Origin of the sequence: Thauera butanivorans NBRC 103042 (assembly GCF_001591165.1) — a bacterium.
Lineage (GTDB): Bacteria > Pseudomonadota > Gammaproteobacteria > Burkholderiales > Rhodocyclaceae > Thauera > Thauera butanivorans.
Genome location: NZ_BCUG01000003.1, coordinates 1 through 107,827, shown reverse-complemented (window position 1 = coordinate 107,827; position 107,827 = coordinate 1). Strand labels below are relative to the sequence as shown.

Annotated in this window: 118 protein-coding genes, 4 tRNA genes, 1 pseudogene and 1 riboswitch (1 of these 124 cut by a window edge); of the genes and pseudogenes, 64 read left to right on the top strand and 59 right to left on the bottom strand. The window is 65.6% G+C overall.

Annotation, left to right across the window (positions count from 1 at the left end):
• On the top strand, nucleotides 1-146 hold the final stretch of the coding sequence (locus TBU01S_RS01880; RefSeq protein WP_068634946.1) for a phospholipase D family nuclease. It extends 457 nt beyond the left edge of the window; only the last 146 of its 603 coding nucleotides appear in the window; the start codon falls outside the window, past its left edge; the stop codon is at nucleotides 144-146.
• 18 nt (nucleotides 147-164) lie between these two features.
• Here the strand turns inward: TBU01S_RS01880 and queD are convergent, their stop codons facing one another.
• Together queD and TBU01S_RS01870 are read right to left on the bottom strand one after the other, a co-directional pair.
• Nucleotides 165-608, bottom strand: a complete 444-nt coding sequence (queD, locus tag TBU01S_RS01875; protein ID WP_068634945.1) for a 6-carboxytetrahydropterin synthase QueD — start codon at nucleotides 606-608, stop codon at nucleotides 165-167.
• A gap of 206 nt (nucleotides 609-814) precedes the next feature.
• Nucleotides 815-1,108 carry a helix-turn-helix domain-containing protein gene (locus TBU01S_RS01870; protein ID WP_068634944.1) on the bottom strand — a complete coding sequence of 98 codons (294 nt, stop codon included), beginning with the start codon at nucleotides 1,106-1,108 and terminating at the stop codon, nucleotides 815-817.
• 258 nt (nucleotides 1,109-1,366) lie between these two features.
• On the opposite strand from TBU01S_RS01870, the gene TBU01S_RS01865 reads away from it, so the two are divergent.
• From TBU01S_RS01865 to TBU01S_RS01855, 3 genes are all read left to right on the top strand, one after another.
• On the top strand, nucleotides 1,367-2,596 hold the full coding sequence (locus TBU01S_RS01865; protein WP_068634943.1) for an aspartate kinase: 1,230 nt from the start codon (nucleotides 1,367-1,369) through the stop codon (nucleotides 2,594-2,596).
• 62 nt (nucleotides 2,597-2,658) lie between these two features.
• A tRNA-Ser gene (locus TBU01S_RS01860) sits at nucleotides 2,659-2,751 on the top strand.
• A gap of 176 nt (nucleotides 2,752-2,927) precedes the next feature.
• A complete protein-coding gene (locus tag TBU01S_RS01855; protein ID WP_068634942.1) occupies nucleotides 2,928-4,100 on the top strand; it encodes a tyrosine-type recombinase/integrase in 1,173 nt (390 codons plus the stop codon).
• Here TBU01S_RS01855 and TBU01S_RS01850 read toward each other — a convergent pair.
• From TBU01S_RS01850 to TBU01S_RS01765, 18 genes are all read right to left on the bottom strand, one after another.
• Nucleotides 4,087-4,275, bottom strand: a complete 189-nt coding sequence (locus TBU01S_RS01850) for a helix-turn-helix transcriptional regulator (RefSeq protein ID WP_068634941.1) — start codon at nucleotides 4,273-4,275, stop codon at nucleotides 4,087-4,089. The genes TBU01S_RS01855 and TBU01S_RS01850 overlap by 14 nt on opposite strands.
• Nucleotides 4,272-5,132 carry a DNA adenine methylase gene (locus TBU01S_RS01845; protein ID WP_083953406.1) on the bottom strand — a complete coding sequence of 287 codons (861 nt, stop codon included), beginning with the start codon at nucleotides 5,130-5,132 and terminating at the stop codon, nucleotides 4,272-4,274. Before TBU01S_RS01845 ends, TBU01S_RS01850 begins: the two co-directional genes overlap by 4 nt.
• Nucleotides 5,129-5,743, bottom strand: coding sequence for an ASCH domain-containing protein (locus tag TBU01S_RS01840; protein WP_068634939.1), 615 nt, complete (start codon nucleotides 5,741-5,743; stop codon nucleotides 5,129-5,131). Before TBU01S_RS01840 ends, TBU01S_RS01845 begins: the two co-directional genes overlap by 4 nt.
• Nucleotides 5,740-6,111 carry a hypothetical protein gene (locus TBU01S_RS01835; RefSeq protein WP_068634938.1) on the bottom strand — a complete coding sequence of 124 codons (372 nt, stop codon included), beginning with the start codon at nucleotides 6,109-6,111 and terminating at the stop codon, nucleotides 5,740-5,742. Before TBU01S_RS01835 ends, TBU01S_RS01840 begins: the two co-directional genes overlap by 4 nt.
• On the bottom strand, nucleotides 6,108-6,338 hold the full coding sequence (locus TBU01S_RS01830) for a hypothetical protein (protein ID WP_068634937.1): 231 nt from the start codon (nucleotides 6,336-6,338) through the stop codon (nucleotides 6,108-6,110). The genes TBU01S_RS01835 and TBU01S_RS01830 overlap by 4 nt, the downstream gene beginning before the upstream one ends.
• The gene (locus TBU01S_RS01825; RefSeq protein WP_068634936.1) at nucleotides 6,335-6,754 is read right to left on the bottom strand and encodes a hypothetical protein; all 420 of its coding nucleotides are present in this window, start codon (nucleotides 6,752-6,754) and stop codon (nucleotides 6,335-6,337) included. Before TBU01S_RS01825 ends, TBU01S_RS01830 begins: the two co-directional genes overlap by 4 nt.
• Nucleotides 6,754-8,565 carry a DNA cytosine methyltransferase gene (locus tag TBU01S_RS01820; RefSeq protein ID WP_068634935.1) on the bottom strand — a complete coding sequence of 604 codons (1,812 nt, stop codon included), beginning with the start codon at nucleotides 8,563-8,565 and terminating at the stop codon, nucleotides 6,754-6,756. The genes TBU01S_RS01825 and TBU01S_RS01820 overlap by 1 nt, the downstream gene beginning before the upstream one ends.
• Entirely contained in the window at nucleotides 8,562-8,948 is a 387-nt protein-coding gene (locus TBU01S_RS01815; RefSeq protein ID WP_068634934.1) for a DUF2528 family protein, read from the bottom strand. The genes TBU01S_RS01820 and TBU01S_RS01815 overlap by 4 nt, the downstream gene beginning before the upstream one ends.
• A complete protein-coding gene (locus tag TBU01S_RS01810) occupies nucleotides 8,945-9,157 on the bottom strand; it encodes a Lar family restriction alleviation protein (protein ID WP_068634933.1) in 213 nt (70 codons plus the stop codon). Before TBU01S_RS01810 ends, TBU01S_RS01815 begins: the two co-directional genes overlap by 4 nt.
• Nucleotides 9,154-9,366: a hypothetical protein gene (locus tag TBU01S_RS01805; protein ID WP_068634932.1), complete on the bottom strand. Its 213-nt coding sequence runs from the start codon at nucleotides 9,364-9,366 to the stop codon at nucleotides 9,154-9,156. Before TBU01S_RS01805 ends, TBU01S_RS01810 begins: the two co-directional genes overlap by 4 nt.
• Nucleotides 9,367-9,485: 119 nt before the next feature.
• Nucleotides 9,486-9,713: a hypothetical protein gene (locus tag TBU01S_RS01800; RefSeq protein ID WP_157659075.1), complete on the bottom strand. Its 228-nt coding sequence runs from the start codon at nucleotides 9,711-9,713 to the stop codon at nucleotides 9,486-9,488.
• On the bottom strand, nucleotides 9,710-10,090 hold the full coding sequence (locus TBU01S_RS01795) for a hypothetical protein (RefSeq protein WP_068634930.1): 381 nt from the start codon (nucleotides 10,088-10,090) through the stop codon (nucleotides 9,710-9,712). The genes TBU01S_RS01800 and TBU01S_RS01795 overlap by 4 nt, the downstream gene beginning before the upstream one ends.
• 11 nt (nucleotides 10,091-10,101) lie before the next feature.
• Entirely contained in the window at nucleotides 10,102-10,341 is a 240-nt protein-coding gene (locus TBU01S_RS01790) for a hypothetical protein (RefSeq protein WP_068634929.1), read from the bottom strand.
• A gap of 1 nt (nucleotide 10,342) precedes the next feature.
• Nucleotides 10,343-13,045: a toprim domain-containing protein gene (locus tag TBU01S_RS01785; RefSeq protein WP_068634928.1), complete on the bottom strand. Its 2,703-nt coding sequence runs from the start codon at nucleotides 13,043-13,045 to the stop codon at nucleotides 10,343-10,345.
• A gap of 92 nt (nucleotides 13,046-13,137) precedes the next feature.
• Complete coding sequence (locus TBU01S_RS01780; RefSeq protein WP_068634927.1) at nucleotides 13,138-13,461, bottom strand: Ogr/Delta-like zinc finger protein; 324 nt, start codon at nucleotides 13,459-13,461, stop codon at nucleotides 13,138-13,140.
• On the bottom strand, nucleotides 13,458-13,745 hold the full coding sequence (locus TBU01S_RS01775; protein ID WP_068634926.1) for a DNA-binding protein: 288 nt from the start codon (nucleotides 13,743-13,745) through the stop codon (nucleotides 13,458-13,460). The genes TBU01S_RS01780 and TBU01S_RS01775 overlap by 4 nt, the downstream gene beginning before the upstream one ends.
• Before the next feature lie 101 nt (nucleotides 13,746-13,846).
• Nucleotides 13,847-14,401 (bottom strand): phage antirepressor N-terminal domain-containing protein, encoded by a 555-nt coding sequence (locus TBU01S_RS01770; RefSeq protein WP_068634925.1) that lies wholly within the window; start codon nucleotides 14,399-14,401, stop codon nucleotides 13,847-13,849.
• A 3-nt stretch (nucleotides 14,402-14,404) separates the two neighbouring features.
• Nucleotides 14,405-14,653: a hypothetical protein gene (locus TBU01S_RS01765; RefSeq protein ID WP_068634924.1), complete on the bottom strand. Its 249-nt coding sequence runs from the start codon at nucleotides 14,651-14,653 to the stop codon at nucleotides 14,405-14,407.
• Between the two features lie 69 nt (nucleotides 14,654-14,722).
• Between TBU01S_RS01765 and TBU01S_RS01760 the strand changes: the two genes are divergently transcribed.
• From TBU01S_RS01760 to TBU01S_RS23685, 6 genes are all read left to right on the top strand, one after another.
• Nucleotides 14,723-15,067, top strand: coding sequence for a helix-turn-helix domain-containing protein (locus TBU01S_RS01760; RefSeq protein WP_068634923.1), 345 nt, complete (start codon nucleotides 14,723-14,725; stop codon nucleotides 15,065-15,067).
• Nucleotides 15,068-15,069: 2 nt separating this feature from the next.
• Nucleotides 15,070-15,474, top strand: a complete 405-nt coding sequence (locus tag TBU01S_RS01755) for a helix-turn-helix domain-containing protein (protein WP_157659074.1) — start codon at nucleotides 15,070-15,072, stop codon at nucleotides 15,472-15,474.
• A gap of 109 nt (nucleotides 15,475-15,583) precedes the next feature.
• Nucleotides 15,584-16,099 (top strand): hypothetical protein, encoded by a 516-nt coding sequence (locus TBU01S_RS23690; protein ID WP_157659073.1) that lies wholly within the window; start codon nucleotides 15,584-15,586, stop codon nucleotides 16,097-16,099.
• Nucleotides 16,099-16,317 carry a YdcA family protein gene (locus tag TBU01S_RS25265; protein ID WP_083953404.1) on the top strand — a complete coding sequence of 73 codons (219 nt, stop codon included), beginning with the start codon at nucleotides 16,099-16,101 and terminating at the stop codon, nucleotides 16,315-16,317. Before TBU01S_RS23690 ends, TBU01S_RS25265 begins: the two co-directional genes overlap by 1 nt.
• A 12-nt stretch (nucleotides 16,318-16,329) precedes the next feature.
• Entirely contained in the window at nucleotides 16,330-17,220 is an 891-nt protein-coding gene (locus TBU01S_RS01750) for a hypothetical protein (protein WP_157659072.1), read from the top strand.
• Between the two features lies 1 nt (nucleotide 17,221).
• Complete coding sequence (locus tag TBU01S_RS23685) at nucleotides 17,222-17,635, top strand: hypothetical protein (protein WP_157659071.1); 414 nt, start codon at nucleotides 17,222-17,224, stop codon at nucleotides 17,633-17,635.
• Nucleotides 17,636-17,665: 30 nt separating this feature from the next.
• Here the strand turns inward: TBU01S_RS23685 and TBU01S_RS01745 are convergent, their stop codons facing one another.
• The 4 genes from TBU01S_RS01745 to TBU01S_RS01730 form a co-directional block, all read right to left on the bottom strand.
• On the bottom strand, nucleotides 17,666-18,082 hold the full coding sequence (locus TBU01S_RS01745) for a type II toxin-antitoxin system HicB family antitoxin (protein ID WP_068634920.1): 417 nt from the start codon (nucleotides 18,080-18,082) through the stop codon (nucleotides 17,666-17,668).
• A 90-nt stretch (nucleotides 18,083-18,172) separates the two neighbouring features.
• The gene (locus TBU01S_RS01740) at nucleotides 18,173-18,349 is read right to left on the bottom strand and encodes a type II toxin-antitoxin system HicA family toxin (RefSeq protein ID WP_068634919.1); all 177 of its coding nucleotides are present in this window, start codon (nucleotides 18,347-18,349) and stop codon (nucleotides 18,173-18,175) included.
• A 79-nt stretch (nucleotides 18,350-18,428) separates the two neighbouring features.
• Complete coding sequence (locus TBU01S_RS01735; RefSeq protein WP_068634918.1) at nucleotides 18,429-19,520, bottom strand: phage portal protein; 1,092 nt, start codon at nucleotides 19,518-19,520, stop codon at nucleotides 18,429-18,431.
• A 2-nt stretch (nucleotides 19,521-19,522) separates the two neighbouring features.
• Entirely contained in the window at nucleotides 19,523-21,310 is a 1,788-nt protein-coding gene (locus tag TBU01S_RS01730) for a terminase ATPase subunit family protein (protein WP_068634917.1), read from the bottom strand.
• Between the two features lie 145 nt (nucleotides 21,311-21,455).
• Here TBU01S_RS01730 and TBU01S_RS01725 point away from each other — a divergent pair, with 145 nt between their 5' ends.
• The 29 genes from TBU01S_RS01725 (at nucleotide 21,456) to TBU01S_RS01590 (ending at nucleotide 43,103) form a co-directional block, all read left to right on the top strand.
• A complete protein-coding gene (locus TBU01S_RS01725; protein ID WP_068634916.1) occupies nucleotides 21,456-22,304 on the top strand; it encodes a GPO family capsid scaffolding protein in 849 nt (282 codons plus the stop codon).
• Nucleotides 22,305-22,353: 49 nt separating this feature from the next.
• Entirely contained in the window at nucleotides 22,354-23,370 is a 1,017-nt protein-coding gene (locus tag TBU01S_RS01720) for a phage major capsid protein, P2 family (RefSeq protein WP_068634915.1), read from the top strand.
• A gap of 10 nt (nucleotides 23,371-23,380) precedes the next feature.
• The gene (gene gpM, locus TBU01S_RS01715) at nucleotides 23,381-24,094 is read left to right on the top strand and encodes a phage terminase small subunit (protein ID WP_068634914.1); all 714 of its coding nucleotides are present in this window, start codon (nucleotides 23,381-23,383) and stop codon (nucleotides 24,092-24,094) included.
• Between the two features lie 104 nt (nucleotides 24,095-24,198).
• Nucleotides 24,199-24,663 (top strand): head completion/stabilization protein, encoded by a 465-nt coding sequence (locus TBU01S_RS01710; protein ID WP_068634913.1) that lies wholly within the window; start codon nucleotides 24,199-24,201, stop codon nucleotides 24,661-24,663.
• A complete protein-coding gene (locus tag TBU01S_RS01705) occupies nucleotides 24,663-24,866 on the top strand; it encodes a tail protein X (protein ID WP_068634912.1) in 204 nt (67 codons plus the stop codon). The genes TBU01S_RS01710 and TBU01S_RS01705 overlap by 1 nt, the downstream gene beginning before the upstream one ends.
• A gap of 4 nt (nucleotides 24,867-24,870) precedes the next feature.
• Nucleotides 24,871-25,689, top strand: a complete 819-nt coding sequence (locus TBU01S_RS01700; RefSeq protein WP_068634911.1) for an N-acetylmuramidase domain-containing protein — start codon at nucleotides 24,871-24,873, stop codon at nucleotides 25,687-25,689.
• Nucleotides 25,686-26,048, top strand: a complete 363-nt coding sequence (locus TBU01S_RS23680; RefSeq protein ID WP_068634910.1) for a hypothetical protein — start codon at nucleotides 25,686-25,688, stop codon at nucleotides 26,046-26,048. Before TBU01S_RS01700 ends, TBU01S_RS23680 begins: the two co-directional genes overlap by 4 nt.
• A complete protein-coding gene (locus TBU01S_RS23675; RefSeq protein WP_068634909.1) occupies nucleotides 26,048-26,458 on the top strand; it encodes a DUF1353 domain-containing protein in 411 nt (136 codons plus the stop codon). The genes TBU01S_RS23680 and TBU01S_RS23675 overlap by 1 nt, the downstream gene beginning before the upstream one ends.
• Nucleotides 26,458-26,661, top strand: coding sequence for a hypothetical protein (locus TBU01S_RS01685; protein ID WP_068634908.1), 204 nt, complete (start codon nucleotides 26,458-26,460; stop codon nucleotides 26,659-26,661). The genes TBU01S_RS23675 and TBU01S_RS01685 overlap by 1 nt, the downstream gene beginning before the upstream one ends.
• A complete protein-coding gene (locus tag TBU01S_RS01680) occupies nucleotides 26,655-27,128 on the top strand; it encodes a phage tail protein (protein ID WP_083953402.1) in 474 nt (157 codons plus the stop codon). Before TBU01S_RS01685 ends, TBU01S_RS01680 begins: the two co-directional genes overlap by 7 nt.
• Nucleotides 27,118-27,570, top strand: a complete 453-nt coding sequence (locus TBU01S_RS01675; protein ID WP_068634907.1) for a phage virion morphogenesis protein — start codon at nucleotides 27,118-27,120, stop codon at nucleotides 27,568-27,570. Before TBU01S_RS01680 ends, TBU01S_RS01675 begins: the two co-directional genes overlap by 11 nt.
• A gap of 66 nt (nucleotides 27,571-27,636) precedes the next feature.
• Nucleotides 27,637-28,134, top strand: a complete 498-nt coding sequence (locus tag TBU01S_RS01670) for a phage baseplate assembly protein V (RefSeq protein ID WP_068634906.1) — start codon at nucleotides 27,637-27,639, stop codon at nucleotides 28,132-28,134.
• Complete coding sequence (locus tag TBU01S_RS01665) at nucleotides 28,131-28,493, top strand: GPW/gp25 family protein (RefSeq protein WP_068634905.1); 363 nt, start codon at nucleotides 28,131-28,133, stop codon at nucleotides 28,491-28,493. Before TBU01S_RS01670 ends, TBU01S_RS01665 begins: the two co-directional genes overlap by 4 nt.
• Nucleotides 28,490-29,338 carry a baseplate J/gp47 family protein gene (locus tag TBU01S_RS01660; protein WP_068634904.1) on the top strand — a complete coding sequence of 283 codons (849 nt, stop codon included), beginning with the start codon at nucleotides 28,490-28,492 and terminating at the stop codon, nucleotides 29,336-29,338. Before TBU01S_RS01665 ends, TBU01S_RS01660 begins: the two co-directional genes overlap by 4 nt.
• A complete protein-coding gene (locus TBU01S_RS01655) occupies nucleotides 29,338-30,255 on the top strand; it encodes a phage tail protein (RefSeq protein WP_068634903.1) in 918 nt (305 codons plus the stop codon). Before TBU01S_RS01660 ends, TBU01S_RS01655 begins: the two co-directional genes overlap by 1 nt.
• Before the next feature lie 2 nt (nucleotides 30,256-30,257).
• Complete coding sequence (locus TBU01S_RS01650) at nucleotides 30,258-30,740, top strand: BW3TFN family phage tail fiber component (RefSeq protein WP_068634902.1); 483 nt, start codon at nucleotides 30,258-30,260, stop codon at nucleotides 30,738-30,740.
• A 7-nt stretch (nucleotides 30,741-30,747) separates the two neighbouring features.
• The gene (locus tag TBU01S_RS01645) at nucleotides 30,748-33,915 is read left to right on the top strand and encodes a DUF4815 domain-containing protein (protein ID WP_068634901.1); all 3,168 of its coding nucleotides are present in this window, start codon (nucleotides 30,748-30,750) and stop codon (nucleotides 33,913-33,915) included.
• 2 nt (nucleotides 33,916-33,917) lie between these two features.
• Nucleotides 33,918-34,394, top strand: coding sequence for a hypothetical protein (locus tag TBU01S_RS01640; protein ID WP_068634900.1), 477 nt, complete (start codon nucleotides 33,918-33,920; stop codon nucleotides 34,392-34,394).
• A gap of 1,161 nt (nucleotides 34,395-35,555) precedes the next feature.
• Nucleotides 35,556-35,930, top strand: a complete 375-nt coding sequence (locus tag TBU01S_RS01635) for a hypothetical protein (protein WP_068634899.1) — start codon at nucleotides 35,556-35,558, stop codon at nucleotides 35,928-35,930.
• Between the two features lie 111 nt (nucleotides 35,931-36,041).
• Entirely contained in the window at nucleotides 36,042-37,235 is a 1,194-nt protein-coding gene (locus tag TBU01S_RS01630) for a phage tail sheath protein (RefSeq protein ID WP_068634898.1), read from the top strand.
• A gap of 53 nt (nucleotides 37,236-37,288) precedes the next feature.
• Entirely contained in the window at nucleotides 37,289-37,798 is a 510-nt protein-coding gene (locus TBU01S_RS01625; protein ID WP_068634897.1) for a phage major tail tube protein, read from the top strand.
• Between the two features lie 17 nt (nucleotides 37,799-37,815).
• Nucleotides 37,816-37,989, top strand: coding sequence for a hypothetical protein (locus TBU01S_RS01620; RefSeq protein ID WP_157659070.1), 174 nt, complete (start codon nucleotides 37,816-37,818; stop codon nucleotides 37,987-37,989).
• A 13-nt stretch (nucleotides 37,990-38,002) separates the two neighbouring features.
• Entirely contained in the window at nucleotides 38,003-38,302 is a 300-nt protein-coding gene (locus tag TBU01S_RS01615; protein WP_068634895.1) for a phage tail assembly protein, read from the top strand.
• Between the two features lie 8 nt (nucleotides 38,303-38,310).
• Nucleotides 38,311-38,430: a GpE family phage tail protein gene (locus tag TBU01S_RS22850; RefSeq protein WP_083953401.1), complete on the top strand. Its 120-nt coding sequence runs from the start codon at nucleotides 38,311-38,313 to the stop codon at nucleotides 38,428-38,430.
• Nucleotides 38,427-38,768: a hypothetical protein gene (locus TBU01S_RS01610; protein ID WP_068634894.1), complete on the top strand. Its 342-nt coding sequence runs from the start codon at nucleotides 38,427-38,429 to the stop codon at nucleotides 38,766-38,768. The genes TBU01S_RS22850 and TBU01S_RS01610 overlap by 4 nt, the downstream gene beginning before the upstream one ends.
• Nucleotides 38,765-39,085: a hypothetical protein gene (locus TBU01S_RS01605; protein WP_068634893.1), complete on the top strand. Its 321-nt coding sequence runs from the start codon at nucleotides 38,765-38,767 to the stop codon at nucleotides 39,083-39,085. Before TBU01S_RS01610 ends, TBU01S_RS01605 begins: the two co-directional genes overlap by 4 nt.
• Nucleotides 39,082-41,652 carry a phage tail tape measure protein gene (locus TBU01S_RS01600; protein WP_068634892.1) on the top strand — a complete coding sequence of 857 codons (2,571 nt, stop codon included), beginning with the start codon at nucleotides 39,082-39,084 and terminating at the stop codon, nucleotides 41,650-41,652. The genes TBU01S_RS01605 and TBU01S_RS01600 overlap by 4 nt, the downstream gene beginning before the upstream one ends.
• Before the next feature lie 3 nt (nucleotides 41,653-41,655).
• Nucleotides 41,656-42,060, top strand: a complete 405-nt coding sequence (locus TBU01S_RS01595) for a phage tail protein (RefSeq protein ID WP_068634891.1) — start codon at nucleotides 41,656-41,658, stop codon at nucleotides 42,058-42,060.
• Between the two features lie 2 nt (nucleotides 42,061-42,062).
• Nucleotides 42,063-43,103: a phage late control D family protein gene (locus TBU01S_RS01590; RefSeq protein ID WP_068634890.1), complete on the top strand. Its 1,041-nt coding sequence runs from the start codon at nucleotides 42,063-42,065 to the stop codon at nucleotides 43,101-43,103.
• A 933-nt stretch (nucleotides 43,104-44,036) separates the two neighbouring features.
• Here the strand turns inward: TBU01S_RS01590 and TBU01S_RS23670 are convergent.
• Complete coding sequence (locus TBU01S_RS23670) at nucleotides 44,037-44,897, bottom strand: flagellar brake protein (RefSeq protein WP_169802944.1); 861 nt, start codon at nucleotides 44,895-44,897, stop codon at nucleotides 44,037-44,039.
• Between TBU01S_RS23670 and TBU01S_RS01580 the strand changes: the two genes are divergently transcribed.
• Together TBU01S_RS01580 and TBU01S_RS01575 are read left to right on the top strand one after the other, a co-directional pair.
• On the top strand, nucleotides 44,896-45,762 hold the full coding sequence (locus TBU01S_RS01580; protein ID WP_068634888.1) for a putative RNA methyltransferase: 867 nt from the start codon (nucleotides 44,896-44,898) through the stop codon (nucleotides 45,760-45,762). The two genes, TBU01S_RS23670 and TBU01S_RS01580, sit on opposite strands and share 2 nt — an antisense overlap.
• Nucleotides 45,763-45,882: 120 nt before the next feature.
• Nucleotides 45,883-46,566 (top strand): DUF3334 family protein, encoded by a 684-nt coding sequence (locus TBU01S_RS01575; protein ID WP_068634887.1) that lies wholly within the window; start codon nucleotides 45,883-45,885, stop codon nucleotides 46,564-46,566.
• Between the two features lie 206 nt (nucleotides 46,567-46,772).
• Here the strand turns inward: TBU01S_RS01575 and TBU01S_RS24945 are convergent.
• Nucleotides 46,773-46,853: pseudogene (locus tag TBU01S_RS24945) on the bottom strand (ATP-binding cassette domain-containing protein); the annotation flags it as partial.
• A gap of 97 nt (nucleotides 46,854-46,950) precedes the next feature.
• Here TBU01S_RS24945 and aroQ point away from each other — a divergent pair.
• The 3 genes from aroQ (at nucleotide 46,951) to TBU01S_RS01560 (ending at nucleotide 48,086) form a co-directional block, all read left to right on the top strand.
• The gene (gene aroQ, locus TBU01S_RS01570; RefSeq protein ID WP_068634886.1) at nucleotides 46,951-47,388 is read left to right on the top strand and encodes a type II 3-dehydroquinate dehydratase; all 438 of its coding nucleotides are present in this window, start codon (nucleotides 46,951-46,953) and stop codon (nucleotides 47,386-47,388) included.
• Nucleotides 47,389-47,422: 34 nt separating this feature from the next.
• A complete protein-coding gene (locus TBU01S_RS01565; RefSeq protein ID WP_068634885.1) occupies nucleotides 47,423-47,611 on the top strand; it encodes a hypothetical protein in 189 nt (62 codons plus the stop codon).
• Between the two features lie 262 nt (nucleotides 47,612-47,873).
• Nucleotides 47,874-48,086: a DUF3079 domain-containing protein gene (locus TBU01S_RS01560; protein ID WP_068634884.1), complete on the top strand. Its 213-nt coding sequence runs from the start codon at nucleotides 47,874-47,876 to the stop codon at nucleotides 48,084-48,086.
• Between the two features lie 88 nt (nucleotides 48,087-48,174).
• On the opposite strand, the gene TBU01S_RS01555 is transcribed toward TBU01S_RS01560, so the two are convergent.
• The gene (locus TBU01S_RS01555) at nucleotides 48,175-48,897 is read right to left on the bottom strand and encodes a fumarylacetoacetate hydrolase family protein (RefSeq protein WP_068634883.1); all 723 of its coding nucleotides are present in this window, start codon (nucleotides 48,895-48,897) and stop codon (nucleotides 48,175-48,177) included.
• 214 nt (nucleotides 48,898-49,111) lie between these two features.
• Here TBU01S_RS01555 and TBU01S_RS01550 point away from each other — a divergent pair, with 214 nt between their 5' ends.
• Nucleotides 49,112-50,338, top strand: a complete 1,227-nt coding sequence (locus tag TBU01S_RS01550) for an MFS transporter (RefSeq protein WP_068634882.1) — start codon at nucleotides 49,112-49,114, stop codon at nucleotides 50,336-50,338.
• On the opposite strand, the gene TBU01S_RS01545 is transcribed toward TBU01S_RS01550, so the two are convergent.
• The 9 genes from TBU01S_RS01545 to TBU01S_RS01505 all read right to left on the bottom strand — a co-directional run bounded on the left by TBU01S_RS01545 (nucleotide 50,339) and on the right by TBU01S_RS01505 (nucleotide 57,688).
• Complete coding sequence (locus tag TBU01S_RS01545) at nucleotides 50,339-51,124, bottom strand: flagellar brake protein (protein WP_068634881.1); 786 nt, start codon at nucleotides 51,122-51,124, stop codon at nucleotides 50,339-50,341.
• Nucleotides 51,125-51,134: 10 nt separating this feature from the next.
• Nucleotides 51,135-51,902 carry a flagellar brake protein gene (locus TBU01S_RS01540; RefSeq protein WP_068634880.1) on the bottom strand — a complete coding sequence of 256 codons (768 nt, stop codon included), beginning with the start codon at nucleotides 51,900-51,902 and terminating at the stop codon, nucleotides 51,135-51,137.
• Nucleotides 51,903-51,976: 74 nt separating this feature from the next.
• On the bottom strand, nucleotides 51,977-52,315 hold the full coding sequence (locus tag TBU01S_RS01535) for an EscU/YscU/HrcU family type III secretion system export apparatus switch protein (protein WP_068634879.1): 339 nt from the start codon (nucleotides 52,313-52,315) through the stop codon (nucleotides 51,977-51,979).
• A complete protein-coding gene (gene fliK, locus TBU01S_RS01530) occupies nucleotides 52,308-53,453 on the bottom strand; it encodes a flagellar hook-length control protein FliK (protein ID WP_068634878.1) in 1,146 nt (381 codons plus the stop codon). Before fliK ends, TBU01S_RS01535 begins: the two co-directional genes overlap by 8 nt.
• A 47-nt stretch (nucleotides 53,454-53,500) precedes the next feature.
• Nucleotides 53,501-53,821 carry a flagellar protein FliT gene (locus TBU01S_RS01525; RefSeq protein ID WP_068634877.1) on the bottom strand — a complete coding sequence of 107 codons (321 nt, stop codon included), beginning with the start codon at nucleotides 53,819-53,821 and terminating at the stop codon, nucleotides 53,501-53,503.
• A gap of 13 nt (nucleotides 53,822-53,834) precedes the next feature.
• Complete coding sequence (gene fliS, locus TBU01S_RS01520) at nucleotides 53,835-54,239, bottom strand: flagellar export chaperone FliS (RefSeq protein ID WP_068634876.1); 405 nt, start codon at nucleotides 54,237-54,239, stop codon at nucleotides 53,835-53,837.
• A gap of 14 nt (nucleotides 54,240-54,253) precedes the next feature.
• Nucleotides 54,254-55,711, bottom strand: coding sequence for a flagellar filament capping protein FliD (gene fliD / locus TBU01S_RS01515; RefSeq protein ID WP_068634875.1), 1,458 nt, complete (start codon nucleotides 55,709-55,711; stop codon nucleotides 54,254-54,256).
• Nucleotides 55,712-55,734: 23 nt separating this feature from the next.
• Complete coding sequence (locus TBU01S_RS01510) at nucleotides 55,735-56,124, bottom strand: flagellar protein FlaG (protein ID WP_068634874.1); 390 nt, start codon at nucleotides 56,122-56,124, stop codon at nucleotides 55,735-55,737.
• 82 nt (nucleotides 56,125-56,206) lie between these two features.
• Complete coding sequence (locus tag TBU01S_RS01505) at nucleotides 56,207-57,688, bottom strand: flagellin N-terminal helical domain-containing protein (RefSeq protein ID WP_068634873.1); 1,482 nt, start codon at nucleotides 57,686-57,688, stop codon at nucleotides 56,207-56,209.
• A gap of 303 nt (nucleotides 57,689-57,991) precedes the next feature.
• Between TBU01S_RS01505 and TBU01S_RS01500 the strand changes: the two genes are divergently transcribed.
• Nucleotides 57,992-60,286, top strand: a complete 2,295-nt coding sequence (locus tag TBU01S_RS01500) for a tetratricopeptide repeat protein (RefSeq protein WP_068634872.1) — start codon at nucleotides 57,992-57,994, stop codon at nucleotides 60,284-60,286.
• A gap of 24 nt (nucleotides 60,287-60,310) precedes the next feature.
• On the opposite strand, the gene TBU01S_RS22835 is transcribed toward TBU01S_RS01500, so the two are convergent.
• The 7 genes from TBU01S_RS22835 to TBU01S_RS01465 form a co-directional block, all read right to left on the bottom strand.
• On the bottom strand, nucleotides 60,311-64,045 hold the full coding sequence (locus TBU01S_RS22835; RefSeq protein WP_083953400.1) for a glycoside hydrolase family 99-like domain-containing protein: 3,735 nt from the start codon (nucleotides 64,043-64,045) through the stop codon (nucleotides 60,311-60,313).
• Between the two features lie 105 nt (nucleotides 64,046-64,150).
• Complete coding sequence (locus tag TBU01S_RS01490) at nucleotides 64,151-65,635, bottom strand: methyltransferase domain-containing protein (protein ID WP_068634871.1); 1,485 nt, start codon at nucleotides 65,633-65,635, stop codon at nucleotides 64,151-64,153.
• A 23-nt stretch (nucleotides 65,636-65,658) separates the two neighbouring features.
• On the bottom strand, nucleotides 65,659-67,206 hold the full coding sequence (locus TBU01S_RS01485) for a hypothetical protein (protein WP_157659068.1): 1,548 nt from the start codon (nucleotides 67,204-67,206) through the stop codon (nucleotides 65,659-65,661).
• Nucleotides 67,193-68,125 (bottom strand): hypothetical protein, encoded by a 933-nt coding sequence (locus TBU01S_RS01480; RefSeq protein ID WP_068634869.1) that lies wholly within the window; start codon nucleotides 68,123-68,125, stop codon nucleotides 67,193-67,195. Before TBU01S_RS01480 ends, TBU01S_RS01485 begins: the two co-directional genes overlap by 14 nt.
• A gap of 9 nt (nucleotides 68,126-68,134) precedes the next feature.
• The gene (locus tag TBU01S_RS01475; protein WP_068634868.1) at nucleotides 68,135-69,229 is read right to left on the bottom strand and encodes a methyltransferase domain-containing protein; all 1,095 of its coding nucleotides are present in this window, start codon (nucleotides 69,227-69,229) and stop codon (nucleotides 68,135-68,137) included.
• Between the two features lie 220 nt (nucleotides 69,230-69,449).
• Entirely contained in the window at nucleotides 69,450-70,931 is a 1,482-nt protein-coding gene (locus TBU01S_RS01470) for a flagellin N-terminal helical domain-containing protein (protein WP_068634867.1), read from the bottom strand.
• A gap of 299 nt (nucleotides 70,932-71,230) precedes the next feature.
• On the bottom strand, nucleotides 71,231-71,791 hold the full coding sequence (locus TBU01S_RS01465; RefSeq protein ID WP_068634866.1) for a Uma2 family endonuclease: 561 nt from the start codon (nucleotides 71,789-71,791) through the stop codon (nucleotides 71,231-71,233).
• On the opposite strand from TBU01S_RS01465, the gene TBU01S_RS01460 reads away from it, so the two are divergent.
• Nucleotides 71,790-72,410, top strand: a complete 621-nt coding sequence (locus TBU01S_RS01460) for a GrpB family protein (protein ID WP_245650816.1) — start codon at nucleotides 71,790-71,792, stop codon at nucleotides 72,408-72,410. The two genes, TBU01S_RS01465 and TBU01S_RS01460, sit on opposite strands and share 2 nt — an antisense overlap.
• Before the next feature lie 111 nt (nucleotides 72,411-72,521).
• On the opposite strand, the gene lpdA is transcribed toward TBU01S_RS01460, so the two are convergent.
• From lpdA to aceE, 3 genes are read right to left on the bottom strand one after another with little or no spacing between them, the layout of a single operon-like run.
• Complete coding sequence (gene lpdA / locus TBU01S_RS01455; protein ID WP_068634864.1) at nucleotides 72,522-74,294, bottom strand: dihydrolipoyl dehydrogenase; 1,773 nt, start codon at nucleotides 74,292-74,294, stop codon at nucleotides 72,522-72,524.
• Nucleotides 74,295-74,304: 10 nt separating this feature from the next.
• Nucleotides 74,305-75,945 carry a dihydrolipoyllysine-residue acetyltransferase gene (aceF, locus tag TBU01S_RS01450; protein WP_068634863.1) on the bottom strand — a complete coding sequence of 547 codons (1,641 nt, stop codon included), beginning with the start codon at nucleotides 75,943-75,945 and terminating at the stop codon, nucleotides 74,305-74,307.
• Nucleotides 75,946-75,965: 20 nt separating this feature from the next.
• Nucleotides 75,966-78,647 carry a pyruvate dehydrogenase (acetyl-transferring), homodimeric type gene (gene aceE / locus TBU01S_RS01445; RefSeq protein WP_068634862.1) on the bottom strand — a complete coding sequence of 894 codons (2,682 nt, stop codon included), beginning with the start codon at nucleotides 78,645-78,647 and terminating at the stop codon, nucleotides 75,966-75,968.
• Between the two features lie 467 nt (nucleotides 78,648-79,114).
• Here aceE and TBU01S_RS01440 point away from each other — a divergent pair, with 467 nt between their 5' ends.
• The 7 genes from TBU01S_RS01440 to TBU01S_RS01410 all read left to right on the top strand — a co-directional run bounded on the left by TBU01S_RS01440 (nucleotide 79,115) and on the right by TBU01S_RS01410 (nucleotide 85,878).
• On the top strand, nucleotides 79,115-81,235 hold the full coding sequence (locus tag TBU01S_RS01440) for a PAS domain-containing sensor histidine kinase (protein WP_068634861.1): 2,121 nt from the start codon (nucleotides 79,115-79,117) through the stop codon (nucleotides 81,233-81,235).
• Nucleotides 81,210-81,848 (top strand): response regulator transcription factor, encoded by a 639-nt coding sequence (locus tag TBU01S_RS01435; protein ID WP_068634860.1) that lies wholly within the window; start codon nucleotides 81,210-81,212, stop codon nucleotides 81,846-81,848. The genes TBU01S_RS01440 and TBU01S_RS01435 overlap by 26 nt, the downstream gene beginning before the upstream one ends.
• Before the next feature lie 155 nt (nucleotides 81,849-82,003).
• The gene (gene folD, locus TBU01S_RS01430) at nucleotides 82,004-82,879 is read left to right on the top strand and encodes a bifunctional methylenetetrahydrofolate dehydrogenase/methenyltetrahydrofolate cyclohydrolase FolD (protein ID WP_068634859.1); all 876 of its coding nucleotides are present in this window, start codon (nucleotides 82,004-82,006) and stop codon (nucleotides 82,877-82,879) included.
• Between the two features lie 16 nt (nucleotides 82,880-82,895).
• On the top strand, nucleotides 82,896-83,405 hold the full coding sequence (gene purE / locus TBU01S_RS01425) for a 5-(carboxyamino)imidazole ribonucleotide mutase (RefSeq protein ID WP_068634858.1): 510 nt from the start codon (nucleotides 82,896-82,898) through the stop codon (nucleotides 83,403-83,405).
• 48 nt (nucleotides 83,406-83,453) lie between these two features.
• Nucleotides 83,454-84,632 carry a 5-(carboxyamino)imidazole ribonucleotide synthase gene (locus tag TBU01S_RS01420; RefSeq protein WP_068634857.1) on the top strand — a complete coding sequence of 393 codons (1,179 nt, stop codon included), beginning with the start codon at nucleotides 83,454-83,456 and terminating at the stop codon, nucleotides 84,630-84,632.
• 7 nt (nucleotides 84,633-84,639) lie between these two features.
• A complete protein-coding gene (locus tag TBU01S_RS01415) occupies nucleotides 84,640-85,713 on the top strand; it encodes an L-threonylcarbamoyladenylate synthase (protein ID WP_068634856.1) in 1,074 nt (357 codons plus the stop codon).
• Nucleotides 85,714-85,802: 89 nt separating this feature from the next.
• Nucleotides 85,803-85,878: transfer RNA gene (locus TBU01S_RS01410), tRNA-Ala, on the top strand.
• 149 nt (nucleotides 85,879-86,027) lie between these two features.
• On the opposite strand, the gene TBU01S_RS01405 is transcribed toward TBU01S_RS01410, so the two are convergent.
• The 7 genes from TBU01S_RS01405 to TBU01S_RS01375 form a co-directional block, all read right to left on the bottom strand.
• The gene (locus TBU01S_RS01405; RefSeq protein WP_068634855.1) at nucleotides 86,028-86,600 is read right to left on the bottom strand and encodes a TMEM165/GDT1 family protein; all 573 of its coding nucleotides are present in this window, start codon (nucleotides 86,598-86,600) and stop codon (nucleotides 86,028-86,030) included.
• Between the two features lie 8 nt (nucleotides 86,601-86,608).
• Nucleotides 86,609-86,781: riboswitch (yybP-ykoY riboswitch) on the bottom strand.
• A 118-nt stretch (nucleotides 86,782-86,899) separates the two neighbouring features.
• A complete protein-coding gene (gene yghU / locus TBU01S_RS01400; RefSeq protein WP_068634854.1) occupies nucleotides 86,900-87,772 on the bottom strand; it encodes a glutathione-dependent disulfide-bond oxidoreductase in 873 nt (290 codons plus the stop codon).
• A 115-nt stretch (nucleotides 87,773-87,887) separates the two neighbouring features.
• Nucleotides 87,888-88,436 carry a rhodanese-like domain-containing protein gene (locus TBU01S_RS01395; RefSeq protein ID WP_068634853.1) on the bottom strand — a complete coding sequence of 183 codons (549 nt, stop codon included), beginning with the start codon at nucleotides 88,434-88,436 and terminating at the stop codon, nucleotides 87,888-87,890.
• 35 nt (nucleotides 88,437-88,471) lie between these two features.
• The gene (locus TBU01S_RS01390; RefSeq protein ID WP_068634852.1) at nucleotides 88,472-88,810 is read right to left on the bottom strand and encodes a hypothetical protein; all 339 of its coding nucleotides are present in this window, start codon (nucleotides 88,808-88,810) and stop codon (nucleotides 88,472-88,474) included.
• A 13-nt stretch (nucleotides 88,811-88,823) separates the two neighbouring features.
• The gene (locus TBU01S_RS01385) at nucleotides 88,824-90,173 is read right to left on the bottom strand and encodes an NAD(P)/FAD-dependent oxidoreductase (RefSeq protein ID WP_068634851.1); all 1,350 of its coding nucleotides are present in this window, start codon (nucleotides 90,171-90,173) and stop codon (nucleotides 88,824-88,826) included.
• 137 nt (nucleotides 90,174-90,310) lie between these two features.
• Entirely contained in the window at nucleotides 90,311-92,080 is a 1,770-nt protein-coding gene (locus TBU01S_RS01380; RefSeq protein ID WP_068634850.1) for a SulP family inorganic anion transporter, read from the bottom strand.
• 2 nt (nucleotides 92,081-92,082) lie between these two features.
• Nucleotides 92,083-92,943, bottom strand: coding sequence for an MBL fold metallo-hydrolase (locus TBU01S_RS01375; protein ID WP_068634849.1), 861 nt, complete (start codon nucleotides 92,941-92,943; stop codon nucleotides 92,083-92,085).
• Nucleotides 92,944-93,204: 261 nt separating this feature from the next.
• Here TBU01S_RS01375 and gstA point away from each other — a divergent pair, with 261 nt between their 5' ends.
• Nucleotides 93,205-93,810, top strand: coding sequence for a glutathione transferase GstA (gstA, locus tag TBU01S_RS01370; RefSeq protein ID WP_068634848.1), 606 nt, complete (start codon nucleotides 93,205-93,207; stop codon nucleotides 93,808-93,810).
• A gap of 104 nt (nucleotides 93,811-93,914) precedes the next feature.
• Here the strand turns inward: gstA and TBU01S_RS01365 are convergent, their stop codons facing one another.
• Nucleotides 93,915-95,720, bottom strand: coding sequence for a GGDEF domain-containing protein (locus TBU01S_RS01365; protein ID WP_068634847.1), 1,806 nt, complete (start codon nucleotides 95,718-95,720; stop codon nucleotides 93,915-93,917).
• 331 nt (nucleotides 95,721-96,051) lie between these two features.
• Between TBU01S_RS01365 and TBU01S_RS01360 the strand changes: the two genes are divergently transcribed.
• Nucleotides 96,052-96,510 (top strand): ProQ/FINO family protein, encoded by a 459-nt coding sequence (locus TBU01S_RS01360; protein WP_068634846.1) that lies wholly within the window; start codon nucleotides 96,052-96,054, stop codon nucleotides 96,508-96,510.
• 31 nt (nucleotides 96,511-96,541) lie between these two features.
• Here TBU01S_RS01360 and TBU01S_RS23665 read toward each other — a convergent pair whose 3' ends face one another.
• Nucleotides 96,542-96,703 carry a hypothetical protein gene (locus TBU01S_RS23665; protein ID WP_157659067.1) on the bottom strand — a complete coding sequence of 54 codons (162 nt, stop codon included), beginning with the start codon at nucleotides 96,701-96,703 and terminating at the stop codon, nucleotides 96,542-96,544.
• 111 nt (nucleotides 96,704-96,814) lie between these two features.
• On the opposite strand from TBU01S_RS23665, the gene TBU01S_RS01355 reads away from it, so the two are divergent.
• Together TBU01S_RS01355 and TBU01S_RS01350 are read left to right on the top strand one after the other, a co-directional pair.
• Nucleotides 96,815-96,890 (top strand) — tRNA-Thr (locus TBU01S_RS01355).
• A 132-nt stretch (nucleotides 96,891-97,022) separates the two neighbouring features.
• Nucleotides 97,023-97,099 (top strand) — tRNA-Met (locus TBU01S_RS01350).
• 84 nt (nucleotides 97,100-97,183) lie between these two features.
• Here the strand turns inward: TBU01S_RS01350 and TBU01S_RS01345 are convergent.
• Nucleotides 97,184-97,714, bottom strand: a complete 531-nt coding sequence (locus TBU01S_RS01345) for a hypothetical protein (RefSeq protein ID WP_068634845.1) — start codon at nucleotides 97,712-97,714, stop codon at nucleotides 97,184-97,186.
• Between the two features lie 4 nt (nucleotides 97,715-97,718).
• Nucleotides 97,719-98,246 (bottom strand): superoxide dismutase family protein, encoded by a 528-nt coding sequence (locus tag TBU01S_RS01340; RefSeq protein WP_068634844.1) that lies wholly within the window; start codon nucleotides 98,244-98,246, stop codon nucleotides 97,719-97,721.
• A gap of 145 nt (nucleotides 98,247-98,391) precedes the next feature.
• On the opposite strand from TBU01S_RS01340, the gene TBU01S_RS01335 reads away from it, so the two are divergent.
• The 6 genes from TBU01S_RS01335 to TBU01S_RS01310 all read left to right on the top strand — a co-directional run bounded on the left by TBU01S_RS01335 (nucleotide 98,392) and on the right by TBU01S_RS01310 (nucleotide 106,392).
• Entirely contained in the window at nucleotides 98,392-99,825 is a 1,434-nt protein-coding gene (locus tag TBU01S_RS01335; protein ID WP_068634843.1) for an NYN domain-containing protein, read from the top strand.
• A gap of 31 nt (nucleotides 99,826-99,856) precedes the next feature.
• Entirely contained in the window at nucleotides 99,857-100,624 is a 768-nt protein-coding gene (gene ugpQ, locus TBU01S_RS01330; RefSeq protein WP_068635006.1) for a glycerophosphodiester phosphodiesterase, read from the top strand.
• 62 nt (nucleotides 100,625-100,686) lie between these two features.
• Nucleotides 100,687-101,898, top strand: a complete 1,212-nt coding sequence (locus TBU01S_RS01325) for a ChaN family lipoprotein (protein ID WP_068634842.1) — start codon at nucleotides 100,687-100,689, stop codon at nucleotides 101,896-101,898.
• A gap of 5 nt (nucleotides 101,899-101,903) precedes the next feature.
• Nucleotides 101,904-103,961 carry a M1 family metallopeptidase gene (locus tag TBU01S_RS01320; RefSeq protein WP_068634841.1) on the top strand — a complete coding sequence of 686 codons (2,058 nt, stop codon included), beginning with the start codon at nucleotides 101,904-101,906 and terminating at the stop codon, nucleotides 103,959-103,961.
• A gap of 101 nt (nucleotides 103,962-104,062) precedes the next feature.
• On the top strand, nucleotides 104,063-105,238 hold the full coding sequence (locus tag TBU01S_RS01315; protein WP_217999537.1) for a lytic murein transglycosylase: 1,176 nt from the start codon (nucleotides 104,063-104,065) through the stop codon (nucleotides 105,236-105,238).
• A gap of 143 nt (nucleotides 105,239-105,381) precedes the next feature.
• Entirely contained in the window at nucleotides 105,382-106,392 is a 1,011-nt protein-coding gene (locus TBU01S_RS01310; RefSeq protein WP_068634839.1) for a DUF475 domain-containing protein, read from the top strand.
• Between the two features lie 28 nt (nucleotides 106,393-106,420).
• Here TBU01S_RS01310 and ubiG read toward each other — a convergent pair whose 3' ends face one another.
• Both ubiG and TBU01S_RS01300 read right to left on the bottom strand, forming a co-directional pair.
• Nucleotides 106,421-107,122 (bottom strand): bifunctional 2-polyprenyl-6-hydroxyphenol methylase/3-demethylubiquinol 3-O-methyltransferase UbiG, encoded by a 702-nt coding sequence (gene ubiG, locus TBU01S_RS01305; RefSeq protein WP_068635005.1) that lies wholly within the window; start codon nucleotides 107,120-107,122, stop codon nucleotides 106,421-106,423.
• 152 nt (nucleotides 107,123-107,274) lie between these two features.
• The coding region (locus TBU01S_RS01300) for an OmpA family protein (protein WP_068634838.1) at nucleotides 107,275-107,827 on the bottom strand (553 nt) is incomplete at its 5' end.

Below are 107,827 nucleotides of genomic sequence, written 5' to 3'. Positions count from 1 at the left end.
ATTTCACCTGGTCGGCGCAGAACCGCAACGCGGAAAACGTCATCGTGCTGCGCGGCCACTGCGAGCTGGCGCAGGCCTATCGGGACAACTGGCTGGCGCATCGCCGCAAGGCGATGGTGATCACCGCGCTGCCGTTCAAGCGCTGAACGGCAAGGGTGGGGGGCTCAACTGCGGACGGCGTCGGCCCAGCAGTTGGGGGTTTCGTACAGGCGTACGCGTTCGAGCCGCAGATGGTTGCCGTAGGTGTCGCGGTAGGCGGGATCGAGGATGCGGAACGCTTCCGCGGCGAGGTTCTCCGCTGTCGGCACGAGGTCGAGCACGACGGTCTTGTGGCCGGGAATGGCGTCGAGCATGGTGACGACCTGGGTGTCGCCCCGATAGACCAGGAAGGCATGATCCCAGCGCGACACGACGAGGTCGTTGGCGATGCGCTTGACGTCGGCGAAATCCATCACCATGCCGTTTACCGGCAGGCCGTCGGCCTTGATGACTTCGCCGGAAAGGGTCACTTCCAGTGCGTAGCGGTGGCCGTGGAGGTGCCGGCACTGGCTGGAATGGTCGGGAATCCTGTGTCCGGCATCGAATTCGAGACGGCGGGTGATGCGCATGGCTGACCTCATTCAAAGGGGCGCGGATTATAGCATCAGCAATGCGCGGCCCTTGCTGCGGCAATGTCCGCAAGTGATTGAGTCGAGGCAGCTTTTCCGGGCGCCAGAGCTTTTCTTGCCTGGGTGCAGGGATGGCCGCGGGCGGGCGTCACGCATAAAAAAGGCTGACGGTTCGCGTCAGCCTTCGATGCTGCGTCGCACGGCGCTCAGCGCTCCTTCTTCTTTGCGCGTGCTTCCTTCTTCAGGGTCTTGTACAGCTCGGGGTTGGTGGCCTTCAGGTACTCGGCCACTTCCACGTCGTCCTTCTTGACCTTGTTGATGTCGATCTGCTCGACGTGGACCAGGCGCAGCAGCGCCTGAACGGGGCGGGGAATGTTGCGGCCGCTTTCGTAACGGGAGCCGCCGCTCTGGGTGACGCCGATCTTGGACCAGAACTGGGACTGGTTCAGGCCCAGCTTGCGACGGATTTCACGAACGTCGATGTTGTCACTGGATTTCATTTCTGTTTCCTTGGTTGAGTGCACTTGTCATGGATTCGCCATGACAGCGCTGACGCAATTGTAGGCCGGTTTATGACTTAAGTAATACCGCGAGAAAAGTATAGATCACTATCCCGTGCAAATACAACGACAAATTTCACGTTTTTATCATTAAGTGCGTAGGGGGTGTGTTTGGCGGTTCGGGTGTGTGATGTCCTGCAAAGTTTTCCACGTTTCGCTAGAATCATCCGCTTTATCCACAGGTATTTGGATACGACGATGGCACTGATAGTTCAGAAGTACGGCGGCACCTCGGTAGGCAGCCCCGAGCGCATCAAGAACGTCGCCCGCAAGGTGGCGAAGTTCCGCTCGCAGGGGCATCAGGTGGTTGTCGTGGTATCGGCGATGAGCGGCGAGACCAATCGCCTGATCGCACTCACCAAGGAAGTAGCATCGAACCCCGCACCGCGCGAACTCGACGTGGTCGTATCCACCGGCGAGCAGGTCACGATCGGCCTGCTGTGCATGGCGCTGGAGGACATCGGCGTTCCGGCGAAGAGTTACACCGGCGGCCAGGTCAGGATCCTGACCGATTCGCTGCACACCAAGGCGCGCATCCTGGACATCGACGAGGCGCCGGTGCGCAAGGATCTGGACGAGGGCCGGGCCGTCGTCGTCGCCGGCTTCCAGGGGGTGGATGAGCACGGCGCCATCACCACGCTCGGCCGCGGCGGCTCGGATACCACCGCGGTGGCGCTGGCCGCGGCGCTGAAGGCCGACGAGTGCCAGATCTACACCGACGTCGACGGGGTCTACACCACCGATCCGCGCATCGTCCCCGAAGCCCGCAAGCTCGACACCATCACCTTCGAGGAAATGCTGGAAATGGCCAGCCTCGGCTCGAAGGTCCTGCAGATCCGCTCGGTCGAATTCGCCGGCAAGTACAAGGTCAAGCTGCGCGTCCTCTCCAGTTTCGAAGATCGCGAAGGAGAGGGCACGCTCATCACCGTTGAGGAAGACAAGAACATGGAACAACCCATCATCTCCGGCATCGCCTTCTCGCGCGACGAGGCCAAGCTCATCGTGGTCGGCGCGCCCGACAAGCCGGGCATCGCCTACCAGATCCTGGGGCCGATCGCCGAGGCCAACATCGACGTCGACATGATCATCCAGAACGTCAGCCACGACGGCACCACCGACTTCTCGTTCACGGTGGCGCGCGGCGACCTGGACAAGGCGGTCAAGGTGCTCGACGGTGTCAAGACCCACATCGGCGCCCGTGCGATCGAAACCGACAACGCCATGTGCAAGGTTTCCATCGTCGGTGTCGGCATGCGTTCGCACCCGGGCGTGGCCTCGCAGATGTTCCGCACGCTGGCCGAGGAAGGCATCAACATCCAGATGATCTCGACTTCGGAAATCAAGATTTCGGTCGCGATCGAAGACAAGTATCTGGAGCTCGCCGTGCGTGCGCTGCACAAGGCTTTCGGCCTCGACACGGCGGCTTGATAAAGCTGGTGAATAGCGTTTGACCGGGAGGCGCGAACTCGCTATGATCGCGCCTTCCTGATGGAGACGTGGCCGAGAGGTCGAAGGCACTCCCCTGCTAAGGGAGCATACCGTCAAAAACGGTATCGAGGGTTCGAATCCCTCCGTCTCCGCCATTCAGGACACACACAGGGCTACACCGCCCCACAGAACCCCACGAAAAGCCGCGTAGAATCGCGGCTTTGTCGTTTCTGGCCCACACGAAACCCCACACATCCGCACCGAAAAACACGGTGCACCACAGGCAGTGTGTAGGCATCGGTGTAGGCATCGAACTGGCTGGGGGTGATGGATGCCTACAAACACGCTGACGGACGCGCGCTGCAGGGCTGCGAAGCCTGGAGACAAGGCGATCAAGCTCTTCGACGGTGGGGGGCTGCATCTCTGGATCTCGCCGAAGGGGGCGAAAGTCTGGAGGCTGGCTTATCGCCTTGCGGGCAAGCCGAAGACGCTCAGCATCGGCCCATATCCGGAAGTCTCACTGGCCGAGGCGCGTCTGAAGCGCGACCAGCACCGTGCCACGCTCCGCGATGGTGATGATCCGATGGCCCCGCGCCTGGCCACCCGCAAGGGCATCACGCTCGACGATGCCAGTGAACAGTACTGGGGCGGGCGTCACGACCTATCCGAAAGCTATGTGGTCAATGCACAACGTGGCATCGCCATGCATCTTTCGCCGGCGCTGGGCAAGCGCAACATCGGGAGCATCACTCGTGGCGATCTGCTCGATGCACTGCGAGCCATGGACGCGAAGGGCCTGCACGTGTACGTGCGAAAGGTGCGGATGTGGGTTGGCCAGGTCTTCGAATGGGCGGTCCAGCATGAATACGCGGACATCAACCCTGCTGCGCTGATACGCCCGGAGAAGGCCTTCGGCCGGGCTCCGGTCGAGCACCACGCGGCAGTCGAGTTGCGTGATGTGCCGGGCCTGATCCAGCGGATCAACATGGAGAGGGATATCCAGAGCGTGCTTGCGGTCCGGCTGCTCGCATATACATGGACGCGCACTGGCGAGCTACGGATGATGGAATGGGCTGAGATCGACGGCGACCAGTGGATCATCCCGGCCGGGAAGATGAAGCGCCGCCTCGACCACCTGGTGCCGCTTTCGCGCCAGGCGCTGGCGGTGATCGAGGGCATGCGTGCTCGTGCTCGCCCTGGGAGTCCCTATGTGTTCCCGTCTGACCGGCGGGCTGACAGGCCGATGAGCGATAACGCCATCCTGTATCTGCTGCACCGCATTGGCTACAAGGGGCGGATGACGGGACACGGCTGGCGCAGTGTGGCCAGCACCTGGGCGAACGAAAAGGGCTACAGCCCCGACGCGATCGAGCGCCAGCTTGCCCATGTGCCAGCGAATGAAGTGCGCGCGGCTTACAACCGCGCACAGTATTTGCAAGAGAGGCAGACGATGCTGCAGGCTTGGGCGGATTGGCTGGACGCCCAGGCTGTTACGCGAGGTTGATGCCGGCCGCGCGCAGCGTACTGGCACGCCAGCCCATCGTGCGGCTGGATAGTGCCACGTCAGGCTGTGGCAGCTTGCCCGACTTGAGCCATCGGCGGATCGTTTCGGCCGACACCCCGAATGTTTCCTTCAGATCCTGGCGCCAGATGACAGGGTCGGAGGGCTGGTCTGTCATCGCATGTCCTCCGCCGAAAACAGCCCGCCCAGAGCGCCGGCAAGCGCCGACTGGCATGTGGGATTGATCCATACAACCTCTTCCCGGATCGCTGTGCCCCTGCCGGATGAAATCCGCGCGGATGTTGTATGCCGCTCCCACCCGCTCAAGGCCTTGTCGTACATCGCAGAGGGGTATCCGCACAGCACCACCATGCCCCGCAGCTCGCGCACCGCGTCCAGCAGTTCGCAATGCTCGGCCACGGTCATTTCGTGGCGGTAATACTTCTGCCCGGTCTTCATCTGCCGGACTTCCGGCAGATATGGCGGATCAACGAAGTGCAGGGTGGTGGGTTCATCGTGGTAGCGCATTACCTCGATCGCCGGGTTGTTCTCGATCAGAACGCCTTCGAATCGCTCGCCGATGCTGGCCAGCGATTCGGGGTAACGCGACCACACGTGCTGGGCGGTGCCGTAGCTGCGCCGCGTGTCGCGCCGGAATCCGGTGCTGCCTTTGGTGGCGCCGGCCGAGCCGAAGCCCATGGCAGCCCGCACAGCGGTGAGGCGGGCGCGCTCCACCTGGTCCTGGTCCTGGTCCTGGTAGGACAAGTCGAATTCGGCGCGCGAGTAGGGGGTGAGCGTTATGGCCTCGATCAGCCGCGCCCGGGTGGCAGGGTCGCGCAGCACGGCGAAGAAATTCACGATCTCGCCGTCCAGGTCGTTGTAGACCTCGGCGTAGCTGCGCGGCTTTCGCAGCAGCACGCCTGCGGCGCCACCGAACGGCTCGACGTAGCACAGGTGTGGCGGGAAGAACTGGATGACCCAGGGGGCCAGGCGGAACTTGCCGCCGTGGTAGCGGAGGGCGGGGTGAGTGATCATGACGTCACCCGCTTGAACTCGATCACCCATACCCAGGGATTGGCACCCCATGAGCCTGGGCCGTTGATGGATTCCCAGATATCGCTGAACTCAGGGATTCGAGACGGGCTTAGATATGATTGCGGAATACCCTCTGCTTTCGCATCCGCCTCGCTGATGTCTTGGAGGCGTTCTATGCGCACGCCAGTGATTTCCAGCACGAGGCGGCAGCAATGGCGCGGCATGTGGATGCTTGGGCGACGTTTGAAGCCCCATCGCTTGAGGTCTGCAGCATCCTCGTCCGTGATGCCGTCCGCGTCGTAGTAGTACGGCTCCCAGGTGTCAGCCCCTTCGCGCATCATGCGCGGCGTGCGTTGTGGGCGCTCCCAGCCGTTCTCGCGCACCCACAGCCGGTCGCCGGGCTGACCGTAGGGGCATTGCAGCGTCGAGTAGAACGCGCACCCATCGTTGTCGATGCCGTGGTATTCCGCAGCCATGCCGGGGCCTATGGGGCCAGTAATTCTCCCCATCTGCTTCGGCTTCACCTTTCGCCGCGTCTGGGCTTTCCGCCCTTCCATGATCGCGCGGACCATCGACCCGGTGAACAGGACCGGGTGTTCCTTGTTTCTCATTTTTTCACCCCCGTCGCCTTCGCCACCCAGACCGCGCACCGCCCCGTCCGCATCAGCGCGACCATGCCCAGATCCTTCATCGTGTACAAGCGGTCGCCAGTTACCTCTTCACTCAGGCCCAGGGCCTCGCTCAGAACGGCGCGGCGGGTCGGGCCACGCCGGATCAGCTCCGCAGTTATCCGCTCCATATCCAGCCACACCTTCTCCGTCACGCCACCGGGGAATGCGGGGCGATCCGGAGACGGAGGCAGGTCGGGAAGTTTGTGGGGGGCGGGGTCGAGAACCCGGTATGCACGCCGCACGCTTTCCGGCGCGCAGCAGGGATAGGGCGCCATGAGGCCCAACTGCATGGCAAGCGGCGGCATCATGCTGCACCCCCGTCACGGCCAGTCGCCTTGGAAGCATGGATCGTGATGTCGCGGTTAAAGCCTCCATCGATATTGATTTCAGAGCTGCCGTCGTAGCCGTTCTGCTCTGCGAGTGTCAGGGCCAAATTGACAAACACCGATGTTGCGATCAGCAACGCATCGTTGATGCCGGCCTCATTCAAGAGTCGGGTGAACGCATCGGCGAAATCGTCGTGTGCCTTGCTCATTTCGATGTCTCCTCGAACATATCCACCGTTCTGGCGGCCGCCCGGCGGGTTTGATGACGGGTGTGCTTGTGGTGCTCGGCGTCGTAGGCCAGGTGATGGCGCTGGCACCAGGCGCGCAGGTTGGAGGGCTCGCAGTTCTCCGGCTGGTGGTCGATGTGGGCGATGGTCAGCACGATGCGGATTACCTTGACCGTCGAGCCGTCTGCGCAGGCCATGCTGCAGGGCCGGTCCACGCCGGCATCGCGCAGCGCACGGGGCAGCGGCACCCACTTCTCGTCCCGCCAGTAGCCCAGCGCGCGATGCACGGCACCGCAGCCCGGATGCTCGCAGCGGTAACGTGCGCGGTTCAGGATTTGCAGGCGGATGTGCTGCCAGTCGGCCGGGTAGCGCACTTTGTTTTCGGGGCGGATTGGCATCACGCACCCCCTTGAGCCACGCTCAGCGCCACCGCCACCGGCCGGACCCAGATGGGCGCCGCCGACAGCACGAAGGTCTCGCCGGACCAGGCCAGCAGCAGGGTCTGGTACATCGTCGACGCGATCGCCTCGGCCGCGGCCGGGGGCACGGCGTTGCCGATGCGCTCGCGCCAGTCGCTGTCGTTCAGGCCGTCGAGTTCGAGGTATTCCTCGGGCTCGATGATCGACTGCAGCGCGGCCAGCTCCAGCGTGGTGAAAGGCCGGTGCCACGTGCCGTCCAGCGCGCGGATGACGGCGACCATCTTGTCGGTGGCGCCCGGCATGCGGGGGTCGGCGACGGACCAGAAGCCGTTGTCGTGGCACGCGGCCGACGACACCGCGCCGCTGCTGTCCTCCCAGCGCCGCACGCCGTAGTGGCCGCCGGTCTGGTAGGCATCGCCGGGTTGCGGGATGGCGCCGGGGCGAGGGTCGGCCACGGCGAATGCGCCGTTGGCGTTGCCGGCGATCACCGCGCGGGAGAATTCGTCCCAGCGCTCGACCTTGTACTTTCCGTGCAGGGCGGCCGATTCGGCGGCACCGCGTGGATCGGCCACACACTGACCGCTGCCGTGGGCGCCGGTTACAGCCGTGGCGGGGCGGTCGAAGGGCACGATGCGGAACTCGTTGTTGTGCTTCGCCGGCCCCTGGTGTCGAGGGTCCGCCACGCTGAACGTCCCCTGCCCGGGCGACTTCACATTGATGACGGCCCCGGCCGTGTCCTCCATCCGCATCACGCCGTACTGCGCGTATTCCAGCGTGCCGGCGGGCGGGCGCGGGTCGGCGATCGAGAAGGCACCGTTGGTCGGCAGGCTGCGGCCCTGGACCGTCCCCGTGCTGTCTTCCCAGTGCCGGACTCCCAGATAGCCATTGCGGCATTCCGGCACGATCAGGAAGTCCCGCAGCACCCCATCTTCGACGTGCAGGCGGTTCAGGCTGCGCCAGTCGCTGCCGGCTTCGACGAAGGCCAAACGCACCCAGGTCTTCCATTGCAGGCGCGGCACGCGGTGCATGGGGCCGCCGGCCGGGTCGCCGGGCAGCGGCATGCGGTCCAGCAGCGTGCCTACCGCCTGCAGGCGCTTCTTCGGCGGCTCGTACAGGAAGGGCGGCACCTTCTCCATGTGCCGGGCCACACCCAGGAATCGCTTGCGGCTCTGCGCCAGGCCGCCCAGCTCGCCGCAGTCGTGCGTCGTCTCGGCCCAGGCGTAGCCGTAGGCCCGGAACAGCTGCGCGATGCGATCGAGCAGATGCCGGCCCCGCGTGGCGATGCGCGGTACGTTCTCGAACACGATCAGCTCCGGCAGGCAGTCCCTGAACGCTTCCAGCATCATCCACACGCCGCGCTCGGTCAGGCCGTTCAGCGCCTGGTACTTCGCCGTCTTGCTGCGCGTCTCGTTCAGCAGCCCGGAAAAGCCCTTGCACGGCGCGGACAGGAAGACGATGTGCGGAAACTCGCCGCCGGCCGCCTGGCGGATGTCCTCGGGCGTGGCCTCGCGCCAGCCGGCCGGCGGCTCGGCGCCGTGGAATGCGGTGTACTGCGCGCGGCTGAAAAGGTCGAGCGTCGTGGCCTCGACCCCGACGATGCGCTTGAAGTCGCGGTTCGCGGCCGCATCCACGTCGACCGAGCCGATGCACCTCGGCCTGGCCACCAGGTTGCCGACCCGGGCGCTGCCGCGCATGAAGCCCTTCGCGCCGGCGCCGATGGCGCCGAACAGGCAGAAGGTGCGGATCTCGCGGTGTTCGTCGGGGTGGCGGAGGAATGCGTCGCGCTTCATGGCTGCACCTCAGCGATGATGGGGTTTTCGTCGAGATCAACATCGCTGACCCGCACGATGCTGATGCCGTAGCTGCCGTCCATGTCGGGCCAGCCCTCCTGCCCGTTTTTCCTGTTCCCCTCGTCATCCTTCCAGGCAAACTCATGGAGCACGCCATACAGGTTCAACCCCCACGAATCCTCGACGATCAACCGCTGAACGTGGTTGAACAGCATCTCCAAGACGGCATCGAGCACAGAGCCATCATGTTCTTTCAGTCGGTGATCGGCGGCAGACCAGAAATTGTTGATCTCGTGCAGCTTGTCTTCGGTCAGCACGGCGTGGTCGACTTCCACCGTCATGTCGAAGTTGTCGCCGCTCAGGCGGTAGCGTTTCGTGCTCATGCCGGCACCCCCTTCCCCAGCGCCTGCAACGCGGCACCGTTCCACAGCGCCACGGCACGGGCAGAACTGTCGTCAGACGGCCCGATCGCCCCGCAGCTATCGCAGCACACCGCCGCGCCGGATGTGAAATCCCCCAGGTCGTGCAGCACCTGCAGCTGCTCGCCAGCGGCACCGCAGAACGGGCAAGCCCTCGTGATTTCCGTTTTCACAGCAGCACCTCCTTCGCGTTCCTCTCGGCGCGCCGCCGGACGGTTTCGGTGTCGATGTGGGTGGGCAGGCCGAGTGCGGCGCGGCGGCGGGCGACCAGTGCGCGCTGCTCGGCGATGGCGAATGGCGCGCGGGCCTCCAAGAACTGCAAGTCGGCTTCGGCGGCTTGCAGACGCAGGTGGCGCAGCCAGGTGATGAGGGTCTTGATCATTTCGAGTCTCCATCGTCGTCGAGATGGTTGATGCCGGTGCAGCGGGCCGCGATCAGGCCGATGACGGCCCAGATAACGGCGGCGAGCAGGCAGAGCAGGATGTTGTCCATGGCGCTGGCTCAGAATGGCGGGTGACCGTAGAGCAGGTCCATCCACGCATCGAGCGCGGCGCCCAGTTCATCCAGGGCGGCGCAGGCGTTGGTGCGCTGGGGCTCGGCGCCGTCGTAACCCTCGAACAGCACGCCGCTGTCCGACAGCGTGCGTACCGCCATGGCGGCCACGATGAGGCGATCCAGGGCGCGGTCCATTGCCTCGGCTTGCGGGTCGGTTGGCATTGCGGGCCTCACGCTTCATCCACAGCGCCGGCGTCGGCGGTCGCGGCGGGTTCGATGCGGTACAGGTCGGAGTACGACGCGGGCCTGATCACGTTCACTTCTCCACCCTGCATCGCGGGCTTGATGAAGAGGATGTCGCCGCTGAAACTGATGTAATCAGGAACAGCCCCGTCGTAGTGATCGAGCAGCGCGTCGAGCATTTCTTTCTGGGCGCTCTTCATCGCTTCCTGAGCGCCATGAAGGCAAGAATTGAGGTGTTCGACCTCTTCATGAGCGCGTTCAAGAGCACGCCAGCGCCGCAGGAAGTTCTCGGCTTTCATATATGCAACAGAGTGGATGTGCGTGCTGTTGTCATGGCTGACATGACGATCCGCTTCCTTGAAACTCATGATCTGACTCCTTATTGCTGAGCGCTGGCAGAGAACCCCGGCTGGCTGCGCTCGATGCCGGCGCCGAGGGTGGTGGATTGAAGGCGGGCGCGTTTGCGGCGCTGGCGGGCCACGCCGAGCTGCAGCACGGCGAGCAGGGCGGGCGATGCGGTGGCTTGCTCGAAACTGATGCCCTGTACGGGCAGGCCGCTCATGCGCCAGGCCCAGCGCAGTTCGGCGTCGGTGTGGGGGGCGGAGGCGACGGGGTCCATGTCAGCCCTCCACCTTGAATACCCAGCAGCGCACCGTTGTCGGGCGCATGTGTTCCAGGTTCTCGCAGCGGGCGTTGAGCCGGCCGTGGACCGCGGAGTTGGTCGGCACGTTGGAATCGATGTACCTCGGCCGGCGGCTGGTCTTGAGCAGGCGCTTCAAGTCCTGCAGCGGCGGCACCTGCTGCCGGCGGTCTGCCGCCACCTGCATGAAATGGTTGAGGTTGACCGCGATGTAGGCCGGGTCGCGGCTGTGGTTCAGGCGCGATTCGCCTTCCAGCTCGCCGTTCTCGCCCTCGCCGGTGCCGTCCAGGTAGTCGAAAGCCTCCCAGAAGGCCTCCACCAGCGGGTGGTCCTTCTGCAGCGCCTGTTCGCGTTGCAGCGCCAACTGCACTAGCAGGGCCTTGGCCTCGGCCTGCTGGGTGGGCGTGATCGGGCAGGCCATCGCCAGCGCATCGACGAACACCATCAACTGCGCATGGTTCTTCTGGATGCGCTGGTTCTTGCTGCCAGCGGCGGCGATCTCGCGCTCGTATGTGCGCAGGCGCTCTTCCATCAAGGCCAGCACGGCCTGCTCGTGTGTCAGCGCGCGCGGCAAGAAGGGGCTCAGCTCCCGCGCCGTCATCCGGCCGAGTTCCAGCGCCTGGGCGCGGCCGGCCTCGGTCTGCCGGCTCTTGTCGAACCACAGATGCACGATCCGCTCCATGATCGGCATCGAAGCCTGCACCGGGTTGTTCTGGCTGATGAACAGCGCCCCGCGGAACTGCGGGTCGTAGGTGTCGTTGCCGCTGCTCTTCACGCCCGTGGTGCGCAGGCTGCCGCCGTTGTACAGGCTCTTCAGCCCGTCCCAGTGGAAGGCCTGCTTCACCCGGCCGCGGGTGCCGTCCGCTTCGTCCTCGCGGTCGGACTCGATCAGCACAACGGGCAGGTTCGACACCTGGGCCATCGACCGCATCAAGCCCACGGCCGAAGCCTTCATGGGGTCGAAGCCTTCGTATCCGCCGCGCCCCAGCAGCTTCCACAGCGCTTCGATCAGCGTGCTCTTGCCGCTGCCCGGCTCGCCCACGATCTCGACGAAGGGGAATGACTCGAAGCGGTGGCGAATCTGCTCGGCAAACAGGCTGCCGAACCAGGCCGCCAGGGCGGCCACGCCGCGCGGGCCAAAGCAGAAATACAGCTTGTCGAACCAATCGACCTGCGGCGCCTTGGGGTCGGCGTTGATGTCCAGCTTCAGCGACTTGGACAAGCTCTTGATGGCCAGCTTGCCCAGGTCGAAATAGTCCTCCTCGTTGACCTCGACGACGCGATCGCCCTGCACGGCCACATCGCCGAACACGTATGCGCCGTGCTCCAGCGTGTAGCCGATGTAATCGATGGTCTCGACCCGCTTGATGTTGTAGGTCCACCGCGACAGCAGGCGGTCGAGCTGCCCGGCGCTGCCCGTCCAGATTGCGCCGGCGGCCATGTGCAGCAGGCGCTTCTTGAACTCGGCCGCGGCGGATATCTGGCCGGCGGTGAAGGTGTTCTTGATGCTCGCGCCGCCGTGCGGGAACTCGACGCGGAAGTAATACCAGGCCTCATCCGTGATGTCGTTGCGCAGGTAGTACAACGGCGTGGGCAGGCAGTTGCAGATCTCGGTGACGGTGTTGCTCTTCTCCAGAACCTTGGCTTCGCGTTCGTCCCTGTTCAGGCTGTCTTCCGCTTCGGTCAGGTTCTGCTCGGCCTTCACCTGTTTGTCGATGTCGAGCTTCCACCAGTACAGGCGCTTGTCGAAGTCGAACGGGAAGCTGTTCCAGCCGTGCCGGCTGTACATCAGCTTGCCCTTCTCCGCCGCGCTCGCGGCCAGCAGCAGCGCCCCGTAGTAGCGGTATTCGTCCAGGTCGCGTTCGCTCAGGCGGTCGAGCTGGTGCAGCTCGTTCCAGTCGTACTTCTGCCGGCCCTTCGGCGGCTGGGCCGCGGTCGCCTTCCAGCCCTGTTTGATGGCGCGGGCAACGTGCTTCTTCGTGAAGTCCTCGCCGGCCTTGCCGGTGTCGTAGGCAAACACCAGGTCCGGGCGGCCCAGCTCCATCTGCTCGGCCATCGCCGCCAGCGCGGCTTCCGGGTAGTTGTTGCACGACAGCGTCGACACCGCGACCACGCCGTTCAATATCAGCGCGATGGCATCGAAGATGCCCTCGGTGATCCAGATTTCATCGACGCCCGAAAAGCTCATGCCCGGCGCCTGCCACCAGGTGCCCATATAGCTGCCACGGAAGGTCGCCTTGCGCTTGCCGAAGCGCTGCGGCCGGTCGATGAGCCGTTCCCAGTAGCCCACGCCCGGCAGGGCAAAGCGCACCGTGGCGCTGCCCAGTTGCAGTTCCGGGTTCCAGTAGTTTTCCTGGCTGTACCAGCCGGCGATCTTGTCCAGGTCGAAGCCCCGGTGGTCGCGCAGGTATGCGTCGGCCGCGGCGTTGGGGTTGTCGGGTGTCGTGGGGTGGCGGTCCGACCAGGACTCGAACAGGTCGCTGTAGCGGTCCTTCACGTGTTCCACGTGCCCGCACTTCTCCAGCCGTCCGCAGCGCAGCACCCAAGGCGCATCGGCATTGGCGTACAGCTCTTTCTTGCCGCAGCTCGGGCACACGCCTTGACGTAACCACAGGCCTTGCCGCTTGAAGGCAAAGTCCCGGTCGAGTCGTGTGGTGATGTCGGCGTGCAAGCGTGGGTTCATGGGGCGTCGGGCAAAGGAATTCCCTCGCGCCTGAAACCAGGCACGAAGGCGGGAATGCGTGGGTTGTGGGGAGGCTGGCTAGAAGCCGGGCATCAGCCAGAGCTGAGGAAGAGGTCCTGCTGTGGCTTGCCGTCCTGCGTGTCGGCGAAAAACTGCTCGATGGCCTCGCGGTATTCGATGCGGGGCAGCGACACCCTGGCGTTGGGCATCAGGCTGGGGTTCACCTCCGCGTCCCACGCCACGTGGGCGCGGCCCTTGAAGCCGCAGCACGTGCACAGCGCCCAGGCGTCGCGGTAGATCTCCGTCACCAGCTTGCTGGTGCGGATGTGCGCACGGGAACCGCAGTGCGGGCATGTCAATGCGACCCCCAGCGGCAGCTGGCGCGTGGTGGTGTTTGCAGGCACTGGCGTGCTCATCGCCGCACCTGCCCGCATTCGCCCATCCCCTGCCGCGCGCATTCACAGTGCATGCCCACCTCGCCCAGCGTGGCAACGGCATCCAGATAGCGGCGCGTTACCAGCACGAAGCCGACCGCGCCCACCAGGGCATCGAGCTTGTCGATGACGATGCCCTGGCCGCCGGACAGAAAGCGGCTGACTTGCGAATCGTCCCAGCCCACGGTCTGCTGCACGTCGTGCCGCGCCGGGCCGCTGAGTGCGGCGCGCAGGGCCTGTTCGATGCGGGGGAGGGGTTTGCTCATGACGCGGCCCTCAAGCGTGATCAACCGAAGTTGAGTGCTGTTGTGCGGTGGGATCGGCAGCATGGGGAACATCGACAACAAGAGGCGTGGCAGACATGCGATCACTCGCCGGCAAACAGATCGGGGTGGGCGTCCGCCGCGGCGGGCGTGGATGCGGCCAGGTCGATGCCCAGCTCGGCCAGCGCCAGCTTGCGCAGATCGGCATCCCTGATCTTGGCGACATTGGCAATGGCATTGGCCCGGCGCAGCGCCAGCAGGGCATCGGCATGGCGCGGGTTGTGGGCGCTGCCGAAGGTCTCGTAGTCGTGCAGGGCGTCGGCCCATTCGGTGAGCTTGGCCTGCAGGAAGGCGGCGCCGGATTCGTTGCCGGCGGCGCGAATCTTGGCCGGGTTGAGGCTCATCAGGTAGGCGGCAACGCGGTCGAGGCGGACGCAGACCATTTGCCGTTTCTGGTCACCTGCGTAGTACATATGTACTACGCAGACCCCCAGAAACTCAGCCGTCCAGTCTTCTTGAAGGCGCTTGTGCTGGCGCACCCATTCAAGGCCGAAAAGCTCGGCGATCGGCTTCAGCGGCACCACTTCGGTGCCCTGTTCGTTCTTCACCACCGGCAGCGTCAGGCCGGCGTATTCGATGGAGATGGCGATGTGCTTCATGGCTCACGCCTCCTTTGCGGTTGCAGGTTGGATGAACTGCTCGACCAGTTCGGGGTAGGCCGCCCGCGCCCCGAGGATCAGCAGATGCCGGGCGGCGGCGCTGGCGGTGCGGTTTTCGATGCGGGCGATCTCGCCCAGCAGGTCGCGTTCGTCGGCCATGAAGGCGATGTTGACGCGGCGCTGCTGATCTACGCCGTTGGGGGAACGGCTGCGCGGAGCGCCAGAGCGGAAGGCAATGGAGGCGGGAGTCATGTTGTACGATGAGAAACAGATAGATGATGAGCGAACAATAGAAATATTTCTTTCTGTTGTCAACGATAAATGAACGAAAGATTTCTGATTGGCACGCGGCTGCGCGAGGAAAGGGAGCGTCTTGGGCTTACTCAGGATGCGCTTGGGGTGACCCCGCAAAGCCAGAGGAAGTATGAGAAGGGCGAGAGCACACCGGGAGCGGACTACTTGGCGATGTTTGCGGCGCTGGGTGCGGACGTTCTGTATATCCTCACCGGACAGCGCACGGTGGGTGAGTTGGCGCCCGACGAAGCGGCGCTGCTGGACAACTATCGACATACCCAGTCTGACGGGAAATTAGCACTGCAGACTACAAGTGCCGCTCTTGCGCGCCGCCTTCCGCATCGCGACGGTGAAGAGCAGAAGGCGAAGTGATCTTGGACGATTGGAACGCCCCCGTTCCTGATGAAGAGATCGATCTTGATTGCCACGAAAGCGAACCGGGGGCTCGGTTACGGCAGGAGCGGATCAAGCGCGGCTACACAGAGATGGACCTGGCCCGACTGCTCAGCGTTGGGCGGCTTCGTGTCCGGGCGATGGAAACAGGTAAGGGCGCTCAGTTGAACGCGAAGCAACTGTGGAAGATCGCTTCAATTGGGGCGGACGTGACATACATTCTGACAGGGCAGCGGCCTGTCCTCCTCGCGCCAGATGAATCCGCCCTTCTCGATAACTACCGGCACGCCACGCCCTCCGGACAGACCAGTTTACGGGAGGTTGGCACTGCGTTTGCGCAACAAGCCGAGGCCTTGAAGAAAACCGGGAGTGAAACTGGGGAATGACAGCCTCCACCGTGGATTTATGACGGCGATGTGAGATGAGTCACACCCCCTTCTGAGTGCTTGCCATAGTGTTACGTTACGGAACACAAGAAAAGAAGCGGGGGATAACGTGGCACTGAAACCGTGTAAGGAATGCAAGAAGGAAGTTTCAACCAGCGCGAAGACATGTCCGCATTGCGGGGTGAGCAACCCGGCGCATTCGGCCGGCTCGATGTTGGGAGGGCTGGCGCTGCTGGTTGCCATCATTGGCGGTTGTGCAGCTCTTTTGGGAGGGGAGAGCGCGGATAAGCCGTCACCGCCACCTGAGCAAAAGATTTCCGATGAAGAGTGCAAAAAAACATTGCAGTGCTGGGGGGATCGCCACCTAGTCGGTGCATCTATTCGCTGCGCGTCTCATATCGAGAAACTTGGTAAGTTCGATCATAAATGGACGGACGGTGTACTGGAGCCGAAGATGAGCCGTTTCCGTTGGCTTGATCAAGGGGCAGGCGCGCTTACCTACATTGGCGACAAAATACAATTTCAGAATGGTTTTGGGGCTTGGCAGAACCATATCTATGAGTGCGACTACGATGCCGGCACAGGGAAACCTATAGAGGTGCGGGCACAGCCGGGGCGTTTGTGATGCGCCTTTTTATGCTGCTGTGCGTGTTGATCGCACTGCCTCTCTCAGCATCCGCCAACGGCCGCAAGCCCTGCGACCGTGGCGCGGGCGGCGTCTCTCACTGCGCGGGCGATAAATTCATCTGCAACGATGGACGGGTGAGCGGTTCGAAAAAGATTTGCAATCCCGCGATATATGGGAGTGCGGGCGGCGGTAAATCGACAAGAAAATCGAAGTGAAGGGAGAGGGGTTTGGCAAAGAGCAAAAATTATCGAATTGGCTTCTATCTGGCTAACTTCGGATCTGATGGAAGCCGCCTGTCTATATGTGACAAGCTACTTTCACTCATGAGTGAACACTGCATGACACAGGCCATTACCATTGGCGAACGACATGTTCAGGTTCGGGGCCTTGCATCCATCGACGGAGGGAACGCTGTAAAGGGTTATGTGGCCCGCTTTCGTGATGACGATTTTCTTTCTGGCTCACCAGCAAACCCGATAGAAACCGTCGTTGATCTTGGTGAAAATGCCTTGATCGAGAAGAATCATTTCATTCTGTACAAGGATAGGGATGATGTCGAGATCATTGCATACCAAGCGGCGCTCGAAGGCACTCATATATCAGCGATGGCGAATTATCTAACCCTGCTTTTTGGTGCCGATGATGTTGTGCATTTTGATGAAATCCTGAACGTGGATGCGTATCAGGCTCTAATGTCCGGAGGGGTGATAAAAGCGGTAGATTTCCGAATTGCGAAGCCGCGAAGCCGGCGGATGGCCCCAGACCCTGAAGACACCTGGACACAGAAGGGATTCGAGTATATGAATTCATCAGGGGCTACGTCGTTTGAGGCAAAGATACTTACACGTGCTCATGGCCGTGGCTTGTTGTCGGATGTGAGGCAACACATCAAGCGGCTCTTGTCGTCGCCCCTGACCAAGAAGCTTAAAGTTAAGATGTCCGACATGGAGGAAGCTATCGACCTGATGGCCGAGCGTGTGACCCAGCGGATTACAGTGCTCCCCGTTGATGGCCGGATTACCTCTGATGCAGTGCATGATGGAATCAAGGTGGCCAAGCATAAGGCACAACCGATGCTGGACGCCTACTTCGGGGCGAAGAATGAGGTACTGGACTAGGTTGAGCTTGTTGCTGTCGGTGGCTATCACGTTATGGGTTGCCTCTGGTCAGCTATTGACGTTTCTACCAGAGTCGGAGGTCCGATCTGCTGTAGGAATTGGCGCTCAAATTTCGGCAACGATGCTAGGTTTTCTGATTGCCGCGATGTCGATACTGGCGTCTATTTCGGGGCACCGTCTGTTGCGCAACATGCAACGCACTGGCCATTATCGCGTTCTTCTTCGGCGTTTGTTCTGGAATGCATCGGCCTATGGTGTATCCATGGCATTGGCTGTTGGCGGGGTTGTACTGAAAGGAGCATGGTTCGATTGGGTTGCGCTCCTGACGCTCTCTTGCTTTATTTTTTCGACGCTATTGCTTGTTGATATTGCATGGCGTTTCTGGTTGGTGCTTTCCAATATATCTCCAGAATGAAAAAGCCCGGCGAGAAACCGGGCTTTTTCCTTAATGCGCCACCAGCGTGAGTTCGCGCCCCAATGCTCGTAGTGCTCGATCGATGGTATCGATCTTGGTGGCGTGTGAAAGGTTGGTGATGCGCTGAATTTCCTGCGGCCGGGTACCCAGCCGTCGAGCCAGTTCGGCATTGCTCACGCCCTGGGCGATCTGCTCGTTGAGCAGCAGCACCTTTGCTGCGGCACTGGCTGGCAAGTGTACCGGGCGATCGCCAGCCTTCGCTACAGACGGCGCGGGAACCTGACGGCGTTCTTCAAGATAGAACTCGATCGAGGACAGAAGCGCATCTTCGGCCATCTCCATGGCTTCGGCTTCGGTATCGCCCTGGGTGATGGCTTCAGGGATGTCGCGGAAGGTGACGACGAAGCCACCTTCCGGGGCTTCTTCAAACTGGGCAGGGTAGAACATGGCGGCTCCTACTTATTTCTGCTCGTGCTGAGACTAAAAGTAATGCTTCAGGTAGATGCGGCATTGTCCAGCCCCTTGCGGGGCGGACCTTTATTTGAGACCAAGCTGCTTTTTTACGCCTTCGACCAATCCGGTTTTCAGTTCGGCCGAAGGGTGGCGTGGTAGGTGTGTCAGCTTGCCGTTCAGGAATACCTTCAGGTGCTTGCTGCCGTCCTTGAAGGTTGCCCCTTGAGCAGCGAGCCACCGGACGAACTCGCTTTGCTTCACCGCATCTCCTGTGTCGTTCCGATGGATGTAATATAAACAAAAATGCTTACTTGGGCAAGCCAAAAGTAAGCATTTTTGTTCATCGGATCGGCTCCGGACTTGGCGCCCCATCCAGCCCCGGAATCTCGAACGGCGCAAAGCGCACGACCTCTTCGCCCATCCAGTCGTTGATTTCCTTGAACCGCGCCTGCAGCGGCCCGATCTCGTTGTAGGCCATCACGGCGGCGGCTTTGCCCACGTCGCCGAAGCCGCTGGTGTTGTTGGGCATGATGCCGAGCAACTGGGGCGGCACGCGGTGGGCGGCGAGCTGGTCATCGCGGGTGACGTTCTTGATGTTCCAGAATTCATCTTTCGCGGCGACCTCGGCCACCGGGATGATCTGGATGCCGTCCTTCTTGCCGTTGGGGGCGTACATGAACAGGTTGCGGAAGTTACCCGGCCCCTTGGCGTTCTTCATGGCCTCGCGCAGGTTGTCGACGTCGGTCTGGTTCTGCGCGGCGTCCGTCATGTAGAAGATGAAGCCGGCGTGGCTGCCGTTCTTGTAGTAGCGCCGGCGGAACAGGGTGGCGGATTCGTTGAGCCAGGTGGAGTTGAGCGCGGCCAGGTATTCCGGCAGGCCGTAGATTTCTTGGTTGATGTCGGGTTCGCGCAGGTGCAGCACGCTGCCGGGGGCGAATTCGTGTTCGTCCTTCCAGCCGCGCACCCACCAGTAGCGGCCGGGCTGGATGCCCCGGCGCATGTATTTGGCCAGCGCGTGGCGCAGGGCCAGCGCCTTGCCGGTGCGGCTGCCGATGCGTTCTAGGTAGGCATTGCCGAAGATCTGGAAGTCCAGCACCAGGGCGGCAAAGTCCTGCCGGCTCAGCAGCGGGTGCGGGCGGTAGGTGGCCACCAGGATGTTGCGCTTCAGGTAGATGGGGCTGCTGTGATGGACGGCGGCGCGGAAGCTCTTGGCCAGGCCGTCCCAGCTCAGGGGCGGCTCGTAGTATTTGCCGTTGACCTCCCAGCATTCGATGTAGTCCAGCAGCTCGCGGCGGTCGAGCACCGCGACGGGGTCGCCGAAGGTGAAGGCCTCGGCGCGTGCGGGTGGGCTGGCCAGACTCGGCGCGGTGGCGGCCTGGGCGGCGTATGTGTTGCTGCGGGGGCCGTGGCGGCGGTGGCGGTGCTTGGCCATGATCAGAAAATCTCCATGCTGCTTTGGTTGGTTTCGGTGGCGCCTTCGAGGGGTTCGTGAATCAGCCCGTGCATGACGGCCCATGCGATGTCGGCATGGGACACGTCTTCGGAGCGGCTGGCCTGGTAGGTGACGTGGCGGCCGCTGGGGGTGATGGTCTTCTTGATGGCCATGAAGCTTGCGGCGATGTCGGTGTGGCCGCTGTCCCACTCCAGCCGGCCCTTGCTCATGACGTCCAGCGCCTTGAGCACCATGCGGGTCTTGAGTTCGGTGGAGTAGCTGTACCCCACCGCGTCCGGCCGGAACTGCTTGACGAGCTGGTACACGCCCACGCCCAGGCCGCTGGCATCGATGCCGATGAACGTCACGTTGTAACGCTCGCAGGTCTTGCGGATGAACTCGGCCTGGTCGGCAAAGTCGGCGCCGTGGAACTGGATGCGCTCCAGCACGCGGAACTTGCCGCCCGGCACGGCCGGCGGCGCCAGCACCACCAGCGCGGCGGCGTCGCCGGTGTCGCTGGGGTCGTAGCCCAGCCACACCGGGCGGTCGCCGAAGGGGCGGGTGGCAAATGGCTTCCAGTCGTCCCACACCTCCCAGCTATCGACCATGCAGCGCATGAGCAGCGACAGGTTGAACACGCTGTTGCCGTCGTCGATGAACTGGCACATGAAGAGCTGGGCGAACTCTTCGGGGTTGTTCTCGCGCTTGAGCTGGTCGAGGTCGAACAGGTCGCAGCCGCCGGCGAGCGCGTCTTCGATGGTGACGATCTGCCGCCAGATGCCGTCCTCGCAGCGCCGGCCGGCGCGCAGCGCGGCGTGCGACACGTCGATGTGGACGTGCTCGGCCTTGGGCCTGCCCTTGTTGTATGCGGCGCCGGTCCAGATCGGGTAGGCCTCGTGCGACTGTGCGGACGGCGTGCTGAAGTAGGTGGTGCGGTAGCGCTTTTGCGCGGCCATGCCGCTGGCCACCTTGCGCAATTCCTTGTAGCGCGGAATCCAGAAGATTTCGTCGATGTACAGGTTGCCGTGGTAGCTCTGCGCGGTGCGGCTGTTGGTGCCCAGGAAGATCAGCTCGGCGCCGTTGAACAGGATGATCTTCTCGCCCTTCAGCTCGACGCCGACCTCCTGCGCGAACTTGACGATGTAGCTGCGGAACTGCATCGCCTGGGCCTTGCTTGCCGACAGGAAAATCTGATTGCGCCCTGTGTCGAGCGCGTCCATCAAGGCTTCGCGGGCGAAGTAGTACGTGGCGCCGATCTGCCGGGACTTGAGGATGCTGCGGATGCGCTCGGTCAGGCTGGCCTGGTGCCACACCTCTTGATAGCCGAACATGCCGTCGTGGAAGCGCTTGCGCAGTTCCTCGATCTGCTCGGGGCTGAAGAAGTTGCGCGTGGGCTTCTTCTTTGTCCCCTTGTTGCGGTTTTCCACGTTGGGGTTCAGGTCGCCTTCGTGGCCGCCGGGGGCCTCGTAGCGGCGGATGCGCGCCAGGCGTTCGAACTGGCGGGCGAGCAGGTCCAGTTCCTTGAAGTCGCCGCCGGTCTTCTTCTCCTTCAGCACGAGCTGGACGATGCGCTGTTCCAGCACCGATTCCACGCGCTCGCGCGGCATGGCCTTGTCCCAGCCGTCGCGGCCCTTCCAGGTGCTGACGGTGGCACGCGGCAGGTCCAGTTCCTGGGCGATCTGCGTGACGCTCCAGCCCTGCCAGTACAGCGCACGCGCCCGGCGGCGCGGGTCCATGACTATGGGCAGGGTGTCGAGCAGGGGGGCGTGGGCGGCTTGCGGATCGTCCATGGCCGCCATCCTGCCGCCTCGCGCGCGCGCGGAAATCCGCCGGGTGTTGTAAGCCGGAACCGCACAGCCACGCGGCATTGAGCGCCGCGCGAGGGGTGGCGATGATGGGTGCGTCGATACTGCTCACGCACCGGAGCCCACCCACATGAAGAAGAAATTCCGCATCGCCACCGAAGGCGCCACCACGGACGGCCGCAACATTTCTGCGGCATGGATCGTGCAGATGGCGAAGAACTACGACCCGAAGGTCTACGGGGCGCGTGTCAATCTGGAGCACTTCCGGGGCGTGCTGCCCGATGGCCCGTTCAAGGCCTACGGCGATGTTGTCGCCTTGTCGTTCGAGAAGATCAGCGACGGTTCGGCGCTGGACGGCAAGCTGGCGCTGTATGCGGAGATCGACCCCACGCCGGAGCTGATCGAACTGTCGAAGAAGCGCCAGAAGGTGTATTCGTCGATGGAAGTGAACCCCGAGTTCGGCGACACCAAGGAAGCCTACCTGGAAGGCCTGGCGATCACCGACAGCCCGGCGAGCCTGGGCACGGAAATGCTGAAGTTCGCCGCCGGCGCAACGGTCAACCCGCTGGCCGCGCGCAAGCGCAGCGCCGGCAATCTGTTCTCCGAAGCGGTTGAAATGGATCTGTCCGGGCTGGGCGATGACCCCGCCCCCGTGCCCGACGACGAAACCAAGGGCATGTTCGCCAAGGTGCGGGAGCTGCTGGGCGGCCTGGGCAACAAGTTCGCCGCCAGCGATGCGCGCCTGCAGGACGCCCACAAGGCCATCGAGCTGCTGGCGGACAACCAGAAGGCCCTGGCCGACCAGGTTGCAAAGGTGGCCGCGCTGGGCACCGACTACGCCAACCTGAAGAGCGCCCACGACAAGCTGCAGGGCGAGTTCGCCGACCTGGTGACGAAGCTCGACCAGCAACCCGAGCAGCAGTACCGCCAGCGCCCGCCCGCCACCGGCGGCAATGGCGCCGTGCTCACCGACTGCTGAGCCCCGGCACAGACCGCCCCATTACACGATCCACACCGGAGCCACATCCATGCGCAACGATACCCGCCGCCTGTTCAACGCCTACGTGGAACAGCTCGCCAAGCTCAACGGCGTCGATTCCGCCACCGCTCAGTTCACGGTCGAGCCCAGCGTGCAGCAGAAGCTGGAAACCAAGATCCAGGAATCCAGCGAATTCCTTGGCCGCATCAACATCGTCGGTGTGCCCGAGCAGGCCGGCGACAAGCTGGGGCTGGGCATTTCGGCCCCCGTCGCCAGTACCACCAACACGACCCTCGCCGACCGCGCCACCCGCGACCTGACCACGCTGGACGAACAGGGCTACTTCTGCACCCAGACGAACTTCGACACGCATCTGACGTACGCGAAGATCGACATGTGGGCCAAGTTCCCGGACTTCCAGACGCGCATCCGTGATGTGATCCTGCGGCGCCAGGCGCTGGACCGCATCATGATCGGCTTCAACGGCACCAGCCGCGCGGCCACCAGCAACCCGACCACCAACCCGCTGCTGCAGGACGTGAACATCGGCTGGCTGCAGAAGTACCGCACGCATGCCGCAGCCCGAGTGATGGCCGAGGTGGTGGCGGCGTCGGGCAAGGTCACCGTGGGCGCCGGCGCCGGCAAGGATTACAAGAACCTGGACGCGCTGGTGTTCGATGCGGTGAGCAACCTGATCGACCCGTGGTACCGCGAAGACACCGCGCTGGTCGCCGTGATGGGCCGGCGCCTGCTGGACGACAAGTATTTCCCGATCATCAACACCACCCAGCCGCCTTCCGAGACGCTGGCCGCGGACGTGATCATCAGCCAGAAGCGCGTGGGCGGCCTGCCGGCGGTGCGCGTGCCCTTCGTGCCGGACGGCGCGATCCTGATCACCCGCCTGGACAACCTGTCGATCTACTGGCAGGAGGGCACCCGGCGCCGCAAGATCGACGACAACGCCAAGCGCGACCGCATCGAGAACTACGAGTCGAGCAACGAAGCGTATGTGGTCGAGGACTACGGCTGCGGCTGCCTGGTCGAAAACATCGAAGTGGCCGCGTAAGGGGCTCGCCATGAACAGCCCCGCCCGCCGCCATTACCTGCGCACCGCCGCCGCCCTGGCGGCGGCCGCAGGGGCCGCGCAGGAAGACCTGCCGCCGGCCACCGCCAATGCCTACGAACTGATGCTGCGCCAGCTGGCCGAGCACCGCCGCACGCTGAAGAGCATCCAGAGCATCGAACGCAAGGTGGAGGCCAAGCGCGGCTTTCTGCCGGTGTATGCGCCGTGGGTCGACGGCGTGCTGCAGGCCGACCGCGGCGGCCAGGACGATGTGCTGGTTACCGTGCTGGTGTGGCGCATCGACACCGGCGACCTCGCCGGCGCGCTGACCCTGGCCGAATACGCCGTGCGCCACGGCCTGACGCCGCCCGACCACTACCAGCGCGGCCTGCCGTGCATCGTCGCCGAAGAGTTCGCCGAAGTGGCCCTGCGCCAGCTCGCCGCCGGCGAGCTGGCGGACGTGGCGGCGCTGGAGGGCGCGGCGGACCTGACCGCCGGGCATGACATGCCGGACGAGGTCCGCGCCAAGCTGTACAAGGCGCTGGGCTACGCGCTGCGCGAAGCGGCCCCGCAGCAGGCGCTGGACTACCTGCACGCGGCGCTGAAGGCGCACGACAAAGTGGGCGTGAAGAAAGACATCGAGCGCCTGGAACGCGAAATCCGCAAGGCGGCCGAGCCGCCGGCCACCGAACAACCGAACACTGCCCCGGCCACCGGCCAGGGCTGAACCGAGCGCCCACCCGCGCCGGGCGGCGGGGGCGGAACGCCCAGGGTCCCACTCCTTCCCTGGCCGTTTCCGCCCCCCCACCGCCCACCCATCCGGAGCCGTGCATGCCCTTCATTGCCGTCCCGCCTGCGCCGAACCCCGAGGCCGCAATCGACTGCGGCGTGTTCTGGCCAGCAATCGAGCCCGCCGCCGCGCGGGCCGCCATGCGCCTGGACGGCACGGTGACGCCCGACCGCCTGCGCGAGGCGTTGATTGCCGGGGCGCTGGAAGCCATGCGCGAGCTGCAGGACTGGGAGATTGCCCAGCTCGCCGCCGGTCACGCCACGCTGGCCGAGGTGCCGGCCGTGCAGGTGGCGGGCGAATCGGCCCATGCGCACAACTGGCGCCGCGCGGTGTACAGCCTGGCGGCCGCCAGCATTACCGAGCGCCGCCGCGACTTCGACAGCACGAACGAAGGCCACCTGCAGGCCGACAAGCTCACCCCCACCGTCGACGACCACCGCCGCGATGCGCGCTGGGCGATCACAGACATCCAGGGCCGGCCGCGCACTACCGTGGAGCTGATCTGATGCAGGTGCGTGCGATGCAGGGCGATACCGTCGACCTGCTGTGCTGGCGCCACTACGGCCGCACCGCCGGCGTGACGGAACAGGTGCTGGCGGCAAACCCCGGCCTGGCAGCGCATGGCCCGGTGCTGCCGCTGGGCACGCTGGTGGAGCTGCCCGACCAACCGACCCCGCCGGTGGCACGCCGGCTGAAGCTTTGGGACTGATGCAATGGCAAGCCTCTTGAAACTCGACGACAAGGGCGTGGCCGTGCGCCGCCTGCAGACGCTGCTGAACGCGGCCGGCGCACGCCCGGCGCTGGTGGTGGACGGCTGGTTCGGCCCCAGCACCTTGCGCGCCGTGCTCGATGCGCAGGCGCGCGCGGGCCTGGTGGTGGATGGCATTGCCGGGCCGAAGACGATCGAAACCCTGGAGCGCGGCGGCCAGCGCCCGGCATGGCTGCTGCGCGAAGACCAGTTGAAGGCCGCCGCCGATGAGCTGGGCGTGCCGCTGGCCGCGGTGAAGGCGGTCAATGAGGTGGAGTCGCGCGGTAGCGGCTTCCTGCCTGAGATGCGGCCGGTGATCTTGTTCGAGCGGCACATCATGTACCGCCAGCTCGCCGCCGCCGGGCTGGATGCGGATGCCATCGCGGCGCGACAGCCGAGCATCGTCAACCGGGCGCCGGGCGGATACCTGGGTGGGTATGCGGAGCACCGCAGGCTGGGGCAGGCCCAGGCGATCCACGCTGCCTGCGCGATCGAATCGGCAAGCTGGGGGCTGTTCCAGATCATGGGTTTCCACTGGAAGGCCCTGGGCTACGAAAGCGCGGCGCACTTCGCCGCGCAGATGGACACCAGCGAGGGCAGGCAGTTGGAGGCCTTCGTGCGCTTCATCCTGGCCGACCCGGCGCTGCACAAGGCGCTGAAGACCCGCAAGTGGGCGACGTTCGCACAGATCTACAACGGCCCCGCCTACCGGAAGAATTTGTACGACGTGCGGCTTGCACGCGCATTCGAGCGGTATGCGGGCGCGGAGACCGCGGCGGCATGACGATCATCCACGACAATCGGCGCTGCGCGATCAGCGTCGAGGAACATACCGGCTCCATCAGATTCCTGCGCGACGTCGATCCGGCCGCGACGCTGCCGCCTTTCGTCGGCAAGTGCACCTACACCCGGCTGTCCGAAAGCGAGGTGATCATCACCGGCCTGGCCGGCAACGGCATCACCCGCGCGCATTTGCGGCTTATCGTGCGGTGGGCGCATGGCGCGGGCTACCACTGGCTGTACGCGCGGCGCCTGCCGGGGCACACGCTGCCGATGGCCACCCTGCGGCGCGTGCGGCCGCTGCAGGGCTGGTACGAGGTCGACATCGACCGTGTCATCAAGCTGCTGCCCAGGCCAGACTGATGTTCCGCACCGCCCCCGTATTGCGCGCGTGCGCCGAGGCCGGGCGCTGGCGGCTCGAACTGCCGGTGGTGTGGGAGACGCCCGCAGAAATCATCGTGATTCCGCCGGGGTTCCTGACCGACCTGGCCAGCATCCCGCGCATCTTCCACAGCCTGATTCCGGTGAACGGGCGGCACCGGTCGGCGGCGATCCTGCACGACTATCTGTTCGTGGTGCAGGACCGCCCGCGTGATGGCGTCGATGCCTTGTTCCTGCGGGCAATGGAGGCGTCCGGCGTGCGCTGGACGCAGCGCACCGCCATGTATCTGGCGGTGAGGCTGGCGGGATGGTTGCCATGGCAACGCAACGCCGACGCGCTGGCTGCCGATGCCCGTGCATTTCTCGCGCGCCATGGGCTGGAGCGCCGCTGATGGGCTGGCAGCGCACAGCGGTGGATCGGCTCGAGAACGGCCCGGCGCGCATCGACAAGAGCCACATCGCCCGGTCGGTGGGCGAGCCCGCGCCGATCTACCACGCCCACGTCGGCTACGCATTCGTCGGCGCGTTCCCGTGCCCGGATAGTGCAAAAGCGGCGTGCGAGGCGCACCCGCACTTCAGGAGCCTGCCGTGCTGAAACCTGCAAGCCTGCGCGCCGCGATCGAGGCGGCATTCCCGGACCTGCAGACGAACCCGGACCGCCTGCTGGTGTTCGTGAACCAGGGCTCGATACGCTGCACCGCGGCGGCATCGCTGAGCTTCGAATACGGCTACACGCTGGAAGTCATCGTGACGAACTTTGCCGCCCATGCCGATGCGATCATGGTGCCGGTGCTGGCGTGGGTAGCCCAGCACCAGCACGAGCTGCTGGCGAACCCCGACCGGCGCGACGGCATCACCTTCGAAGCGGACCTGCTGGACCACAGCAGCATGGACCTGGTGATCCGCCTGCAGCTCACCGAACGGGTGGTGGTGAGCACGGCCGAGGACGGCACGCACACCGCCCGGCACGTGCCGGAACCGCCGCTGGACCTGAACCCGTATGCGGACACCTGGTCGCTGACCATCCGCCATCCGGACGGTACGCACGAAGATGTCCTCTGAGCTGGACTTTTCCCCCGAGCTGCAGAGCCTGCTGGTGGCGCTGTCGCCGGCGGAGCGCCGCAAGCTGGCGCGCGAGATCGCCACCGAGCTGCGTGCCCGCGAGCAGCGCCGCATTGCTGCCCAGCGCAACCCGGACGGCACGCCGTTTGCCCCGCGCAAGCCGCGCGCGCGGGACAAGAAGGGGCGTGTGCGCCGGCAGATGTTCGCGCGCCTGCGCACGACCCGATACATGCGCATCGAGGCCACGGCGGATGCGGCGGTGGTGCAGATTGCCGGCCGCGCTGCGCGCATCGCCCGCGTTCACCAGGAGGGCGGCACCGACCGCGTGGCGCCGGGTGGGCCGGAGTATCGCTACCCGGTGCGCCGGGTGCTGGGCTTTGCCGCCGGGTATGTCGACATGGTGGCCGAGCGCATCATCAACCACCTGGCCGCCGGCCGGTAGCTGTCGCCGCCACCGCCACAACTGCCGGGCCGCCGCGGGGTCGCGCGCGCGCGGCATCATCAGGGCATGAACAGCCCTGCAGACCTCGCCCGCCGCATCGACAACCTGATCCGCCCCGGCTCCATTGCCGCGGTGGATCACGCGCGTGCGCTGTGCCGTGTGCAGTGCGGCGCGCTGCTGACCGACTGGCTGCCGTGGTGCGAGCGCCGGGCAGGCACCACGCGCACGTGGAACCCGCCGGCGCCAGGTGAGCAGGTGTTGTTGCTGTGCCCGAGCGGCGACATGGGCGCGGGTTTCGTGCTGACCGGCATCTACACCGCCGCGCATGATCAGCCGAGCAGCAGCGCCACGGAACATGTTGTCGATTTTCCCGATGGCGCCCGCATTGCCTACGACCACACCAGCGGCACGCTGACGCTCAGCGGGCTGCGCGCGATCAGGATCGACGGCGGCGAGGTGATCCACGTCGGCGGGGATCTGCAGAGCAACGGTGTGATCCTGCACACCCACCGGCATACCGGCGTGCAGTCGGGGGGCAGCATCACCGGGGAGCCGCAGCGATGAGCTACGCCGGCATGCACGTGTCCACCGGCCGGCGCTGCGCGGAGCTTGACCATCTGCGCCAGTCCATCCGCGACATCCTGACCACGCCCATCGGCTCGCGCGTGATGCGCCGCGACTACGGCAGCTACCTGCCCGAGCTGATCGACCAGCCTTTCAACGACGCCACGCGCCAACGCCTGATGGGTGCCAGCGTGATGGCGCTGCACCGCTGGGAGCCGCGCCTGCGCATCGAGCGCATCGCCGTGGGTCTGGGCGCGGCCGCCGGCGAGGTGATGGTGAGCATCGAGGGGGCGCGCAGCGACGGCCCGCGCCCGGCCCGGCTCGACCCGCTGGTTGTGCAGATCAGGGGCATGAGATGAGCACCATCGACCAGGGCGCCCTGCCGGCGCCGGACATCATCGAGGCGCTGGATTTCGAGACGCTGTACGCGCGGCGCCGCAGCAGGCTGATCAGCCTGTACCCCGAGGGCGAGCGCGCGGAGATCACCGCCACGCTGGCGCTGGAGTCGGAGCCCATCGTCAAGCTTCTGCAGGAATCGGCATACGAAGAACTGCTGCTGCGCCAGCGCATCAACGAAGCCGCCCGGGCGAACCTGATCCAGTTCGCGACCGGCAGTGACCTCGATCAACTGGCGGCGTTCTACGAGCTGGTCCGCCTGCCTGGCGAAGGGGACGATCGATTCCGCCTGCGCCTGCAGCTCGCCATTGCCGCACTGGCTGGTAATGGCACGGCCGAGCATTACCGGGGCAGGGCGCTGGGCGCCTCGCTCGACGTCGTCGATGCGGTCGTGCTGCAGCCGTACCCCGGCGCCGTGCAGGTGGCGGTGTGGGTGGCGGGCGGCGCCGACGATGCGGCCGTGCGCGCCCTGGTGCTGGCTGCCCTGACCGACCCCGCGCGCAAGATCCTGGGCGTGGCTGTATCGGTAGCGGTGGCCCGCCCGCGCGTCGTCGATGTGAGCGCGCGCATTCGCCGCACGCCGGCCGCGCCGGTGGATCTGGCCGCGCGGCTGACGGTGGAGTTCACCGGGGTATTCGCCGCCGCGGCCGCGCTGGGGGCGGAGCTGCCGCGCAGTTGGCTGGTGGCAAAGCTGCACGTCGAAGGCGTGGCCGCGGTGGAGCTGATCCAGCCCGCGGCGGACATCTTGCTGGCCGACGATGAGTATCCCGTGGCTGGCGTGATCCAGATCACGGATGCGGGGCTGTGATGGGCACGAGCCTGCTGCCGCCGAATGCGACGGAATTCGAGCGCAAGGCCGAGACCGCACTGCGCTTCGACGCGCTGGACGATGCGATCGACGCGGTGGGTGGCTTCAAGGGCGAGGTGCCCGAGCAGTTCGCCGCGTGGCTGGCTGCGGAATGGTTTCTGGCGGATTTCAGCCGCCACTTTCCCACCGCGGCGGCGCTAATCGCCGCCGGCCTGCCGTGGCTGCGCCAGCGCGGTACCACTGCCGCGGTGCAGCGTGCGCTGGGCTGGATCGATCTGGATGCCGTGCTCGAGGAAGACGGTGCCCGCCTGCACCTCGACCCCGGCACGCCGGCCGCGCCCGAGCGCCTGGCGGACGTGCGCCACCTGGTCGAGCGCAGCATTCCCGCCCACGTCAGGTTCTACCGGCTCTTCCACGGCTACGACATCCGGCACCTGCGGCTGGACCGCTCGCGCCTGGACGATGCGCTGCTCGATGACGATTCCGGCGTCGTCGTCGATGGCCTCAAGCTTTCGTTCGGCACACGCGCAGCGCATGCCTTTGCCGAGCCGGCCGATGCGGGTGCGATCGACGGCGCGGCCGCATCGATCTATTCGGTGCGGGTGTTCTTGGATGACTCCTGGCGGCTGGATGCCTGGCTGCTCGATAGCGAAATCTTGCTGGACGCAGCCGGGCGAGTGATCGAGCAGTACGCCATTGTACTTAACCCGGAGGCGCTTGGTTCGATCGTCAGCATACGCTGGTCAGTGGTGGCGGCTGTGCTCGATGAGCCTGAATTGACCGCAGTGCACGACGCTGCCCAATTTGAGGTGGCGCATGCGTTGCCTACCCCGGATGTACGTGCCTGGCTCGGCCCTTGGGTCGGGCGGTGGCGTACGCCGGTGATCTCTCACGCACTTACTCAACTGGAGACCTGACCATGCCTGCTCGACAGCTTGATGGCCGGATTGCACAAGCCGAATTGATTGCCGCCCAACCCATCATGCTTGCATGGGGCACGGGGGCTGATGAGTGGGATGACGCCCCTGAGCCAGAGCCTACCGACAACATAGCACTGGTGGCCGAGGTGGGGCGGCGCTTGGCTACACAGGTCGGCTATGTGCTGGCCGACCCTGCCGGCGCAATCGAGACGCCGCAAGGCAATTACACGCTGTCTGCCACGCCGACGCGCAACCTGTACGTGCGTGTGACGTTCGGCTTTGAAGAGGCTGCAGATCTGCGTATCCGGGAGCTCGCGTTGTTCATCGGCACGGTTGTTATGGAGGGTTTGCCGGACGGGCAGCGCTACTTCACCCCCGATCAGATTTCCGATCCGGGCCGCTGCCTGTTGCTGGACCGCTCGCAGAATTTCTTGCGCAACGGCTCGGTGCGGCCGGCTTTCGAATATGTGATTCCGTTCTGAGGCGACCATGCTTTACAACAGATTCGACCCCGCTGACAACTATGACGCGATTGAATTCCGACCTGACCGGGTGCTGCAGTCGGCCGAGCTCAACGAACTGCAGAGCATGGCGGCGCAGCGGCTGCGCGAGATTTCTGATGTGCTCTTTTCGGACGGAGATGTGATTCGGGATGCTCGAATCATTGTGTCTGCCGAGACTGGCGATACACAGTGTGAGGCCGGGGCGGTTTACCTGGACGGTGCAGTGCGGGGTGTGCCGCCTGCGCACCTGGTGATTCCGATCACGGGCATTGTGACAGTGGGCATCTACCTGCAGGAAGTACAGGTGGATGAAAGCCGTGATCCTGGTCTGCTGAACCCGGCAGTGGGTACGCGCGGGTACAACGAGCCGGGGGCGACCCGGCGGCAGATCAACCCGGTGTGGGGGCTGCCCGAGGATGGAACGGATGGGCGTTTCTTCCCGGTGTGGGTTGTGGAGAGCGGTGTGGTGCGGCCGAAGGAAGCTCCGCCGAATCTGGACGTGATGAGCCAGGCGATTGCGCGCTATGACCGCGACAGCGCAGGGGGTAGCTACATCGTAACGGGACTGGAACTTGCGATGTCTGATGACCAGCCCGGCGGCCAGGTCTATACGTTGAGCGAGGGGCGGGCGCGGGTCGGTGGCGTCGCGGTGGAGCGCACAGCAAGCCACCGGATCACATACCCCGCTCAGCCGGACCTGCGCTTTATCGACAGTGAGCCGCACCCGAGCACGACGACAGACCCGCAACGCATCACCCTGATGCGACCACCGGCGCAGAGCATTTCGAGCGTGCGCATTACGGCTCAGCGCACCGTGGCGATGACGCACGGGGGGCATGTGGGGGCGTCGGACCCGCTACCGGAGGCTGCGGTACTGACCGTGGTCAATGTGGGGCAGGGGGCCACGACATACACGGCAGGCACGGATTATGTGCTGACGGCCGGGCAAATCGACTGGAGCCCTGCAGGGGCGGAACCGGCGCCGGGTAGTACGTATGAGGTGACCTTTACGTACATCGCGGCGTTCGAGCCGACAGATGCGGATTCAACTGGATTTACTGTGCATGGAGCGTTGCCGGGCACGCTGGTGTTGGTGAGCTATCAGCAGATGTTGCCGCGCATTGACCGGGTTTGCCTGGACAGGGACGGGGTGCCGCGATGGATCAGGGGCATTGCTGCGTCATGGTCGCCGAAACCTCCCCCCGTGCCGGATTCCATGTTGCTGCTGGCCAGTGTGCTCCAGACCTGGACGAGTGGGCGCCGGGTGGTGAGTGATGGCACGCGGATGGTGCCGATGTTCGAGCTGGCCGGTTACCGGCTGCGGCAGCAGGATCTGGCTGAGGCGATGGCGGAGCTTCGCCTTGCTGTGGATATTCAGGGGCGCTTCAGTGGCATTCGGCGCGGGCAGTTTGCAGACCCGATGATTTCGGATGAAATGCGCGATGCCGGAGTGCCGCAGACTGCGGCCATCGTAAATGGGGTGCTGACGCTGGCGATGGATGTGGAGGTGCATCTGCTGGGCGAGGCAGTACAGGGGAAGATGGCGCCAGCACATGATCATGATGTTGTGTTGAGCCAGGCGTTGTCGACCGGCGTGATGCTGGTGAATCCGTACATGAGCTTCGCCGCGCCCAGTGCGGCCATGCGGCTGGTGCCGGCGGTCGACAGGTGGACCGAGACGAACACGACATGGCTGAACCATGCGACGAAGTATCTGTACGTGGGGGTGGGAAATCAGGATTCGTTGGTGTCGCGTCAGACCAGCGTGATCGAAGTTTCGCGGAACACTGCTGCGATTGAATATCTTCGACCGATCAGCGTGCGCTTCGAGATTACGGGGTGGGGGCCGGGGGAGCCGCTTGCGGCGCTGACGTTTGACGGGATTACGCTGGACACGGAGCCGGCCAGCATTACGGCCGATGCAGTGGGGGCGCTATCGGGGGCTTTCATCATCCCTGCCGGGGTGCCGGCTGGTACAAAACTGGTGCAGGCAACGGGAGCGTGGGGGAATTTCTCCAGCCAGATGTTCGCCGGGCAGGGCACTCGGGCAACAGTAGTGCAGCAGAACGTGACAACAGAGACATGGCAGCGCTGGAGCGCGGCTCCGGGGGCTACGTACACGCAGTTCGGGCCGCGTATTGCCGACCCGCTGGCGCAGACCTTTGCGCTGGATGCGGCGCGCCAGATCTCGGGGGTGGACTTGGTTTTTACCGCCAAGGAATCTGAGGTGATCATCCAGATCCGGGAGTTCAACAACGGTACGCCCGCGAATACGGCGCTGATTGAAGCCCGCGTGCCGCCGGAAGCAATCTCGATCACCGAGGCGACGCGCATCACCTGGCCCCCGGTGTTGTTGCAAGCGGGGCGGGAATATGTGCTGGTGATCATGTGCAATGACGCGACCACTGCTGTTGCAGTCGCTGAACTGGGCAAGTATGACCGTGACAACGGGCGGTGGGTGACCAGCCAGCCGTACAACGTGGGGGTGTTGCTGTCGAGCAGCAATGCGACGGTGTGGACGACGCACCAGGACCGCGACTTGATGTTCCAGTTGCTGGCCGCGAGCTACTTTGAACTGGAACGGCGGGTGCCGCTGGGGGCAATCGAGCTGAACGAGGCTACCGACATCATGGTGACCGGGTATGCCGATCGCCCATCTGTGGATGCGGGCCTGGTGTTTGAAGTGGCGATGCCGGACGGCAGCACGCTGATGCTGGGCGATGGGCAGGTGGCACGTCTGGCTGCGCCGGTTTCCGGTGATACGACTGTTGTGGCCGTGCTGTCGGGTAGCCACACAAGCGCGGCCGTGCTGGAACCCGGGGTTCAGTTGATCTCCGGCCATCTCCATGAGACTGACAACTACGTGACGCCAGCGATCAACGCGGGTGCGGGCGGCACGCTGCGGGTGGTGTTCGAGGCGCTGATTCCCGGTGGGGCGTCGATTGCCGTGCGCATGCAGGCCGATGATGACGGGGCGCCGCTGATCAACGTGCCCTACCTGAGTGCGGCGGCACAGGCGGCAGGCTTTCTTGAAATCTCCCATGAATTGCCGGGCATTACTGCGGATCGGCTGCGCGTGCATTTGCTGCTGCAGGGTGGGGCGAGCGCGCGGCCCCAATTGCGCAACCTGCGCGTCGTGGTGCTTGAGGATTGATCATGCCGACCATCAACGATCGCACGCCTGAGATGGAATTTCCACTTCCGCATCCTGACAACGATTTGTCCGATGATGTTCTCAGACTACGCGCCGCGCTGCTGCAGATCGATTCCAGTATTGCAGGACTGCCCACGGGTAGCCGTGTCGAGACCATTGAAAATTCGTTGATCGCCCTGGCCGCGGCCGTATTGGCCGTGCAGACGGGCGGGCTTTCTCAGCTCGAACTGGCCCAGGTCACTGATCTGTTGAACACTGCCAGGCCGGACAGTGCAACGCTGACATACACAGACGGCATGCTCACCGGCGCAACCGAGGCGCTGCATGACGGCACGCGCACGACTGTATTGACATACACACCCGATGGCGCCCTTGCCAGCGCAGTACAGACATATGCGGGCCGGGTCCGCACGACTGTACTGACATACACCGGCGGGCTGCTCACTGGGTTTGAGACAACGGAGGTAGATGATGAGTGACCCCATTTCGCTGGCTGCGCTGGCCGAGTTGCAACGGCAGGGGCAGTGGCTGACGCAGCCCCTGGCGCCGCTAATTGAAATCGTCACAGAGAGTCGTGTATGGACCGCGCCGCGTAGCGGTTTAGTGCGATTTACCGCCGTTGCCCCGGGCGGTAGCGGCGCCGCGACAACCGAAGCTCGCTCGTCTGCGACCGGGGGCGGTGCAGGCGCGACAGGGGTAAAGCTCGTGCACGTCAATGCTGGAGACAGTTACACGATCACAATCGGCGCGCCCGGCGCGGGTGTCACTGTCACTGCCGGCGGAAAATCACCAGGCAATGCGGGCGGCACGACGAGCGTCACGGGGCCTGGCATTGACCTGACTGCAAATGGTGGCCAGGGCGGCAGCGTTGCATCAAACGGTGTTATCAGCAGCGGTGCGTCTGGCGGCGTGGCAATCGGAGGTGACATCAACCGCATCGGTGGCGACAGCGGCGCAGCGCTCGTTGATGCAGCCAGCCAGCCAGCCAGGCAGGCCGCCACGGGGGGTGGCGCCGCCTGGTGGGGCCGCACGTTTTCGGTCATGACTGGATTTTCGTCTGGGTCGGCGCAAGTCGCATTCACGGGGATAGGGTCCGGCATTGCCGCGACCGGGGGCGCGGGCGTCGGCGGTGCGAGCGGCGATGTCAGCGTAACGGCGCAAAATAATGTGGGCGTGTCCGGCGGCGGAGGAGCGCTGGCTGGATCGCCATCCGGGGTAAATTCATTCGTGGGCGTCGGTGGGGCCGGTTACGACGGCGTATTTTCGGCGACAAGCGGATTGAGTGGAGTCCCTGGAGCGATAACCGGCCCTGGGCTGCTGGCCGGACTGACTGGGGGCGGATCATCTGGCGTGACTGCGTCTGCGGCAGGATTCCCAGCTGGAGTAGGCGGCGGTAGCGGAGCGGTCGGAATCGCCTCGTCATCGTCTGCTTCCGAAACGCTGAAGGGGGGGCTGGCGGGCATGCTGGCGGGCAGCGGGGCTGTGTGCGGTGCATTTACGGGCGCGGGATCGAGTCTTGTTGCAACGTCAGGGTTGCCAGGGCTCGGTGCGGGCAGCGGAGCGGCAGCGGTATATGCACTGACATCAATAACGGCCACCAGTGCCGCCGGCGGCAGATCATTTGTGATCGTGGAGTTCTGATGATGCGATATGAGATTTTGGATTCGGCAAACAACGTCATCAACACAATCGTCGCCGATCAGCAGTTTGTTGATGCTGCATACCCCGGCCGCTGGCGCGCAGCGGCGCAGTCCGATGCGCCTCCCGTCACGCCGGCACTCCGGCACATCAGCGTCGGCGCGTTTTATGACCGGTTCGGCGCCGCGAAATACGCGATTCTGGCCGACAGCAGTGCGATCACCCAGGCGCTGATTCGGGACACAAGCGTCAGGCAGTACATCGATCTCGATCGCGCAGACCTGCCGGCGGCGCTGCAGATGCTGATCGACGCGGGGCATGGCATCGACGCCGGCGCGATCTTGTCAGCGCCGATCATGCCTGGAGAGCTACCGTGATCCTTGTGTGATCATTTGGCCTTCTGACTCTCCGCCTCACACCCCGCCGCGCGTGCCGTCATCGCGCGCGCGCGGCATCCTCGCCATGTCACCGCCCACCCTGGAGCCGACATGGCAACCGATTACCATCACGGTGTACGCGTCATCGAGATCAACGATGGCGTGCGCCCGATCCGCACCATCTCCACCGCCATCATCGGCATCGTCTGCACGGCCAGCGATGCCGACCCTGCGGTATTCCCGCTCGATACCCCGGTACTGATCACCAGCGTGCACAGCGCCATCGGCAAGGCCGGCACGCAAGGCACGCTGGCGGCCACGCTGGATGCGATCGCCGACCAGGCCACGCCGCTGATCGTGGCCGTGCGCGTGGCCGATGGGGTGGGCGACACCGACGAAGAGAAGGCCGCAGACCAGACCAGCAAGCTTGTGGGCACCACCACCGCCGAAGGCAAGCTGACCGGCATCAAGGCCCTGCTGGCGGCGCAGACCCAGCTCGGCGTGAAGCCGCGCATCCTGGCCGTGCCCGGGCTGGATTCGCTGCCAGTGGCGACCGAACTGGTGGCCGTGGCGCAGCAGCTGCGCGCCTTCGCATACGTGTCTGCCTGGGAATGCGCGACGAAGGAAGACGCGGTGACCTACCGCGACAATTTCGGCGCCCGCGAAGCCATGCTGATCTGGCCGGATTTCGTGTCCTGGGATACCGCCGCCAACGCCAGCGCGGCGGCCTACGCCACGGCCCGTGCGGTGGGGCTGCGGGCCAGGCTTGATGAGGAGGTGGGCTGGCACAAGACGCTGTCGAACATCGCCGTCAACGGCGTGACCGGCATCAGCCGTGACGTGTTCTGGGATTTGCAGAACCCGAACACGGACGCCGGCTACCTCAACGCCGCCGACGTCACCACCCTGGTGCGCAACAACGGCTTCCGCTTCTGGGGCTCGCGCACGTGCAGCGATGATCCGCTGTTCGCCTTCGAGAACTACACCCGCACCGCCCAGGTGCTGGCCGACACAATGGCCGAGGCGCACATGTGGGCGATCGACAAGCCCATGCACCCGAGCCTGGTGCGCGACATCATCGAAGGCATCAACGCCAAGTTCCGCGAGTTGAAGGGGCTGGGCTACATCATGGACGGCCAGGCCTGGTACGACGCCGAGATCAACAGCACGGCCACGCTGAAGGAAGGCAAGCTGTACATCGACTACGACTACACGCCGGTGCCCCCGCTCGAGAACCTGATGCTGCGCCAGCGCATCACGGACCGCTATCTGGCCGACTTCGCCGACCGCATCACCGCCGCTTAACCTGCCGGGCCTGCCGGCGCTGCCGGCGGCTCGCGCCCCGAGAGGACGCAATCATGGCGCTACCGCGCAAGCTCAAGAACTTCAACCTGTTCGTCGACGGCGAATCGTTCGCCGGCGTGACCACCGAAGTGGTGCTGCCCAAGCTCACCCGCAAGATGGAGGAATACCGCGGCGGGGGCATGAATGGCCCGGTGGATACCGACCAGGGCAGCGAGAAGCTGGAACTGGAATGGACCTGCGGCGGCCATGTGCGCGCGATCTACCAGCAGTGGGGCGCCAGCCGCGCGGACGCGGTGCTGCTGCGCTTTGCCGGCGCCTACCAGCGCGACGACACCGGTGAGGTGACCGCGGTGGAAGTCGTGGTGCGCGGCCGCCACAGCGAGATCGACCCCGGCACGGCCAAGGTGGGCGATGAACAGCCGCTGAAGGTCAAGAGTTCGCTGAGCTACTACAAGCTGATCGAGGACGGGCAGGTGATCGTTGAGATCGACTTGCTGAACATGGTCGAGGTCGTGGGCGGCGTCGACCGGCTTGAAGAACAGCGCCGGGCGATCGGGCTGTGAAGGGCCGTGAGATCGGGGTGATCCTGCTCGCTGTCCTGGTTGCGGGGTTCCTCTTCGTGGCCGGCACCAAGGCCGCACACTGGCTGATCCCAGACCCGCCACGCGAGCCGCTGAAGCTGAAGCTCGACATCGATCCCGAAGAGCCGGCGACGCCAGCACCGCAACGTCAGTCCACACGTTCAACCCTGTAACCGGAACCATGCAATGAACACCCCGAAAACCGAAACCGTCCAGCTCGACACCCCCATCCAACGCGGCGAGCAGAACATCACCGAAGTCGCCCTGCGCAAGCCCAATGCCGGCGAGCTGCGCGGCGTGGCGCTCACCGCCCTGCTGGCGATGGACGTGGAATCCTTGGTCACCGTGGTGCCGCGCATCAGCACGCCCACGCTGACCACCGCCGACGTGCGCGGCATGGACCCGGCCGACCTGGTGCAGATCGGTGGGGCCGTGGCCGGTTTTTTGCTGCAGAAGCGGCTGCTGGAGCCATCCCAGGCCACGTAGAAGACGCGATGGCCGACATTGCGGTGGTGTTCCACTGGGCACCGGGCGACATGGACGGCCTGTCACTCACAGACTTGATGGCGTGGCGCGAGCGCGCCCGCATCCGCAACAGCCCGGACGAAAAATGACCCCCGAACCATTCAGCAGCACGAAGCTGATCCCCCCGATCGTCGGATTCTTCGGCGCCGTGATCATGCTGAGCTACATGCACGAGGTGCCGACCAGCCAGTGGGCCACGGCGCTGCTGTTCGGCGTGCTGGGGGCCTACTTTGGCCCGCCGGTGATCGTGGCGTGGCTGCTGCATACCGGCATTGCCTGGCTGCCTACGGACGGCAGCGTGGAGGGGCTGCTGGGGCTGGCGGTGGGCTTGCTGAGCATTCATTTCGTGGGTGCGATCGCGGTACTGGGCCGGCGCTTCTCGCGCGATCCCACCGGGTTCATCAAGCGCCGCGGAGGCAGCGAATGATCATTCCGATGCTGATGCTGTTGATCTTTGTCACGAGCCTGGTGGCCCTGTATTTCACGCTGTGCGCGGTGACGCACATGGGCCGCTGCACGCGTGGGCGGATTCGCTGGGCGTACATCGCCAAGGCGGGCGGGCAGTTCGTGCTGCTGGCGTCGGTGGCGGACTACCTGCTTGGCGACCCCTACGCCTGGCCGTGGCTGATGCTGGTCGGCGTGGCGCTGTCGAACGCTGGTACGGCGGGCATCCACATGCTGAACCGCCGGCAGTGCAAGTGCCCCGAATGCCCGGTGCGGCAGCTCGCGGCCGCTGAAAGATGAACGCGCGCGACCTGCGCCTGCAGGTCATTCTGAACGCGATCGACCGGGCATCCGGGCCGCTGAAGGCGATCACCGCCGGCGGCAAGGGCATGAGTGCGGCAGTGAAGGCGGCACGCGACAGCTTGCGGGCGCTGGAAGCGCAGGGCCGGCAGATCGACAGCTTCCGCAAGGTGTCGCGCGACGTTGCCGTGACCGGCAACACGCTGGAGCTGGCGCGCGGCAAAGTGGCGGCGCTGGCGCGGGAGATGAAGGCGACGGATGCGCCCAGCAAGGCGCTGACGCGAAACTTCGAGGCCGCACGGCGCGAGGCGCACCAGTTGCGCGAGCGGCACCAGGCGCTGACGGTGCAGCAGCAGCGCTTACGCACCGAACTGCAGGCGGCCGGCGTGCCGTTGAAGGGGCTGGCCCAGCATCAGGCGGAACTCCGCACCCGCACCACGGCGGCGACCGATGCCCTGGCGCGGCAGACCGCGGCGCTGCGAGCCCAGGCCGAGCACACGGGGCGGCTCAACGCGGCACGCGAGCGGTACGACCGCACGCTTGACGCGCGGAACCGCATTGCGGGGGCCGGGGCGGCGGCGCTGGGGGCGGGCGGTGGTGTGCTGTACGGTGCCGCGCGCTTCGTCCAACCTGGTATCGAGTTCGACAAGACAATGAGCAAGGTGCAGGCCCTTGCCCGGTTGGATAAAGACAGCGAGCAGATGAGGGTCTTGCGCGAGCAGGCGCGGCACTTGGGCGCGGTGACGATGTTCAGCGCCACCGATGCGGCGCAGGGGCAGGCTTTCCTTGCAATGGCTGGATTCACGCCCGAGGCCATCCGCGCGGCTATGCCGGGGCTGCTGGATGCTGCGCTGGCAGGGGATACCGATCTTGGGCGCACGGCGGATATTGCGTCGAACATCCTTAGCCAGTTCAACATCGACCCCGGCCGTATGGGCGAGGTGAGCGATGTGCTGGTAGCGGCGTTCACTCAGTCGAACACCACGCTCGAAATGCTCGGCGAAACCATGAAATATGCGGGTACGGTGGCCGAAGGGCTGAGCTACGACCTCGAAACAACCGCCGCCATGGCCGGCATCCTGGGCGGTGCTGGCCTGCAGGGGGGAATGGCCGGCACCTCGCTGCGGGCCATCATGTCCCGCCTGGCCGCGCCGCCCAAGATGGCCCGCGAAGCCTTGGAGGATTTGGGCATACAGGCCGCAGACAGCGCGGGCAACATGCGCCCGGTTGCCGATGTGCTGGCGGAGATTCATCAGAAAACCCTGAACCTGGGCAACGCGCAGCGGTCCGGCTACCTTAAGGCAATTGCGGGTGAAGAGGCGTCGGCCGGCTTGAACTACCTTGTGGGCAAGGCGGGCGGTGGCGAGTTGCAGACATTCATCCAGACGCTGCGCGACAGTGCTGGGGAGGCCTCCAAGGTTGCCAAGAAAATGGCTGATAACCTGACTGGCGATCTGGATGAGCTGTCTTCCGGCTGGGAAGATTTGCAAATCACGCTGTTCGAAACCAACAATGGCGCGATGCGCGACACAGTCAAGTGGATCACCGAAATCGTCGGCCAGGTGGGCGCGTGGGCGGCGGCAAACCCCGGGCTGGTGTCTGCGCTGTCCAAGATCGCAATCGGTACTGCGTTCGTTGTTGCTGCCTTCGGGGGGCTTGCGCTGGCGCTAGCGGCGGTGATCGGGCCGTTTGCTGTCATGCGATATGGCATGGCGCTGTTCGGCATCCAGGGCGCGAGGCTCGGCGGGGCGTTGTGGTCCCTCGCGCGGGGGGCGCTGCCGGCATTGGCAACCGGCCTGCGCATTGTGCTGGGCTTGCTGATCGCGAACCCCATCGGCGCGACGATCGCAGCGCTGGCACTGGGCGCGTACCTGGTCTGGCGCAACTGGGACACGGTGGCGGCCACCTTTGGCCGGATCTGGTCGGAGATTCGCGCGGCGTTCGCGGGCGGCTTGGGTGCCGTGGGGGCGCTGATCATCAACTGGAGCCCGGTGGGGCTGTTCTATGGCGCGATGGCGGGTGTGTTGAGCTATTTCGGCATCGAGCTGCCGGGCAAGTTCACAGAGTTCGGCGGCATGCTGATCGATGGCCTGGTGCGCGGCATCACGGGCACGCTGGGCCGCGCCCGAGACGCGATCACCGGCGCGGGCGATAGCGTTGTCGGGTGGTTCAAGGAAAAGCTGGGCATCCGCTCACCATCGCGTGTCTTCGCCGAACTCGGCGGCTTCACCATGCAGGGCCTGGCGCAGGGCCTGCAGCGCACCGCTGGCGCGCCGCTGGATGTGCTCACACGAGCCGCGCGCGCCCTTACCGTGGCTGCCGGTACCGGCATGGCCGGGGTGGGCGTGGCGATGGCCGGCGGCGCAGACATCCCGATCGACAGCCGCCCGCCGCTGGCTGCCCGCGCTGCCGGTGGCGGCCAGGTCAGTAGCCATTACGAGATCCACATCCACGCCGCGCCCGGCATGGACCCGCAGCAGGTCGCGCGGGCGGTGGCGGCCGAGCTGGACCGCCGCGACCGTGACGCAGCCGCACGGCGCCGCTCGCGGCTGGCCGATGATGAGTAAATCATGCTGATGAGCTTCGGGATGTTCGTGTTCGAGCTGGCCAGCCTGCCGTTTCAGTCGATGGAACAGGCCATGGGATGGCGGCATGCAGCGAGCAGCCGCGTAGGGGTGCGGCCGGCACGCCAGTTCCTCGGGCCGGACGATGAAACGGTCACGCTTTCCGGTGTACTGGCTCCGGAGATCACAGGCGGCGAGCCCAGCATCACCGAACTGCGCGAGATGGCCGACGCTGGTACAGCGGCACCGCTGATCGATGGCAACGGGCGGGTGTATGGCCACTTCGTCATCACTTCGCTCAATCTCACACGCACCCTGTTCTTCAAGGACGGAAGCGCTCGGCGCATCGAATTCCGCATCGGGTTTGCGCGCGTCGATGAGCACGCCGGGATGCTGTCGTCAGAGCCCTGAGAATGTCCCAGGCCCATCACCACCCCAGCCCCGATTATCTGGTCACGCTGGACGGCCGCGACATCACGCCGCTGATGCAGCCGCGGCTGATCGAGCTGACGATCACAGACAACCCCGGATTCGAGGCCGATCAACTGGACATCGTTCTGGATGATTCTGACGGCGCGCTGGCGATGCCAGCCCGTGGCGTGGTTGTGAACGTAGCCATCGGCTGGCGCGGTGACGCCCTGATCGACAAGGGCACCTACAACGTCGACGAAGTGGAGCACAGCGGCGCCCCCGATCGCCTGACCATCCGCGCGCGAAGCGCGGACCTGCGGGGCAGGTTCCACGACAAGCGGAACCAGAGCTGGCACGGCACGATGCTGGGGGCAGTCATCAGCAGTATCGCCGCTCGTAACAACCTCGTGCCCGTGATCGCCCAGGCCCTCGCTGACCGCGCGATCGCACATCTTGATCAGACCGATGAATCGGACGCAAACATGCTCACGCGCTTGGCCCGGATGCACGACAGCATCGCGACGGTCAAGGATCGCCGCTTGCTGCTGATGCCCAACGGCGCCGGCACCACGGCCGGCGGCACGCCGCTACAGCCGGTCACGATCACCCGCAGCAGTGGCGACCAGCATCGTTTCGCCGCAGCCGACCGCGATGCATACACCGGCGTGCTCGCATACTGGCACAACACCCGCACCGGCCAGCGCGAATCATTCCTCGCCGGGTCGGAAAATGCCCCCGCAGGCGACGACACCACCGAACCCGGCGCCGGCAGCGTCAAGACGCTGCGCCACACCTACGCCAGCCTACGCAACGCACGCGAGGCTGCGGAGGCCGAATGGAAGCGCCTACAGCGTGCCGTCGCTGAATTCAGCCTCACACTCGCCATCGGCCAGCCCGAGCTGATCCCAGAACTGCCCACGCACGTCGTCGGCTTCAGGCCCGAGATCGACAGCGCCGACTGGATCATCAAGCGCCTCACCCACCGTCTCACCCCCGACAGCCTCACCACCGCCGCAGAGTTCCAGATCCGCACCTCGGACTGATCCCGGCCCCGTCCTCCCGCATCGCCCGCTCTGCTGGCCGCCCCCACGCGGCCCGCGTGCGCCCGCCCGTCGCCCCCCGACCGCCGCGCACCATCATGGTGCGCCAGCCCAGCCCAGCCCAGCCACAGCCCCACGTCCCGAACCCCCAGCGCGCGGGCTCGTCCCCCCGCCACGCCTGGGCGCTTCGGGTAGAGGAAATGACGCGGCGCCGCACAAGAGCAAACCCATGGCCGCCAAGGGCTGAGAAAGCGGGCGACGTGCTTTGTGTGCGGTGCGGAATGATTCAAGGCCTGGGCGTGGCCGCAGTGTGGAGCCAAGCCCCGGCAGCGGTGATGCTCAAGGTACTTTTTAGGGAAGGGGGGCCAAGAATAGTAACCTCAGTAATCGACCCCCGGAAACGCTGTGCAAGCTACTGATTTAAAACGACTTTAAAGATTACAAAAAAAGGTAATTTGAAGTAACCAAAAAGGTAATCTTTTTCTAAGTCATTGATTTTTATAGGTCGTGAAAGCCAGAAAAATTACACTGGAAAAGAGTAATCAGATTACCTTTTGATTACTAAAAAATTACCTTTTTGCATTTGTCGTATCGCCAGCATTGGCGCGGCTTCTAGGGCCGTTTCGCAGATCAGGTTACTGAAGTTACTATTCTTTGCCCCCCCTCCCGACTTGAGAACCTACGCGGGCGCGCGTCATGGCGCGCACACGCATCACGAGTGATGCGCAGCGGCCGCGACGCTGCCGAGGTTGTAGGCATCCGTGTAGGCATCTGGGCAGGAGGTGGGGCTATATGGCAGATTTTGCGGGGGCCGTGCCTCCCTCCGTCTCCGCCAGAAAAGCACATAACCCGCTGAAACTCAGCGGGTTTTTGCTTTTACGGTGTCAACTTCCCGTTTTCCGGGCGAAAGAATGCGTCCCTGCGGCGCGCAGCCCGTCAGCACACCGAATCCGGGTGGTCCACGATCTGCTGGTAGACGTATGCCTTGAGCAACATTGCATCATGCGGATCGAGACCGGTGAACTTCAGGCCGTAGTTGTGGATGCCGGTGCCGTTTGTTTCCACGTGGTGGCTGACGATCACGCTGTCGGCTTCCAGCTCGACACGGTTGCCGTGCACCATCAGTGCCGTGCTCAGGCGTGCCGGCAGTTCGGGATCGAGCGGGTGTGCCATCGAAACCAGTGCGCCGAGGGCGCTGAGGTTCTCGATCCGCACGCGGATCGGTTCTGCCCGGTCTGGGGAACCTGGGTGCAGATCGGCATCGAGTTCGGTCTTCACGCGCTGGGATCGGCGCACGGGCCGGCCGAAGACGGTGTCCGGAAAAGACAGATGGACGTAGTCGAAAGGCAGCCGGCTCACGCGTATCACGGATGCCCGGAAGGCGTAGGCATTGGTTCCGGAGAAGCCCCGGATGAGCACGTTGTCATTTTCGATCAGTTCCAGCCGGCGCCCGCCGACGGTCGGCGCGGTGACGACGATCGACCGGTCCTTCAGGTAACCCACGAGCTTGACGTAGGTTTTCTGCGATTTCAGCGGCATTCCGCAGTCGAGCTGCAGCGAATCTCCGATCAGCGGGCGCATGTCGATGAGGCTGCTGCGATCGGCATGAGCGCCAGCCCGGGATGCCTGGCCTCGCGCCGCCTTTTCGGCTGCGTCGGGGATGTCGGGAGAAGCCGCTACGGTGTTCATGGTGGATCCTGCGTGGGTTTCACACGATTGTACGGTGTCCACGAATGCCTGGCACATTGGGTGCTGCGCTTGTTTTTGCGCCCGGGCTGCTGCACGCTTCGCGTCCATGATTCTTCCGTTCCAGAACCTGACTTGTCCGCTGGACGCCGCGCCGCTGCGGCGCGACGGCGCAGCCTGGCGCTGCCCCGCGGGACATGGCTTCGACATCGCCCGCGAAGGCTACGTCAACCTGCTGCCGGTGCAGAACAAGCGCTCGCGCGACCCCGGCGACAGCAAGGAAATGGTCGCGGCGCGCAGGCGCTTCCTCAACGCCGGCCATTACCAGCCGCTTGCCGACGAGGTGAGCCGCAGGGTGCTGGCCGGCTTGCCGCCGAGAGGGGAGGCGAGCTGTCTCGACGCCGGCTGCGGCGAAGGCTACTACCTGCGCCGGCTCGGGGCGTCGGCCGTGGCCCGCCATCTTGCCCTGGCCGGGGTGGATATTTCCAAGTGGGCGGTGCAGGCGGCGGCCAGGCAGCAGCGTGAAGCGACCTGGCTGGTGGGCAGCAATGCCAGGCTGCCGGTGGCGGACGCTACGCTCGACTGCGTGCTGTGCATGTTCGGCTTTCCGGTGTATGCGGAGTTCGCCCGGGTGCTCAAGCCTGGCGGCCTGCTGCTGCAGGTCGATGCCGGCCCGGACCATCTGCGCCAGCTGCGCGAGATCATCTATCCGGCGCTGAAGCCCGAGCGCAAGGGCGAGCCCCGCGTGCCGGCAGGATTCGGCATGGGCGCCCACGACAGCCTGCGTTTCACGCTGGAACTGGAAGGTGCCGAGGCGATCGCCGATTTGCTGCTGATGACGCCCCACCTGTTCCGCACTACGCCCGACGGGCGGGCGAGGGCCGCGGCATTGACGGCGCTGTCCCTGACCGTGGATGCCAGGTTGCTGGTGCTGGTGCGCGACGGACGGTCCGTCGCATCCGGTTCCGCCGGGTGACGGCCGGGACGCTTCGTGCATGAATGCACACGAGCGTGGAGATCGGCCTGCGCGGCGCTTGCCGGCTGTGCTAAAAAGAGCCGCTACTCCCGTCCGTTTCCGTTGTGAGCGATGAACGCCATGAACAAGGCAGACCACCCCGTCGTATTCGGTACCGAAGACCTGCTGCTGGGCCTGTGCAATTCCGTGACCTCGGTGCTCGGCAAGGCCACCCAGGGCGACATCCGCTTTTCCGGCATGGTGCAGAAGATCACCAAGACCTGCCTCAAACCCGACATCGGCTGCTTCGTACTGTTCGACGGCGGCTTCTCCGGGCTGGTGGTGATGAACTTTTCGGCACAGGCGGCGATGGAGATCTACGAGCGCTACATGCTCAGCATGGGCATGGCCAGATCCGAGCTGGCGGTGTCCTATACCTCGGACGAAGTCAGCAACGTCATGGGCGAGCTGATGAACCAGATCGTCGGCAACTTCACCGGCAAGGTCGGGCGCGAACTGCAGATCGACATCACGCAGAACCAGCCCAAGATGCTGGTGCTCAACAAGCAGGTCATCCTCAGCGTCGATACCAAGCTGGACCAGCCCGAAGCGCGGCGGGTGACTTTCTATACTGCTCGGAACAACGTCTTCTATCTGGAACTGGCCGTCGACCACACCGAGTTCATCAAGCTCGTCGATTTCGAGCCGAACGAGGCGCCCGATCCGGACGAACTGCTGGAGCAGAATCGGCGGCTGCCGGAGCCGACTGCACCGGCGGCCGGCACCGACGACCACGATGCGCTGCTGAAGTCGCTGGGCATGTGATTGCACCGGCGCTTTACTGAACTTGGAGGATTCGGTGCCGGGCAAGCGCGAATTGGACCAGCGTCCATAGCAGGAAAACCGCCCAGGCCAGCATCACCCATGGCGAGAGTGGCGTGTTCGGATAGGCCAGCAGCCACCACTGGCTGAACGTGCGCAGCCATGCCAAGCCGGGCTTCCGTCCATGCCAGGCCAGCCAGGCCGAGCAGGCATTCCAGCAGACTGCTCTTGCCTGCACCGTTGCGGCCGACCAGGCCGAGGATGCTGCCGGGCTCGACGGCCAGCGACACGCCATCCAGGATGCGGCACTGCCGCAGCCCTTATCGCGTATCGCGGCGGCCGATACTGCGGCACACTGCGGATCTTTCTGCAAAGGAGCATTTCCGCATGAGCAAGGTCCTGATCATCAATGGCCCGAACCTGAACCTGCTCGGTACGCGCGAGCCGCACATCTACGGTTTGACGACACTGGCCGACGTCGAGAGCAGTCTGCGCACGCAGGCGGCGGAACTGGGGCTGGAGCTCGATTGCTTTCAGAGCAACCACGAAGGCGCGATCGTCGACCGCATCCACCAGGCGCGGCTCGAAGGCGTGGATTTCGTCATCGTCAACCCGGGTGCCTACACGCATACTAGCGTGGCGATCCGCGACGCCTTCGGCGGCGTCGCGATTCCCTTCGTGGAACTACATGTTTCCAACGTGCACAAGCGCGAAGCCTTCCGCCACCATTCCTATCTGTCGGACATCGCCGAGGCGGTGATGGCGGGCTTCGGCACGCTGGGCTACAACCTTGCGCTGCAGTTCGTTGCCAGCAAGCTGCGTTGAGCTGTCCGAGCTTCATACGCGCCTGCAATCATGAATGTCCGTTTATGACGGGGCAGTCGAGGTGCAGCTGCTTGCCGGTCTGCCCGTTTTCGGCAGCTACCCGGCCGACGATCCCGAGCGGGCGCTGGTCATGCTCGAAAGCGTGATGCCCATCGAGGTGCGCCGCCCGCTGCCGTGGTGGATCAGCATCGAGCCGAAGAAACACGCGGTTGCTGAACGGTGAGTTCTTCCGGCTGTTTCGGCTGGACTCAGAATGCCGAGCCTGCATCGGCTCAGGATGGCCCCTTGGCGCGACGAATGCGGAGGGCGCCAGGCAGGGGAGCTGAGGTCATAAGGCTCGTGCAGAAGTTGGCCGCCGTGGCCAACTGCTCTGCGAGCCGGGTTTCCGGTCGGCGAGGCTGCTTGACGCAAGTCAATGCCGTGAATGCATATCCCGACAAAAATCATCGGGTATTGCATTCGCCGCCTGCCGCAGGAGGCCAGTCATGGCCAAGAAGTTTCCCCTCCATCCCAAGCACCCCGAGCGCATCTGCTGGGGCTGCGACAAGTACTGTTCGGTCGATGACCTCGGCTGCGGCAATGGCTCGGGGCGTACCATGCACCCGGCCGAAGTACTGGGCGAGGACTGGTATCTGTATGGCGACTGGGACATCGAACCCGACGAGAACGACAAGAACGTGCGCCAGCACAAGGGTTGATGAGCGTCGCCCGCAGCGGGGAAAGCGATCCCGCTGCTGCGGCTTGGTTTTGCCTTTCCCTGTTCTCAGCCAAGCGTGGCGGAAAACTTCATTCCGGCTCGCCGATCTCCAGCGCGATGCCGCCGACGCCTTCGATGTGGCCGCTGAGGCGGTCGCCCGGCCGCACTGCGCCGACGCCTTCGGGCGTGCCGGTGTAGAGCAGGTCGCCCGGCTGCAGGTGGTAGAAACAGGACAGATCGGCGATCAGTTCGCGGATGTTCCAGATCAGCATCGACAGGTCGCCCGACTGGCGGGTCTCGCCGTTGACCTGCAGCGTGATCGCGCCCTGGTCGAGCATGCCGAGGCCGGCGGCGGGGACGATCTCGCCGCAGACCGCGCCGCGCTCGAAGTTCTTGCCCAGATCCCAGGGACGGCCCTGGCCCTGGCAGAGCTTCTGCAGGTCGCGGCGCGTCATGTCGAGGCCGGCGGCGTAGCCGTAGACCAGCCGGTCGGCATCGGCGGCGGAAGCCTTGAAACCTTCGGCGCCGATGGCGACGACCAGTTCGATTTCGTGGTGATAGTTGCCGGTGCCGGGCGGATAGGGCACGCGCGCAGGCTTCCCGGCGCTCGTCTCGACCAGGCTGCCGGCATCCTTGATGAAGTAGAAGGGCCGCATCGTTGTTTTGTCGATCGGCGTGCCCATCTCGATGGCGTGGCCCTGGTAGTTGCGGCCGACGCAGAAGATGCGCCGGACCGGCAGGCGCGCAGTGGTGCCGCGTATCGGCAGCGAGGGGACAGGGGCGGGGGGCCACAGGTAGTCGGCTTGGTTCATCGGTATTTTGCTCGCGATGTTGGATGGGGCTGGAAGCGGGCAAGCATGCCGCCAATCCGCCATGCCCGTCCAGCGCTGGTATGCCGTCAGTGCTTCGCCAATGGATTCAGGTGGCCCTGTGTGCGCCGAACAGGGAGAATCCGTCCCCGGTGAAGAATCGACTCGTACTCGGCGGGCTGCGGCCTGCCGCGCGGGAGCGCGTGTGAGGAACTGGATGAAGGCAGGTGTGCAGCAGGAGCGGGTGGCGACGCACTGGATGGCGGTCGCGGCGGCGCTGCTGTGCGGCGTGGCGGTGGCCAGCAACGTCGGCAAGGTGTCGATCATGATTTCGGCCTTGCGCGAGGATCTGGGCCTGAGCCTGTTGCAGGCCGGCTGGCTGTCGTCGGCGATCAACGTGTTCGCGGTGTGCGCCGCGGTGGTGTTCGGTTTCTCGGCCGACCGGATCGGCGGGCTGCGGCTGTGCCTGACGGGCGTTGGCCTGAGCCTGGCGGGCGGCGCGGCCAGCCTGCTGGCGACGAGCTTCCCGCTGCTGCTGGCGGGGCGGGTGATCGAAGGGGCGGGCTACATGGCGGTGGCGGTGTCGGCGCCGATCCTGCTGTCGGCAGCGAGCCGGCTGGAGGATCGGCGCTTCGTGCTGGGCGTGTGGGGAACCTACATGCCGGGCGGCATCGGCCTGGTGATGATCGCTGCGCCCTTGCTGCAGGGGCTGGGCGGCTGGCGGGTGATCTGGGGCTTTGCCATCGTGCTACTGCTGGCGGGCGGGGTGTCGGCATGGCTGCAGCGGCGGCATTACCGCTTCGCCGAAGCACCGACCGAGGACCAGGAAGAACGCGCCCTGGCGGTGGCGCGGGAGGTCATGCGCCAGCCGCTGGCATGGACCCTGGGACTGCTGTTCGCGACCTGGGCGCTGCAGCATTTCACCCTGATCGTGTGGCTGCCGACCTTCCTGCGCGAGCAGCGCGGACTGGACATGCACTGGGTCGCCGCGCTGTCCTGCATCATGGTGCTGGCCAACGTGCCGGGCAACGTCATCGGCGGCACGCTGCTGCGGCGCGGCGTGGCGCGCGGCAAGCTGCTGGTGCTGGGCAGCAGCCTGAGCGGCCTGTTCATGTACGCCGCCTTTTCGCCGGCCTTGCCGGATGCCGTGCGCTATCTGGCTTGTGTGGCGGTGTCCCTGGCCGGCGGCCTGATTCCGTCGTCCATTCTGTCGGCCTCGACCGTCATCGCCCGGACCTCGCGCCAGATCGGCACTTTCCAGGGGCTGAGCCTGCAGATTTCCAACCTCGGGCAACTGCTCGGTCCGCCGCTGATCGCGGCCCTGGTCGCCAGCCGCGGAAGCTGGGAAGCCGCAGTGACGCTGCCCGTCGGCGCAGCCATGCTGGGCGTGCTGCTGGGCGCGGCCGCGTGGCGGCTGGAAAAGGCGTATGGCGCGGGGCGCTGATCACAGCCCGCCGCGCTCGCGCGCGGCGCGTTCGCGATCGGTGTTGAAGATGTAGCGCTGGAGGGTGTTCTCGATCTTGTGCGGCAGGTCGACGAAGGCAAAGCCCACGCGCAGCATCTGCGAGCCGCTGCGCTGCTCCTGGCGATCGAGATAGCAGACGCGCAGCTGGACGACGATCGGGTCGAGGTTTGGCAGTTGCAGCCGACAGTCCTGCAACTGTTCGCCGATGACGAGTCGTGCGGCATCCGGCGGCAGTTGCAGCGCGATGCCGCCGACGCTGATGTCGAGCAGCCGCCCCGCCAGCGTGGCCGGGGTGCCGGCAGCGCTCTTGACGCCGATCTGGCCGGTGGCGGCGTGGCTCAGGGGCACGCTCAGGCGGTAGGCGGCGCGGCGCTGCAGGCGCAGCATTTCGCGCGGCACCGGCGCAAGGAACAGACTTCGCCCGTCTTCCCGGCCTTCCCGCAGGTCGTGCAGCGCGAACTGGATGCGGATGTGTTCGAACTGGGTGACGCAGACGAGCTTGGGCGCGGCCAGGATGCGGCGGTTGGCTTCCGGGTCCGGACTGGCGTCCAGCACCAGGGTTTCCTCGTCGTCCGAGATTTCGAGCAGGGCCGTCAGGAAAGAGCGGCCATTGCCGAAATGCCCGCTGATCAGGGCGCGATGCTCGATCAGCTCCTGCAGCAGCTGCAGCACCTGCCGGCGGCTGCCGAGGATGAACTGTTCGATCGCGTCGCGGCGATCCATGTCGATCGGGGTGGGCGTGTTGTCGGCGTCGGGAGAAGTCATGGCGTGAGGATCAGCCCAGGGCGCGCTGGCGTGCACTGCGCTGGCGCTCGGTCTTCAGGATGTAGCGTTGTATGGCTTCGTCCGCACCCGGCGGCATGTCCGAGAGCTCGCAACCCGCACGCAGCATGCCGATGCCGTTGCGGGTGGTCAGGCGGAACAGGTTGCGTACCGTCAGGCGCGCGTGGATCGGCGGGCTGTCGGGAAGCTTGATCCGGCAACCGGCAAACTCGTCGCCCGGCGCGAAGGATGCATCGTTCGGCGGTACGGCGATGGCGATGCCGCCGCCGCTGATGTCGATGATGCGCCATGCGATTTCGCCGGCGCCGGGCAGCGGCACGCTGCATGTCAGCGCGTGGGTGGCCGGTGCCTGAAGGCGGTAGAACTCCCTGCGCTGCAGGCGCAGCAGTTCGGCCGGCAAGGCTGCGCGGAAAGCGGCGCCGCTGCGCCAGGTCTGCAGCATCGGCCGTTCGAGCACGAACTGGATGCGGACCTTGTCGAGCTGGGTGACGCAGTCGATCTGAGTGGTCCGGCCGAGGCGGGCATTGATGCTTTCGTCGGGGCTGCCGTCCAGCACGAGTACCGAGTCGCCCTCGTCGATCTGCAGCAGTGCGGTCAGAAAGGAGTCGTCGCCCGGCATGCCGCGCGCCCTCACCAGTTCGCGTGCATCGAGCAGCCGGCGGAGCACGGCCGCGATCTCGCGCCGATCCTTCAGCAGGTATTTCGACGGGTCGTCGGCCTGCAGCAGCTCGACGCGGGTCAACTCGTGTTCGATCGTCATGCCGTGGTGGGAAGCTTGGTTTGCCGATGCTGTTCGTCGTTGCTTATAGCACGACTCATCGTGGCCGGCGTAGCCTACTCCGGCGTGCCGGCCGGCGCCGGCCGCAGCGACTCGGGCAGGTCGTGCGCCACCGGCGCGGGCCCCGTGCCGCCTTGCTCCACGCTGTACAGCCAGGCCAGCAGTTCGGCCACGGCGACGTAGAGCTGGGGCGGAATCCGCGTGTCGAGGTCGACCTGCATCAGCAGGCTGACGAGCTCGGGCGATTCATGCACGTAGATGCCGGCTTCGCGTGCCCGTTCGAGAATTTCCCGTGCCAGCACGCCCTTGCCCTTGGCCACCACGCGTGGCGCCGTCTCGCCGGCCGTGTAGGCCAGCGCGACGGCTTCGCTGCGCTGGGGCCTGGATTCAGTCATCGCGGCGCTCCACCACCAGGCCGGTCAGCTTCAGGCCGGCCGCTTCGAGCGATTCGGCCAGTCTGGCGGCGCCGGCGTCCAGCGCGACGATGCTGGCGTCGTCGTCCGAGCGCAGGCGCAGCGCGACGCCGGCCGGCGTCAATTGCATGTGCGCTTCGATGCTGCCCAGGCGCGGCAGGCTCAGGCGCAGCGTGGTGTTCCAGTCCTGCGCCGTCGTGTCGTCTTCGCCATCGTCCCGTTCGGGGTCGTCGATGATCCATTCCATCTGCTGTCCCGGCCAGGCCTGGCCCTGCCACACGTACTGGTGGGTGGCGAGCGCTTCCAGCTGCTGATGGACCACGGGCAGCAGGCGTTCGGGAAGCGGCGCGCTGGTGCTGCTGCGGACCGGCGCGGCGTCGTCGGCGATGGCGCGCAGGGCCGCGTTCGTGCGCTCGCTGCCGTCCACCGCGCTGGCTTGCCCACCGCCGGTGGCTGCGGTGTGCGCCGCGGCGGCCTGGGGCGCGGCGGAGCCGGTGCCGGCGGGGCGCCCGCCTGCCGCCGGGTGGCCGGCCTGCTGGACTTGCGCCTGCGGTTCGCGCATCAGGCTGGCGCTGTCGCGCGTGCCCATCACCCATTCGGCCTGGTGCGATTCGTAGAACAGGCCGCTCTGGCCCAGCGCCTGGCGCAGCAGCGGCACCAGCGGCGCGCCGCTGGTGGGCGGGGCGGTGAGCAGGGGCTGGTTGCCGGCAAGATTTGCCGGTGACGGCGAAGGTTGGCCGGTGAGCAGGAAGCTGATCAGCCGGCCGGTCTGGCTCAGTGCGGGCTGGGCCGAGGCATTGGCACTGGCGGCATCGTTGCCGACGACGCGGGCGAACACCGCCTGCTGCGTCACGCGCGAGGTTTCGAGCTCGAGGGTGTCGCCGGGCTTGGCCGAGGTGTTCAGCGCCAGCGTCATTTCCTTGCCGGCGACCACGGCGCGGAACGAGCCGTCGGGCAGGGTGCGCAGCAGCGTGGCGAAGAAGCGCTGGCCTTGCTGCAGCTCCGGCAGCAAGGCCTGGATTTCGCGCGCGCGCTGCAGGCCGGCAACCGGCGGGCTGGTATTGAAGAAACTGGCCTCGGTGAGTGTTCTCAGCCGGGCGGCGAGGTCAGCGGGGATCATCGCGGTTCCCTCCTTGCCCGGGAGAGTCTACCCCAGGGTCGGGCGCGTCAGATGTTGCCGTACGTATCGCGCACGTTGCGCCTGCGTATCGTGCCGGACAGCAGCTTGCGGGTGCTTTCCAGGAAGGGTTCGGCATGGCAGCGGACGTCGGCGTCGAGCTCCAGCATGCGCTGGATCATCGCTGCCATCTCCTGCTGTGCGGCATCCGGCAGCCGGGCGGTGTCGGCGGGAGCGGCCGCGGCCGCCTTGCGCAGTGCGGAACTTGCCGCTTCCAGTTCGGCGAGCCGGCTCCAATCGTTGCGTACCGCGGCCTCGGCCATGGCTTCGTACAGGGCGAGCAGTTCGCGGCAGCTTTTCGGCGTCAGCATGTCGGGCTCCCGTTCAGGCCGCTGCCTGGTCGGCGATGCCGGCCCAGGCTTCGCGCAGGCTGGCGAGCAGGCCGACGACTTCGTTCAGCGCCGCTTCGCTGCTGTGCAGGTTGGCATACAGCAGGCGCTCGCTCATGTACTCGTACAGCGCATGCAGGCGTCCGGCCAGTTCGCCGCCGGCATTCATGTCCAGGCTGACCTTGAGGCCGTTGTCGATGATGTTGATGGCCTTGGAAATCGACTGGCCCTTGGTTGGGATGTCCTTGTTGCGGACGGCGACCAGCGCGGTGCGCAGCGCCAGCAGGGCGCCGTCGTACAGCATCAGGATGAGCTTGTGCGGGCTGGCCGCTTCGACGCTGGTTTCGGTGCCGACGCGGGCGTAGGCCGAGGCGCGGTTGGCGTAGGAGGTGCCGAACATGGTGCTCCGTCTCCTCAGTTGCCGATCTTGGGCAGGTTGGCCAGTTGCTGGGCCAGGTAGCTGCTGGTCTGCGACATGCCGGCGAGCAGGGTGTCGAGGCGCGAGAATTCGAGGCGGTAGCGTTCTTCCATGCTGACGATGCGCTCGTCGATGCGGTTGTACTGTTCTTCCAGGGCCTTGATGTTGTCGTCGATACCCTTGGTGCGGGTGGCGATCAGGCCGTTATTGCTGTCCAGCAGGCCGGTGAGGCGCTCGCTGAAAGTGGCGGCAAAGCCTTTCGCGCCGTCCTTGCCGGCAAAAAATGCCGTCATGTCCTTGTCCGGGTTCGACAGCGCGGCCTCGAACTTGGAACTGTCGAGCGACAGCTTGCCGTCCACCGTGACCTGGCCGGTTTCCTTGTTGGTCGTGGCACCGGAGCTGATGCCCAGTTCCGCCAGCGAATGTACGCCCCCCAGTCCGCCCAGCGCGTCGTTGAGGGCGTTGCGCAACGTGGACTGGATGTTGCGCACGGTGGAGTCGCCGGTCAGCGTCGAGCCCTGGCGGGTGGTGGCGTCATAGGTGGTCAGCGACTTCAGGGTGTCGGTGACTTCGTTGTAGGCCTTGATGAAGGCGTCGATCGCATTGCGCGCCGCTTCGTTGTCGGTGGCGAGCGCCAGCGTGCCCTTCAGGCTGGCCACGTCGGCCTCGGGTTCGTCGTTAAGCGTGAGCGTGACGCCTTCCAGCACGTCGTCGATTGTGTTCTTGCCGCGCGAAATCTCGATGCCGTCCACCTTCAGGCGGGCGTCCTGTGCCGCCTGCACCGAATGCATGCCGTTGCCGGTGGAGCCGGTGCCCGGGTCGTAGCTCAGCCCTTCCAGGCCGTCGGTGCCGGTGAGCTTGAAGGCCATGTTCGCGCCGGTGGCCGGGCCGTTGATGGCTGCGCCGGTGAGCACCAACTGGTCGGCCTTGCCGTTGTTGACGATGGTGGCCTTGATGCCGAGCGAGGCGTTCTGGTTGATGGCGTCGCGTAGTTCGGCCAGCGTGCCGCCCTCGAACTCGAACGCAGCCATCCGTTCCGCGTCGGCTTCGAAGTTGCCGCTTTCGTTGACGGTGCCGAACTGGACGCTCAGCCTGCCGGCGGCCGGCACGAAGCTGGTGGCGGCGTCGGTGGAGACGCGCTGCTCCTTGGCGAGCTGGAACACTTCGATGGAATGATTGCCGGTCGAGGTGCCCGCCTTGGCGGTGGCGGTGAAGCCCTTGCCGCTGACCGTGGCCTTGACCCCGCCGAACACGTCGTTCTTGCCCAGCGCATCCACTGCCGTCTGCAGGCTGCTCAAGGCGCCCTTGATCTGGCCGAAGGCCGAGAGCTTGGCGGTCTGCGCGGCCTGCTTGGTGACCAGCGGCTGCTGGGTCGTCGTGCGTTCGGCGGTGATCAACTGGCTGACGATGGATGTGATGTCGAGGACGGAACCCCCGGACGTGATCGCGGCCATGATGCGTTCTCCTTCTGTGTCGCTCAGGCCTGCTGCTTGATCAGCAGCCCTTGCAGTTTGTCCATCGCCTTGGCGATGGCGACGATTTCCTCGGATGGGATCTGGCGGATGACCTCGTCGGTGGATGCATCCACAACTTTGACGATGGTACGGCCAATATCCTGGTCGATGGAGAATCGCAAGTTCTGTGCCACGGGAGAAATGGCGGTACGCATTTCTTCCACGGCCTGCGCGATCTGCTGCGCATCGGGCTGCTGCACGGCTGCCGTCGTGACCGCGGGCGTGCCGGCGGCCGGCATGCCGGTTGCGACTGCCTCGGGACTGGGCGCCGCCGCCTGCGGCGCAGACTGCGTGGCCTGCGACAGGATGCGCGTCGTTTGCGGAATGGCGTTGCCGATCGACTCGATGTTCACGATTCACCTCCTTGATGGGCGAACGGCGCGAGACTCTTGCGAGCCCCGCGCCGGGTGATGCTACACCGTCAGACTGCGGCTATCAGCGGAGCAGCGACAGCACGTTGTTGGGCAGGGCGTTGGCCTGCGACAGCATCGCCGTGCCGGCCTGCTGCAGGATTTGCGCACGGGTCAGGTTGGCCGTCTCGGAAGCGAAGTCGGTATCGCGGATGCGGCTGCGGGAGGCCGACATGTTTTCCGAGGTGGTCTGCAGGTTGGCGATCGTGGTCTCGAAGCGCGACTGCAGGGCGCCGTACTTGGCACGCTGGCTATTGACCGCCGCCAGCGCGGAGTCGACCAGGGCCAGGCTGCGTTGGGCCGAATCCACCGAACTGACGTCCAGATCGGCCACCTTCTGCAGTTGCCCTGATGCTGCCGTGGCGCTGAAGAAGTCGCTGGTGTTGGCCGCTTCGATGCTGAAGGTGCGCTCCGAATCCAGCACCAGCTGGCCGGTCGCGACGGCGGTCGCGCCTGCGGCAGTGGCTGTGCCGCCGACGGTTGCTGCTGCCGAGCCGCTTGCGGCGTTGGCGACGGTGATGTTCTCGCCGTTGGCATTGAGCAGGGTGATGCCGTTGCCGCCGTCATTGACGCGGGCAGTCACGCCGGTCTTGGCCGACACGTCGTTGAAGGCATTGACCGCAGCGGCCAGGCCGTCCTGGTCGATCGCGCTGCCGACCGTGAAGGACACGGTGACGGCAGTGGCGTTGTCCGACGTCAGGTCGAACTTGTACGAGGTGTTGGCAGTCATGGCCGTGACGTCGATCTCGGTCTTGGCGGATGCCTTGACGCCGGTCTTGCCGGTTTCGGCGTTGATCTGCTCGGCGGCCTTCTTGGCCGAGGCGCCGGCGGCAATGGTGACGGTAGACGCACCGGTGGCGCCGTTGATCGTGACGGCTCCGCCCGCCACGCGGCTGGTGGCCGCGGCGTTCGAGGCGATCGCGTTGGCCGTGCTGCCGGCGGTCAGGTCGCCCTTGGCGCCGGCGTCGGTGGCAACCTTGGAACCGACACGGTAGTTGCCGTACTGGCTGGTGCTGAAGTTGGCCGAGGTGGCGGTGATGCTCTGGCCGGCGTTGGCGCCGACCTGGAACACGGCCGAGGTGAAGGAACCGTCGAGCAGCTTCTGGCCGTTGAATTCGGTGGTCTTGGCGATGCGGTCGAGTTCAGCGGTCAGTTCGTTGACTTCGGCGTTGAGCGCCTGGCGGTCGGAGGCCGAGTTGGTGGCGTTGGACGACTGCACGGCGAGCTGGCGGATGCGCTGCAGCACGTTGCCGGCGGATTCGAGCGCGCTTTCGGCGGTCTGCGCGAGCGAGATACCGTCGTTGGCGTTGCGGCGCGCCTGATCCAGGCCCTTGATCTGGGACGTGAAGCGCTCGGAAATGGCGAGGCCGGCGGCATCGTCCTTGGCGCTGTTGATGCGCAGGCCGGAAGACAGGCGTTGCAGGGAAGTGGCCAGCGAACTGCCGGAACCGTTCAGGTGACGTTGGGCATTCAGCGACTGAACGTTGGTGTTGATGACTTGCGACATGATTGTTCTCCGTCAGAGAAGTATCAAAAAAGGTCCGGCGGTGTCGTGGTGAAAGCCGGTCAGTTCCAGGAGCCAGTCCGATAAACCGTTTTCCTGTGCTCTTGGCTCCATTAACGGCGGCAAGGTGCCGGACTTTAGGGTTTTCCTGCCTGGGGGCGGCAATCGTTGCCGCTGGTCGCTTGCCGTCGGGATAAGCCATGCCGGGGCGCGTGTGGAGCACGGTAAGATGCGGCACCTTTCAAGCGTGGGCACTGCCTTGCCATGACCGGACACAGTTCTCTTTCGGCATCGGACCAAAGGATCTTGAGCGAAGCCGCCGCGCATTTCGCCGCCGGCCGCCATGCACAGGCGGCGGAACTTGCCCGTGGGCTGTGCCTGCGGCATGAGGGTGCCGGCCCTGCGCACAAACTGCTCGGCAGCGCCCTGCACCTGCTGGGCGAACATGGCGAGGCCGTGCGGGTGCTGCGCCGCGCCGTGGAACTGCTGCCCGAGGACGGACAGGCCTGGAGCAACCTCGGCAACGCGCTGGCCGCGTCGGACGAACAGCTGGATTCGATTGCCGCGCACCGCCGGGCGGTGGCGCTGCTGCCGGATGCGGCCACGCCGCGCTACAACCTGGCGTGCGCGCTGCTGGAGCAGGGCGAGCGCATCGAGGCGCTGGAGCAGTTCTGGCTGGCCTACGAGCGCGCGCCGCAGGATGCCGGGCTGGCGGGGCTGTGCCGCGAACTGTTGCTCGAACTGGGCGATGCCGGGCTGAAGCAGGCGTTCTGCCGCCTGAACCTGAAGCATCTGCCGCAGGACGCGGGCGCGCTGGCGATGCTGGGCGCGTTGCTGGTCGACGATCCGGCCGGTGACAAGGCCGAAGCCGAGCACCTGCTGCGCGCCGCGCTTGCGCAGGCGCCGGAGGATGCGCCGAGCTGGTCGAACCTGTGCGTGCTGCTGCGGGAGCAGGCGCGGCTGGCGGAAGCCATCGAGGCCGGCCGGCGCGCGGCGGTGCTGGCACCGGAATGGGCGCTGGCATTCAGCAACCTGGGCGCTGTGCTGCGCGATGCCGGTGCCTGGGGGGAGGCGAAGCAGTGTTTCATGCAGGCGCTGACCAAGGATGGTGAATGCGTGGATGCCTGGTACAACCTGGGCTGCGTGTGCGTCGATCTCGGTGAGCACGAGGAGGCGCGGGCGGCGTTCGTCGGGGCGGTGTCGCGCGCGCCCCGCCCCGCCTGGCTGCTGCAGGGCGCGCATGCCTGCCGGCAGGTGGCGGACTGGGATGGCGCAGAGTTGATGGAAGCTGAACTGGCGCGTCAGATGGCGGATGGCGGCCTGTCCCTCGCCAGCGGCCATTGTCCGTCGCCGTTTGCCTGGCTGAGCACACCGGGGGCCACGGCCGAGGCGCAGTTGCGCGTGGCGCGCAATTTTGCTGCGCAGTTCGAGGGGAGCGCCCCGCTGCCGGAGCGTGCGGCGCGGGACGGCGAAAGGTCCGCGCTGCGGATCGGCCTGTTGTCGGCGGATTTCCGCGACCACGCCACCGCGCACCTGATGGCTGGCATGCTGGAGGCGCTGGACCCGGCGCGCTTCCACCTGATCGCCTACGATTACGGTCCACCCGTGCGCGAAGGCGATGCCTATCGGCAGCGGCTGCGGGCGGTGATTCCCGAGTGGGTGTCGGTGGCACCGATGTCCGATCTGGAGGCCGCGCAACGCATGCGCGCCGACGGCGTGGACATCGCCATCGACCTCAAGGGCTGGACGCAGGGCTATCGCGCCGGCATCCTCGCCCACCGCCCGGCGCCGGTACAGATGCAGTGGCTGGGCTTTCCCGGCAGCATGGGGGCGCCGTGGCTGGACTACATCATCGCCGATGCGGTGGTGATTCCATCCGGCGCCGAAACCGGCTACAGCGAGCAGGTGCTGCGCCTGCCGGGCTGCTACCAGCCCAACGACCGGCGGCGCGAGATCGGCGAAACACCCGCGCGCGTGGCACTGGGCCTGCCGGACGACGCGGTGGTGCTGGCGGCCTTCCACCAGTATTACAAGATCACCCGCGACACGTTCGCGCTGTGGCTGCGCGTATTGCTGCAATGCCCGCAGGCGGTGCTGTGGCTGCTCGACGGGCCGGCCAGCGCGAAGGCCGTCTTCATCCGCGAGGCGGCCGCGGCGGGTATCGATCCGGCCCGGCTGGTGTGGGCGCCGCGCGTACCCGCGGCCGAGCACCTGGGGCGCCTGGGGCAGGCCGATCTGGCGCTTGATGCCTTTCCGGTGAATGCGCACACCACCGCCAGCGATGCCTTGTGGGCGGGCGTGCCGCAGGTGGCGCTGTGCGGCGACAGTTTCGTGTCGCGGGTATCGGCCAGCATCGTCGGCGCGGCGGGGCTGCCGCAACTGGTGGCGCGGGATGCAGCCGGATACGAGGCGCTGGTGCTGGATCTGGTCGGGGATGGCCGGCGCCGCGCCGCGCTGCGCGCGCAGTTGCGCGGAACACGGGAGCAGGTGCCGCTGTTCGACGCGCAGGCTTTCGCCCGCCATTTCGGCATGGGGCTGGAATTGGCCTGGGCACGCCACCGGCAGGGGCTGCCGGCGGCGCACATCGATGTGACGGGCTGAGCAAGAGCCAGGCCTGCCGGCGGGCTAGCGCGTCCACGCGGCGAGCCATTCGGCGCGTCGGGCATCGATCATCCAGTTGGCGCGTACCGCTTCGCGCAAGGCCGTGCCGAGGGTTTCCCGTTCCTCGCGGTCGGCGAGCAGGCGGCGCAGGGCGCTGAGCCATTGCTGGGGCGTATTGGCCACCCGGACGACAGGCAGGCCGCCCTGGTAGGGCAGGATGTTGCTGCATACCACCGGGTAGCCCAGCGCGCCGTATTCCAGCAGCTTCAGGTTGCTCTTGGCCTCGTTGAAGGCGTTGGCGGCCAGCGGGGCGACGGCGACGTCCAGGCGCAGGCCGGCCAGCGCGGCGGGATAGTCCTTGACCGCGACCGGCGGATGCACTTCGCGCAGCAGAGATTTCAGCGCCGGCGGGCAGAAGCCCATGAAGACCCAATCCACTTGCGTGGCGGTGGCGCGGATGACTTCTTCCAGCAGCGTCAGATCGCCGCCGTGGCTGGCGCTGCCGGCCCAGCCGACACGCAGGCGCGGGCTGTCGTTGGGCTGTGCGCGCAATGGCCCCCACACCGCGTCGTCGAGCAGATTGGGGGCGACCACCGTTTCCGCCGCATGGCGGCCGTAGGCGGCGGCGAGCGGTTCGGTGGACACCACCAGGCGGTCGCACAGGCCGATGGCCCGGGTCACGCGCGCCTCGATGTCCGCCGGGAAGCCCTTGCCGAGCTCGTTGTCGCGCGAAATGCGCCCAAGCAGATCATCCAGTTCGTAGATCAACAGGCCCTGCCGGTGGCGCCGGTAGGCGTTCAGCCATTCCAGCGCCATGTCGGTGTGGACCCGCTGGGTGACTACGGTGTCGGCAGCCAGCGCGGCGAGATTCCAGGGACCGAGGAAGCGCGTGCCGGCGTTGCCCTGGATCAGCCCCGCGCGGGCGAGCGCGCGCATGGGGGCCAGGATGCGCATTTCGCCGCAGCCGGTGAGATCGGCCGGGTGTGCGTAGATGCGCGGGCGCGGATGCCAGGGCAGCGGATCGTGGGCGAGCGCGAGATCGAACTGCAGACGCGGACGCGTGCCGCTATGGCTGAGTTGGCGATTGGCGTAGGGGTCGGCAGGCATTTCGCGCAGCCAGTCGTCGAGCAGGGGCGCGTCGGCGGCCGTGGGCGGGGCGAACGGCCGGGGCGCGACGGTGCCGGGGGCGGCCAGCGTGGCGTGCGGCGTCCAGACGTGGCGCAGCCCGCGCTTGTGCAGGCGCAGGCACAAGTCGGTTGCCGTATGGGTTTCCGGATAGCGTTCGGTGCGGAAGCCGCCCGCTTCGAGGAAAACCGTGCGCGCCACCATCAGGCAGCGCCCGGACACCGCCACGCAGTTCTGCTCCAGGTGAAGTTCTCCGCCGTTGCCGGTGTAGTTGGCCGAGATGCCCAGATAGGGGCTGCCGGCGATGCCGCCCTGGCCGAGCCGGACGAGGCCTTCGCACAGGCTGCCGTCGGGAGCGACGATGCGTCCGCCGACGGCACCGATGCCTGGGCGCCGCGCGTGGCCCGCGAGCGCCTGCAGCCAGCCGTCGTCGAGTGGCATCAGTCCGCAATCGAGCAACAGCAGCAGCGGTGCCGTGGCGGCTTCGGCGAGCGGGTTGAAGACTGCAGAAGGACGGGCGTCTGCCACGTCGAGGATGCGGATGTTGGGTGAATCCAGGCCGGCGAGCTGGGCGAGGCAGTCGCGCACGGAGGGTGGGGCATCCGCCGTGCGGGGCAGCAGGATAGATGCCGGGAAGCCATCGGCACGTGCCAGCACGCCCTGGACGGTGCGCAGGATGTCCTCGGCTGAGGCTGGTTTGCCGAGCAGCACCGCGACGGCTGGTGTGGGGCCGGCATGTTCGTAATTCACATGGCAGGCATCGTCGATCAAGGCGTGCTTCAGCGTGGCGGCCTGGCCGAGGCGGGCGAGGTGCAGGGTGAGCAGGTCGGCGCGGAAGGCGAGCGGAATGGCTTCCTGTTCATCCGGGTGGCTGAGCGCGATGCGCGGCAGGTGGTGGGGCGTGATGGGAGATTCGAGCGCGCGCAAGACGGCGGCCAGCGCCAGCGCATCGCAGGGCGAATCACCGATGTCGCGCAGCGCATCGAGCAGGATGGCCTGGCCGGCGATCACCGCGCCGCCGATGCGCAGCGTGGAGCGCAGCCAGTCCGGGTTCATGCCGGGCGCCAGCCAGGTGCGTACCGGGCTGCCGTCCGCTGCACGGGTGTCGCCGTCGGTGAGGATCAGCGGGCAGTCCGGGTGGTCGATCACATGCTGGGCTGCGAACAGCAGCGCGTCCTCTGCCAGGATGTCGCCGCCGACGAGCACGGCATGCCGATCCGCATTGCTGGCCGAGATCAGCTCGGCCGCCGCCTGGCTGGCCTGCTCCGGCGCGAGGGTATGCCATCCCAGACGGGACGAGGCGACCTGCGGCGCCGGCCGTATCGACAGCACGTCGAGATGCCAGTGCTCATAAAGCTGGCCGGAGATGGCTTTGAGCGAGCGCGACAGGGCTTCGTCCCCGCAGCGCGTGGCGTCGAGCACGAGGTGGATGTGCGGCGGCGTGGTGCCGGCGAGGCGCTCGTCGTGCAGTTGCGCGGCGGCCTTGCCGATGCGTTGCGCGGCCAGGTGCTTGAGATAGTGCTGGCGGATGGCGAAGCCGTGGTGGCGGAGCGGATCGGTCAGCGGCGGGCGCTTCAGGTCATCCGGCGAGATGGCCTGTTCCAGCGCGCGTCGCGTGGCTTCCAGGTAGGCGTGCCCGAACTTCTGGTCGGGCTCCAGGTGGTTGCCCTCGGCCCATTCGTTCCAGGCGTTGATGAAGACCAGTTGCTGGCTCTCCGGTCGATTGCGGATGCGCTGCAGCGATTCGGCAAGCCAGTGCTCGTAGGCCTCCGGGCTGCTGTCGGCGATGATGAAGGCGTTCTTCCTGCGCCGCGCGGAGTTGTCCCAGGAGGGGGTGACGCCGGGAAAGCGCAGGTGCGCAACCTCCGGACGTTCGAGCTGGGCGTCGACCAGATCGCTGTAATCGATCACGAAATGTTCGTCCGGCAGCACGACGCTGGGATTCTCTTCGGTGATGGCCTTCCAGTCCGGCTGGAAGTCCACCGAGGCGTCGAAACCCAGCGTGTGCGGGTCGTCGCGTTCGTTGAAGAAATTCTCCACCCGGCAGATGAACAGCTCGCCCACGCCGGCCTTGCGTGCTTCGTTGCGCCAAATGGCCAGCGAGCGCTTCGGGTCGGGCAGGTGGCGGGCACGGTAGATCAGCATCAGCGGCTTGCCGTCGATGCGGATGTAGCGCGGGTCGCGGAAGAACGGGATCAGGTACCGGATGTGGGCGCGGTCGTCGTCGTCATTGTAGTGCTGGGCGATCAGCACTTCCTGTTCGGCGCCGTCCCAGCGCCGCGTCCAGTTCTCGTTGGCCCAGCATAGACAGAAAGGAAAGTCCGGCTCGCCGGAAGCGAGGATTTCCTCCACCGGGCGTTCCAGCAGGCGCTTGCCGTTGAACCAGTAATGGTAGTAGCAGAAGCCGTGGATGCCGTATTCGCGGGCGAGCTCGGCCTGGGCGGCGCGCGCCTCGGGCAGGCGCAGGTCGTAGAAGCCCAGGTCGGCCGGCAACTGCGGCTGGTGGTGGCCGGGAAAGCGCGGCGTGGCACGGGTGACGTTGGTCCACTCGGTGAAGCCCTTGCCCCACCATGCGTCGTTTTCCGGAATGGGGTGGAACTGGGGGAGGTGGAAGGCGATGAGCTTCGGAGACATGGGGAATGTGGGTGAAATCCGGTTGCTGGGGTGTCGTTCGGGGGGTACTGCGCAGGCGTTTCAGCAAGTGCCCGGGCCGTTCATGGGAACAGGTGCGGATGGTCTTCAGCGAATGCATGAAAAGACGATCGGCTGCATGAAATAGCCACCGAAGCGGCCGGTTGACAGCAGACCCTGAAGCGGGTCGAAACAGACACCAATCCGGACGTTGGAGAAGCCGGCGGCACGGCAGAGATCGAGTAGATCCCAGCCGAAGTTGTAGTAGGCCAAGTGCGTGCCATGGTATTCCTCCGGCGCGAAATGTCGAATTTCACCAGAAGGCAGCAGTTCAGCACGTTTTCTCGACTGTTTCATCGTCTGGGAGAATGGAGCGCTGAAGATCAGTTCGCCACCGTTGCGCAATGTCCGGAAGCACTCCGACAGCGCGGTTTCGACATCCGGGACGTGCTCTAGCAGGTCTGCGTGGGCGATGAGATTCAGGCTTTGGTCGGGGAAGGACAAATCAAGGATGTTCTCGTGACGCACCTGGCGTCCTCCGACATCCATGGCTGTGCCGCCGGCAATCGTGGGCGACTGGAATTCCGTGCCGATCAGATTCGGCAGACGGCGGGACAGAAGGCCGAACAAGGGGGTGGTGGCTTCCATCAGCAGGATGTCTGCCATATTGCTATGACGATTCGTAAAGTCTTGGATTGCAAGGCCAAGCACACGGCCACGGTTATGGGTGCCACAGCGGGCGCAGATCATGCCCTCCCGTAGATGAGTATGTCCTTCAAGCTGGAGTCCGGAGGAAACAGCAAAAACCGTCGATTGCCCGCACAGGCCGCAATAGCCGGGGAATTCCCGTTGGGTGTCGATGTAGCGCTCGATCTCCGTTTGTATCGTCTCAACCTGTTGATCCCAGACACGGTACGAGTTTTCGTCAGAAAACCACTTGAAGCCCGCTAGACTGTTTGCACTCAGATATCCAAGGGCCGTCAGAAAGGAGCTGGTTGCCTGCGATGTAACGGGCTGTGTAGTGGTTACTTCGGCGATTTTGGCACGCAGGTGGTCGTTTTCTGACTTCCGCACGGTGAGTTGTTGAAGCAGGGCGTCGTACTCGTCCAGCGCCCGTTTCTGTTCGGGCGAGGGGGTACGCAAGTCGGACAGTAGCCGCGCCCAGGCAATCGGCCCAAGCGCCGGCGCCTTGCCGAGGATGTCGCGCACCAAGCCGTAGTCCTCGTTGCCGGCCTGGCCTGAACGCAGGGTGGGGCTGAGGGTGGCGAGGGCTTCTTCGTAACGGTGTTCAATGCCTTGCGCTAGCGCGAGATTGCGGCGGGTAGCGACAGACCCGGGATCGCGCAACAGTGCCATGTTGAACAGCGAGATGGCGGTTTCCACATCGCCCTGGCGAACTGCGAGGCAGCCGAGATCGTAATAGGGGGCGAACAGCAGCGTTTCCGCCAACACCAGTGGAGTGAGAATTTCGGCGGCTTCGGCGAACCGGCCCTGGGTGATGAGGTGGTGGGCGAGTTCGGCTTGCTGGCGGTCTTGCTTGACAGCAGGATCGGCGGCGTCCCGTTCGATGCCAGTTTTGCGAGTGTCCGTCATCAGAATATCCTGTGGGGAAGGCTCTATCCGTGCTGCCACTTGAGATCGGCGATCAGTCTGGCCCATGCAATGGCACCAAGCTCGGGTGCAGCCCCCAGCGTGCGGCGCAGCAGGCCGTGCGCATCGGGGTTGTTTGCGGGGCCGTGGCGGAGCAGGGGGCTCAGGGTGCTGAGTGTGTCGTCGAAGCGCCCGGTGGCGAAGAACAGCCTGGCGAGTTCGAGATGGGCTTCGCCGGGGGGCTGTTCGCGTTCGCAAGCCAGGGTGAGGAATTCTTCCGCGATGGTGGTTTCGTCCTGCTTGAGCGCCAGCAGGGCGATCTGGTGATAGGGCGCGGCGAGCGGAGTGCCTGCGCTGACCAGAGTCTGCAGGATGGCGAAGGCTTCTTCCATCTGGTCGAGCGCCAGCAGGCGCAGCGCGGCGGCGAGCTCGGCCCTGTCCTTCTCCTCATTTGCCCCTGCCCGTGGTGACGGCGGGAGAGCGTCGGTATGTGCATCGGACTGGGTGTTGCTATCGGAGGCAGATGTTTCTTCCGCCGGAAGAGAGGTACCAGTGGTGGCAGGAGGCGGGCTGGCCGTTACGGAGCGCGTCAGGATTTCGATGCGGGAAGGGAGTGGCCGTTCGCAAGGGTCGCGCAGTGCCGCTTCAGCAAGGATGATGTCCAGCACCCGGGCGTCGTCGAAGCGCTTCACGCACGGCGGCACAGCCTTGGGCGGGTTGGCGAGATGGATGGGAAAGTCGGCATAGCTGCTCAGTACGCAGCCGGGCAGGCCGGCAAGAAGATTCTCTTGCAGCCCTGGGGACAAATACTCTTCCAGCAGATTGATGACCGGGGTGCCCATGTAGGCGGCCTCGACGGAAATGCTGCTGACGCTGTTGGAGACGATCAGGCGGCTGTCCTGGATGAGGCTGCCGGCGGGCGTGGTGGCGGCAATGACGTGGGCGCCCCGGCTGGAGAAGTATTCCTCGATGGCCTCATGACCGGGCCAGCGGGGAAACTTGATGGCGGTGCCGGTTTCCAGAATCGGCATGAGCTTGGCGTGCGTCGCAGCCATGCCCAAGCAGCGCATGTGGTGGCAGATGTCCGAAAACAGCAGCACGCTGTCGTATTGCCGGGCACTGGCGGGGCGCGGGAGGTCACGAAAGCCGATCCAGCCGACCTCGACCAGTTTGCGTGGCCTCGGCTGATAGCCGAAGAACGGCGTCGGCCACAGCACCAGATCGAAGGCATCGAGCAGCAGGGGTTCGTTGATGACCAGCGGGGTGGACAGATCGTGCGGGTAGAACACCGACAGGATCGGCGGGCAATGATGGAGCAGGTCGAGGAATTCGTTGCCGATGCGGATGTCGGGATAGAAGTCGTGCAGGATGCGCGTGTCGCGGCCGAAATGGGCCGAGGTCAGCAGTATGTAGGGGGCATGCAGCAGGGTCTGCAGTTCCTCCCTGCGATCCAGCTTCTCGTCGGGCAGAAACAGCACCTCGTGGCCTTGGGCGATGAGCATGGCGCCGAAGTCGTGGAACATGTTTTCCGATCCGTAGCCCCAGATCACGAAACGCGGCTTAGATGGATTCATGCGGAGCCTCGTTGCGTTCGTCAGCGTGGCCGATGCGAAAAGCCGGGCTGGGGATTTTCGAGGCCAGCAGGTACAGTGGGCCGTTGCTGGGTGCAGGCGGTTCGTTGGTCAGCGGATAGTGGCCCTGGCTTTCGTGCAGGCGGGTGACGTAGGCGTTGGTTCCGGAGCCGAAAGGGCGCGATACTTCGACGAAGCCGACGCCGTGCGCGATCGTCCGGGCGTCGTTTTCCTTCCAGTCGCCGGCGTTGAGCGAAAACAGTACGCCATGCCGTACCCGTTCGGCAAAGCCTTCAAATACGCCACGGCACCGCAGGGTGAGGCTGGCGAGAAACGGGTCCGGAATCCACAGCACATCGCAGCTTTCCAGCAGCCAGGGCAGGGCGGGCAGGCCGGCGGGTAGCCACCTGGCCGAAGGTGGGGCGCTGCGGTCGTATTCGATGATCTCCAGCGGGCCGTCCGCGCTGTACAGGCGCAGCTCCACCGCCGAAGCGGCCTGGGTGACGGCGAGCATGTCCGCCAGTTCGGTACGCGCGGTGGTAATGGCGGCGAGGCGTTGCGTCCGCAGATCCAGCCCCTGTATCTGGCGGTACAGGATGTAGGCGGCGCGGGGCAGCAGGGTATCCGGGGGCGGGTGGAAGGCGCCAGCGATGTCCCGCCGGACGGCGGCAAGCACATCGCCGGGCGCCGGCGTGCCGTGTGGTGCGAGCAGGCCGAACGGCAACGTCAGGCTGGCGTTGAGGGGGACTGCGGACTGTGCTTCAGCCTGGGGAGCGGGTGCGGAGAGGGTGTTCCTCAGTGCGGCCAGCTCTCGGGCCTGATCGTCGCACAGATGGGCGAGGCGCTGGATGTCCAGCCGCATGGCTTCCTGCGAGCGCAGCAGGTCGAGCAGCAGGGTTTCGGTGAATGTCGGTTCGCTCATGACGGGCGCTCATGCAATGGGGGCGTCATCCGGCGTGCGAGCGAACTCGAACCACCATACGGCGGTGTCCGGCCGGTGCTGGTACAGCGGCACGGCCTCGCACAGCGTCCAGCCGGCACGGTGCACATCTTCGATGGTTTGAGCCTGGGTGCGGTAATAGGCGGTATAGGTGGAGCCTAGTTCGTGCGAAAAGAAATTGACCAGATCGATGCGCTTGTCGAGCGCGATGGATGTGCGGATCAGCAGGCGCGAGCGGGCGTGGGCAAGTCCAGCGATCTTGTGCAGCAACTGCCCGAGCTGGTCGTCGTCGAGGCAGGGGGTGATGCCCGACAACAGGATCAGGTCGAATTGCTCGGGCGTGTGGAATTCGAGAATGTCCGCCGCGTGCAGTTGCAGCTGGGCCTCGGTTCCAGCGGCTTCGAGCTTGCGTTGCGCAAGGGCGATCAGTTCGGGTGCGAAGTCGACGCCGGTGATGCGCTCGAAACCGCTGGCGATCTCGGCCAGATGCCGGCCATCGCCACAGCCGAGATCGATCAGGCTGCTGGCCTGCTGGCCTTGTGCGACTTGGCGGATCAGCGCGCATTCGCGCAGAGTTTGCTGGCGTACCTGATCCTGATCGCCGTTGAAGCTCCCGAGCGTGGTCACACCCGCCGGCAGTTCGGCGGCCTTGGCCGCCCGTGCGGACCAGAATTGCCGGAGATGGGCACGCACGCGTGTCGACGAGACATGGTGCGTGCGTGGAATCCGCGCCACCCGTATGCCTTTGTCAGCACAGAATTGCAGGGTCTTCTGTTGATCGGGATAGCGTGGGTCGCAACCGTATTCGTCGCCGCATGTGAACACGTCGATGTCGAGTGCTTCCAGTAGCGGCCCCTGGAACACCTCGGAATAGCTGACGACTTCGCTCACGAAACGGAGTTGTTCGATGAGGGCCATGCGTTCGGCCAGCGGCGTGGCGAGCTGGATGCCTTTTTGCCGCTCTGCGGCGCGGTCTTCCTGTACGGCGACTACCAGAGTATCGCCGTGCCGGCTGGCAGCCATCAGGTAATTGAGATGGCCGATGTGAAAGACGTCGAAGACGCCTGGCGCAAGAATACGGGTCATGCAGGGGCCCCGGTGAGCATGAAAACGCGGCCGCCAACAATGTGCCGCAGCCACACTATGCCAGCGCAACACCGATACGTCGCGCTGAAATCAGGGGAAGAACCCGCTCATTTCCGTCATTCAGGCCGTTTCTGCCGGAATGACGGTCATTTCGCTCATCGAGACGAGTCCGCGTGGCGTGCGGGAGGCCAGACCTCCAGCGCCATGCGGGCGTCGCCGCTCAACCCTGCAGCAACTGCAACACCTGCTGCGGCAGCGCGTTGGCCTGGGCCAGCATGGCGGTGCCGGCTTGCTGGAGAATCTGCGCGCGGGTCAGGTTGGCGGTTTCGGCAGCGAAGTCGGTGTCGCGGATGCGGGAACGCGCGGCGGACAGGTTCTCGGCTGAAATCTGCAGGTTCGAAATCGTCGTTTCGAAGCGGGCCTGCAGGGCGCCGAATTTCGCGCGCTGGCCGTTGATGGCGGACAACGCTGAGTCTGCGATGGCCAGCGTGCGCTGGGACGACTCGACCGAGCTGACGTCGAGGTCGCTGACTTTCTGCAACTGGGCGGCGGCGTTGGTGTTGTTGAAAAAATCCGTTGTGTTGGCAGCGGTCACGCTGAAGGATTTGTCGGAGTCGAGCACGAGTTCGCCGGTACCGATCACGGTGCTGCCTGCCGCCGCGGCTGCGCCGCCGATGGTGGCTGCATTGGAACCCGAGGCTGCGTTGGCAATGGTGATGTTCTCGCCGAACGCGTTCAGCAAGGTGATGCCGTCGCCGCTGTCGCTGACCCGTGCGGTGACGCCGGTCTTGGCCGAGACGTCGTTGAAGGCGTTGATCGCGGCGGCCAGGCCGTCGTTGTCTTCTGCGCCGATGGTGAAGGAGACGGTGATCGGCGTGCTGTTGTCCGACGAGATATCGAATTTGTAGCTGGTATTGGGCGTACTGAAATCGATGTCGAACTCGGTCTTTGCCGAGGCCGTGACGCCAGTCGTGCCGCTTTCGGTATTGATCAGTTGCACCGCGGTCTTGGCCGATGCGCCGGCGGGGATGGTCACGGGCGCAGAGCCTGCCGCGCCATTGATGGTGAGCGTGCCGCCGACGACCCGGTTGGTGGCCGCCGCCGCGGAAGGAACCGAGAACGGCGTGCTGCCCGGTGTGAGATCGCCCTTCGCTCCGCTGTTGGCTGCCGCCTGCGTTCCGATGCGATAGCCGCCATATTGGTTGGTGCTGAAGTTGGCGGTGGTGGCCGAGATCATCTGGCCGGCATTGGCACCCACCTGGAAGGTGGCGGTGGTGAAGGAGCCGTCGAGCAGCTTGCGGCCGTTGAACTCGGTGGTTTTGGCAATCCGGTCGAGCTCGGCGGTCAGTTGGTTGACTTCGGCGTTGAGTGCCTGGCGATCGGATGGGGAGTTGGTTGCGTTGGATGATTGCACGGCCAGTTGGCGGATGCGCTGCAACACTTCGCTGGCGGATTCCAATGCGCCTTCGGCAGTCTGCGCCAGGGAAATCCCGTCGTTCGCATTGCGCCGGGCCTGGTTCTGGCCATTGATCTGGGCGCTCATGCGTTCCGAGATGGACAGGCCGGCGGCGTCGTCCTTGGCGCTGTTGATACGCAGGCCGGAAGACAGCCGCTGCAGGGAGGTGGAGAGAGAGCCCTGCGAGATGTTCAGGTTGCGCTGCGAGTTGAGCGAAGGAATGTTGGTGTTGATGACCTGTGCCATTTTGAATCTCCCGGATGTCCGATTCGAAGTGGGCCCGGGTCATGTCCTGAGGGCACTGTTGCCGGCGCCCGAGCTCTCTGGACGTACTACAGCGAGATTTGTGCCAGGTGCGTTATCACGCAGATATTCCCTTTTTGCTCATTGGATTGCCGGTGGATGCATGTTGCCTGCCGGCAAACTTTGCCTGTTTTGCCGGTGTCGGCCGGGGCTTTTTGCCACCTTGCATGCGGAACCCGGCGATGGGTCCCGCCTGGCATTCGGTGTGCTGGGTCAGATCGAGCTAGTCTTGGACCGCATCTTCAGTCCGCGTTGCGAAACACCTTCTGCCATGGGATCGAGATGCCGAGGTCGTGCAGCACCAGCGGCTGCTCGGGTTCGATGTCCTGAAGCTCCCAGTGTCTGGCAGGGGTGAGGCGGTAGTATTCGATGCGGCGCAGATCGGGGTCGATGAGGACGAATTCCTTCAGCGAGGCGATGCGGCGATAGGCAGCGAACTTCTCGCCGCGGTCGTAGGCGGCGGTGGTGGGGGAAAGCACTTCGACGATCAGCGAGGGCGCGCGCATGAACTGTTCGGCGCGGTGGTCCGCCGGGTCGCAGGTGACGAGCACGTCGGGGTAGAAGTAGGCCTCGTCTTCGGCAGCCTGCACTTTCATGTCGGCCATGTAGGCGCGGCAGGGACTGCCTTCCAGGGCGTCGTCGAGCGCGCTGAAGACGTTGCCGGAAATCGTGACATGCCGCCTGCTTGCGCCACCCATGGCGAAGGTTTCGCCGCGCACGAACTCGTGTTTGTCGGGCTGCTCGGTTTCCCATTGCAGGTAGCCTTCGGCGGTGAAAGGGGGCGTGGGCTGGGGCAGGGCCATGGTGCGTGTCCGGGCTATGGGCCGATTCGGGATTATAGTTCCGTCCATGAAGCATCAGCCCAGCCATGTCGAGCGTGCACTGCGCGAACGTGTCCGGATCGTGCCCTACGATCCTGCCTGGCCAGCCTTGTTTGCTGCTGAGGCGGCCCATCTGCGCCAATTGCTGCCGGCAGATCTGATCGGCCGTATCGAGCATTTCGGCAGCACTGCCGTGCCGGGGCTGGCAGCGAAGCCGGTCGTCGACATGCTGCTGGAAGTGTGCTCGATGGCAAGCGTGGCGCAGCACATCGCGCCGGCCCTGAAGCGCGAGGGCTACGAGTTCTTCTGGCGCGGCCGCGAAAGTGGATTGCCTGGCATCGGCTATGCGTGGTTCATCAAGCGCGATGTGGCGGGGCGGCGCACGCATCACATTCATTGCCTCGAACCGGACTCGCCGGAATGGGAGCGGCTGCTGTTCCGCGACTACCTGCGTATGAACCCCGCCGTGGCACGGGCATATGGCGAACTGAAGCAGCGGATTGCCAGCGAGCATCCGGACGACCGTGTCGCCTATGCGAAGGCGAAGACCGATTTCATCGCGGGGGTGATGCGGGTGGCGCGGAAGGAGGCGGGCGGCTGAGCCGTCCGCACACCGTGGTTCCGCTTGCCGTTGTCCGGCAGGCAAGCAGCGGCCAAAAAGAAACCCGCCTCGCGGGCGGGTTTCCGGTGGCGACAACGTGCAGCCTGGCGCTTACTTCTTGCGCATCGGCGGCAGGTCGGTGCAACTGCCGTGGGCGACTTCGGCGGCCATGCCGACCGTTTCCCCCAGGGTGGGGTGCGGGTGGATGGTCTTGCCGATGTCGACCGCGTCGGCGCCCATTTCGATGGCGAGGCAGACTTCGCCGATCATGTCGCCGGCCGAGGGGCCGACGATGGTGCCGCCGATGACGCGGTGCGTTTCGGCGTCGAAGATCAGCTTGGTGAAGCCGTAGTCGGCGCCGTTGGCGATCGCGCGGCCGCTGGCGGCCCACGGGAACTTGGCGGTTTCGACCTTCTTGCCTTCGGCCTTGGCCTGCGCCTCGGTGTAGCCGACCCAGGCCACTTCCGGATGGGTGTAGGCCACGCCCGGGATCACCGTGGCGTCGAAGGCGGCCTTGTGGCCGGCGGCGACTTCGGCGGCGACGTGGGCTTCATGCACGGCCTTGTGGGCGAGCATGGGCTGGCCGACGATGTCGCCGATGGCGAAGATGTGCGGCACGTTGGTGCGCATCTGCGCATCCACCGGGATGAAGCCGCGTTCGCCGACGATGACGCCCGCCTTGTCGGCGCTGATCTTGTTGCCGTTGGGCGAACGGCCGGCCGACTGCAGGACCATGTCGTACTTGACCGGATCGGCCGGCGCGCCTTCGCCTTCGAACGTGACGTAGATGCCGTCGTCCCTGGCTTCGACCGCGACCGTCTTGGTCTTGAGCATGATCTTGTCGAAGCGGTGGGCGTTCTGCTTCTCCCACACCTTGACCGCGTCGCGGTCCGGGCCCTGCATCAGGCCGTCCAGCATTTCGACGACGTCGAGGCGGGTGCCCAGCGTGGAATACACCGTGGCCATTTCCAGGCCGATGATGCCGCCGCCGATGACCAGCATCTTGTCCGGCACCTGGCGCAGTTCCAGCGCACCGGTCGAATCGACGATGCGCGGGTCCTTCGGGATGAAGGGCAGATGCACCGCGGCGGAGCCGGCGGCGATGATGCAGTTCTTGAACTTGACGACCTTCTTGGCGCCGGTGGTGTCCCAGCCGCTGCCGGTGGTTTCCTCGACTTCGATGTGATGCGGGTCGAGGAAGTTGCCGTAGCCGCGGATGACGTCGACCTTGCGTGCCTTGGCCATGCCGGCGAGGCCGCCGGTGAGCTTGCCGATGACGCCGTCCTTGTGCTTGCGCAGCGCGTCGACGTCCACCGAGGGCTTGGCGAAGCTGATGCCGGCGGTGCCGACGTGCTCGGCTTCCTCGATGACCGCGGCGACGTGCAGCAGCGCCTTGGACGGGATGCAACCGACGTTCAGGCACACGCCGCCCAGCGTCGCGTAGCGCTCGATGATCGCGGTCTTGAGGCCGAGGTCGGCGGCGCGGAAGGCCGCCGAGTAGCCGCCGGGGCCGGCGCCGAGCACGACCATGTCGTATTCGGCGTCGGCGCTGCCGCTGTGGCTGGCGGCTGCCGGGGCGGCAACCGGAGCCGCGGCAGGTGCGGCCGTCGCGGCGCCTGTGCCTGCCGAGGTCGCTGCCGGGGCAGTCGTCGACTCGACCTTGATCAGCACCGTGCCTTCGGCCACCTTGTCGCCGAGGCTGACGAGAATTTCCTTGACCACGCCGGCCGTGCTCGACGGCACGTCCATGGTCGCCTTGTCGGATTCGAGCGTGCAGATCGCGTCGTCCACATTGATGCTGTCGCCGACCTTGACGAACAGCTCGATGATGGGCACCGCGTCGAAATCGCCGATGTCCGGAACTTTTACTTCCACTAGACTCATGGCGATCTCCTTACAGCATCACGCGGCGGAAGTCCGCCAGCAGTTGCGCGAGGTACACGTTGAAGCGGGTCGCCAGGGCGCCGTCGATGACGCGGTGGTCGGCGGTCAGCGACATCGGCAGGATCAGGCGCGGCACGAACTGCTTGCCGTCCCACACCGGCTTGATCGCCGACTTGTTGACGCCGAGGATGGCGACTTCGGGTGCATTGACGATCGGCGCGAAGTAGGTGCCGCCGATGCCGCCGAGCGACGAGATCGTGAAGCAGGCGCCGGACATGTCGGCCGGGCCGAGCTTGCCGTCACGCGCCTTCTTGGCCAGCGCACCGGTTTCGGCAGCGATCTCGAACACGCTCTTCTTGTCGGCGTCCTTGACCACCGGCACCACCAGGCCGTTCGGCGTGTCGGCGGCGAAGGCGATGTTGAAGTACTTCTTGTAGACCAGGTTGTCGCCTTCGAGCGAGGTGTTGAACTCGGGGAATTCCTGCAGCGCGCGCACCGAGGCCTTGATGATGAAGGCGAGCATGGTGAGCTTCTTGCCGGACTTCTCGTTCTCCTTGTTCATCGCCACCCGGAAGGCTTCCAGGTCGGTGATGTCGGCATCCTCGTGGAAGGTCACTGCCGGGATCATCGCCCAGTTGCGGGCGAGGTTCTGGCCGGAGATCTTCTTGATGCGCGACAGCGGCTTGACTTCGATTTCGCCGAACTTGGCGAAATCGACCTTCGGCCACGGCAGCAGGTCGAGCCCGCCGCCCAGCGAGCCGACGGCAGAAGCGGCCGGGGTCTTGCCCGGTACCACGCCGGTGCTCATCGCACCCTTGATGAAGGCGGTGACGTCTTCCTTGATGATGCGGCCCTTGGGACCGGTGGCCTTGACCTGGGCGAGATCGACGCCGAGTTCGCGGGCGTAGGCGCGCACCGAGGGGCTGGCGTGCACCTTGCCGCCGAGCGTGACCGCGGATGGCGCTGCCGGCGACGCGGCCGGTGCCGGGGCGCTGGCAGCAGGGGCCGGCGCGGCGGCAGCCGGGGCTGCTGCCGGAGCAGCGGCGGGTGCGGGTGCAGCGGCCGGCGCCGCGACGGCGCCAGCGCCGCCTGTGGCTTCGACCTTGATCAGCACGGCGCCCTGGCTGACCTTGTCGCCGAGCTTGACCAGCACTTCCTTGACGACGCCGGCGGCCGATGACGGCACGTCCATGGTCGCCTTGTCGGATTCGAGCGTGGCGATGGCGTCATCGACGGCGATGGTGTCGCCGGCCTTGACGAACAGCTCGATGACCGGCACGTCGGAGAAGTCGCCGATGTCGGGCACGACGACGTCGACCACGCCGCCGGCGGCGGCCGGGGCCGCTACCGGAGCGGCAGCGGGTGCCGGCGCCGAGGCGGCAGCCGGAGCAGGGGCCGCAGCAGCGGCACCGGCGGCCTCGACCTTGATCAGCACCGTGCCTTCGGCCACCTTGTCGCCGAGGCTGACGAGAATTTCCTTGACCACGCCGGCCGTGCTCGACGGCACGTCCATGGTCGCCTTGTCGGATTCGAGCGTGCAGATCGCGTCATCCACATTGATGCTGTCGCCGACCTTGACGAACAGCTCGATGATGGGCACCGCGTCGAAATCGCCGATGTCCGGAACCTTTACTTCGATGAGTTGGCTCATGTTCTTGTCTCCTTGCTCGCTCAAACCGACATCGGGTTCGGCTTGTTCGGGTCGAGGTTGTACTTGACCACCGCGGCGGCGACCTTGTCGCGGCCGATCACGCCGTCATCGGCCAGCGCCTTCAGCGCGGCCAGCGTCACCCAGTGGCGATCCACCTCGAAGAAATGGCGCAACTGCTCGCGGGTGTCGGAGCGGCCGAAGCCGTCGGTGCCCAGCGTGACGTAGCTGCGGCCGATCTGCGCGCGGATCTGCTCGGGGAGCATGCGGATGTAGTCGGTGGCGGCGATGACCGGGCCTTCGGTGCCGGCGAGCTTCTGCTGCACGTGGGACTTCTTCGGTTCTTCCATCGGGTGCAGCAGGTTCCAGCGCTCGACGTCGTGGCCGTTGCGGGCCAGTTCGTTGAAGCTGGGCGCGCCCCAGATGTCGGCCTCGACGTCCCAGTCGTTCTTGAGCAGGTCGGCGGCGGCGATGACTTCGCGGAAGATCGTGCCCGAACCCATCAACTGCACGCGCGGACCCTTGGCGTCGCCGCCCTTGCGGAACAGGTACAGGCCTTTGAGGATGTCGGCTTCGGCGCCGGCAGGCATCTCGGGATGTTCGTAGTTCTCGTTCATCACCGTGATGTAGTAGTAGATGTCCTCCTGTTCGGCGAACATCCGGCGCAGACCGTCCTGCACGATGACCGCGACCTCGTACTGGAAGGTGGGGTCGTAGCTGACGCAGTTCGGGATCATGTTGGCCATCAGCAGGCTGTGGCCGTCCTCGTGCTGCAGGCCTTCGCCGTTCAGCGTGGTGCGGCCGGCGGTGCCGCCGATCATGAAGCCGCGGGTACGCTGGTCGGCCGCCGCCCAGCACAGGTCCATGGTGCGCTGCAGGCCGAACATCGAATAGAAGATGTAGAACGGGATCATCTGCACGCCATGCACGCTGTAGGCGGTGCCGGCGGCGATCCAGTCGGCCATCGCGCCGGCCTCGTTGATGCCTTCCTGCAGCACCTGGCCGGTCTGGCTTTCCTTGTAGAACATGAGCTGGTCATGGTCTTCGGGCACGTACTTCTGGCCTTCCTGGTTCCAGATGCCGTACTGGCGGAACATGCCTTCCATGCCGAAGGTGCGCGACTCGTCGGGAACGATCGGCACGATGTGCTTGCCGATCTGCTTGTCCTTGAGCAGCGTGTTCATGATGCGCACGACCGCCATCGTGGTCGACAGCTCGCGGCCTTCGCCCGAAGCCTTCAGCAGTGCGGCGAAGGTTTCCAGCGCGGGCACGGCCAGCGGTTCGGCCTTGGTGCGGCGTTGCGGCAGGAAGCCGCCGAGGTTCATGCGGCCCTGCAGCAGATATTTCTGCTCGGGCGAGTCTTCCTCGAACTTCAGGTAGGGCAGTTCTTCCAGCTTGTCGTCGGGCACCGGCAGGCCGAAGCGGTCGCGGAAGCGGCGGATGGCTTCGATGTCCATCTTCTTCTGCTGGTGCGAGATGTTCATCGCCTCGCCGGCCTGGCCCATGCCGAAGCCCTTGATGGTCTTGGCCAGGATCAGCGTCGGCTGGCCCTTGTGCTCGGCGGCGGCCTTGTAGGCGGCGAAGATCTTGAAGATGTCGTGGCCGCCGCGGTTCAGGCGCCAGATCTGGTTGTCGGTCCAGTCGGCGACCAGTTCCTTCAGTTCGGGGGTGTTGAAGAAGTGCTCGCGCACGTAGGCGCCGTCCTTGGCCTTGAAGGTCTGGTACTCGCCATCGACGCATTCCATCATGCGCTTCTGCAGGATGCCCTTCTTGTCGCGGGCGAACAGGGCATCCCAGTGCGTGCCCCAGATGACCTTGATGACGTTCCAGCCGGCGCCGCGGAATTCGGATTCGAGTTCCTGGATGATCTTGCCGTTGCCGCGCACCGGGCCGTCGAGGCGCTGCAGGTTGCAGTTGATGACGAAGACCAGGTTGTCGAGCTTTTCGCGCGCGGCCATGCCGATGGCGCCCAGCGATTCGACTTCATCGGTTTCGCCGTCGCCGAGGAAGGCCCAGACCTTGCGCTGTTCGGCGCGGGCGGGGTCGATCATGCCGCGGCTGGCCAGGTACTTCATGAAGCGCGCCGAATAGATGGCGCACAGCGGGCCGAGGCCCATCGACACGGTGGGGAACTGCCAGAACTCCGGCATCAGCCAGGGGTGGGGGTAGGAAGAGATGCCCTTGCCGCCGACTTCCTGGCGGAAGTTGTCCATCTGCTCTTCGGTCAGGCGGCCCAGCATGTAGGCGCGGGCGTAGATGCCGGGCACCGAGTGGCCCTGGAAATAGATCATGTCGCCGTCGTGCTTGGCCGACGGCGCGTGCCAGAAGTGCGAGAAGCCGACGTCATAGAGGGCGGCTGCGGAGGCGAACGAGGCGATGTGGCCGCCGACGTTGGTGCCCTTGTTGGCGCGTACCACCATCGCCATGGCGTTCCAGCGGATGTAGGAGTGGATCTTGATCTCCATGTCCGCGTTGCCGGGATAGGGGGGCTGCTGTTCGACCGGAATGGTGTTGATGTACTCGGTGGTGGCCGAATAGGGGATGTTCACCCCTTCCTGGCGTGCGGTCGCGATCAGGGTTTCGATCAGATAGTGGGCGCGCTGCGGGCCTTCTTTTTCGACGACGGCGGCGAGTGCATCCATCCATTCCTTCGTTTCCTGCGCGTCGGTATCGTTTTGCGCGGGAACGTTGCTGATTCCGGTCATGGTCTGTCTCCTCATGACGTTCGGTTGGCGAATCCTGCCTTGTCGGGCAGGTCTGTTGGTGGTACGGACGCAGCCGCCTCGGCAACCAGCGGCTGACTTTTCGAACTATAAAACCACTTTTCGCAATGTGCAATGATGTTGACGCGGCGAAGCCCGGATACGCGCATGGGGCGCATGTCCGAAAGCATGGAAACGGTGGCGGAGCGGGCTGTGTTCGTGCTTCATCGTCATGGCCGAAACAGGGCTCTGACGAGCACGCAAGCGGAAGGCCGGAGCGGGGCGGCGGCGCGTGATGACGGAGGACAGCATATCCAAACTGTATTGGCAGGCAGGGAGGCGGGAAAGTTGGCGGAAACCCGGATGCCGTGATAAGGGTTAAACCGGATGACGATTGCCGGAGGGCTCACCGACAATCGGGCGGCGGGTATTGCACCGCATCATTCCAGCCCCTTCCGCCGAAGCCTTCCATGTTCCGTTCCGACTCTGCCCGCGGTGGTCCGCCGCACCGGTATTGGGCCGTCCCCTGTGTGGTCGTGCTGTTTTTTGCGCTGGGCATGCTGGCACTGGTGTGGTTGCTGCTGCAGCCCGGGTTCGAGATCGAACGCGACGCAGCCTTGCGTGAGCTGCAATGGGCGCTGCCCGCGGCGCTGATCCTGGGCCTGTCGGTGCTGGTGCTGTGGAGCCTGTGGTCGCTGCGCATCCACGTGCAGCGCCGCGAGCAGGTCGAGAAGGAGCGCGACAGATTGTTCGATCTCTCGCTCGACATGCTGTGTGTGGCGGACCTGGATGGCAGCTTCCGCCGCTGCAACCCGGCCTTCGAGCGCATCCTCGGCCAGGTGCCCGACAGCCTGGCAGGCCAGCCGATGGTCGATTTCGTCCACGACGAAGACATCGGCACGACGCTCGATGCCTTGCGCCGCCTGGCGGCCGGCGAGCCGGTGAAGTTCGAGAACCGCTGCCGCTGTGCGGACGGCAGCTACAAATGGCTGGAGTGGAGCATCAACCCGGTGCCCGAGGAGGGCCTCGTCTATGCCGTGGCCCGCGACATCACCGGCAGCAAGGCGGCGGAGCAGGCCCTGCGTGCCGAGTCCGCCTTCCGCAAGGCGATGGAGGATTCGGTGCTGACCGGGCTGCGTGCCATCGACCTCAGCGGCCGCATCATCTATGTGAATTCTGCCTTCTGCCGCATGGTGGGCTGGCGCGAGGAGGAACTGGTCGGCGCGACCGCGCCTTTTCCGTACTGGCCGAAGGAGACACAGGATGTCTGCGAGCGCAACCTGCAGATGACGCTCGACGGGCTGGCGCCGGCCAGCGGCTTCGAACTGCGCATCCAGCGCCGCAACGGCGAACGCTTCGACGCGCGCTTCTACCTGTCGCCGCTGATCGATGCCAGCGGGCAGCAGACGGGCTGGATGGCGTCGATCACCGACATCACCGAGCCCAAGCGCGTGCGCGCCGCGCTGGAGGCGACCCACGAGCGCTTCGAGGCGGTGCTGGACGGGCTGGATGCGGCGGTGTTCGTGGCCGATGCCCGCAGCGACGAGATCCTGTTCGCCAACCGTGCCTTCAAGCGCATCAACGGCTTCGACGCGGTGGGCCGCACGGTGCGCGGCGTCGCCGTGCCCCAGCCCGAGCGCGGCGACTATCGCGTCGATCCGCGCGGCCTGACGGCGGCCGACCTGCCGCGCGAGCTGTTCGACGGTGAATTGCAGCACCCCTTGTCGGGGCGCTGGTACCACGTGCGCGAGCAGGCGATGCGCTGGGTGGATGGCCGGGTGGTGCGCATGGGCATCGCCACCGACAGCACCGAGCGCAAGCAGACCGCCGAGGTGGCGCGCCAGCAGGAAGAGCGGCTGCAGCGCACCTCGCGCCTGATCACGATGGGCGAGATGGCGTCGACGCTGGCGCACGAGCTGAACCAGCCGCTGTCGGCGATCGCCAACTACTGCGCCGGCTGCGTGACGCGCATGCAGGGCGGCAGGTGGAAGCCCGAGGACGTGCTGACGGCGATGCAGAAAGCCAGCTTCCAGGCCGAGCGCGCCGGCAAGATCATCCGCCGCGTGCGCGAGTTCGTGAAGAAGAGCGAGCCGCGCCGCAGCGCGGTCAATCTGGTCGACATCCTCGACGACGCGCTCGGTTTCGCCGACATCGATGCGCGCCGCACCGGCATCAGGCTGGTGGCCGACATCGAACCAGACCTGCCGCCGGTGTTCGCCGACCGCATCATGATCGAGCAGGTGGTGCTGAACCTGATCCGCAATGGCCTCGATGCGATGGCCGACACGCTGCCGGAGCAGCGGCTGCTGGTGGTGCGCGCACGCCGCTGCGGCGAGGACATGGCCGAGGCGATCGAGGTGGCGGTGATCGACCGTGGCCACGGCATCAGCGAGGAGGGGCGCCAGCGGTTGTTCACGCCGTTCTACACCACCAAGGCAGAGGGCATGGGCATGGGCCTGAACATCTGCCGCTCGATCATCGAGTTCCACGATGGTCGTTTGATTGTCGACGACAACCCGGAAGGGGGTACCATATTCTCGTTTACCCTGCCGGCGGAGTCCGTAAGTGAGCGAGTTGCACCCAGCGCTTGAACAAATCATCCATGTCGTCGACGACGACGAAGCCCTGCGGGATTCCATGACCTGGATGCTCGAAGGCAACAACTACAAGGTGCTGACCTACGAATCCGCCGAAGCCTTTCTCGAAGGCTGCCGCCCCGACATGGCGGGCTGTATCGTGCTGGACGTGCGCATGCCGGGCATGAGCGGACTGGAGATGTTCGAGGAGCTGGGGCGCCGGCGTTGTACCCTGCCGGTCGTCTTCATCACCGGCCATGGCGACGTGCCGATGGCGGTGTCGGCGCTGAAGAAGGGCGCGGTCGATTTCATCGAGAAGCCGTTCAGCGAGCGCGACATGCTGCGCCTGATCGAGCAATGCCTGACGCTCGAGCGCGAAAGCCGCAGCAAGCGCCTGCAGGAGGCGGACACTGCGCGCCGGCTCGACCATCTCACCCAGCGCGAGCGGGAGGTGCTGGACCTCATCATCGTCGGCAAGCTCAACAAGCAGATCGCCGACGTGCTGGGCATCAGCATCAAGACCGTGGAAGTGCACCGCGCCCGCGTGATGGAAAAGATGGGCGCCAGTTCGCTGGCCGAACTGGTGCAGCACGTCGTCACGGTGGAGCCGGGCGCACTGCTGCGCTGAGAGCCGAGCTGCCGGGCCGGGCGATGGCCAGGTGGCTCGAAATGGATTGATCGTCGCTGACGCAGCAGTGGCAACGAGCGCCTGGACCGGGCATTGGATGGGTACGCGGCGCGGGCGCCTTGCTGTAAAATCCTGCCTTTTTCGAGGCTTTACCGATGACCGCTCGCATCATCGACGGCAACGCCCTCTCGGCGCGTGTCCGCGGCGAAATCGCAGAACGTGCCGCAGCGTTGACGGCACGCGGTGTGCAACCTTGCCTGGCGGTCATCCTGGTCGGCGGCGACCCCGCTTCCGCCGTCTATGTGCGCAACAAGGTCGCCGGCTGCGAGAAGGCCGGCATCCGCTCGCTGCGCTTCGACTATCCGCAGGACGCCAGCCAGCAGGAAGTCATGGCCAGGCTCGCCGAGCTGAACGCCGACCCGTCCGTGCATGGCATCCTGGTGCAATTGCCATTGCCCGCCCATCTGGACGAGACGGCGGTGCTCGAGGCGATCGACATCCGCAAGGACGTCGACGGCTTCCACGCCGAGAACGTCGGCCTGCTGTCGCAGAACCGCGAAGGCTTCGTCCCCTGCACGCCGAACGGCGTCATGAAGATGCTGGAGACGGCCGAAGTGCCGGTGCAGGGCGCCGAAGCGGTGGTCATCGGCCGCTCCAACATCGTCGGCAAGCCGATGGCGATGCTGCTGACCAATGCCGGCGCCACCGTCACCGTGTGCCACTCGAAGACGCGCGACCTGGCCTTCCACACCCGCCGTGCCGACATCGTCGTCGCCGCCATCGGCAAGCCGCGCTTCGTCACCGGCGACATGATCAAGCCGGGTGCGACCGTCATCGACGTCGGCATCAACCGCCTCGACAGCGGCCCGGATGCCGGCAAGCTGTGCGGCGACGTCGATTTCGCCTCGGCGGTGGACGTCGCCGGTGCGATCACGCCGGTGCCGGGCGGCGTCGGGCCGATGACGATCACGATGCTGTTGGAAAACACCGTGGTGTCCGCCGAGCGTGCGGCGCGCGACGCCGGCAAGTGACCCTGGAGGATCGACGATGAACACGACCGCGTCCCCCCAGCCCCTGGTGGGCATCATCATGGGCTCGAACTCCGACTGGCCGACCATGCAGGCGGCGGCCAAGGTGCTGGCCGAATTCGGCGTGTCCTACGAGGCGCGGGTGGTGTCGGCCCACCGCACGCCCGACCTGATGTTCGAATACGCCGAAGCCGCGCGCGGTCGCGGGCTGAAGGCGATCATCGCCGGTGCCGGCGGCGCGGCCCACCTGCCCGGCATGGTCGCGGCCAAGACCACGCTGCCGGTGCTCGGCGTGCCGGTGCAGTCGAAGGCGCTGTCGGGCCAGGATTCGCTGCTGTCCATCGTGCAGATGCCCAAGGGCATCCCGGTGGCGACCTTCGCCATCGGCGAAGCCGGCGCGGCCAACGCCGGCCTGTTCGCGGTGGCGCTGCTGGCCAACGAGAACGCCGAACTGGCGGCGCGGCTCGATGCCTTCCGTGCGCGCCAGACCCGGACCGTGCTCGACATGGAACTGCCGCCGCCGGCCTGAAGCGCCGCGTGGCCGTATCCGCTGATTTCCGCCCACTGAAGGCCCCTCATGTCGTCCAGCAAGACTTCCTCCACGATCCTTCCGCCCGCCACGCTGGGCATGCTCGGTGGCGGCCAGCTCGGCCGCTTCTTCGTCGCCGCGGCGCATGAGATGGGCTACAAGGTGTGGGTGCTCGATCCCGATCCGCACAGTCCTGCCGGCCTGATCGCCGACCGCCATCTGGTCGCCGCTTACGAAGACTATGCCGCGCTCGACGAACTGGGCGGCAGCTGTGCCGCAGTCACGACCGAGTTCGAGAACGTGCCGGCCGGCACGCTGGACTACCTCAGCAAGTTCATCCCGGTGCATCCGGCGGCGAGCGCGGTGGCGGTGTGCCAGAACCGCATCGCCGAAAAATCCTTCCTCGCCGACAACGGCCTGCCGCACGGCCCCTTCGCGGTGATCCGCAGCGAGGACGACGTCCGCGATGCCGATGCCGGACTGTTTCCGGCGGTGCTCAAGGTTGCGCGCTTCGGCTACGACGGCAAGGGCCAGGCGCGGGTCGCCAGCCACGACGAAGCGATCGCCGCCTTTCAGCATTTCAAGGGCGAGCCCTGTGTGCTGGAGAAGATGCTGACGCTGGACTGCGAAGTCTCGGTGGTGCTGGCGCGCGACGAGGCGGGCACGGTGCGCTGCTTCGCGGCCGGCGAGAACCGCCACCGCAACGGCATCCTCGACGTCACCATCGCACCGGCGCAGACCTCGGCCGAATTGAGGGACGAGGCCCGCCAGATCGCCGAACGCATCGCCGAAAAGCTCGGCTACGTCGGCACGCTGGGGGTGGAGTTCTTCGTCTGCGGCGGCGAGCTCTTCGTCAATGAAATGGCGCCGCGTCCGCACAACAGCGGCCACCACACCATCGACGCCTGTGACGCCAGCCAGTACGAGCAGCAGGTCAGGGCGCTGTGCGGCCTGCCGCTCGCCACGCCGCGCCAGCACTCGGCGGCGGTCATGGTCAATCTGCTCGGCGAGCTCTGGTACGCCGACGGCAAGGGCCATGGCGCCTACCACGAACCCGGCTGGGCCGTGCTGCACGCCGTGTCCGGCCTGCGCCTGCACCTGTACGGCAAGCACCACGCTCGCCCCGGGCGCAAGATGGGCCACTTCGTCGTCACCGGCGAGGACGCGGACGAAGTGCTGCAGCGTGCGCTGCAGGCCCGCGCCGCGATCGGCATCCGCGACGAGTGAGCGGCGAATGAGCAAGGACACCGCAGCGAAGCCGCGCGGCCGCATCGAGCCCCCCACGCTGGTGGCGATCCGTGACGCCGCCGCCCTGCTGCGCGCCGGCGACATCGTCGGCATGCCGACCGAAACCGTCTATGGGCTGGCCGCCGATGCGCTGAACCCGGAGGCGGTGAAGAAGATCTTCGCTGCCAAGGGCCGACCTGCCGACCACCCGCTGATCGTGCATCTGCCGTCGGCCGACCATCTGCCGCGCTGGGCCGCCAGTATCTCCAAGGACGCCATCGCGCTCGCCCGCGCCTTCTGGCCCGGCCCGCTGACGCTGATCCTGAAGCGCTCCCCGGATGTACCCGACGAAGTCACCGGCGGGCAGGACACCGTCGGCCTGCGCGTGCCCTCGCATTCCATCGCGCTGGCGATGCTGCAGGTCTTCGGCTCGGGCATCGCCGCGCCCAGCGCCAACCGCTTCGGCCGCATCAGCCCGACCACCGCCGAACACGTCCGGGAAGAACTCGGCGAGCGCGTCGCCATGGTGGTCGATGGTGGGCCGTGCGCGGTCGGCATCGAATCCACCATCCTGGACTTCTCGCGCGACGTTCCCGAGATCCTGCGGCCCGGTGCGATCACGCCCGAAGCCATCGCCCGCGTCATCGGCCGCCGCCCGCGCGTGCGCGGCGAGGTCGAGGAAGCGCAGAGCCGGGACGCAGGGCGGACGGCAACTGCCTCGATACCAAGCACACTCGCACCGCGTGTCTCCGGCGCGCTGGCCGCCCACTATGCGCCGCGCACGCCGCTGCGCCTGGTGCCGCCCGCCCTGCTGGCCGACGAAGCGGCCACGTTGGCAGGCGAGGGCAGCCGTGTCGCGGTGCTGGCACACAGCCAGGCCGATCCGCGTGATTCACGCCTGATCTGGCAACCCATGCCCGCTGATCCCGCCACCTATGCCCGCGAGCTTTACGCCAGCCTGCGTACTGCGGACACGCTGGACGCCGATTTCATCCTCGTCGAGGCCCCGCCCGACGATCCGGCATGGCGTGCGCTCGCCGACCGGCTGGGGCGCGCAGCAGTCGGCTCCGGCGAAGGCTGACGAAGCATCGAATGCCGCCATCGCAGCGATGACAGTCCCGAAGGGGCTTCCATTTCACGCCTCGGCTCCCTATAATGCGCGCTCTTTCAGGGCCGATAGCTCAGCTGGGAGAGCGCTGCGTTCGCAATGCAGAGGTCGGGAGTTCGATCCTCCTTCGGTCCACCAGATCAGGATGAAAAGCGCATTACACGGTATGTGTAATGCGCTTTTTGCTTTTGAAGTGGCTCTTCGCAGGCGCAGTGCGGCAGATGGCATGTGCAAGACAGGCTCGGTGAGGTGGCCATGTTCTGGCTCATCCCCACCAGTCAGGTTACTCAGAACAGGCTGCCGGCATTGAACAGCGTCAGCACGCCCAGGATACAGAAGATGGCGGCAGCGATGCCGTGCACCAGCTGCATCGAAACCTTCTTGGCGATCTTGTCGCCGAGGAAGACCGCCGGCACGTTCGCCAGCATCATGCCCAGCGTGGTGCCCAGGATGACCTGGACGACTTCGGCGTAGCGCGCGGCGAGGGCGACGGTGGCGATCTGCGTCTTGTCGCCCATCTCGGCGAGGAAGAAGGCCACCACGGTGGTGCCGAACACGCCCAGCCCGCGGGTGTTCCGGGCGGCATCGTCCTCGATCTTGTCCGGGATCATCATCCACACCGCCATGGCGATGAAGGAGATGCCGATGACCCAGCGCAGCACGTCCGGCCCGAGCGCCTGGGCGACCCAGCCGCCGACTGCGCCTGCCGCGGCGTGGTTGACCAGGGTGGCGACGAAGATGCCGGCGATGATGGTCCAGGGGCGACGGAAGGTGGCGGCCAGGATGATGGCGAGCAACTGGGTCTTGTCGCCCATTTCGCCGAGCGCGACGACGCCGGTGGATACCAGAAACGCTTCCATGAAACAGGGAACTCCAGGGCCGGAAGGACGAAAGACCACACCACCTCCCGGCCCTTCCCGTAGGCAGTGCGGTCAAAGGTCTTGCCAGGCCTGAAAGCTGCACGCGCCATGGCCTGTCGGCCAAGCATGTTGACGCGCACCCCTGCATTGAGCAGGGCGGCTACTCCCCGATGACGAGCGGGCGCGATTCTAGCATCGGTGCGCTGGTGTCGGAACCCGGTGTGGTTTTTGTGCCGAAGGGCGGGCCGGAAGGGTGGCAGCTTGTTGCCGTGCCCCTCCGGGTGCCTTGCCGGAAAAAGTCAGGACTCGGCTTGCAGCTTGTCCTGCGTACGGGTGTCGAAGTCGGACGCATCGTGGCGTTCGTGGAGCTGCTGGTCGAGCGGCCCGCTGACACGATTGACCATGCGGCCGCGCTTGACCGCAGGGCGGGCGGCGATTTCATTGGCCCAGCGCACGAGATGGGGGTAGTCCTGCACCTGCAGGAACTCGGCGGCATCGTACAGCTGGCCCAACACCATGCCGCCGTACCACGGCCAGATCGCGATGTCGGCGATGGTGTATTCATCGCCGGCGATGTAGCGGCTTTCGGCCAGCCTGCGGTTCAGTACATCCATCTGGCGCTTCGCTTCCATCGCGAAGCGGTCGATGGCGTATTCGATCTTGCTCGGTGCGTAGGCATAGAAGTGGCCGAAACCGCCGCCCAGATAGGGCGCGCTGCCCATCTGCCAGAACAGCCAGGACAGGCATTCCGCGTGTCGCGCAAGGTCGGTGGGCACGAAGGCGCCGAACTTTTCCGCCAGGTAGAGCAGGATTGCGCCGGATTCGAACACCCTGACCGGCTCCGGGCCGCTGCAATCGAGCAGGGCGGGAATCTTGGAGTTCGGGTTGACGCCGACGAAGCCGCTGCCGAACTGGTCGCCGTCGTTGATGCGGATCAACCAGGCGTCGTACTCGGCGCCGCTGTGGCCGAGGGCCAGCAGTTCTTCCAGCATCACGCCGACTTTGACGCCGTTCGGCGTGGCCAGCGAGTACAGCTGCAGCGGGTGCTTGCCGCGCGGTAGCTCGCGGTCGTGGGTAGGACCGGCGATCGGCCGGTTGATGTTGGCGAAGCGGCCGCCGTTGGCCTTGTCCCAGGTCCAGACCCTGGGTGGGGTGTAAGTGGTGTCTGTCATGCTCGGACCTTCAGCGTGGGTTCGACGAAGCCAGCATGATAGAGGAGCACGTTGCGGAATTCGAGGCGGACGCCAGAGGCCGCCTGTATCCGGTTGCGACGCGCGGTTGTGGAGGTCAGCGCTGGTCGATGCGGTAGACCTTGCCGGCATTCATCTTCGGCGACCACGGCAGTCCGCTGTTCTGCCAGCCGTTCATCAGCCGGAAGCCGGCCTGCGGGCCGTCCTTGATCGCCGCGCCCTGAAAGCCGTTGACCACGTAGCGGGCGTTGGGGAAGCCGTTGGCGCGCAGGAAGCTGGCGCTGGGTTCGCCGCGCTCGCTGCCCGAGCGGCACATGGTGATGATTTCGGCGTCGGTGCCCATGCCGCGCTTGTCCAGTTCGGCCTTGATCTGGGCGGCGAAATCCGGGTTCTGGTACAGGCGGAAGACGCTGCGTTCGGTATTCCACTGGCTGCGGTCGACCAGGAGAAAGGGAATGTTGACATGCACGGCGTCGGTGAAGCCGACGAACATGATCTCGACCGGATCGCGGACATCGACGAACAGCACGTCCGGCTCGGCGTTACGGATCTTGGCGTAGGTTTCCTCGGCCGAAATGGCGATGTCGGCTGCCTGTGCGGACAGGCTGGCGAGGCTGAGGGCGGCTGCGATCAGAAGGCGTTTCATGGCGGCAGTGGTTCCTGTGAGTGGGTTGGCGGGCTTCAGGCAGTCCGGTACATGCTGGCAGCGATCGGCCAGGCCAGTGCGGCAGCAACTGCGCCGAAGGCGGCGGCGTAGAAGAACAGGTTCATCCAGTCGACCCAGTAGCCCATGTTGGCGAAGGACGACTTGGTCATGCCCGGAGTGACGAGGAAGCTGATCACGGTGACGATGGCACCGACCGCGATGGCGGGGACGAGACCTTGCCGCCAGCCCACGCCGGGCCGGGTGGCGGCGAACAGCATCAGCATCGCCCACAGCAGCGCGGTACCGATGACCTCCGGCAGATATTGCAGGCCCAGTTCGAACAGGATGTTGAGGGTCAGCCAGATTTCGTACATGCCGTTTTCCTCCTCAGACGCGGCCCTTGAGCACCGCCATGTAGGCGGGCTTGAGCAGGCGGTACTTCATGATCCAGGCGAAATAGCTGTCCTGCAGCGGATCGATCATCGGCAGCGAGGGCGTCAGCCTGTTGTCGTAGTCGAACTCGACCAGCAACGCCGAGCCTTCGCGGATCAGCAGCGGGCAGGAGGTGTAGCCGTCGAAGTGCTGCGAGGGTTCGCGGCCGGCGATGACGTCGATCAGGTTCTGCGCGACGAGCGGCGCGCTCTTCTTGATCGTGGCAGCGGTCTTGCCCTTGCCGGTGCCGTTGATGTCGCCCAGGCCGAAGACATTGGGGAAGCGGCGGTGGCGCAGGGTCCCGGGATCGACTTCGAGCCAGCCGCCTGCGGCGAAGCCGCCTTGCTGCCAAGGCAGGGGGCTGTTCATGACCGCGTCCGGTGCGCGCATCGGCGGCACGACGTGGATGAAGTCGTAGCCGATTTCGCGGCGTTCGCCTTCGGGGTTGGCGACGGTGGCGCGGCGGGCGCCGATGTCGACCGCGACCAGCTTGCTGTTGAAGGTGACGGGGATGTCCAGTTCGGCCCAGCGGCGCAGTACTTCGTCGTTGATGCGGGGCACGCTGAAGATGTTGTCCAGCGCGGAGTGGAAGGCGATGTTCGATGCGCCGCGGGTGCCGGCCTGCTTGAGCCGGTCGACGACCATGAAAGTCATCTTCAGCGGCGCGCCGGCGCATTTCAGTGGCGTGGCAGGCAGGGTCATCAACGCCGAGCCGCCTTTCCGGCGGAAGCTGTCCATCGCATGCCAGGTCGCTTCGGCGGCGGCGGGGCCGGGATAGACGCTGCCGAGGCCGTTGCTGCCGATGGCGGCGACGTCCATGCCTTCGATCTGCGCGTAGTCGAGATGCAGGCCGGTGGCCACGACCAGATAGTCGTATTCGATGCGCCGCCCGCTGTCGGTGACGACGGCGTTGGCAACCGGGTCGAACTCCGCGACCATCTCGCGCACCCACTCGACGCCGGCCGGCATCAGGTCGACGTTGCGGTCGCTGACCTTGTCGACCGGCCAGATGCCGGTGGCCACGAGGGTGTAGCCCGGCTGGTAGTTGTGGATTTCCTTGCGGTCGATGACGGTGATCTTCGCTCCGTCCAGTCCGCGCGACAGGCGTGCGGCGATGGCCAGGCCGCCCAGGCCGCTGCCGGCGATGACGATGTGCGCCGAAGTCTTCAGGGCAGCGTGCGCAGGCGCGCCGGCGAGCGTCAGGCCGGCGCCGGCAATGGCCGGTAGCGCCGATGCACCGAGCAGGAAACGGCGGCGACCGTTGGCTGGCGCTGCGGATGGACATGCTTCGGATTTGTCGGACATTCCTTCTCCCCCGGCTGGCATGGTTCAGCGCAAACAGCGCTGTTCATGTCTATGTCCGACCAATCATATTAGTGTTTGCTCACATATCCGCGATCCGATCATGGTTATGTGACTTGTGTCACAAAGCATTGCCGGGTTCAGGACTTGTTCTTGCCGGCGTCTTGCTGGGCGATTTCAGCAGCGAGCGTGTTGAAGGCTGCGTCCTGGGTCATGAAGATCTGTCCTGACAGCCAGTCGGAGGCTTCGGTCCGGTCCAGGGCGTCGCGCAACGGGCCCTTCAGCTCGGATAGGTGCAGCTGGATGCCTTTGGCGCGCAGTTCGCGGTCGAGCTGCATCAGCACTTCGAGCCCGGTGAGGTCGATGCCGTTGACGCCGCTCATCATCAGCACGACGTGCCGAAGCTGTGGGCGCTGGCGCAGCGCGGACGTGAGCGTTTCCGAAATCCAGCGCGAATTGGTGAAGAGCAGGCTTTCATCGACCCGGATCGACAACACCTGAGGCAGTGTCTCGACCTCGAAGCGATTCACGTTGCGGAATATCGTGGTGCCGGCGAGCCGTCCCACTTCCGTCCAGTGCGGGCGGGCGGTGCGTTGCAGCAGCAGGCCGATGGAGGAGATCACGCCGATCAGCAGGGCCTCTTCGATGCCGACGAAAAGTGTCAGCGCCGTCACCACTGCCATCAGTGTGAGTTCGGTGCGGGAATAGCGCCATGCCAGCAGGAAGGGGGCGAGATCGATCATCGACAGCACGGCAATGATGATGGTGGCTGCCAGCACCGCACGCGGCAGGTATTGCAGCATGTCGCCGATCAGGACGATGGCGAGCGCAAGCAGGATGGCGGTCCACACGCCTGCCATGCGCGTGCGGGCGTTGGCGTCGAAGTTGACGATGCTGCGCGAGAAGCCGCCGGTGACCGGCATGCCGCCCGAGGCGGCGGCGGCGGCGTTGGCGGCGGCGAGGCCGAAGAGTTCGCGGCGCGGCGAGATCTTTTCGCCGCGCCGCGCGGCGAGCGCTTCTGCCACGGCCAGGCTTTCGACGTAGGCCACCAGCGCCAGCACCGTTGCCGGGGCGAGCAGATCGAACCAGGCCGCGAGCGGGGCTTCCCATATCCACGGGAAGACGAGGCCGTCGCCGAGGCTGATCCGGCCCGACAGGGCGACGCCCTGGTTCAGCCCGGGAAAGCCGACGATCCAGGCGATGGCTGCGGCCACGATCAGGATGGGCGCGGCGCGGGCCAGCAGCTGTGCGGTGCGAGGCTCGAGGCCCAGGCGCTGCAGCATGCGGCTGCCGTTGCGGCGCAGGCTCCACAGCGCCAGCAGCGCCAGCAGGCCGATGGCGGCGGTGGCGAAGTGAGGCTGCACGCGGTCGCTGGCGGCGAGGGCGCTGCCCAGTTCGATGGCCGTACTGCCATTGACCGGTATGCCCAGCAAGGCGGGAAACTGGCCCAGGGCGATCAGCAGCGAGGCGCCGGTGACGAAGCCGTGCAGCACCGGGGCGCCGAGCAGGGCGGCCAGGGTTTCCAGCCGGAGCAGGGCGGCGATCAGGCAGATCGCGGCGATCTCCAGCGACAGCACCAGCGCTGCGAGATGGGGCGTGATGCCGTGGTCGATGGCGACGCCGCCGATGGACTGGGCGGTCATCATCGCGATCACCGCCACCGGCCCCACGGCCAGGGTCGTGCTGGAACCGAAAGCGGCATACGCCAGGGCCGGCAGCAGGCTGGCCATCACGCCCACCACGGGGGGCAGGCCGGCGAGAATGGCATAGGCCAGGCTCTGCGGAACCAATAAGATGGTGACGATGACGGCGGCGAGCAGGTCGTCCGTCAGCGCCGTGCGGTGGTACTCGGCCCAGCGGCGGGCGAAGGATGGGCTCCGTGCGGTGGTGGGGACGGGCGGCGGCGGCATGCTCACAGCAGGTCGAGCGGAATCTTGAGGTAGCGAACGCCGTTGTCCTCGGCGGGCGGAAGATTGCCGGCGCGCCCGTTGACCTGGATGGACGGCAGGATCAGCGTCGGCATGGCGAGGGTCCGGTCGCGGGCGCTGCGCATGGCGACGAATTCCGCTTCGGTGACACCGTCATGGACGTGGATGTTGCTGCTGCGCTGTTCGGCGACCGTCGTTTCCCAGGCAGGTGCGCGGCCTTCGGGCGGGTAGTCGTGGCACAGGTGCAGGCGAGTCTCGGGCGGCAGCGCCAGCACTTTGCGGATCGAGCGGAACAGCGTGGCCGCATCGCCGCCCGGGAAGTCGCAGCGCGCGGTGCCGTAGTCGGGCATGAACAAGGTGTCGCCGACGAAGGCGTCCTCGCCGACGACGTAGGTCAGGCAGGCGGGGGTGTGTCCGGGCGTGTGCATCACCGTGGCGTCGAGGCCGCCGATGCGGAAATGCTCGCCATTCTCGAACAGGTGGTCGAATTCGGTGCCGTCGGTATTCATGTCCTTGGCGTTGAAGACGGCCTTGAACACGCCCTGCACCTGACGGATGTGGGCGCCGATGCCGATGCGGCCGCCCAGTTGCTGCTTCAGGTAGGGGGCGGCCGACAGATGATCGGCGTGGGCATGGGTCTCCAGTAGCCAGTCGACCGTCAACCCAGCCTGGCGCACATGGGCGACCACCGCGTCGGAGGAAGCATGCGAGGCACGGCCGGACTTGGGGTCGTAGTCCAGCACGCTGTCGATGATCGCGGCCCGGTGCGTGGCCGGGTCGGAAACGACGTGGGTCACGGTGAAAGTGGCCGGGTCGAAAAAGGACTGGATTCTGGCGCGTTGCACGTGGAGGATCCTCGTATCCGTTCAGTTGCGGATGCCGGTGCCGATTTCCCGTGCCGGCGCGGTATCGGCGAGGGATGCTGAGAGCAGAAGACCGAGCGGATGGAAGCGCATCAGGAAAGCAGGGCAGGGACGATTCGAAAGCATAAATATAAGCAAAAACTTATGCTTAGGTCCAATCGGAGTTGCCGATGGCGGCCACGAGTGGGCAGTGCCGCAGGCCTGCGGCATACTGCGCTTTTTCCACCCCACGGAGTGCTTGCCATGAAGCTTTATTACAAGCCGGGCGCCTGCTCGCTGTCGCCGCACATCGTTCTCGAAGAGCTCGATCTGTCGTATGAGACGGAAGCCGTCGATCTCCAGACGAAGGTGACGGCGGGTGGTGCGGACTTCACCCGGGTCAATCCCAAGGGCTATGTGCCTGCACTGGTACTGGACGGCGGTGAAGTGCTGACCGAGGGGCCGGCGATCGTGCAGTACCTGGCCGACCTTGCGCCCGAGAAGAAGCTGGCGCCCGCCAACGGCAGCCTGGCGCGCTATCAGTTGCAGTCGTGGCTGACCTTCATCGGCACCGAGTTGCACAAGTCCTGCAGTCCATTCTTCAATCCGGCCTCCGGGGATGCCTGGCGGGCTGAGGCGCAAGCGAACCTCGAGCGCCGGCTGGGATATGTCGACAAGGAACTGGCGGGCAAGGCGTATTTGATGGGCGAGGATTTCAGCGTCGCCGACGCCTATCTGTTCACGGTGCTGGGCTGGATGGGGTTCATCCAGTTCGATCTGTCCCGTTTCGCCAATCTGACGGCGTTCCAGGCACGGGTCGCAGCGCGGCCGGCCGTGCAGGCGGCGCTGAAGGCAGAAGGGCTGGCCTGAGCTGCGCCGCTTTCGTGAGTGGCAGCGCACCGGGGAAACGCCGTGGTGCGCTGCCGCCATCCGTATTCACGTAAAGACGATCGGGCGAAGGAGGCCCTTCCGGATCAGTTCGGCTCGGCGATGATGACGCGGTTGCGCCCGGCCTGCTTGGCCTGATACATGGCCTTGTCGGCCCGGTTCAAGGCGGGCTGCATGGATTCGCCGGCATTCACCGGTGTCACGCCTGCGCTGAAAGTGATGACGATCTTCTGATGGTCGGTCATGAAAAACTCGCGGGTCAGCTCGCGCTGCAGCCGGGTCAACGTGTTGTAGGCGTCGGCCTTGCCGGTTTCCGGCAGCAGGATCACGAACTCTTCACCGCCGTAACGCGCCAGCACATCCTGTGGGCGCAAGTGGTGCCGCACGACGCGGGTGAGGTGTATGAGGGCTTCGTCTCCCACCTCGTGGCCATGGGCGTCGTTGAGCTTCTTGAAGTTGTCGATGTCGAGCAGCGCAAGGGCGAGTGTCGTGCCGCGTCGCTGGGTGCGGGCAGCCTCGGCCTCGAACATCTCGCCCAGCCCGCGGCGGTTCAGGACGCCTGTCAGTTGGTCGTGCCGCATCAAGCGGCTGACTTCGTCGAGTTCATGCTGCAGCGTGGCGATGCGCTCTTCGGCCGCACGCGCCTGTTGGCGGCTTGCAATCAGTTCATCGCGCGAGCGCCGGGCTTCGTCCTGGATGCTGAGGGTTTCGCGCATCACTTCGTCCAGCACCTGCCCGATTGCATTGATGTCCCTGGCCTGGGCGATGCGCTGGGCGCAGGTGCCGATACGATCGTGGTAGGTGCTGGTGCTCTCTGAAAAGCTCGCGAGCTGGTCGACGAAGCCGGCCAGCATCGTGCGCAGATGGTTCTGGGCTTCGACGAGGTTGTGTTTCAACTGGCTCTGCTTGTAGATCAGATCCTTGAGGCGGCGCTCGGCGTCATCGATGCTGCGGGGGTTGAGCGGAGCATCGATGAGCTCGCGCAACATTTCGATCTGGCCCGTCAGCCAGGTGTCGTCCAGCACCAGATCGTCGATGTTGCGAAGCAGCAAGCGCAGCAGCTGGAGGAGCCCGTCGCGGATTTCCGCATCATCGGCCGTGGTCATTTCGAGGCGATGGGCGAGGCGGCGGATGCGGGCGCCTATCTGCTCGAGCTGTGCGGCTTCGAGTGTGGCGGCGACATCATCGGCAAGCTGCTGAGCCTCATCCGCCAGCTCCGGATGCGCGCCCAGGAAGGATGGGACGACATCGCGGAGGGTCGATGAGAGGAGTTGGCGGAAGTTTTCGATCAGATCACGGCCGCGTCCGGCCGGCAAGGCTGCAGTTGGCTTGGTGCTCGTGGTGACGGCAGTGATGTCTTTCGCTGGCGCCGGATCTGCCGCCGTGCCGGGAAGCTCTGGCGCGGGTCCGAGGTTGAGTGGGGCCTGGTTCCAGCCACGCAGCAGGCCCTGCAGGCGGCCGTAGAGTGTCGCGGGTTCCGATGCGGCCAGGACACGATCGAGGGATTCGCGTTTCCGTGCGATGGTCCAGCCCTGCTGGCGATCCTCCCAGGAACGGAGCAGGCTGGCGATGAGCTCATTCCATGCGGGCGCTTCGATGCTCTTCAGTCCGTCCAGATAGTGCCACAGCGCTTCTTCCGCCATCTTCGGATCAGCCGCATTCAGAGCCTCGTCGAACTTGCGGACGATTTTCTGCTGCTCGGGGGTATCCCTGGGCAGCCGGTACGACAGCTTGTGCAGGAAATCCTTGGATATCGTGACGTCGTTGGCGTGGGTGCCGGCAATCTCATGGTAGAGCTTGCTGTAGTTGTCCGGAGTCGGAGTCATGCGGCGCAGCGCAAGCTGACGGAGAGTTTCGCGGGCGACTTCGGAAGGGCTGCGCTGGGCGCTCATGGAGGATGCCGATGACCAGTTCGATGCGCTGGATTATATCGGTAGCCTGAGGTGGCGAAGTGCATGATCCATGTGGAGTAAAGCGCTTGTTTTCACTGGCGGTACTGGGGGCAGTTGCAGGGGCAAATCCCATTGCGGTGGGCTGGCTGCGGGCGGCACGGCGCACGTTCGGGCAGTCGCGAAGTGGACTGAGGGGCGAAGGTACGGATCGTTCGGTTCGCATGGCGGCGCGCGCGCCGTGTTTCGAGTCGGCCGGGACGGGTAGAATGCGAAGCTTGACCATCCTTGGGCCCCACCGACAGCGCCCAGCCTGCAAGAGTCCTCGTCCTTCATGAGCACCGAAAAAGACAGCATCGCGGCCAATGTGCCTGCCCCTGCAACAGAGAGCAATGCCGCGCCACGGCAGCGAATCGAGCCGCGCGCCTTGCTGCAGCGCCTGCAAGAGGCGTTTCCGGCTTTTCGCGATTGCAAACCTTTGGCGCTCAGGATCGATGCCAGCATCGTCGAGCGCATGCCCGACATCGATCGCAAGAGCCTGCGTGCCGCATTGCGGATGTACACCGCTTCGACCCGCTATCTGAAGGCTGTCGAGCGTTCGCAACAGCGTTTCGATCTCGATGGGCAGCCCGCCGGAGAGGTGACCGAAGAGCAGCGCACGCACGCATCGACGACGCTAAAGGAACGCTTTGCCGCAGTGGCCCGGCAGCAGAAGGAAAAGCGCGAGGCCGAGGCTGCGGAGAAACGACGCACCGAGAAGCTGCAGCAACTGGTAAGCAAGTTCGGCCGCTGAAAGCCCGGCTGCCGAATTTTGCGTCTCACGGTCAGCAGTGTGGCCGGAACAGCTTCTGTGAGCGGATCAACCAGGTTGCGGTGCCGGCAAGCACGGTAAGTGCGATGCCCGCTGCGACATTTCCGGTTCCCAGCATCAAGCCGGCCAGCAGGCCGACAGCGAGCAGCAGGCGAGTGAGCAGCGTTTCTGGCATGATCGTCTCCTGTATGGATGTCCAGTTGATTAACTGTATATCTATACATGAGACGATGCAAGCATGACGTGCAGCCGCATGTGTGTGCTTGCGCTATAATCCGCCCCCAGTGCCGGCATAGCTCAGTTGGTAGAGCAGCTGATTTGTAATCAGAAGGTCGTGGGTTCGATTCCTATTGCCGGCACCAAGAACACCTACTGGATACGTCATGCGCGCGCGGCTGGTTCGGAAATCGCAGATGAATTGCGCCAAGACGAGTTCCTGCGACAAGAAAAACTTGCATTCTTCGTATCGACCGTTTATAGTTCTGTTTCTCCGACGCGGGGTGGAGCAGTCTGGCAGCTCGTCGGGCTCATAACCCGAAGGTCGCAGGTTCAAATCCTGCCCCCGCAACCAAATCTAGAGACAGGCCGACAGCGAAAGCTGATCGGCCTGTCTTGCTTTTGCGGCGAGGAAGCGTGTTCGGTGGCCCTGGTGTGATCAGCCCGTGCCGCGAGTGATGTACAGCGCGAAGTCGCAGTTTCCGCCGCCACGAAACCACCGAGCCTGCACGCGCTGGCCGCCTGGAAAGTTCAGGGTGTGCTCGATCGTGGTTGCCTTCTGGATCTGACTGCCTGTGGCATGGTGCCCAAGCTCGTTGCTGAACTTGCTGGCGAATGCCTCTGCCTGGCGAAAGCAGGCGTCGCCGCTGGTGGTGCGCAGCCCGGGCCCCGAGCCGGGCTGAACGACGATTTCCTCGATCTGGCCTTCGGCATCGGCCATGGCCATGACTGTGGCGTCCAGCGGACGGATGCGCATGGCGAACTCGTCGCGGCCATCGCAGCCGGGGGCGACGGGGAGCGCGCCCGGATCGAGCTGCCTCGCCTGCATGGCGGATTTTTCCAGATTTGCACCGAGCGTGAGCGGACCCACGCCGTCGGCACTCGGCTGCAGGTCCTGTGCGGGTGAGCCGCAGGCAGCCGGCAGTGCGGCCAGCAGGATCGTTGCGAGGGCACTGCCGGGAAAGCGCACGGAATCAGTCTGCCTTGATGACGCCGCAGAACAGTCGTGCACCGGCGCCGCCGATGGGTTGGGCGGCGTGGTCGTCACGGTTTTCGTGGATGACCAGTGCAGCGCCATCGTCGTCGAGAATCGTCGCGCGCCCGCCCTGGCCGCCGAGGCTGGCGAGCGAGGTGTAGAGCTCCACTTCGACGGTGCCGTCGGCATGCACGAAGATGTTGGGCAGGTCGCCGGCGTCGGGACCTTCCGGATTCATCAGGCCGTGCTTCTTGCCGTCCGGGTTCAGGTGGGCCTTGGAGGCCACGAAGCCTTGATCGGGGTCGTCGCAGGTGCCGACGCTGTGGATGTGGATGCCTTTCGGCCCGGGAGGCAGGCCTTGGGCGGTGAGGTGGATCAGCACGCCGTGCGGCCCTTCGATCAGCGTTGCGGTGCCCATGGTCTGCCCCTGACGATTGATGATGCTGGCGGAGGCCTGCTCGGCCGCGGTGGCGGCAGTGGCTGCGCTGGCGATTGCGCATGCGACGACGAGGCGGGAGAAGGACATGACGAATCTCTCACGGTTGTTGAGTGAAGCGTCATGATAGACACGATTCCGGACGTGTCAAAGGCATGCACCCTCGGCTTGCGATGGCTGGCGCAGCCTGGCGCTTGGCCGTAACATCGCGCCGAACATCCACGGAGAAACGATCATGGCGTCTACCGCCGACAGTATCAGCATGGCGCTTTTTTGCGATTTCGAGAACGTGGCGCTTGGCGTGCGGGACGCAAACTACGAGAAGTTCGACATCAAGCGCGTGCTCGAACGCCTGCTGCTGAAAGGCAGCATCGTGGTGAAGAAGGCCTATTGCGACTGGGATCGCTACAAGAGCTTCAAGTCGGCGATGCACGAGGCCAACTTCGAGCTGATCGAGATTCCGCATGTGCGCCAGTCGGGCAAGAACTCGGCCGACATTCGCCTCGTCGTCGATGCGCTGGACCTGTGCTACACCAAGTCGCATGTCGACACTTTCGTCATCATCAGCGGCGATTCGGACTTTTCTCCGCTGGTGTCCAAGCTGCGCGAGAACGCCAAGCAGGTGATCGGTGTCGGCGTCAAACAGTCCACGTCCGATCTGCTCATCGCCAATTGCGACGAATTCATCTTCTACGACGATCTGGTGCGTGACGGCCAGCGCTCGGCACGGCGCGACACGCGCGATGCGCAGCCGTCGGCGAAGCGCTCGCCTGAAGAGGAAAAACGGCGCAGGGAGGAACTGGAAAGCCGTCGCGGCCAGGCGATCGAGATCGCGGTGGAGACGTTCGATGCGCTGATGGCGGAGCGTGGCGACAGCGGCAAGATCTGGGCATCGATGCTCAAGGAGGCGATCAAGCGGCGCAAGCCGGATTTCAACGAGAGCTATTTCGGCTTTCGTGCTTTCGGCAATCTGCTCGAGGAGGCCCAGGCGCGCGGCCTGCTGGTCGTCGGGCGCGACGAGAAATCGGGCGCCTATGTCCAGCGGCCGAGCGCTGTGGCACAGACAGGCACAGCAGAGGAGGCCGCTCCGTCGAGCGATGGCCCGGCCCTCGTAACGGATGCGGATACCGAACTTGAATCCGCTGCCGTGGCTGAAGCGCAGGGAACTGATGTCGCAGGCAAGGACAAGCCGGAGAAAACCGGCCGTAGCGCAACTGCCGGCAAGACGGGGCGGAGCCGGACTTCGACTGCGCGACGGGCCAAGACCGCCGAGGACACGGCGCAGGTCGATGCCGTGCCGGCAGTGGCAAGTGAATTGCCAGTGGCCGAACCTGCGCCAGCCAGGCCTGCCGAACCCGTTCAGGACGACGGCGCCCCCGCAGAGGATGAGCCGGCAGCGAGGCGCCCGGCGAAGCAGGGCAATGCCCGCGGCCGTTCGGGCTCGCGTGGACGCAAGGCTGAAGGGCGTTCGGCCGAGGAGGAGGTGAAGGTCGGTACCGAGGCCGTCCAGCACGCTGTCCAGCCGCAGGCTGCGTTGCCGGAGCCGGCAGATACGCCCGCCGCCGCACATGGGCACAGCGAAGCCGACGCTGCGCCGCCGGCCAGGAAACCCGCTGCCCGCCGCAGGACCCGCAAGCCCGCGGCGAGCGAAACGGGCGACGAAGGCTGAGAGACGACATTCCCTGGATTCGGTGCCGACCGTGCCCCCGACCGCTGCCATCGACCCCGCCCATTGGCCTTATCCACGCTGGATTGCGCATCGCGGCGCAGGCCGGCTGGCGCCGGAAAACACTTTGGCAGCCTTTCGCCTGGGGCATGCCTGCGGCTATCGGATGTTCGAGTGCGACGTCCGCCTGAGTGCCGACGGCATTCCATTTCTGCTCCATGACGACACGCTCGACCGCACGACGGATGGACATGGGCCGGCGGCAGTGCTCGATTGGGATGAGCTGTCGCGGCTCGATGCCGGCGGCTGGCATTCGGCGCAGTTCCGGGGCGAGCGGCTGCCCGGCCTGCAGTCCCTGATCCGCTTCTGCCGGGTCGAGGATTGCGCCTTGAACGTCGAGCTGAAGCCGTCACCGGGCACCGAGTACCAAACAGGGCGTGTCGTCGCCCGCATGCTTGAGCGCGAGTGGCGCGGCAGACTGCCGCCCTTGCTCAGCTCGTTCCGGCTCGAGGCACTGCAAGGCGCTCGTGCCGGCGCGTCTTCCCTGCCACGCGCGCTGCTGGTCGGCAGCCCTTTCCCCGACTGTCTGCGGCTTGCGCAGGAGCAAGGCTGCGTCGCGCTGGTGGCGGGGCATGAGTACGTCACGCCGCTGTTCGTGGAGCAGATTCGTGCGGCAGGTCTGGCTCTGCTGAGCTACACCGTCAACGACGAGGCCGAGGTTCAACGCCTGCTGCAACTCGGCCTGCAGGGGTTGATCACCGACTGCGTCGACCGCTTCGGCCCCGGCATTCACGCCGCTTGACCGGAACTCGCTGCAGGAAGCAGGCTCTACGCACTCATTGCCTCTTTGCAAAGGCTTGCCTCATGCGCCATTCATGCATTGCTCCCTCCATTCTGCTGGCGCTGGCCTGCCTGCTGCCATCGGCCACGACCCTGGCTGCCGATGACAGGACGATCTGCCTCGAAGCAGGGCGCTGGACCATGGTCGGCAGCGATGGACCGCGAACGGGGGCCGAGCCCCCGGCCGTGCTCGACGCGATGGCCGGGCGCGATGTCGTGTTGCTCGGCGAGCAGCACGACGATGCGGATCATCACCGCTGGCAGTTGCAGACCCTCGCAGCCCTGCATGCGCGCCGTCCGGACCTGCAGATCGGCTTCGAGATGTTTCCGCGCCGTGTGCAGCCGGTGCTCGATCGCTGGGTGGCGGGGGAGCTGTCCGAGTCGCAGTTTCTCGAGCAGGTCGAATGGACCGAAGTCTGGAGCATGCCGGCCGAGCTTTATCTGTCGCTATTCCATTTTGCCCGCCTCAACAAGGTGCCGATGCTTGCCCTGAACATCGACCAGAGCCTGATCCGGAAGGTTGCCAGAGCTGGCTGGAGTGGGGTGCCGGATGCCGAGCGCGGCGGCGTGGGCCGTGCGGCGGCGCCTTCTGCTGCCTATGTAGACATTCTGTTCGACGTGCATCTCCAGCATGCGCGAATGCGTGCCGGCGACGACAAGAGGGCATCGCGTGAAGATGAGGCCTTCCGCAATTTCATCGACTCCCAGCTTGTCTGGGACCGCGCGATGGCCGAGGCGCTGGCTGCGGCGCGCGGTGCGGCAACGCGAATCGACGGGCCGCCGCCGCTGATGGTCGGCATCATGGGCAGCGGGCATGTGCGCTTCGGCCATGGCGTGGCCCATCAATTGAAGGATCTCGGCGTGGCGGAGGTCGGCCTGCTGTTGCCGATGTCAGCGGCTACGCCGTGCACGGAACTCGTTGCCGGCCTGGCCGATGCCGTGTTCGCGATTCAGGAGATCGCGCGTTCGCCCGCGCCGCCGCCTCGGCTGGGCGTCAGCCTGGAAGAGCACCAGAAAGGCGTGCGGATCGCCCAGGTGAGCGAAGGCAGCCTGGCGGCGCGCACTGGCCTGCGCGCCGGTGACGTGATCGTCGAGGCCGCCGGTGCACCGCTGAAGCGCTCGGCAGCGTTGGCCAGCCTGGTCCGGGCCCAGCCTCCCGGAACCTGGTTGCCGATCAAGCTGATACGCGCTGACGAGACGCTCGAGCTCATCGTGCGTTTCCCGTCCGGGAGCTGATCCCGATGTTTCGTGCAGCGCGCTTGTGGGGCTGGCGTGTGCCGATCCTGGTCGTGCTTGCCGCCGTCGTCCTTGCCCGTCCGGTATCCGCTGGCGAATGGCCGATCGAACTGGAGGTCCAGCTCGACCCGGCGAGCCGCGAGCTGCTGGTCGAGGCAGCGCTGCGGCCGCAGCAGCGGGATTTCCGCTTTGCCCTGCATGCCAGCCTGGGCATCGATTCGGCCATGGTGGATGGACAGGCGCTGCGCGTCGAAGCGCTTGGCAGGCGGGGTGAGGTACGCAACTGGCGCATACGCCTGCCTGAGCGGGGTGTGCTGCGTCTGCGCTATGGCGGCGTCCTGCCGGCGCTCGATGCCGGACTCGACCATCGCGGCGTGCTGCAAGGCATGCCGCCGATGGCCTCGGCGGCGGGCAGCTATTTGCCGGCAGGGGGCGCCTGGTATCCGCGCCCGGCCGAGGTGTTCGGCTATCGCGTCGATGTGCGTGTTCCGGCCGGCCAGCGGGTGATCGTGCCCGGGCGGTTGCTGGCAGAGCAAGTGCCGGATGGCGAAGAAGGGCATTACCGGGCACGCTTCGAATTCTCCCGGGTGACGGACGGCATCGACCTGATGGCAGGGCCGTGGATCGTGCGCGAACGCATCGTGGCGCGCGACGATGGGGAAGGCTTGCGGTTGCGCACTTACTTTCCTGCGGCGCTGGATGCCGAAGCCGGCCTGGCCGAAGCCTATCTGGCCGACAGTGCGCGCTACATCGAACGCTACAGCGGCAGCATCGGCGCTTACCCGTTCACCGAGTTCTCGGTCGTCGCCTCTCCGCTGCCGACCGGCTTCGGCATGCCGACGCTGACCTACTTGGGGGAGCAGGTTCTGCGCCTGCCTTTCATCCGTGCCACCTCGCTCGGCCATGAGGTATTGCACAACTGGTGGGGCAACGGTGTGCTGGTCGATTACCGCAGCGGCAACTGGTCGGAAGGCCTGACCACCTTCATGGCCGACTACGCCTACAAGGAAGAGCAATCGGTGGCGGCGGCACGTGATATGCGCCTGGGCTGGTTGCGTGATTTCGCCGCCCTGCCTGCCGATGCCCACCAGCCGCTGGCCGAGTTTCGTTCGCGTACCCACGGTGCTGCGGCGGCAGTGGGCTACGGCAAGGCGGCGATGGTGTTCGTGATGCTGCGTGACCTGATCGGTGAAGAGGCATTCGCGCACGGCATCCGCAGCTTCTGGGCGCAGAATCGTTTCCGCATCGCCGGCTGGGTGGAGCTGAAGGTGGCTTTCGAACAGGCCTCGGGGCGCGATCTGGATGCTTTCTTCCAGCAGTGGCTGCGGCTTGCGGGTGGTGCGCGAGTGAGCATCGAACAGGCTCGCTTCATCGCCGGCGCGGAAGGAAAAGGCGGGCTGTTGAAAGTCGAGCTGCAGCAGAGCAGACCCGCACATGTGCTCCATCTCCCCCTGCAACTGGAGAACGGCCAGGCGGTGCAGACGCGCTGGGTGAGCCTGTCGCAGCTGCGGCAGACGTTCGAGCTGGCGGTGGACCAGGCGCCGCAGACGGTGCGACTGGATCCGGAATTGAGGGTCTGGCGCAGGCCGGACGACGGACAGCTGCCGCCCATCCTGCGCCAGTGGATGCTGGCAGAGACTCCCCGGCTGATCATCGCCGGCGAAGGCGATACGGCGTTGGTGGAGGCAGGCAAGGGACTGGCCAGGCGCTTCTTCGAACGTCCTGCGCGCACTGTCGGCCCGGAGGCTCTGCGTGGAGGCGCTGATGCCGTGTTGCTGGTCGGCACGCACGCGGCCGTCGATCGCCTGCTGGCTGACGCAGGCCTGCCGCCACGGCCGGCCTTGGCCGAGCGGCAGCACAGTGCCGTGGCATGGACCGTACAGGCCTCTCCGGGCCCTGCACTTGCTGTCGTGTCGGCACGTGATGCCGGCGCACTGGCGGCGCTGCAACGGCCGCTGCCGCACTATGGCGGGCAGAGCTGGGTGATCGCCGAAGGTGCCCGGGTGCTGGAGCGCGGGGTGTGGGATGCGCCGGGCAGGGCGGTGCCGGTCGACGGGCAATGAATGCCCTGCGGCGGAGGCAGCGTAGAATCGTGCGGATGAATACCAGATACGCCTCCCATCGAACCCTCCGTTTCTCCCGGGCATGCAGGCACATGCTCGCGATGCTTGCCGTGGCGGGCCTGGCGCTGCCTGCAGGCGCATCAGATGCGGGTTTTTCCAGCTGCATGAAGACGTTGCGCGGCGAAGCTGCGTCCGTAGGCGTGTCGCCGGAGACGTTCGATCGCCATACCGCTGAATTGATGCCCGACATGGCCGTGGTCGGTTTTCTCGACGCCCAGCCGGAATTCGTGACCCCGATCTGGGACTACATGGCCGGTCTGGTCGATGCCGAGCGCGTCGCCGACGGGCGTGAAATGCTGGCCCAATGGGCTGACGTGCTTGCCCGCGTCGAGGCGCAATACGCCGTCGATCCCGCCACCGTGGTCGCGGTCTGGGGTGTGGAAAGCAATTTCGGCCGCAATTTCGGCAGCCGTCCCTTGCTGACCTCGCTGTCCACGCTGTCCTGCTTCGGTCGGCGCCAGGCCTTCTTCCGCGGCGAATTCTTCACCACGCTCAAGATCATCCAGGAAGGCCATGTCGCGCCCGAACGCCTGACCGGCTCGTGGGCCGGCGCGTTCGGCCATACGCAGTTCATGCCCTCGACCTTCATGCGGTTGGCAGTGGATTTCGATGGTGATGGCCGCCGCGATCTGGTCGACAGCGTGCCCGACGCGCTGGCGTCCACGGCCAATTTCCTCAAGCGGGCAGGCTGGCGCGCCGATCTGCCGTGGGGCTTCGAAGTCGTGCTGCCGGATCGTTTCGACACCTCGGCTGCAGGGCGGCGCAACAAGCAGCCGATGGCGGACTGGGCCGCACGCGGCATCAGGCTGGCCGATGGCGGCGCTTTGCCGGCCGGCTCCACGCCCGCGGGGCTGTTGCTGCCGGCGGGCAGCGGCGGGCCGGCATTCCTCGTCACGCGGAATTTCGATGCGCTCTACTCGTACAACGCGGCCGAAAGCTACGCGCTGGCGATTGCCCACCTAGCGGACCGCCTGCGCGGCGGAGAAGCCTTCCGCACGCCCTGGCCGACCGACGATGCCGGGCTGTCTCGCGCCGAGCGACGGGAAGTGCAGCGACTGCTGATCGCGCGCGGCCACGACATCGGCGAGCCGGACGGCATGATCGGCGCCCGCACGCGTGAGGCGCTGAAGCTGCTGCAGGCCGAACTCGGCTTGAAGGCGGACGGGCGAGCCGGACAGAGAATCCTGCAGGTGCTGCGCGAGGCAGCGCTGAACTGATACGGTCCGCGTGCAGGGCCCGGCGCAGGCCAATCTGCGACAGATATCACCGATTTTCGCTAGAATTCGCCCCCTCGGGCGGGCTTCGTTGGCCGTCCTTACCGGCGCCCTTACAGGCCGTCTCCATTCTCTCCAGGCGTGACATGCAAGATCTCGGGTATTTCAAATGGTCCTTCATCGTGACCATTCTCGGCATCGTCGGCGGCTATCTGCTGGCGGGATGGTCCGGTGCCTTCATCGTCATCGTGCTGGCGATCCTCGAGACTTCGCTGTCTTTCGATAACGCGGTGGTCAATGCCACGGTGCTCAAGCACATGGACGAGAAGTGGCGCCGCCGTTTCCTGCTGTGGGGCATCCTGATCGCGGTGTTCGGCATGCGCATCGTGTTTCCGCTGGCCATCGTCGGCATCGTGGCGCACATGGGGCCGGTGGAGGTGATCCGGCTGGCGCTGTTCGACGAGGCCGAATACGCGCGCATCCTGCTGTCCGCGCATCACGAGATCGCGGCTTTCGGCGGCGCCTTCCTGTCGATGGTGTTCCTGAAGTTCTTCGTCGACAGCAACAAGGATCTGCACTGGCTGAGTGTGGTGGAGGCGCCGCTGACCAAGCTGGGCCGGCTGGAGGCGGCACAGATCCTGCTGGCCCTGCTGGCGATCCTCGGCAGCGCGGCCTGGCTGGACAACGATACCAAGCGCGTGGAGTTCGTCGTCGCCGGCATCTGGGGGTTGATCACCTACATCGTCGCCGACGGCCTGGGCGCGATCCTCGGTGGCGAGGAAGGGGAGGGCGGCAAGGTTGCTGCGAAGACCGGCTTCGCCGGCTTCATGTACCTGGAACTGCTGGATGCTTCGTTCAGTTTCGACGGCGTGATCGGTGCTTTTGCGCTGACCACCAGCCTGCCGATCATTGCGATAGGTCTCGGCGTGGGTGCGATGTTCGTGCGCTCATTCACGCTGATGCTGGTCTATCGCGAAACCTTGAATGCCTACCGCTTCCTGGAGCATGGGGCGTTCTGGGCGATCGGTGCGCTGGCTGCGGTGATGTTCATCGGCGTCCATGTCCACATCCCGGAAGTGATCACCGGCCTGGTCGGCGCAGTACTGATCGGCGCGGCCTTCCTCAGCTCCCTGCGCGGCCGGCGAGCCGCCGCCTGAGCGCGGCGGCCCGTGGCCTGGCACGGCTTCAGCCGCGCCGGGTATGCATCAGGTAATTCACGTCGGTGTCGCGACCCAGTGAGTACACCCTGGTCAGCGGGTTGTAGCTCATGCCGGTCAATTCCTCCGTGTCCAGGCCGGAATTGCGGCAGTAGCGGCTGAGTTCCGAGGGTTTGATGAACTTCTCGTATTCGTGCGTACCGCGCGGCAGCATGTTCAGCACATATTCGGCGCCGATGATCGCCAGGGCGTAGGCCTTCGGGTTGCGATTGATCGTGGAGAAGAAGACGTGGCCGCCGGGCTTCACCAGGCGGGCGCAGGCGGCGATGGTGCTGGCGGGGTCCGGCACGTGCTCGAGCATCTCCATGCAGGTCACGACGTCGAAATGGCCAGGGCTCTCCTCGGCGAATGCTTCGGCGCTGATCAAGCGGTAGTCGACGCTGTGGCCGCTTTCGAACAGATGCAGGCGTGCGACGCTGAGGGCCTTTTCCGACAGATCGATACCGGTGACCCTGGCGCCGAGTGAGGCCATGCCTTCAGCCAGGATGCCGCCGCCGCAGCCGACGTCGAGCACCGTCTTGCCCGCCAGGCCGGCCTTGCCGTCGATCCAGCCCAGGCGCAGCGGATTGATTTCATGCAGGGGTTTGAATTCGGAGGCCGGATCCCACCAGCGGTGGGCGAGCTCGCTGAATTTCTGTACTTCGTTCGGGTCGGCGTTGATTGCACTCATCATTTCTCGTCACAGCTTGCAGAGTTGATCGGTATCGTCGGCAAGGCCGCACATTCCAGTGGCAGATTACAGGAAACAGGCGCCACAAAACAAAAAGCCCTGCCGAAGCAGGGCTTTTCGCGCATCGGAAATCCGATTGGCAGGAGCCGCGATTACTTGGAGCCGATGACTTCGACGTCCACACGGCGATCCGGCTGCAGGCACTCGATCAGAGCCTTGCGGTTGCGGATGTTGTCGCACTTGTTGCCGGTGACGGGCTGCGATTCGCCCTTGCCTTCGGTGTAGATGCGGTTGGCTTCGACGCCCTTCGACACCAGGTAGGTCTTGACGGCGGCGGCGCGACGCTCGGACAGAGCCTGGTTGTAGGCGTCCGAACCCAGACGGTCGGTGTGGCCGACGGCCAGGATGACTTCCAGCTTCAGTTGCTGGGCCTGGGCAGCCAGGTCGTCGAGGGTGGCACGGCCTTCCGGCTTCAGCGTGGCCTTGTCGAAGTCGAACAGGGTGTCGGCGGCCAGCTTGACCTTTTCGGCGGTGGGCTTCGGAGCAACAGGAGCCGGGGCGGGGGCAGCGGCGACCGGAGCGACACACTTGTCCTTGGCGACGATGTCGCTGTCGCATTCGCAACCAGCCGGGAACTCGCCGGCCATGGCGGTCGAGGCAGCGGCCGGCGACCAGTAGCCGGTGCGCCAGCACAGACCGTTGGCA

What these genes read in the sequence shown, in the direction of transcription:
- TBU01S_RS01685 (WP_068634908.1), top strand. Translation starts at nt 26,458, where the DNA reads ATGGGCTGGCAGCGCACAGCGGTGGATCGGCTCGAGAACGGCCCGGCG.
- TBU01S_RS01440 (WP_068634861.1), top strand. Translation starts at nt 79,115, where the DNA reads ATGTTCCGTTCCGACTCTGCCCGCGGTGGTCCGCCGCACCGGTATTGG.
- yghU (WP_068634854.1), bottom strand. Translation starts at nt 87,772, where the DNA reads ATGACAGACACCACTTACACCCCACCCAGGGTCTGGACCTGGGACAAG.
- TBU01S_RS01865 (WP_068634943.1), top strand. Translation starts at nt 1,367, where the DNA reads ATGGCACTGATAGTTCAGAAGTACGGCGGCACCTCGGTAGGCAGCCCC.
- TBU01S_RS23665 (WP_157659067.1), bottom strand. Translation starts at nt 96,703, where the DNA reads ATGCCAGAAACGCTGCTCACTCGCCTGCTGCTCGCTGTCGGCCTGCTG.
- TBU01S_RS01635 (WP_068634899.1), top strand. Translation starts at nt 35,556, where the DNA reads ATGATGCGATATGAGATTTTGGATTCGGCAAACAACGTCATCAACACA.
- TBU01S_RS01830 (WP_068634937.1), bottom strand. Translation starts at nt 6,338, where the DNA reads ATGAGCAAGGCACACGACGATTTCGCCGATGCGTTCACCCGACTCTTG.
- TBU01S_RS01815 (WP_068634934.1), bottom strand. Translation starts at nt 8,948, where the DNA reads ATGAGCACGAAACGCTACCGCCTGAGCGGCGACAACTTCGACATGACG.
- TBU01S_RS01505 (WP_068634873.1), bottom strand. Translation starts at nt 57,688, where the DNA reads ATGTCGCAAGTCATCAACACCAACGTTCAGTCGCTGAATGCCCAACGT.
- TBU01S_RS01790 (WP_068634929.1), bottom strand. Translation starts at nt 10,341, where the DNA reads ATGGACCCCGTCGCCTCCGCCCCCCACACCGACGCCGAACTGCGCTGG.
- TBU01S_RS01855 (WP_068634942.1), top strand. Translation starts at nt 2,928, where the DNA reads ATGCCTACAAACACGCTGACGGACGCGCGCTGCAGGGCTGCGAAGCCT.
- TBU01S_RS01785 (WP_068634928.1), bottom strand. Translation starts at nt 13,045, where the DNA reads ATGAACCCACGCTTGCACGCCGACATCACCACACGACTCGACCGGGAC.
- TBU01S_RS01660 (WP_068634904.1), top strand. Translation starts at nt 28,490, where the DNA reads ATGAGCACCATCGACCAGGGCGCCCTGCCGGCGCCGGACATCATCGAG.
- TBU01S_RS01745 (WP_068634920.1), bottom strand. Translation starts at nt 18,082, where the DNA reads ATGTTCTACCCTGCCCAGTTTGAAGAAGCCCCGGAAGGTGGCTTCGTC.
- folD (WP_068634859.1), top strand. Translation starts at nt 82,004, where the DNA reads ATGACCGCTCGCATCATCGACGGCAACGCCCTCTCGGCGCGTGTCCGC.
- TBU01S_RS01825 (WP_068634936.1), bottom strand. Translation starts at nt 6,754, where the DNA reads ATGCCAATCCGCCCCGAAAACAAAGTGCGCTACCCGGCCGACTGGCAG.
- purE (WP_068634858.1), top strand. Translation starts at nt 82,896, where the DNA reads ATGAACACGACCGCGTCCCCCCAGCCCCTGGTGGGCATCATCATGGGC.
- TBU01S_RS23675 (WP_068634909.1), top strand. Translation starts at nt 26,048, where the DNA reads ATGTTCCGCACCGCCCCCGTATTGCGCGCGTGCGCCGAGGCCGGGCGC.
- TBU01S_RS01665 (WP_068634905.1), top strand. Translation starts at nt 28,131, where the DNA reads ATGAGCTACGCCGGCATGCACGTGTCCACCGGCCGGCGCTGCGCGGAG.
- TBU01S_RS01670 (WP_068634906.1), top strand. Translation starts at nt 27,637, where the DNA reads ATGAACAGCCCTGCAGACCTCGCCCGCCGCATCGACAACCTGATCCGC.
- TBU01S_RS01770 (WP_068634925.1), bottom strand. Translation starts at nt 14,401, where the DNA reads ATGAAGCACATCGCCATCTCCATCGAATACGCCGGCCTGACGCTGCCG.
- TBU01S_RS01555 (WP_068634883.1), bottom strand. Translation starts at nt 48,897, where the DNA reads ATGAACCAAGCCGACTACCTGTGGCCCCCCGCCCCTGTCCCCTCGCTG.
- TBU01S_RS01460 (WP_245650816.1), top strand. Translation starts at nt 71,790, where the DNA reads ATGGTGCGTGTCCGGGCTATGGGCCGATTCGGGATTATAGTTCCGTCC.
- TBU01S_RS01540 (WP_068634880.1), bottom strand. Translation starts at nt 51,902, where the DNA reads ATGACGATCGAACACGAGTTGACCCGCGTCGAGCTGCTGCAGGCCGAC.
- TBU01S_RS01325 (WP_068634842.1), top strand. Translation starts at nt 100,687, where the DNA reads ATGCGCCATTCATGCATTGCTCCCTCCATTCTGCTGGCGCTGGCCTGC.
- TBU01S_RS01700 (WP_068634911.1), top strand. Translation starts at nt 24,871, where the DNA reads ATGGCAAGCCTCTTGAAACTCGACGACAAGGGCGTGGCCGTGCGCCGC.
- aceF (WP_068634863.1), bottom strand. Translation starts at nt 75,945, where the DNA reads ATGAGCCAACTCATCGAAGTAAAGGTTCCGGACATCGGCGATTTCGAC.
- TBU01S_RS01645 (WP_068634901.1), top strand. Translation starts at nt 30,748, where the DNA reads ATGCTTTACAACAGATTCGACCCCGCTGACAACTATGACGCGATTGAA.
- lpdA (WP_068634864.1), bottom strand. Translation starts at nt 74,294, where the DNA reads ATGAGTCTAGTGGAAGTAAAAGTTCCGGACATCGGCGATTTCGACGCG.
- TBU01S_RS22835 (WP_083953400.1), bottom strand. Translation starts at nt 64,045, where the DNA reads ATGTCTCCGAAGCTCATCGCCTTCCACCTCCCCCAGTTCCACCCCATT.
- TBU01S_RS01650 (WP_068634902.1), top strand. Translation starts at nt 30,258, where the DNA reads ATGCCTGCTCGACAGCTTGATGGCCGGATTGCACAAGCCGAATTGATT.
- TBU01S_RS01380 (WP_068634850.1), bottom strand. Translation starts at nt 92,080, where the DNA reads ATGCCGCCGCCGCCCGTCCCCACCACCGCACGGAGCCCATCCTTCGCC.
- TBU01S_RS01490 (WP_068634871.1), bottom strand. Translation starts at nt 65,635, where the DNA reads ATGACGGACACTCGCAAAACTGGCATCGAACGGGACGCCGCCGATCCT.
- TBU01S_RS01525 (WP_068634877.1), bottom strand. Translation starts at nt 53,821, where the DNA reads ATGCTGACGCCGAAAAGCTGCCGCGAACTGCTCGCCCTGTACGAAGCC.
- TBU01S_RS01420 (WP_068634857.1), top strand. Translation starts at nt 83,454, where the DNA reads ATGTCGTCCAGCAAGACTTCCTCCACGATCCTTCCGCCCGCCACGCTG.
- TBU01S_RS01550 (WP_068634882.1), top strand. Translation starts at nt 49,112, where the DNA reads ATGAAGGCAGGTGTGCAGCAGGAGCGGGTGGCGACGCACTGGATGGCG.
- TBU01S_RS01655 (WP_068634903.1), top strand. Translation starts at nt 29,338, where the DNA reads ATGGGCACGAGCCTGCTGCCGCCGAATGCGACGGAATTCGAGCGCAAG.
- TBU01S_RS01560 (WP_068634884.1), top strand. Translation starts at nt 47,874, where the DNA reads ATGGCCAAGAAGTTTCCCCTCCATCCCAAGCACCCCGAGCGCATCTGC.
- TBU01S_RS01845 (WP_083953406.1), bottom strand. Translation starts at nt 5,132, where the DNA reads ATGATCACTCACCCCGCCCTCCGCTACCACGGCGGCAAGTTCCGCCTG.
- aroQ (WP_068634886.1), top strand. Translation starts at nt 46,951, where the DNA reads ATGAGCAAGGTCCTGATCATCAATGGCCCGAACCTGAACCTGCTCGGT.
- TBU01S_RS23680 (WP_068634910.1), top strand. Translation starts at nt 25,686, where the DNA reads ATGACGATCATCCACGACAATCGGCGCTGCGCGATCAGCGTCGAGGAA.
- TBU01S_RS01575 (WP_068634887.1), top strand. Translation starts at nt 45,883, where the DNA reads ATGAACAAGGCAGACCACCCCGTCGTATTCGGTACCGAAGACCTGCTG.
- aceE (WP_068634862.1), bottom strand. Translation starts at nt 78,647, where the DNA reads ATGACCGGAATCAGCAACGTTCCCGCGCAAAACGATACCGACGCGCAG.
- ubiG (WP_068635005.1), bottom strand. Translation starts at nt 107,122, where the DNA reads ATGAGTGCAATCAACGCCGACCCGAACGAAGTACAGAAATTCAGCGAG.
- TBU01S_RS01775 (WP_068634926.1), bottom strand. Translation starts at nt 13,745, where the DNA reads ATGAGCAAACCCCTCCCCCGCATCGAACAGGCCCTGCGCGCCGCACTC.
- TBU01S_RS01725 (WP_068634916.1), top strand. Translation starts at nt 21,456, where the DNA reads ATGAAGAAGAAATTCCGCATCGCCACCGAAGGCGCCACCACGGACGGC.
- TBU01S_RS01705 (WP_068634912.1), top strand. Translation starts at nt 24,663, where the DNA reads ATGCAGGTGCGTGCGATGCAGGGCGATACCGTCGACCTGCTGTGCTGG.
- TBU01S_RS01590 (WP_068634890.1), top strand. Translation starts at nt 42,063, where the DNA reads ATGTCCCAGGCCCATCACCACCCCAGCCCCGATTATCTGGTCACGCTG.
- TBU01S_RS01320 (WP_068634841.1), top strand. Translation starts at nt 101,904, where the DNA reads ATGTTTCGTGCAGCGCGCTTGTGGGGCTGGCGTGTGCCGATCCTGGTC.
- TBU01S_RS01395 (WP_068634853.1), bottom strand. Translation starts at nt 88,436, where the DNA reads ATGAAACGCCTTCTGATCGCAGCCGCCCTCAGCCTCGCCAGCCTGTCC.
- TBU01S_RS01470 (WP_068634867.1), bottom strand. Translation starts at nt 70,931, where the DNA reads ATGGCACAGGTCATCAACACCAACATTCCTTCGCTCAACTCGCAGCGC.
- TBU01S_RS01805 (WP_068634932.1), bottom strand. Translation starts at nt 9,366, where the DNA reads ATGATCAAGACCCTCATCACCTGGCTGCGCCACCTGCGTCTGCAAGCC.
- TBU01S_RS01710 (WP_068634913.1), top strand. Translation starts at nt 24,199, where the DNA reads ATGCCCTTCATTGCCGTCCCGCCTGCGCCGAACCCCGAGGCCGCAATC.
- TBU01S_RS01820 (WP_068634935.1), bottom strand. Translation starts at nt 8,565, where the DNA reads ATGAAGCGCGACGCATTCCTCCGCCACCCCGACGAACACCGCGAGATC.
- TBU01S_RS01610 (WP_068634894.1), top strand. Translation starts at nt 38,427, where the DNA reads ATGACCCCCGAACCATTCAGCAGCACGAAGCTGATCCCCCCGATCGTC.
- gpM (WP_068634914.1), top strand. Translation starts at nt 23,381, where the DNA reads ATGAACAGCCCCGCCCGCCGCCATTACCTGCGCACCGCCGCCGCCCTG.
- TBU01S_RS01595 (WP_068634891.1), top strand. Translation starts at nt 41,656, where the DNA reads ATGCTGATGAGCTTCGGGATGTTCGTGTTCGAGCTGGCCAGCCTGCCG.
- TBU01S_RS25265 (WP_083953404.1), top strand. Translation starts at nt 16,099, where the DNA reads ATGCGCCTTTTTATGCTGCTGTGCGTGTTGATCGCACTGCCTCTCTCA.
- TBU01S_RS01600 (WP_068634892.1), top strand. Translation starts at nt 39,082, where the DNA reads ATGAACGCGCGCGACCTGCGCCTGCAGGTCATTCTGAACGCGATCGAC.
- TBU01S_RS01390 (WP_068634852.1), bottom strand. Translation starts at nt 88,810, where the DNA reads ATGTACGAAATCTGGCTGACCCTCAACATCCTGTTCGAACTGGGCCTG.
- fliS (WP_068634876.1), bottom strand. Translation starts at nt 54,239, where the DNA reads ATGTTCGGCACCTCCTACGCCAACCGCGCCTCGGCCTACGCCCGCGTC.
- TBU01S_RS22850 (WP_083953401.1), top strand. Translation starts at nt 38,311, where the DNA reads ATGGCCGACATTGCGGTGGTGTTCCACTGGGCACCGGGCGACATGGAC.
- TBU01S_RS01605 (WP_068634893.1), top strand. Translation starts at nt 38,765, where the DNA reads ATGATCATTCCGATGCTGATGCTGTTGATCTTTGTCACGAGCCTGGTG.
- TBU01S_RS01535 (WP_068634879.1), bottom strand. Translation starts at nt 52,315, where the DNA reads ATGACTGAATCCAGGCCCCAGCGCAGCGAAGCCGTCGCGCTGGCCTAC.
- TBU01S_RS01340 (WP_068634844.1), bottom strand. Translation starts at nt 98,246, where the DNA reads ATGTCCTTCTCCCGCCTCGTCGTCGCATGCGCAATCGCCAGCGCAGCC.
- TBU01S_RS01850 (WP_068634941.1), bottom strand. Translation starts at nt 4,275, where the DNA reads ATGACAGACCAGCCCTCCGACCCTGTCATCTGGCGCCAGGATCTGAAG.
- TBU01S_RS01310 (WP_068634839.1), top strand. Translation starts at nt 105,382, where the DNA reads ATGCAAGATCTCGGGTATTTCAAATGGTCCTTCATCGTGACCATTCTC.
- fliD (WP_068634875.1), bottom strand. Translation starts at nt 55,711, where the DNA reads ATGGCCGCGATCACGTCCGGGGGTTCCGTCCTCGACATCACATCCATC.
- queD (WP_068634945.1), bottom strand. Translation starts at nt 608, where the DNA reads ATGCGCATCACCCGCCGTCTCGAATTCGATGCCGGACACAGGATTCCC.
- TBU01S_RS01835 (WP_068634938.1), bottom strand. Translation starts at nt 6,111, where the DNA reads ATGATGCCGCCGCTTGCCATGCAGTTGGGCCTCATGGCGCCCTATCCC.
- TBU01S_RS01475 (WP_068634868.1), bottom strand. Translation starts at nt 69,229, where the DNA reads ATGACCCGTATTCTTGCGCCAGGCGTCTTCGACGTCTTTCACATCGGC.
- TBU01S_RS01760 (WP_068634923.1), top strand. Translation starts at nt 14,723, where the DNA reads ATGAACGAAAGATTTCTGATTGGCACGCGGCTGCGCGAGGAAAGGGAG.
- TBU01S_RS01795 (WP_068634930.1), bottom strand. Translation starts at nt 10,090, where the DNA reads ATGAGTTTCAAGGAAGCGGATCGTCATGTCAGCCATGACAACAGCACG.
- gstA (WP_068634848.1), top strand. Translation starts at nt 93,205, where the DNA reads ATGAAGCTTTATTACAAGCCGGGCGCCTGCTCGCTGTCGCCGCACATC.
- TBU01S_RS01465 (WP_068634866.1), bottom strand. Translation starts at nt 71,791, where the DNA reads ATGGCCCTGCCCCAGCCCACGCCCCCTTTCACCGCCGAAGGCTACCTG.
- TBU01S_RS01385 (WP_068634851.1), bottom strand. Translation starts at nt 90,173, where the DNA reads ATGTCCGACAAATCCGAAGCATGTCCATCCGCAGCGCCAGCCAACGGT.
- TBU01S_RS01675 (WP_068634907.1), top strand. Translation starts at nt 27,118, where the DNA reads ATGTCCTCTGAGCTGGACTTTTCCCCCGAGCTGCAGAGCCTGCTGGTG.
- TBU01S_RS01765 (WP_068634924.1), bottom strand. Translation starts at nt 14,653, where the DNA reads ATGACTCCCGCCTCCATTGCCTTCCGCTCTGGCGCTCCGCGCAGCCGT.
- TBU01S_RS01565 (WP_068634885.1), top strand. Translation starts at nt 47,423, where the DNA reads ATGTCCGTTTATGACGGGGCAGTCGAGGTGCAGCTGCTTGCCGGTCTG.
- TBU01S_RS01615 (WP_068634895.1), top strand. Translation starts at nt 38,003, where the DNA reads ATGAACACCCCGAAAACCGAAACCGTCCAGCTCGACACCCCCATCCAA.
- TBU01S_RS01480 (WP_068634869.1), bottom strand. Translation starts at nt 68,125, where the DNA reads ATGAGCGAACCGACATTCACCGAAACCCTGCTGCTCGACCTGCTGCGC.
- TBU01S_RS01780 (WP_068634927.1), bottom strand. Translation starts at nt 13,461, where the DNA reads ATGAGCACGCCAGTGCCTGCAAACACCACCACGCGCCAGCTGCCGCTG.
- TBU01S_RS01630 (WP_068634898.1), top strand. Translation starts at nt 36,042, where the DNA reads ATGGCAACCGATTACCATCACGGTGTACGCGTCATCGAGATCAACGAT.
- TBU01S_RS01640 (WP_068634900.1), top strand. Translation starts at nt 33,918, where the DNA reads ATGCCGACCATCAACGATCGCACGCCTGAGATGGAATTTCCACTTCCG.
- TBU01S_RS01840 (WP_068634939.1), bottom strand. Translation starts at nt 5,743, where the DNA reads ATGAGAAACAAGGAACACCCGGTCCTGTTCACCGGGTCGATGGTCCGC.
- TBU01S_RS01625 (WP_068634897.1), top strand. Translation starts at nt 37,289, where the DNA reads ATGGCGCTACCGCGCAAGCTCAAGAACTTCAACCTGTTCGTCGACGGC.
- TBU01S_RS01580 (WP_068634888.1), top strand. Translation starts at nt 44,896, where the DNA reads ATGATTCTTCCGTTCCAGAACCTGACTTGTCCGCTGGACGCCGCGCCG.
- TBU01S_RS01360 (WP_068634846.1), top strand. Translation starts at nt 96,052, where the DNA reads ATGAGCACCGAAAAAGACAGCATCGCGGCCAATGTGCCTGCCCCTGCA.
- fliK (WP_068634878.1), bottom strand. Translation starts at nt 53,453, where the DNA reads ATGATCCCCGCTGACCTCGCCGCCCGGCTGAGAACACTCACCGAGGCC.
- TBU01S_RS01365 (WP_068634847.1), bottom strand. Translation starts at nt 95,720, where the DNA reads ATGAGCGCCCAGCGCAGCCCTTCCGAAGTCGCCCGCGAAACTCTCCGT.
- TBU01S_RS01415 (WP_068634856.1), top strand. Translation starts at nt 84,640, where the DNA reads ATGAGCAAGGACACCGCAGCGAAGCCGCGCGGCCGCATCGAGCCCCCC.
- TBU01S_RS23670 (WP_169802944.1), bottom strand. Translation starts at nt 44,897, where the DNA reads ATGGACGCGAAGCGTGCAGCAGCCCGGGCGCAAAAACAAGCGCAGCAC.
- TBU01S_RS01405 (WP_068634855.1), bottom strand. Translation starts at nt 86,600, where the DNA reads ATGGAAGCGTTTCTGGTATCCACCGGCGTCGTCGCGCTCGGCGAAATG.
- TBU01S_RS01315 (WP_217999537.1), top strand. Translation starts at nt 104,063, where the DNA reads ATGCTTGCCGTGGCGGGCCTGGCGCTGCCTGCAGGCGCATCAGATGCG.
- TBU01S_RS01545 (WP_068634881.1), bottom strand. Translation starts at nt 51,124, where the DNA reads ATGACTTCTCCCGACGCCGACAACACGCCCACCCCGATCGACATGGAT.
- TBU01S_RS01485 (WP_157659068.1), bottom strand. Translation starts at nt 67,206, where the DNA reads ATGAATCCATCTAAGCCGCGTTTCGTGATCTGGGGCTACGGATCGGAA.
- TBU01S_RS01730 (WP_068634917.1), bottom strand. Translation starts at nt 21,310, where the DNA reads ATGGACGATCCGCAAGCCGCCCACGCCCCCCTGCTCGACACCCTGCCC.
- TBU01S_RS01735 (WP_068634918.1), bottom strand. Translation starts at nt 19,520, where the DNA reads ATGGCCAAGCACCGCCACCGCCGCCACGGCCCCCGCAGCAACACATAC.
- TBU01S_RS01870 (WP_068634944.1), bottom strand. Translation starts at nt 1,108, where the DNA reads ATGAAATCCAGTGACAACATCGACGTTCGTGAAATCCGTCGCAAGCTG.
- TBU01S_RS01335 (WP_068634843.1), top strand. Translation starts at nt 98,392, where the DNA reads ATGGCGTCTACCGCCGACAGTATCAGCATGGCGCTTTTTTGCGATTTC.
- TBU01S_RS01720 (WP_068634915.1), top strand. Translation starts at nt 22,354, where the DNA reads ATGCGCAACGATACCCGCCGCCTGTTCAACGCCTACGTGGAACAGCTC.